Here is a 115,343-nt window from a genome sequence, read left to right as displayed (position 1 = left end):
ATGAACGTTTATTTGGATTACCGTATTCATCTGGCTTTGAAGCTAGCTTTAATTACCTAAAACTAATATACCTAAATCAATAAGGCCATAGGCTAGATTTTCAGCAGGTTCATTAAAGCCTAGCAGCTCGGCTGCTGCTTTGTCGCCTTCACATAAAGGGGTTTTGAACATCGCTATTTTCTTGGTCGATTCCCATTTTTTCTTCATTACTCCTATTAGCTCAGTCGGTTACTAGAGGCACAATCATTTTAAAATACGGCTTCTATGTAACTTATTGAAATAAAATTATTTAATGTTGATTTCTGAATCAAGGTCACCCTCCTTACTTTTGTCATACATTATTGATCGCGCACAATACCCATCTATATGCCCGCTATAAAATAACTATTGAAATCAGAGAAGTGAAAAATACCAAAAATAAATTTTAAAAAAATTATTTATAACGTTAAGAAGCAATGTTAAGTGAGGCAGATATGGATAAAGCATTATCTGATGGATTACTCCAATCGGAGATCAGCCGTCGAAAACTAGTGCAAACCAGTACGGTGGGCGGGCTCGCGCTTGCTAGCGGTGCATTAAGTTTACCTTTTAGCAATGTTGCCAATGCCAATGAAGCGACGCCAACCCCTGAAGAAAAAATTGTCTGGAGTGCGTGTACCGTTAACTGCGGAAGCCGTTGCCCGCTGCGTATGCATGTGGTGGAGGGGGAAATTAAATACGTTGAAACCGATAACACGGGTGATGACGTGTATGGCGATAAACACCAAGTGAAAGCCTGCCTGCGTGGTCGCTCTATGCGCCGCCGCGTGTATAACCCTGATCGTTTAAAATACCCAATGTTGCGTGTGGGCGCGAGAGGGGAGGGAAAATTCAAGCAAATCACTTGGGAAGAAGCTTACGACCTAATTAGTGGTAACCTCAAGCGCATTATTAAAGATTACGGTAATGAAGCGGTCTATTTAAACTACGGTACAGGTACTTTAGGGGGGACAGTTGCGCGTTCATGGCCGCCAGCGAACTCACCAATTGCGCGTTTAATGAACTGCACGGGTGGTTATTTAAACCATTATGGAACATACAGCACAGCACAAATTAGTTGTGCAATGCCATATACTTATGGCAGTGGTGCGGGTAATAGCGTGTCCGATATCGAAAATTCAAAATTGGTGGTGTTGTTCGGAAATAACCCTGCGGAAACACGGATGAGCGGTGGGGGGATCACTTATCAATTAGAGCAAGCCCGTGAACGTTCTAATGCACGAATGATTGTTATCGACCCTCGTTATACTGACACTGCCGCAGGGCGTGAAGATGAGTGGATCCCTATTCGTCCAGGTACTGATGCCGCATTAGTGGCAGGGCTTGCCTATGTGTTGATCACTGAAGATTTGGTTGATCAGCCATTTTTAGACAAATATTGTGTTGGATATGATGAAAAAACACTCCCCGCGAATGCGCCTAAAAATAGCCATTATAAAGCGTATATTTTAGGGCAAGGGGATGACGGCATTGAAAAAACACCTCAGTGGGCAGCAAAAATTACGGGTATTCCAGCCGATAAAATCATCAAATTAGCACGAGAAATCGGTAGTGCGAAACCTGCTTATATTAGCCAAGGCTGGGGGCCACAACGCCATTCTAACGGGGAACAAACCGCACGCGCGATTGCTATGTTGCCGATTTTAACGGGGAACGTGGGGATCAGCGGAGGTAATACAGGGGCGCGTGAAGGAAATTACGATATCCCCTTTGAGCGAATGCCAACCCTTGAGAACCCAGTTAAAACCAGTATTTCGGTGTTCTTATGGACGGATGCTATTGAACGTGGCCCTGAAATGACCGCAACTCACGATGGTGTGCGTGGTAAAGATAAGCTGGACGTACCGATTAAATTTATTTGGAACTACGCTAGTAACAGCTTGATTAATCAGCATTCTGATATTAATAAGACTCACGACATTCTTCAGGATGATAAAAAATGTGAAATGATTGTGGTCATTGATAACCACATGACCGCATCGGCAAAATACGCGGATATCCTTCTGCCCGATTGCACGGCTTCTGAGCAAATGGATTTCTGTCTCGATGGTGCTGCGAGTAATATGGGCTATGTGATTTTTGCCAGCCAAGCCATTGAACCACGTTTTGAAAGTAAAACTGTGTATGAGATGTGTACGCAAATCGCACGCCGTATGGGGGTTGAAGAAAAGTTCACTGAAGGGCGCACTCAAGAAGAATGGCTGCGCCATTTATATGAAATTTCAAGGGAAAAACTGCCTGAGTTACCAGATTTTGAGACCTTCCAGCAGCAAGGGATCTACAAAAAAATGAACCCGCAGGGGCACGTGGTGGCACATAAAGCGTTCCGCGAAGACCCGATTGCGAACCCATTAAATACCCCATCAGGCAAAATTGAGATCTACTCCGACCGTCTAGCCGATATCGCTAAAACATGGACTCTTGAAGAAGGGGATCTTATTTCGGCTATCCCGATGTATTCCCCTGGCTTTGAAAGCCATGAGGATAAACTGACTAAGCAATACCCACTGCAGCTGAGTGGCTTCCATTATAAATCCCGTGTTCACTCTACATATGGCAACGTAGATGTGATTAAAGCCGCTTGCCTACAGGAAATGTGGATCAACCCAATTGATGCTGCGCGCCGTAATATTAAAAATGGCGATATGGTACGTATATTCAATGACCGTGGTGAAGTGCATATCAATGCGAAAGTGACGCCACGAATTATTCCAGGTGTTGTGGCAATGGGGGAAGGGGCATGGTATGCGCCAGATGAAAACAAGATAGACCACGGGGGAAGCCTTAATGTCCTGACCACGCAGCGCCCGTCGCCGCTGGCAAAAGGCAACCCGCAGCACAGCAATCTTGTTGAAGTGGCTCGGGTATAGGGAGGAGATAAATTATGACAACACAATATGGTTTTTATATTGATTCAGCCCGTTGTACGGGGTGTAAAACGTGCGAATTAGCGTGCAAAGACTACAAAAATTTATCTCCCGAAGTGAATTTTCGGCGTATTTATGAATATACAGGCGGTGACTGGCAAGAAGATAACGGCGTCTGGCACCAAAATGTTTTCAGTTATTACCTGTCAATTTCGTGTAATCACTGTGAAGACCCTGCGTGCGTCAAAGTGTGCCCAAGCGGGGCGATGCACAAGCGTGAAGACGGCTTTGTGGTGGTGGATGAAAGTGTCTGTATCGGTTGCCGTTACTGCCATATGGCTTGTCCATATGGTGCACCACAGTTTAATGCTGAAAAAGGGCATATGACAAAATGTGATGGCTGTTATGAACGTGTGGCCGAAGGGAAAAAACCGATTTGTGCTGAATCTTGCCCGTTGCGTGCATTGGATTTTGGCCCAATCGAGGAGCTGCGCAAAACGTATGGCACCTTGGCGGAGATCGCGCCATTGCCTGAAGCGCATTACACCAAGCCAAATATTGTTATTAAGCCGAATGCGAATAGCCGCCCTGTGAACGACACCACGGGTCACTTAGCTAACCCAAGGGAGGTATAAGATGGGCAACGGATTACATGAATGGCCGCTGATCCTGTTTACAGTATTAGGACAAAGTATTGCGGGGGCAGTGATTGTGACTGGCCTTGCGTGGTTATCGACAGATGATAAACAGCAAAAACAGCGTATTGTGAATGCAATGCTGGCTTTGTGGGTGCTGATGGGGTTAGGTTTCTTGGCGTCCATGATGCATATGGGGTCGCCGTTACGTGCATTTAACTCAATGAACCGTGTTTTTTCATCATCACTGAGTAATGAAGTGCTGTTTGGCTCCCTCTTTTTTGCACTGGGGGGCTTATGGTGGCTGCTGGCGGTGCTGAAGAAAATGCCTGAAGGGCTCGGTAAAATTTGGTTGCTTCTCACCATGGCGATGGGACTGTTATTCGTCTGGGCGATGACTCGTGTCTATATGATAAGCACAGTACCGACATGGAACACGCCACATACCACGATTGGCTTCTTTATGACTGCCTTTGTCGTTGGGCCGATTTTAGGTACGTTGTTATTACGTATTGCTAAATTTCCGTGCCACAGTGGGCGGCTCGCACTGATCAGCATTGTGGCGTATGTGATTACGATTGCCTCTGTGCTGGTGCAAAGTGGTGAAATCGCACTGATAGCATCATCGGTACAACGTGCGAGTGCTTTAGTTCCTGATTTTGGTTCGCTGCAAATGGTGCGTTTAGTGGCAACAAGCCTTGGTTTGATGTTATGGATTTTACCGCTAATGAAGCAAAACCAGCCATCCGTTATCAGTTTGTTCATCGGCACATTGTTGGTGTTGTTCGGCGAATTAATTGGACGCGGGCTGTTCTATGGTCTACATATGACAGTAGGAATGGCAGTCGCCTAATCGGTAAAACATCTCAACGTAGGGAGCCAGTTTCCCTACGTTGAAAACGCAGAGACAATCAATATGCATGATGCGCAATTTCTTGAACACGTTGCTGTAACGGGGCGGGTTTTGGGTTCTTTATTTTATTTTGCTCCAGACAGTGAAAATAACGCGGAGCTCATCGCGATTTTGCGAGAGCCAACATGGCATGAAGAGTGGCCATTTTCGTTGGCATCACTTAATGAAATTAACGCATTATTTGCAGATTCAACAAAACAAAATGAGCCACTTGATGAAGCGTGGCAGCGGTTATTTATCGGCCCCTATGCCTTACCTGCACCACCTTGGGGTTCAGTGTGGTTAGATAAAGAAAATATTATTTTTGGGGATTCTACCGTTGAGCTGCGCCAATGGATGCGTTCAAAAGGGATTGAGCCCGCCACAACGCAAAAAGAACCAGAAGACCATATCGGTTTGATTTTGATGTTAGCCGCCTGGCTGGCGGAACAAGATAGGCGAAATGACCTTGAGGAATTGCTAGCGTGGCACTTGCTACCTTGGTCGGCACATTTTCTTGATGTTTTCGCCACGCAAGCCAATAGCAATTTTTACCGTGGGCTCGCGATGCTAACGCAAGAAACGCTAGCGGGAATTCAAAAGCAATTATCTTTACCCGTTATGCAAAAAACGGTGTATTACAAAGGGAATGCGCCTGAGTAATGCTTGAAAAGAAAGCCAAATTTTTGGCTTTCTTTCTTTTGGACCGTTAAACCAACCGCCAAACCAATTCTTGCCTGTTATCTATCGTCCAATGTGATTTTTTTCCTGAAAAACTCACTCCGCCAACCCATCGTGTTTCTTCAATGTAATTGAGTGCATAGGCGTGACCATTAAGTACGTTTTCGCCTATATCACTAAGGAATAAAGGTTGTTTTTCAAAAGGTCGTTGTTGGTCGTTTGATGTTAATAGTGGTGTGGCACCGATTAAACAAGGTTTGAGTAGGCAATAAAACATCAAATCCCCTAAAAATGGCAAAGGTTCCAGGTGCTCAATAAGGGTTTTAAACGTATCCTCAAGGGTCGCACCAGGGTTATCACGGAGATAATGCAGTGCTAGGGATTCTGTGAGGGACAGCCCTGTTTGGTTATTGGGATACTCTTGCAACATCCTGAATAATGCAGGCGCAAGCAGTGGTAGAGTGGGGTAATGCTGCCGAGCGGCTTTGGCAAAATTTGTTGGGTTCTCATCGGTAAATGCTGCCCAGACGTGCTTGGCAATCTCAATTTCTGTCCGTCCGATAGTTCTTCGTTGTGCCCATAGCCAAGGTAAAATCTCAGGCGAAAGCTGGCCGAAGCCGACAAAGCGTTTTATGCCAGGAATGCTAGCTATATCAATCAGTTCAAGTGAAGGATAAGTCGGGTTGAGGTTTGCCAGAACACGAATTAAAAACAGTTGATCATATGGGTCTGCTTCACACCAGAAAATGACTTTTTCGCTCTCCGCTAGCTGAGATAGAGCATGGTATTCTTGATCAAATTGCTGGGTAATTTTCTTAAGTGGGATAGAAAAATATTGGCTAAGTGTATGAGTTCGCAACGAACGATACTGATCAAAAGGCAGAGAAGGGACGGGACCAAGGCAAAAGGGGTCAGTAAATGGGACAAAAGCTCCAGTAAAACCCGCCACCCGCAGTTTATGTTCAATATCATGACCGCAGCGCCAATGCGTTGTTTGGCTTTCATTATCGGCGCTAAAGTTTGGGTTATTTGCGGCAAATAAAACCGTATCGACATGGGCTTTTAGCTTTGGCCAGCTTGAAAAGCCAAGTTCATTGGCAACCAACCATTGTGCAGATGCTAAAGTGATATCAGCGTGAGGATGGGTTTGCTCAAGCAATAAACGTTGCTCTGAAGCTTGCCCCGCTTTCATTTGTTGCAGTAGCTTTTTGGCTTTTTTACGAAAAAAATTTAGGTTGATTAACCCGTTATTAACAGGAAATTTTGGCATACGAGCTCCTTGATTACCGATATCCGCATTCAGGTAGGGCCGTAAGATAAATGAATAAGTGAGTTAGCCTGAGCAGGGCTCTTTCCGCGGATGGATGCATGGCAGATGCACAGCTCGAAATATAATAAAAATAGCGGGGGGAGGCAAATAAAATAGCACCGTAGCCTAAGCCTGCGGTGCTATTGAGATACAATTCAATCAATTCTTATTGTGCTTCGCTTTGTGGGACATACGGTGTGTAAACACCCGTTAGGCTCTTCAGGAAGGCAACAATATCGTCGACATCTTTTTGTGGTAGCTCTTTACCGACTTGATAACGCAGCATCAGTTTCACTGCCTCATCTAAGGTTGCTACGTCACCACGGTGGAAATACGGCGCGGTTAACTCAACATTACGCAGTGTTGGCACTTTTTGACGCAGCTTATCACGCTCTTCAGAGGTGACATTCATACGGCCAATATCTTGTGCAGTGACTTCACCGAATTCATAGTCTTTCTTCAAGCCTAACGGTTCGAAAGAACGACCACCGAGGATCACGCCGCCGTGGCAAGTCGCACATTTATTCTCTTTAAATAATTGGTAACCATGCAACTGTTGCGCCGTCAGTGCAGTGCTATCGCCACGTAACCAATTATCAAACGGTGAATCAGGGGTGATTAAGGTTTTTTCGAATTCCGCGATGGCATCAGTGATGTTGTCTCCTGTGAATCCTTCAGGGTAAACCGCATTGAAATCCTGTTTTAATACCGGGTCTTTATCCAGTTTTACAATGATTTCATCCCATGATTTGGACGCCATTTCAATTGGGTTTAATGGCGGACCACCTGCTTGTGCTTGTAAGTCAGGGGCACGACCATCCCAGAATTGCTCAACGTTAAACACGGAGTTAAATACGGTTGGTGCGTTAATTGGACCTACCGCCCCGCCAACACCGATAGAAGTTTTACGACCATCAACTCCACCTGCGTTTAGCGCATGGCAGTGAGCACAAGAAATGGTGCTGTCTCCCGATAAGCGAGCGTCATGGTAAAGGCGAAAGCCTAGTGCGACTTTTTTATCATCCACTTCCATCGATTTTGGAATAGGTTGGATTGGTTCATTGCGGTGCTCCGCAGCAGTGTCTTCAGTGGCATAATGCTCAGCACGTTGCTTCGCAATCCAACTGAGTAACTTGGTGCGTTCTTCATCACTCACGCTACTTGCCCAGTGCAGTGCGACATAGCGTGTTGGTGGCATGGTGTGATTCTGCATCACCCACTCAATTTTATTCAATTCACTCTGAGGAACGGGTTCTCCCGCAATTAACGCAGCGCGAGCGGCTTCAAGGTTAAAGGATTTATAACCCAGCTGGATATCGTATTCCATCAGTTGTTTAGCGATTGGAAATGAGGCATAAGCAGGTAAGTCAGTTGACGGCGTGTGACAGTAATCGCATCCTTTTTCGGCAAAGAATTGGAGGACTTGATTATTTTCTGCAATTTTAGATGTCTGAATGTCATTATTTTGTCTTCGTTGATCATCGTGGTACCACACATATCCCGATAACCCAAAATAACCGAGTAAAAGCAAAAATATGACAGCGACCGTAATGCGAGTAAGTTTTTTCATTACACTATCCTTGGAAGATTGCGGTCAAATATAATTAAATATTTTTAGTTAATATAATTCTATAGCTGGACTATGATGGATAAATAAAGCGCAATGGTTCTTGATTTTTATCAATGATAACCATTGGTTTAATCGATTGCTGAAATAAGATTTACCTATCAATAAGAATAAAATATATTTTTATCGTCTTTTGTTTGTTGTAGTTTGCTGATTTTATTGAATTATATTTATTTTCGTGATTTTATTTTTATTTGAAATTATCATTTATTGCTGACTGGTCATTAATGATGACTTTGCTGTTAATTCAAATAAATTAAGTAAATTTAACCAATCTCAATATAATTTAAGTCAGGTTTTATGTTTATTGCAAATTAAATGCATATTTAAAATGAATCAAATAAAGAAATAAATAAAGCGTAAATTAAAAATAATGATGTAAAAATAGTGAATTATTTTTATCTTATTACCGAAAAATTGTTAAAAATGATTCAGTCAGTAAATCCTCTTCTAAAATTCATTTCCTTCGAAAATCTTTGCGATTGCAGATGTGTGTCGATAATGGCTATTTACCCCCCTAACTTCATCGTCATTAGTGTCGAACTTTTAATGTTTTTTATTTAATCAATTGATAAATAACAAAAATAATCATGGCATGAAATATGCTAATACCATCCTATCAATATTAATAATTCGACCAATTTGATTGGAGGGTAAGGCGAATGAATCGCTTTGTGATTGCCGACCCGCAACTCTGTATCGGATGTAATACCTGTATGGCTGCATGCTCAGAAACACATAAAGCACAGGGATTACAATCACATCCGAGACTGAGTGTGGTGAAAGTAGGAGAGCTAACCGCCCCGATGCTGTGCCGTCAGTGTGACGATGCACCGTGTGCGCGGGTGTGCCCAGTGAATGCGATTACACATGAAAATGACATGATCGTATTGAATGAGAGCCTGTGCATCGGGTGTAAGCTCTGTGGTTTAGTGTGTCCGTTTGGGGCGATTACGCCATCAGGCAGTAAACCTGTTGATATGCCTGATTTCTTTGAGCAATATGTGCCAAAAGAAATGCTGCTCGATGTGCCAGACAGTTTGCCGACCATGAACCCATTCTTAGCGTGGAATGCGGGTATTCGCAATATCGCCGTGAAATGCGATTTATGTGACTTTAGCGAAGATGGCCCTGCATGTGTGAAGGTTTGCCCAACCGATGCCCTCCATCTGGTTGAGGAAAACCAATTGGAACACGAAAGTGCGAAACGCCGCAATGCGTCTGTCGATGCGATGCCGCCTGAGTTCGACATTTTTGTCTCACGGCAGGAGAACCTCTAACATGACAGCGCTTCAATTACTTTTGTGGTCAATTGCCTTATATACCGTCGGTGGGTTTGCTTCACTGCTGTTTAAGCGCCAAGAAAAAATCGCTATTTATGTGGCGGGGATTTCGGCAATCATTGGTGGATTATTGGGACTATGCAGCGCCATCCCTGTCTTAATGAACGGTGAGGTTCTGACGTATATGGCGCAAGGGCCATTCCCATTTGCCCATTTTGTGGTGCGGATGGATAGCTTAGCCGCCTTTATGGTGATGGTGATTTCGTTGCTGGTTACCGTTAGTGCCCTGTATTCATTGAACTATGTTCAAGAATATTGCGGACGTGGGGCGTGGAGCATGGGCTTCTTCCTCAATCTGTTTATCGCCTCGATGGTGGCCTTGGTGGTGATGGATAATGCGTTTTATTTCATTATCTTATTTGAGATGATGTCACTCGCATCTTGGTTTCTCGTCATTGCTGACCAAGACGATAAATCGATTCGTGCTGGCCTGCTGTATTTCTTTATCGCCCACGCAGGGTCGATTCTGATCATGATAGCGTTCTTCTTAATGTGGCGACAAAGTGGCAGCTTAGATTTCGATTCCTTCCGCCAACTCACCCTTTCGCCAACCATGGCATCCGTCGTGTTTTTATTGGGATTTTTTGGCTTTGGCGCCAAGGCAGGGATGCTCCCATTACACAGTTGGTTACCGCAAGCTCACCCCGCAGCACCGTCACACGCCTCCGCTTTGATGTCAGGGGTGATGGTGAAAATCGGTATCTTTGGGATCATCAAAGTGGGTATCGACCTATTAGGTGCAACCCAAGGCTGGTGGGGTATTGTGGTGTTGGCCTTCGGTGCTGTGTCTTCTGTCCTTGGAGTCATGTACGCACTGGCAGAGCACGATATTAAGCGCTTACTCGCTTGGCATACCGTTGAAAATATCGGGATCATCTTGATGGGGGTTGGTGTTGGCATGGTCGGTATGGCAAATAATATGCCAGTACTGGCGACCATTGGCCTGCTCGGTGCGGTTTACCACTTGCTCAACCATGCGGTATTTAAAGGATTGTTATTTCTTGGGGCTGGGGCGGTGATTTACCGCATTCATACCCGTGATATGGAGAAAATGGGCGGGTTAGCGAAACTCATGCCACTAACGGCAACGGCCTTTTTAATCGGCTGTATGGCGATTTCAGCGTTGCCACCCTTAAACGGTTTTGTCAGTGAGTGGTACACCTATCAATCCCTTTTCTCAATGAGCCATGAAGGCACATTCATCATGCGTATCAGTGGCCCTATCGCCATTGTAATGTTAGCCATCACAGGGGCGTTGGCGGCGATGTGTTTTGTGAAAGTGTACGGTGTCAGTTTTTGTGGCGGCGCGCGCAGCGAACAAGCCACTAAAGCACGGGAAGTGCCTTGGACAATGACCGCGGCGATGCTGATTTTAGCGGTTATCTGCGTGATCTTAGGCGTGGGTGCCAGCGTGATTGCTCCAGTATTGGCAAATGTGGCGATGTCATTAACTAGCGCAACGGATATTACCGTCGCCCAAGGAGCGATGTTAATGCCTGATAGCGCGGCACAAGCGATGATCTCCCCAGCGATGACCTTCGTTTTGTTGCTCGCCTTACCGCTTATTCCGTTCATTATTTACTTGGTATTCAAAGGCAAGCAAATGGGCTTTCGCCGCAAAGGCGATGCGTGGGCATGTGGTTATGCATGGGAAAAAGACATGTCTGTATCTGCGGGGGGCTTCACTCAACCGCTGCGTTCTATGTTTGCGCCACTATATCGCATGCGTGAACAACTCGACCCATCGGCACGGTTAGCACAAACCTTAGAAGTGACGAAAGCAGGGGCGGGGCAAGTCGAGCCTTTCTGGGATGAAAAAATTATTTACCCATTCGTCCGTTGTATCAATCGAATTGCGAAGCGCATGCAGTGCTTACAAGGTGGGGACTTCAGACTGTATTGCCTGTATGTCGTTGCTGCGTTGGTGGTGCTGCTCGTCGTGATCGCGGCGTAAGGGGAGAAATCATGACAATTCAAGAAACACCGACATTGATGATGGGCTTCTTTGCCGTAATTCAAGCTGTTATTTTGCTGCTGCTAACCCCGCTATTTACGGGTATTTCACGGCAAATTCGCGCCAAAATGCACTCGCGCCAAGGCCCTGGTATTTGGCAGGATTACCGCGATATTACCAAACTGCTAAAACGCCAATCTGTTGCGCCACGTGACTCAGGGGCTATATTTCGCGTCATGCCGTATGTGCTGCTTGGCAGTATGCTGCTGTTAGCGATGGCTTTGCCCGTTTTCACCTTGAACTCGTTGTTTAGTGGTGCGGGCGACTTAATTATCGTGCTGTATATTTTTGCCCTTTTCCGCTTTTTCTTTTCACTCTCAGGTTTGGATACTGGCAGTCCATTTGCAGGAATTGGCGCAAGCCGTGAGCTTACCCTTGGGGTGTTAGTCGAACCAATTCTATTCCTTGGCCTCTTGGTGGTGGCGCTGATTGCCGGCTCAACCAATATCGGCACCATTAGTTCAGTGATGAGCGAAGGCTGGATTTCGCCCACCGCCACTTTTTTAGCACTGTTAGCGTGTGGTTTTGCCACCTTTATTGAAATGGGGAAAATCCCGTTTGACGTGGCAGAAGCAGAGCAAGAGCTACAAGAAGGGCCATTAACGGAGTATTCAGGTTCAGGTTTAGCGTTAGTGAAATGGGGCATTGGCCTCAAACAAGTGATTGTGGCGGTGCTGTTTTTATCCATCTTCTTCCCATTTGGTAATGCCAGTGTGTTGACAGTGGGAAGCTTGTTGATTGCGTTAGTGCTGTTGCTGGTGAAATTACTGGTGATTTTTGTGCTGGCGTCGCTGGTGGAAAACAGTTTGGCGCGTGGGCGTTTCTTACTGACACACCATGTGACTTGGCTAGGATTCGGTGTTGCGGCACTCGGATTCGTTTTTTACCTCACTGGCCTATAAGGAGCGACACAGCATGTTAGAAAATATTGCACTCGCCACGCTACTTATTCCATTTATTGGCGCGTTACTGGTGAGTAGCTTACCCACCCGCATGGCACCGTGGCTGAGCACCATTGTTGCATTGATTGCTTCAATCGGCACAGGGATACTCGGCTGGTTGTATTTATCGGGTGGCAAAACCGCTACCTCACTGACGCTCATTCAAGCAGGGGAGGTCGAACTATTTGGCTTCACAATTGACGGTGTCAGTACCCTGATTGCGTTTGCCGTGGTGTTCTTGGGTTTTTTAATCTGTTTATATTCAACGGGTTATTTAACTGAGGGGAACCGTGAACACGCCCATGGGCCAACCCGCCGTTACTATGCGTTCTTGCTGGTATTTATCGGGGCAATGGCTGGCGTGGTGTTATCGTCCACTATTTTAGGTCAGTTGGTCTTCTTCGAAATTACAGGGGGATGTTCTTGGGCATTGATTGGTTATTACCAAACCGAAAAATCCCAACGCAGTGCGATGAAAGCGCTGCTTATCACCCACATTGGTTCGTTAGGGCTGTACTTGGCTGCTGCCACCTTATTTATCAACACAGGGACATTCGCGTTGAGTGCCATTGGCCAGCTCAATGAGTCTGCAAGTTTGATTGTGTTTGGCGGAATTTTGTTTGCGGCATGGGGGAAATCAGCCCAATTGCCTCTGCAAGCTTGGCTACCCGATGCGATGGAAGCACCCACCCCTGTGAGTGCTTACTTACACGCCGCATCAATGGTGAAAGTAGGGGTCTATATCTTCGCCCGTAGCTTGATGTCTTCGGATCATGTGCCTGAAATCATTGGTTGGGTAGGCGTGGTGATGGCAGTCATCACTCTGGTGTATGGTTTTATGATGTACCTGCCACAAAAAGACATGAAACGTCTGCTTGCATGGTCAACCATTACTCAACTGGCTTATATCTTCCTTGCCTTATCGTTATCTGTTTTTGGCTCTAAGGAGGCCTTCCAAGGGGGGATCGCCTATATCTTCAACCACGCATTTGCCAAAAGCTTGTTCTTCTTGGTTGCAGGCGCGCTGAGTTATAGCTGTGGAACAAGGATGTTGCCACGTTTACGTGGCTTAGCAAAACGTTACCCACTGTTGGGCGTGGGGTTCTGCGTTGCCGCACTGGCAATTGCAGGGGTACCACCACTTAACGGCTTCTTCAGTAAATTCCCTATCTTCGCAGCAGGCTTCGCCCTTTCTGAACACTTCTGGATACTCACACCAATCATGGTGCTGGTGTTGATTGAATCGGTCGCGAGCTTTGCGTGGCTGTTGTACTGGTTCGGTAAAGTGGTGCCTGGTGAGCCAAGTGAGGAAGTGGCGAATGGTAGCGCGGTTCCATGGGCAATGCAGTGGGTGATTGGTTTGCTGATCGTGATGTCCTTCTGTTCGAGTGTCATCGCCGTCATCTGGCTCAATTAAGGGAGAGAAAGTATGACTGGTTCCATGATTGTGAATAATTTAGCGGGATTGATGATGATCACCTCGCTGTTGGTTATCGGGGCGAAGCGCCCGGTGACCTCGTGCTGGTTCTATGCCTTGCAATCGCTGGTGTTAGTGGCGATTTTTGGCACCTTGTCCCAGACCCTCAATGCGCCTGAATTAGCCATGTGGGCAGGTTCGGCTTTTATCACCAAGGTCATTTTAGTTCCTGTGATTTTAGGTTATGCATTTCGCAAGCTGTCTGACCCGTCAGCCAACGGTGGGGTGATCAGCCCTGCGTGGTTAATGCTAGCGGCAGCAGTGATTGTGGTGTTGTGCTGGTTTGTAGTCGAGCCTATCAAATTGCCGATTGCCACAGAGCTTAAACCTGCGTTGGCAGTCTCCCTCGGTCACTTTATGTTAGGCCTACTGTGCATCGTGACGCAGCGCAATATCCTTAAACAGGCGTTTGGTTACTGCTTGATGGAAAACGGCTCTCACCTAACCTTGGCCTTACTTGCTTATAAAGCGCCTGAGCTAGTGGAAATCGGTATTGCTACTGATGCGATTTTCGCTGTGATTATCATGGCGGTACTGGCGCGTAAAATCTATCGCACGCTCAACACACTGAACGTGGATCAACTGACCGCGCTGAAGGGGTGATGAGATGAGTCAAAGTATGTTGTTAACATTATTAATGGCAACGCCGCTGGTTATTTCACTGCTGGCCTTTGCGTGCCGATTGCTGGGCAACGGTGCAAAGCCAGTTGTCACACTGGTGCATATCGTCGGCATTGTGGCGCTGTTGGTTTTGTCATTGTGGATGGTCAATACCATCAATGAGGTTGGTGATTTACTGATGGCAGGGAATTGGATCCATTTGGATAGCCTTGCAGGGTTATTTCTCGCCATCTTAGGTATTGTCGGATTCTTAACGGGTTTGTATTCCATCGGCTATATGAATCATGAAGTGGCAGATGGTGAAATTAGTGTAGGAACATTATGTAATTACTATGGTTTCTTCCACTTGTTCTTATTTACCATGCTGTTGGTGATCACCAGTAATAACTTGATTTTAATGTGGGCAGCGGTGGAGGCAACCACACTTAGTTCGGCATTCTTAGTGGGTATTTACGGGCAGCGTTCTTCACTGGAAGCGGCGTGGAAATACATCATTATTTGTAGCGTAGGCGTTGCATTTGGTCTGTTCGGGACAATTTTAGTGTATGCGAATGCGGTCAATGTGATGCCAAACCCTGAACTGGCCATTTTCTGGACCGAAGTGCTGAAATACACTGAATTACTCGACCCAACCTTAATGCACTTAGCCTTTGTTTTTGTGCTAATTGGCTTTGGTACCAAAACGGGTCTATTCCCAATGCATGCTTGGTTACCCGATGCGCACAGTGAAGCACCAAGCCCAACGTCTGCATTACTTTCTGCGGTACTGCTTAACTGCGCGCTGCTGATCATCATTCGCTATTACATCATTGTAACCTCGGCGATCGGCGGTGAATTCACTCAAACGCTACTGCTAGTGTTTGGTTTGCTCTCTGTGGCGGTTGCGGCATTTTTTATCTTAGTGCAAAAAGATATGAAACGCCTGCTGGCCTATTCCAGCGTGGAAAACATGGGGTTGATTGCGGTGGCGTTAGGTATTGGTGGCCCACTTGGCGTGTTAGCAGCGCTGTTGCATACCTTGAACCATAGTTTGGGTAAAACCTTGCTGTTCTGTGGTTCTGGGAATGTTCTATTGAAATACGGTACGCGAGATATCACCGTGGTGAAAGGTCTACTGCGTACCATGCCATTTACGGCAGTGGTATTTGCGGGAGGCGCATTAGCCCTTGGCGGGATGCCGCCATTCAATATTTTCCTCAGTGAATTCATGATTGTGGTTGCGGGGATCGCAGCTGACCATTTTTGGTTAACACTGTTGGTTTTAGTATTGATCACTATCGTGTTAGGTGGGTTAGTACGCATGATTTCGAAAACCTTATTTGGCGCGCAACCTGATTGCGTGTCCCGTGGTGAGCTGGGTATTTTAACTACCTTACCAATGGCTATTCTCATCGTATTGATGTTAGTGATGGGAACGCATATTCCGCAGCCTGTAAGCCGCTTACTTGAAAATGCAGCCACCATTGTCTTAACCGATAGCACAGCACCAACAGAATCTACTCAATTACATTATCAATGGCCGTGGGGTGTTAGCGCCTCTACCGCATCAGTGCAGGAGAAATAACGTGAGCTATCAGAACTATACAGATACCCTTCAAGGCGTTCGTAAAGGCGTTGGCTATCTGGCACAAGTCCGCGAGAAATTTCCCCATGCGGTACTGGATGAAGAGTGGCAAACCGCTAATCAGCTCACCATTACCGTAAAAACGGATATGCTACCTGACGTGGTAGAGTTTCTTTACTACGGCTGTGGCGGTTGGCTGCCTGTTTTATGGGGCAATGATGAACGCCCACTTAACGGCCAATTCGCGGTGTATTACGCACTCTCGATGGAAGAAGGGGAAAAATGTTGGGTGACAGTGAAAGCCTTTGTTAGCCCAATCACCCAAGAGTTCCCGTCTGTAACGCCGCGTGTCCCTGCTGCAGTGTGGGGAGAACGTGAAATCCGTGATATGTACGGCCTGCGCCCTGTTGGCTTGCCTGATGAGCGCCGCTTAGTGCTGCCCGATGATTGGCCTGAAGATTTATACCCGCTGCGCAAAGACACGATGGACTATCGCCAGCGCCCTGCGCCAACCACAGACACTGAAACCTACGAGTTTATTAACGACAGCAAAACCCAAAGCCGTGTTGTGCCAATCGGCCCATTGCATATTACTTCTGATGAACCAGGTCACTTTCGTTTATTCGTCGATGGTGAGCGTATTGTCGATGCGGATTACCGTATGTTCTATGTGCACCGTGGGATGGAGAAACTTGCGGAAACTCGCATGGGCTATAACGAAGTGACGTTTTTATCTGACCGTGTCTGCGGGATCTGCGGCTTTACTCACAGTGTGGCGTATACCTCATCCGTAGAAAATGCCCTTGGTATCTACGTGCCGCAACGTGCGCACACCATTCGCAGTGTCCTTTTAGAAGTTGAGCGTCTTCACAGCCACTTGTTGAATATTGGCCTAGCGAGCCACTTTACGGGGTTCGACACTGGGTTTATGCAGTTTTTCCGTGTGCGTGAAAAATCCATGACCATGGCGGAGTTGCTGACAGGGGCGCGTAAAACTTACGGAACTAACCTGATTGGTGGTGTTCGCCGTGATTTTCTCAAAGAACAGCGCGTAAAAACTATTCAATTGGTACAAGAAATGCGCCGCGACGTTACTCAATTAGTGGATATGCTACTGAGCACGCCAAATATGGAGCAGCGTACCGTGGGTGTTGGTCGCTTAGAGCCACAAGTTGCCCGTGACTACAGCCCTGTCGGGCCCATGATCCGCGCGAGTGGTTTTAAACGTGATGTGCGCTTTGATCACCCATTTGCCGATTATGGCAACTTACCAAAAACCTTATTCAGTCTTGATGGCTGCGATGTGTATTCAAGGGTGATGGTGCGTATTAAAGAAACACTGGATTCCTTGTCGATGATTGAATACGCGCTGGATAATATGCCAGAAGGGCCAATCCTCACAGAAGGCTTTACCTATCAACCACATAAATTTGCGTTGGGCTATACCGAAGCGCCGCGTGGGGAAGATGTTCACTGGAGCATGTTAGGGGATAACCAAAAACTGTATCGCTGGCGTTGCCGTGCGGCGACCTATGCCAACTGGCCAGTGCTGCGCTATATGCTGCAGGGCAATACCGTTTCTGATGCGCCGCTGATCATCGGTAGTCTTGACCCTTGTTACTCTTGTACCGACCGTGTGACGCTGGTGGACGTGAAAAAACGTAAAGCGAAAACAGTGGCATACAAAGAACTTGAGCAGCACAGCATCGACCGTAAAACGTCGATAATGAAATAGGCGGAGGGCATATTATGTTTAAACTGTTTAAAACCCTTCAAAATGCAGGAACGGCAACGGTGAAATACCCGTTCAAGCCCCTCGAAGTGGCACACGGATTTCGCGGTAAACCCGAGTATGACCCACAGCAGTGTATTGCCTGTGGGGCTTGTATTTCGGCTTGTCCCGCCAATGCATTAACCATGGAAACTGACTTAGCAAGTGGTGAGCGTCGTTGGCAGTTATTCCTCGGGCGCTGCATCTACTGTGCCCGTTGTGAAGAGGTATGCCCGACTCGCGCTATCCATTTAACGGAAGAATTTGAAACAGCAGTCATGAACAAGGCTGATTTGTACATGAAAGGCACTTTCCGCTTACAACATTGCCGTGAATGTGGCGAAGCATTCGCCCCTAAAAAATCGGTGGATTACGCGATGGCGTTAATGGTGGCATCAGGTATCGAAGAAAGCGGTATTGAAGCGCTACGCCCGATGTATGAAACCTGTCCATCCTGTAAACAAAAAAACAATTTGCTGAACAATGGCCGCCAAAATTTCCGCTTGCACATTGAGGGAGATAAATAATGAGTCTGCCAGATATTCCTATTAATCACCATGTTAGCCAGCCTATCCAATTGGATGAGCAAGTGGCTAAACTGAAAAGTACGCTGCTCAAAGACATCAAGCGCTCCGCCTATGTGTATCGTGTTGACTGTGGTGGCTGTAATGGCTGCGAAATCGAAATTTTCTCTGCCATTACCCCAGTTTTTGATGCAGAACGCTTTGGGATAAAAGTGGTTGCCTCCCCGCGCCATGCGGATATTTTGCTATTTACTGGCGCAGTGACTCGCGCCATGCGCATGCCAGCACTGCGGGCTTATGAATCCGCCCCCGACCCAAAAATTTGTATCTCGTATGGGGCGTGCGGTTGCGGCGGCGGTATTTTTCATGATCTGTATTGCGTGTGGGGCGGTAGCGAGCACATCGTGCCAATCGATGTGTGGATCCCTGGTTGCCCGCCAACACCTGCGGCGACCATTTATGGCTTTGCCGTGGCACTGGGTTTACTGAAACAAAAATTATCAGCGCAAGACCACCATGAAGCTGATGGTGAACGAGTAGAACTTTTATTACCATCAATTCCATTAGCCACTCGGGTGATGATCGAACGTGAAGCACGCCGCCAAGCGGGTTATTACCAAGGCCGTGAAATTAGTGATCGATTTTTATCCTTATTGGATGGCGCAAGCCCTGCCCAAGTGCAAAGTACGCTACAAGCGTGGCTTAACGAAGAACAAGACCCCCGTCTGCGTGACATTGTTAACCGTTTAGTCACTGTGTTGAAGCAAGGAGGCATTCATGAGTAGTCCAGCTTCGGCTAGCCCTTCGCCAACGGAAGGCGAAGTCTTTTTTTGGTCTTTGCGCCAAAAGTTTGTCGACAGTGACGATGACATTCCAGAAGATGCCCAGCAAGTGATGTATTACTCGTTGGCGATTGGTCATCACGTTGGGATGATTGATTGCCTAAAAACGGAGTTAGTTTGTCCGCTAGCGGGTTATCAATCATGGGTTCAAGCCTTACCAGAGGGTGAGGCTCGTCGTAAGTTACAAGGCTTAATCACCTTTGGCGAAATTAATATCGACTCGACCCATACCAATATGTTAGCGCTGGCATTAGATGGTTTTGCCAAAGACCCGCAGTCCCCTTACCAAGCGTGGAGCGAAACGCTGATTCAGCTGCTAGGTGAAATTGAGCGGGAACCCGCCATTTATTTGATTGTGAAGCGGCAGGGCGTGGGGCATACAACCCGACAAAGTTCGATGTTATTCGACGATGAGCCTTCTGCAAAGAATTCATTACTTTCGCAAAATCAATCGCCTTCGCAAAATCAATCACCAGTGCAAAACTTAATGTTAGCGGTGGGGAACAGCATGATGGGGGACGACGGTGCAGGACCGATGCTATTTGATTTAATGCAAGCCAACCCCATTGAGGGCTGGCAGGCAATTAACGGCGGGAGCAGCCCTGAAAGCGTGTCTCACCAAGTACGTGCATTAAAACCCCAGCGCTTGTTGATTGTGGATGCCGCCGATATTGGTTTAGCACCAGGGGAAATACGAATTATTGATCCCAATGATATCGCTGAAATGTTTATTATGAGCACCCATAATTTGCCGCTCAATTTTTTAATCGACCAATTAAAAGAGGATATTGAGGAGATTATTTTCTTAGGTATTCAACCCGATCTAGTGGGTTTTTATATGCCAATGAACGAGAAAGTGATTTCAGCAGTACAGCAAGTGTATGCCGCGCTGCCGCAGTGGCAAGGGTTAGGTGGGTTTACCCTATTTGAAGGGGAATAAACAGCCCCTAAGGGGGGAGGGTCGCAGTGCGGTGAGGCGCTGCGATTTGTCCTCGGCTTAAGCATTACCTCGTAAAAAGTAGCCTACATCTTCCTCGACTTCTTCCATCGCCATGAGTGCGGCTAGCGTATCGTTGGCTTCTTGCTCATCAATGATGCTCATCGCAAAGCCCACGTGAACAAGCACCCACTTGCCAACCATTGCAGCAGTTTCCCCTTCACACACCAGCGCAATATTCACATCGCGTTTGACGCCGCAGACTTCAACTTGGGCGGTATCCATTGGGGACTCGCCTACGCTGACCACTTTCCCTGGGATGCCTAAACACATAACAAACTCCTACATAGAATATTATTCAACTTCAATCTGTTTGACCTGCATGCTACTGCTGCTGTCTACGTGCAAGTTTCGGCTACCACAGTGTGGGCAACCCGCTTCAAATTGGGTAATTTGCACGGTACGTTGGCAATCGCGGCATTGTGCCTGTGCGGGCACGGTAGACACATGGAGCATAGCCCCTTGCGCAAGGGTATTGCGGCAAATAATGTCGAAACAAAAATGCACCGCAGATTCTTCAACACAAGAGACCGCACTTAATTCGAGCCAAACCCCTGTGACGCGCTGTGCATGGTTTTGCTTAGCGTGTTGCTCAATGATTTCAAAGGCATTTTGGCATAATGCGACCTCATGCATGGCACGCTCCTTACAATAAGATTTCAGGGGGAATTTCAAAGGCAGCACGGCGTCGACGTTCTTTAACGATTTCATCCATGCGGTTTCTATCGACAATCATTAACGCTTCGGTTGGACACACTTCTACGCAGGCAGGCCCGCCCTCGCGGGTATGGCACAAATCACATTTATGGGCTTCAGCGCGGTATTGTGGAATGGTATTGAGGGCGGTCACTTGCTGGTCGACTTGGCGGCTAATGACTTCCATGGTGCCGTAAGGGCAGGCGATGACACAGGTTTTACAGCCAATACATTTTGATTGGTTAACATAGACAAAATCATCTTTACGGCTAATCGCGCCATTTGGACACACATTGGCACAGGGGGCATCCTCACATTGGCGGCATACCACCGCCGTACTGACGGTATAACCTTTTAATACATGAATACGCGGGAAAAATTCATCTTTGACGACCGTGGCGATCCCCGTTTCTTGTTCTTGGTGGGACACCACACACGCGACTTCACAGGTATGGCAGCCAATGCATTTTTTTGGATCTGCAATGATGAAACGGTTCATCCTACTCTCCTGAATGATAGATGAGACAATACATTCAACGTTCCGATGTAATTGTTTTCAATTTAGATACTCAGTTATAAGCATGGATCGTGCCAAATTGATGGAATAATTAAATTCAGTTAAATCAGTAGATTAATAAATAACGAGGTGTTTTATCTGCGGAGAAAAATATATTCGACACGTCATTCGACAATAATGACGACGTTTAATTTTAATCGCTATATAAAAAAATATATTACATTTTAATTTGCAGAAAAAAATAGGGGATTGGATCAAAGTTAAATCAGTCAATGATATTATTTTTCTTTAGAGTCATTACAATAATCTTATTTGGTGTCGTATTGATGTTCAATTATATCAATGGCCATTAGTTTGAGTGTTTATAACATCTCAAGGAAATGATTAAAAAGAATGGGGTATTTGTGGGGATCTCTGAAAGCAATGAACGTATACGCCATGAACGCGACCAATATCGAATACTGGTAGATATTACTAATTCCGTTTTATCACACTTAGAAATGGATGGATTAGTTGCCGAAGTGTCTCGGGAAATTTACCGTTTTTTCGGTATTAGCCAAATTAGTATCGCCCTGTGTGATAATTATAGCTCAGCGGTATACCTTTGTTATTCAAGCTATTATTGCCGCGGAAAACCCGTTGAAAAGACCCAATATCATTTAAACGAATTACATCCTGATTTAACCCAAGTACTTGAAAATAACCAATCTATGCGGTTGACTCTTGACCAATCTACCCAAGACCCGCTGTATCAGCACCTGTGTGCTCAAGGGATGACGGAAACATTATTATTGCCGTTAGCATTTAACCATAAACCCCTTGGTGTTTTGGTATTATCCCATGAAGATACCCGCATTTTCACCGACGATAACTGCAATTTACTCAAGCAGATTGCGGCGCGTTTTGCGATTGCAGTGGATAATGCAGCGGCATATGGTGAAATTACACGTTTAAAAGATAGCCTAAAAAATGAAAATCTCTGGCTGAATGAGCAAATTCACGGCAATGAAAGCTTTAGTGAAATTATTTTCCAAAGTGCAGCCATGCGTAATGTGCTCGAACAAGTGGATTTAGTGGCACGCAGCGACAGTACCGTATTGATTTTAGGGGAAACAGGGACAGGCAAAGAGCTAATTGCTCGCGCTATTCACAGGCTAAGTGACCGGCATCGCCGTGCAATTATTAAAATGAATTGTGCCGCTATCCCTTCAGGCTTGTTGGAAAGTGACTTATTTGGTCATGACAAAGGCGCGTTTACTGGGGCAACGACAACGCACATTGGCCGCTTTGAAATGGCGGATAAAAGCACGCTTTTTTTAGATGAAATCGGCGATATGCCATTGGAATTGCAACCAAAATTACTTCGCGTGCTGCAAGAACGTGAAATAGAACGTATTGGTGGTAACAAAGTCATTCCTGTGGATGTGCGCTTAATTGCGGCAACTAACCGTGATTTAAAGGGCATGACGGATGAGCGTGAGTTCCGCGAAGATCTGTATTATCGGCTGAATGTGTTTCCGATTATGATTCCTCCGCTACGTGAAAGGCCTGAAGATATTCCACTACTTGCCACCCATTTTACGCAAAAAATTGCGCAGCGTATGAACCGTAAAATTGAGTGTATCCCCCGTGATGCACTAGCGCAGCTATCGTTGTATCCATGGCCGGGAAATGTCCGTGAGTTGGAAAATGTCATTGAGCGGGCAGTGATTTTAACCCGCGGAAATACCTTGAATTTACAACTGCATGAACTCAGTATCCCAAAGCCTTCACGCCTTAAAAATGCTTTTGAAAAACCAAGCGCTATAGAAAAACGCATGCAAACAGCTGCCCCCGAAAGTGATGATGAAGAAAGGGATCGAATTATTGCGGCGTTACGGGCAACAAACGGTGTGGTCGCTGGGGCGAGGGGGGCGGCAACTCGCTTAGGGTTAAAACGCACCACATTATTATCACGTATGCAGCGGTTAGGGATCTCGGTTCAAGATTTATTCTAATTCTTTATTTTTTGATTATATTTATCAGGATGGTTATTGTTATTTTTGTATAATTGGTAGTCATATGAAAATAAATAATAATTTCCTTAATGAAATTAATTATTATTTATATTTGAAAGTCACTACTGTGATTAAATTTATTCAAATATAATTTAATTTTTTTGAAATCAGACTGAATAACAAATTACCAATATTTTATTAATATATTCATTATTAATTAACTAAATAAAAAAGCCAATGGTTTGATTGAAACCATTGGCTTAATTGATTGTTTAACGCAAATTAAAGGCCTTCTGCGGCCTCGCGTAAACGACGTTTAATTCCAGTGTATTCCTGAACAACGAAGTACTCGGCTTTTTGTTGATCCGCAATCGGTTCAACTCGCACTGCACAGTACTTATATTCAGGGGTCTTGGTGATTGGACTGAGGTTTTCTGCCACGAGCTCATTACAGGCACCAATCCACCACTGATAAGTCATATATACCGCGCCTTTATTGGGTCGGTCACTGATATTGGCTCTAGTAATGACTTTGCCTTGCCGTGATGCCACCCAAACCAGCTCCTGATCTTTTATCCCTAACGCTTTTGCATCTGCGGTATTGATTTGCACAAAACCAGGTTCATCCGCTAATGCTGCCAACGCTTTACAGTTCCCCGTCATTGAGCGACAGGAGTAGTGACCCACCTCACGCACTGTAGCTAACACCATTGGGTATTCCGTGCTGACTTGATCAATCGGTGGACGCCAGTCGCAGGTAAAGAATTGGCCTTTGCCATTTGGCGTGTCGAATTGACCACCTTCGTACAAATACTCCGTGCCAGGGCTTTCTAATGTCTTACACGGCCATTGAATATAGGCTAAGTCCGCCATTTTTTCATAGGTCGCGCCATAGTAAATCGGGCACAATTCACGTAACTCATCCCAAATTTCTTTGGTGTTGTTGTAGTGCATTGGGTAGCCCATGGCCGTTGACATTAGGCTGATGATTTCCCAGTCTGTTTTCACGTCGCCGACAGGCTCAACTGCTTTATAGAAGCGTTGGAAACCACGGTCAGCGGCGGTATATACCCCTTCATGTTCCCCCCAAGAGGTGGCAGGGAAAATCACATCGGCAATCGACGCAGTTTTGGTCATGAAGATGTCTTGGACAATCAACAGCTCGAGCTTATCGAAGGTACGGCGGATAGTGGCGAGGTCTGGCTCTGTTTGTAGTGGGTCTTCCCCCATCACATAGTGGGCTTTTAATACGCCCTCATCAATAAAGTGTGGCACTTCACTAAGTGGAATACCGTTTTCTGCAGGCATGCTTTCAATCCCCCAGAATTTGGCAAATTTTTCCAGTGCAGCGGTATCCGACACATATTGATAGCCTGGCAGAGTATTTGGTAGTGCCCCCATATCGCAGGCACCTTGCACGTTATTTTGACCACGAACAGGGCCAACACCAACATGTGGTTTACCTAAATTCCCTGTTAATAGCGCAAGGCTAGTAAGGGATTGAACGGTTTCAACACCTTGATAGAATTGGGTGACACCCATGCCCCACAAAATTGTCGCGCTTTCTGCTTTGGCGTACATGCGAGCCGTTTTGCGAATGTCTTCTGCTTTGATACCCGTCGTTTCTTCCACTGATTCAGGAGTATAAGGTGCGACTAAGGTACGATATTCATCGAATTTTTCAGTATGTGCATCAATAAACGCTTTGTCATACAGATTTTCTTCGATGATCACGTGGGCAAACGCATTCAGTAACGCAATGTTTGACCCGTTTTTCAAAGGTAAGTGAATATCTGCAATGCGCGCAGTTTCAATATAACGCGGATCGCAAACAATAATTTGAGCCCCTTTTTCTTTCGCTTTTAAAATTCGGCGAGCGACAATAGGGTGTGAGTCCGCGGCATTGTAACCGAAGACAAAAATACATTTGGTATCCTCAATTTCAACAATTGAGTTGCTCATTGCGCCATTACCGACCGAACGCTGCAGACCTGCAACCGAAGGGCCGTGTCAGACACGTGCGCAGCAGTCGATATTATTGCTACCGACTGCCGCTCGAACAAATTTCTGCATCACAAAGTTGGCTTCATTCCCTGGACCACGGGATGAACCTGTCGTCATGATGGCTTTAGGGCCGTATTTTTCTTTGATTGCCAGTAATCGAGAACTGGCAAATTCAATGGCTTCTTCCCATGAAACCACTTCAAGTTTGCCACCACGCTCACGACGGATCATCGGATTTTTTAAGCGAGGCGTTAAGATTTTCGTATCGTGAATGAAGTCCCAGCCATAATAACCTTTTAGGCAGAGCTCCCCTTCATTGGTGTGACCATTTGCGCCCTCTGCGCCGATGATCTTCCCGTTTTCCACCTTCAGGTATATTTTACAGCCTGAGGCGCAATACGGGCAGACGGTGATGACTTTTTCCATCAACATTGCTCCTGTGTTTTTATGTAGCGGTCATTGCCGCCTTAACACTTAAGCTAATGCAGGGTTTATGCCAATTTTTAAGGTAAATTTATTGTTATCTAACTGATTGAATTTATTGTTTTTGATGTGTCTAACATCGTCTTGTAGCGTTTGGCGAACTCCGTGATCGTCAAAAGTGTCGACGGCTATTGACGAGCTAAATGGTTGATAAGCTGCTCTACCGCAGGGGAAGATAATGATTGGATGGCATAACATACGCCAATACGCCGAGAAAGTGCATGAGTTGGCAAAGGGTGAAAAACAATATTGGCATGTTCACTGGCAAGGGATTGCGGCACGATTGCTACGCCTAAGTTGAGCGCGACTAGACCAAGCGCGAGGGAAAAGGTGCAGGCATGAGCAGAAGGGGAGTTTGCCGTCGCGCCGTAAATCGGTAAAAAACGCTGGTGCCAAGTGAGCTCAGGGCACATAACCCAACACAATCCGTGTAAATCAGCGAGTTGAATGACGTCTTTACTTGCAAGAGAGTGCTCTGGTGACATTGCTAAAACAAAGGGCTCACTAATGAGTGGAATAAACAGCTCATCTTCACAGCGCATTTCTTCGCAAGCAAGACGGATATCCCCTTTGCAACCCGACTCTAGGACAATTAATAAATGAAAATCAGGGTCTTGAACTTGTTTTAGGAACGCGCAAATGTGCTGATTAGCGATATCCTCTTCAATGCCAATTTGCAGAGGCTGGCGGTTTTTTTCACGTTTAAAGCTGCTTGCCAGCGTGTCTAGTTCAGCCACCATGCGTTGTGCGTGAGGGTATAAAATTCGTGCATCTTCAGTGACATCAACGCCTCTTGGTAAGCGCTTAAACAGCTGAGTGCCTAGGTTATCTTCCAGCGTTTTGATCGTTGCTGAGAGCGCAGGTTGTGTGAGAAATAACCGTCGTGCAGCCGTGGTGATATTGCGTTCTTCGAAAACGGCGATAAAGGCGTGAAGTTGGCGATAATCCATAGATTTTTTTGATGTCTGTGAGAAGAATAAACCATTTTAATGTAACTTACGGATGAAATATAGTCTGCTCATGGTTTTAGACATCAATTAAATTTATATGGACGCAATATGCAAAATGTAAAATCATTAGTGGTGATTACTGGCGCGAGCTCAGGTATTGGTCTTGCGACGGCAAAAATGTTATCCAATGAAGGTCATGCACTTTTATTACTGGCACGCCGTATTGAGCCAATGTTGGCATTAAATTTACCTAATACGTTATGTAAATCTATAGATGTTACGGATAGAACCGCATTTGTGAATGCCGTTAAAGAAGCAGAGGCGCAGTTTGGCCCAGTTGATGGCTTAGTCAATAACGCAGGTGTTATGCTTTTAGGTGACATGACTAATCAAGATCCAAATCAATGGGATATCATGGTGGAGGTGAATATTAAAGGCGTGTTGAATGGCATTCATGCAGTTGCGGATGGCATGGTTGCGCGTAAAAGTGGCACGATTATTAATATCAGTTCAGTTGCAGGGCGAAAAACCTTTCCAAACCATGTGGCGTATGTGGGCACTAAATTTGCTGTTCACGGTATTTCTGAAAATTTACGCGAAGAGCTTGCCCCGCATAATGTTCGTGTGATCACCATTGCACCGGGAGCGGTTGAAACAGAATTACTTAGCCATACCACAGATGAAGGGATTAAATCAGGTTACCAAGAGTGGAAAAAAGAGATGGGGGGACTTGTGTTGTCAGCAGAGGATGTTGCCAATACCATTCGTTTTGCTTATCAACAGCCACAATCGGTGTGTATCCGTGAGATCGTTCTAGCGGCAACTCGCCAGCAGGCGTAGTCTGTTCATTGTTTCATCACTTTGTCATAAAACTACCATCATGTTGTCATGCACCTGACTTAAGTTCGCAGTAACTCAGCTCGGATGGAGATAACATGATGTTTAGTGTCGATGCCTTACTCCACGATATATACCCACATCAAGCCCCACCTGCATGGAAACGCAGTGTATTAAAACGCCTCCTTTTCGAAAAAGAATTTAGCCAATTTGCCCAAGACTACCCCCATTTGAAAGGGTTGGATCTTATTGAACAAGTCATTGAGCATTTCAATATTCGCTGTGAATTAACGGATGGTGATTTGGAAAATATCCCCGCAGAAGGCCCTGTTGTTTTAGTGGCAAACCATCCAATAGGCTCGTTAGATGGGCTAGCATTATTACGAACCGTGGCAACCGTACGCCCTGATGTGAAAATTGTTGCAAACCAGTTTCTTAACTATATTGAACCACTAAAAAGCTTGTTTATTACCGTTGATAATATCAACAACCGAACCAATCGCCAGCAAGTGGAAGCAATGCAACAGCACTTGGATAACCGCGGGGCGCTAATTGTATTTCCAGCGGGGGAGGTTTCACGGCTCAGTAGTAAAGGCATTCGCGATAATCACTGGCGCACGGGTTTTTTACGCTTAGCCGCGAAAGCGCGCGCTGCGATTGTGCCAATGCATATTCAGGGGCGAAATAGCCATTTGTTTTATTTTGCATCATTGGTTTACAAGCCTTTGTCCACGTTGATGTTAGTCAGAGAAATGTTTCTGCAACGGGGTAAAAAACTCAAAATTCGTGTTGGGGGGCGTATTCCTTTTAGTCATTGGTATGATGGCCACACGAAAGCCCACGAATTGGCTGAACGCTTTCGCCGCCATGTCTATTTATTAGGAAAAGAAAAAGAAGGGCTGTTTAGCAGTGAAGCGGCAATTGCATTACCTGAAGACCGACTTGAGCTGAAAAAAGCATTGGCGGCTTGTGAGCGTTTGGGGACATCGCCAGATGGCAAAGCGATTTACCTTTATCAACGGCATCAAGAAGTTCGCTCGCCCATATTGCGTGAATTAGGGCGACTTCGTGAGATTTCGTTTCGTGCGGTAGGGGAAGGTTCAGGCAAGCGCCGTGATTTAGATAGCTATGATGACGATTATTATCACTTGGTGTTGTGGGATGACGATGAGCTCGATATCGTTGGCGCTTATCGTTTTGTCCCCACTGAAAAGCAAATTGAAACCAAAGGGTTAGCGGGGATCTACAGCTCTAGCTTATTCCACTATGACGAAGGCATGCTTCCCATTCTTGCTCAAGGTATTGAATTAGGCCGTAGTTTTATTCAGCCGAAATATTGGGGAAAACGTGGGTTGGATTATTTGTGGTTAGGCATTGGGGCCTATTTAGCCAAATACCCCCAATACCGTTATCTATTTGGCCCTGTCTCCATTTCGGGGGCGATGCCTATCGCCGCGCGTGATTTATTGATCACTTTTTACCGCTTATATTTTTCTGCTGAACAGTCAATTGCACAATCCCACAAGCCCTATCCAGCCTCTTTACCGCAGGTGTTAGCGCAATTCACTGGTGATAATTACCAAGAAGACTTGGTAAAACTCAAAAGCTTATTAAATAACATCGGTTGTTCTATCCCGACACTTTATAAGCAGTACACTGAGCTATGTGAGCCTGGTGGCGTGCAATTTATGGATTTTGGTACAGACCCATCATTCAATGATTGTATCGATGGTTTGGTGTTGGTGGATTTAACCAAGCTAAAGCCAATACGTTATCAGCGATATGTTGGGGTGCACTTATAAATTTTGATTTCGGTACTGTTATTTTTTTGTAAATTGTAGTTTTTATTAGTGATTATCATTTAATAGAATGGTAATCACTAATAATATTCATTTTCGTGTAACAGCTTAATTTGTTTTCATTATGAAACAAATGCATCACTATTCCATTTTACTTATCTAAAATATACTCATTTAATAAGTTAATTTTTTTATTTTTACATTACCCATAAAATGAGTTATGAGTTTGGTATTCCTTTGATATTTAATTTTTCATTGGAAAATATTGTCATTTTATCCTTGTTAATATGATTTAAATGCTATTTAGTTTTATTTTAATGTTATTTATCTTTCATGTTTCTATATAAAAATAAATGTAACTATATGTAATATTATATTTCATAATCAATTTAAAATATCAATTTATATGTTAAATTTTGTAATTAAAAAATTAAAAATATAACATTAAATATATTATCAAAAAATAAAGCAACCGTTTATTATCAGTTAGTTAATTGAGTTTTATTTATTTATATGATCGGTATTTCCGATCAAATAATCTATTGCGATAGGTAATAGCTATCAATATTATATTATCGATCGGCACAAACGTTTTTACTCTAATATCATGTGCCAATATATTATGCGAAATCCTACTTATGTTGAATATTTGAATTTTATAATTAAATAGGGGGTAGGAATGAATGAACACTCTAGTTTTATAAGACCAAATATTTTTAATAAAAAAATTGGATGTTTTATTAGAAATAAAAGAAAACGCATGGACATAACCGGGAAGGATTTAGGTGTTATGTTGAATGTGAGTCAGCAGCAAGTATCCCGGTATGAGAATGGAATAACAAACATTACCGTTACAATGTTAAATGACATATTGAAAATACTAGATGTATCTTGGGAAGAATTTTTATCATTTAATGAGTTAAATGATAATTCTTAATGTTTAAGTTTTTATTTCGTAGTTTGATTATTAATTAAAAAATTAATATGCATACAAATATGGAGAGTTATTTAATGAAAAAATTATTATTACCATTAATGGTAAGTGGCGCGCTATTCAGTGGATATACCTTTGCTAATACCGGTGAAGTTCAGTTCATTGGCGCAGTGACATCAGAAACCTGTGATATCGATACAGAAGTGGGTGGACTAGTTAAATCAACTATCGATCTAGGCCAAATGACCACTGCAGATAAAAATGGTGATTATGTTGAGTTTGATTTAGTCCCACGTACTGATGAATGCTTGAAAAAAACTAGCGGCCAAGTGGGTTGGCAGAGCGCAGGGTTTACTAACTCAGGCCTTGCAAACATGAAAGGGACTGCTAATGGCGTGTCAATCCAACTGACAGCAACCAACTCGACAACGCCTAACCAAGATGTCACGTATAACAGCCAAACCGTTGATTTTGGCAATGGTACTGATGCTATTGGAAACATGAAATTCAAAGCAAGAATGTTAGCGACGACAGGTCAAACTGTGACTGAAGGTACAGTGATTTCAAGCGCAACATATGCCGTAGCATATAAGTAATTAATATTAATAAATAAAAAGGGTCTTTGACCCTTATTTTAACTTACAAATAGCTATGGATAATATCAATGCGTTTAAAACCGATTAATGCTTTTATGTTATCCCTGTTAGTAAGTCCATTTTACGCAGATGCAAATTTAAATATGGACTTCTTACATGGAGGAGTTCAACCGCAAGCTGCAAGCGTTTTTGATGAAAGTGTTAAATACCCTGCAGGTCATTATATTGTTGAAGTCATTTTTAATCGTCGTTCTATTAATCGAAAAGAACTCATTATTTTACCAGAGGATAAAGAGGTTTTATGCTTAAACTCAGACTGGATATCAGAGTTATCATTACCGATTAACCTGACTTTGCTTGCAAATAATTTTGACGCGGCGAGAAACTGCTACAAGATTAGCCAGTACCCAGGCGCCGAAGTTTTGTTTGATAACGCAAAGCAGACTTTGTCTTTTAGTGTACCTCAAATTGCTTTGGATGAGACTAAAAATCAGCAAGAATGGGATTATGGCATTCCAGGCATTAAGGTGAATTATTCAGGATATATATCAAAAACGTCTTCTGAAAAAACTCAAGTTTATGGTGATTTTGATTTATATTCTAACATTGGCCGATGGGTGGCCTATGTCCGTAGTAGTTACCTTAATGATTCAGGAACTGAAACGTCTGAAGCCACTATATCTACTGCAATTAAGCCAATACAAGGCAGTTTTATTGTCGGTAAGACGTTAACATCTTTATCTATTTTACCTAATTTTGTTTTTTATGGTTTGTCTTTACGCTCTGAAAGAGATATGCGTCCTTGGGAAATGCGAGGCTATGCTCCTATTATTTCTGGCGTTGTTAATTCGAATGCGAAAATTACCATATCGCAAAATGGGTATATTTTAAGCTCACAAGTGGTTCCTGCGGGTGCCTATCAGTTAAAAGATATATCACCAGTGAGTAATGGTGATATTACGGTGACAGTTGAAGAAAATAACGGAACAAAAACAGTTCGTTATTACCCTGTTGCAACGCTTCCATCTTTACTGCGTGCCAATGAAATTAATTATAACGTCGCAGTAGGAGAAAGAGAGGTTACGGGAAAGCGAGAAAACCGTTTGTTTTTTCTTGGTGCATTCGATTATGGACTCACTCACTTTACCTTTCATACCGCAGGTATTTTGCATAATGATTATAAAAGTGCAGGATTAGGTGCGAGTAAAGACTTAGGGCAATTTGGTGCGATCTCATTTAATTTAAATACAGCCGTGAGTACGTTTCAAAAGCAAACTCCAACTATGTCAGAATCTCGGCAATCTGGGATTAGTTATATGCTTAAATACGCTAACTCATTGTCTAATAATACGAATTTACAGTTATTAGCTTACCGTTATACAGGTAAGGACTATGTTGATTTTAATGAGTTTAATTCAAATGCGTTATATCATCGAAGTAATCGCAAAGAACGTTATGAAACTATCTTATCGCAGAATTTTGATAATAGTTTTGTCAGTGTTTCAGGTTGGGTTCAAACATATCGTAGCCAAATACATAATGAAGTCGGTGCGAATATTACCTACAACACAACTTTGAAAGGTGTGGATTTATCTGTATCGGCAGATTACCAAAAGTTAAATGATTATGACCGTGATAACTATGTTTTATCTGTTGGTGTGAATATTCCATTTAGTTTATTTGATAAGAATCATTATTGGACAAACTCGGTGAATTATGACCGTAGAAATAAATCGAGTTTTAACTCAGGTGTTGCAGGTAATATTAATGAAAAAATCAACTATAGCGTAAATACAAATAAAGACCGCGAAAGTTGGTCTAATTCTGCTTATTTCGGGGTTAATCAAGATATTGTTAATACGGGGTTCGCAATTTCGAAAAATGAGAATAAAACAACAGGCTCAATAAATGCATCAGGAAGCTTACTTGCAACCCAGCAAACGGGATTATTGTTGAGTAATGTTCGGCGCGATACGGTCGCCATTGCGAATATTAGCAATATTAAAAATATTACCTTTAATGACTCCCCCCCTACGGATAGAAATGGTAATACGGTCATTGGGGTATCACCTTACGTTGAAAATAATTTAAAAATCAATACAGAAGAAGTTCCTAATGACATAGAGTTGCTGGATTCAGTACAGGGGTTTGTGCCAACTGATAAGGCGATTATTTATCGTGAGTTTAAATTCTCAACGATTTATAGATATATATTAAGGCTGAAAAAATCAGACGGTCAATTTGTTTCAGCGGGTAGTTCGGCAAGAACAGAAAGTAATGAATATGTCGGGTTTGTTTCTAATGGTGGAGTGTTACTTTTAAACTTACTTAACAAACCGAAAAAGATTTTTATTTCTTCCTCAGATAATGAGGTATGTACATTAAATTTGGAAAATATAGAATCAAATGAAAATAAAATTATGGAAGTCGAATGTAATTAATAAAATGGCATCGCATTTTATTATATTGATATCGTTGTTTACCTGCGCAAATGCTTATTCTGCATTTACTTTGAATGGGACTCGGTTTATCTATGATGAGGGGCGTAAAAATATTGCTATTGAAGTAAAAAATAATAGCGATAAAACCTATGGCGGTCAGGTTTGGGTTGATAATTTAAGTGGCAATGATGTTTTTTTTATACCTGCACCTAATTTGTTTAAAATTGCGGGTGAAGAAAAACAGTTAATCCGCTTACTTTATGTGAATGATATTTTACCCAAAGATAAAGAGTCTTTGTTTTGGTTAAATGTTCAGGAAATCCCCCCTATTGCTTCTGCTGATGAAGGTAACGTCCTCGCTGTTGCTTTGAATACGCAAGTGAAACTGATTTATCGCCCCAAAGTACTCGCTGAGGCCCGTGAAGATGCAGAGAAAAACCTCACGTATTCAGGATCTGTGTTGAAAAACCCAACACCCTATTATTTTGCATTGACTCAGGTGTTTGTGAATGGTCGTCCATTGGCTTTATCAAAAGAAATTGAGCAATCAATGAGTTTATTTCCCCCTTTCAGTGAAGTGAATTTACAGCAATCGTTATCTGGGAAAGTCACGGTTGAGGCCATTGATGATTACGGTGCTAGGCGTGTTATTGAGCTTCGTTAAGGACATTAGCATGAATAAAAAGTCTTATTATTTCATCGCATTAATGATTTTGCTTTTTTCACTCGATGCCTCTGCGGCAAGGTGTCGAAGCTTATCGTTGAAATATAACTTTCCAGCGCAAATTGATGTTACGAACAAAAAAGTCGGTGACCAACTCTATTCTTTTGGGAACCCTGGGGCGCCAATTACGTTTGCAGGGCAATGTCTACGAGCATCAAGTGGAGCAGGCAATACAACAGGCAACTTTATTTATATCGTTGATAAATTTGGAGCCTCTCCTAATGACTGTTCTTATGGAACTGTAGATAAAAACTCGGCGGATGGTTATTTAAGATTTCGTTCAACTGGAAGTTGTGGAAATACGGTTTGGTTATTACTGGCGGATTATAAAACAAGTGGAACAGGCTATACCAACTTAGCTGGGCCAGGTGGCAGTACAGACTCAGGTGTTGTCTATTTACAAAAGAAGCCACCCCCAGGAAAAACAACCGTTAACCCGACATATATGTTAACCCGAAATTTTTATTCACGAATTGGTGAAAACAGCCGGACATTACAAAAAGAAACCGTGGCTTTTAGTGCACCAACATCGATGACACTGATAAACAATGCCTCCTGTGCAGTTTCTGTCAACGATGTGGCTTTTGGAGTGCAAACAGCGAGTTCAGTAAGAGCGAATTCGATTGCCGCTAAAACAATCAATATTGCATTTACCTGTAATGCAGTACTTCCTGCATATACTTTAAGTTTTTCAGGTAGAGACGGCGTAAACAACGCAACGACTGGCATTATTAATGTAAAAGGGAATAGTTCGGTTGGTTATCAATTTACGTGGGGAAATAACACTGTGAAGCCAGTTAATAGTGCGGTGGTGATCAATGGCACGGCAATTACCCCTAATTCAAAACCCACAACCAATAACTTTACGATCCCAGTGACGGTAAAGCCTGTTGCTTTATCAACACAGCCTATTCCTGGGTTAGCGAACACCGCATTAACGATTAATGTGAAATTAAATTAAAAGGAGTGAATCATGATAAAGAAAACGTTATTTATTTCTCTTGGCTTTCTATTTTCTGTTTCTGCTAACGCGACCAGTTTTGCCTCTAATGTGACTGGCGGTACCGTAACATCAAATTTAAGTATGACCGTAAAAGCATCTTGTAGTGCTAGTGTTGCTGATGTGGCTTTTGGTGACCAAGCGGCGGGGGATATCAAGAAGGGAACTGTGGCAGATAAAGTAATGACATTAACAGTGACCTGCGATACAACGCTCGCAAATTATACGTTAGCGTTTACGGCCGCTGATGGCGTGAAAGATGTGGCTAATGGAATAATGAATACAAAAGGAAATTCAACGGTTGGATATCAATTAAAATGGGGAAGTTCTACGGTTAAGCCAGTCGATACCGCATTAGCGATTAATGGCACTGTGATTACGCCAACCACTAAGCCCACTGCGGCAAGTTTCAGTGTGCCAATTAAAGTAAAGCCTATCGCATTGGGCGATGTTGTTTCTCCAGGGGCGGCAAATACGGCTTTGAATATTAAGCTGACATTTAATTAGTTAAGGGCAACTATGTTCAGGTCTATTTTGCTTGCTGGTTTCTTCATACTTAGTGCGCTACCAAGTTATGGTGAAGTGCCAAAGCAAACATCGATTGTTGGTGAAGCTATTCAATCGCAGTTTAGTATGAATGTGAGAATAGCGACTTGTTTACCTGCAACTGTAGATGATGTGAGTTTTGGATCTCTCGATGCTGCAACGATTTTATCGGGTGAAATTGAAGGGCATTCGATACTTTCATTAGATTGCTCAGGAACGATTAAGCCGCAGCGAATATCAATACGGTTTGAGCCAGCAAACCCCCATTTAACAATGGCTTCCTCGGGATATATTGGCTCAAAAAATACGACATTGGGTTACCTTGTTTCATGGGAAGATGACCAAGTCGGTACTGTTGGCTCGGGGGTTCCTATGGGGCAAGACCTCTTTTTTAAAAAAATAGGCGCGTCTTTGATGAAGATAAAAATCAAAGTAAAGCCTGTTGTACTACCGCTTGGAGGGCAGTCTATCAATTTAGGCAGTGGGAATACACATATTACAATTAAGATTAAATATATTTAATGTGGATAATAATATGAATAAAAAGATATCAGCTTCTTTAATTGCCACTATTCTGATTGGCTATTCACATTACGTTTTTTCTGATGAAGTGTTACCCGATACAATATTAAAGATTTCGCTCGATATCGTGAATATTACCTGCGACATTAATGATGGAAAGGGGTTTAACAAAATCGTTGATTTTAAAGTCATTAATGAAGGTGATTTATTGGCAGGAAAGCAACCTGCGGTAAAGACGCAGTTTATTGTTGATTGCCAGAAAAGTGGCTTTAAGCCCAGTCATATCGATGTTAAGTTTCGCCCAGGTAGCCAAGGTGCCCTTAATAATGGGACGGGTGGTGAACTAAAAACAAACTTATCGGGTGTTGGTATTTATTTATCTTGGTTAGATGCCACCCCCATTGATTTATCAGGGACGAATACGCGATTTAGTGCGAATAACAATAATCAGTTTGATATTAGCTTTTATGCAAAACCTTATGCTCAGGCTCAGAGTATTGAAAAAGGAGTGATGAAGAGTAGTGTAATCATCGATATGCTTTATAAATAAGATTAAGTTGAATGAAGTTTAACTAAAATATTTCATTCAACTTAATCATTAGAGTAGGAAAATTAAGGAACTGGTACCGCCTCACCCTTATAATTATCTAAAATAAATTTCTTCGTTTCATCGCTTTTCAGTGCAGCCATCAGTTTCGTAATTCGCGGGTCATTTTGGTTATCCTCACGCGTCACTACCACATTGGCAAATTTACTGTTAGCTGCAGGTTCGCTATAAATGACGTCTTTCGTTAAATCTAAACCGGCATTAATCGCAAAATGGCTATCAATAGAGGCAACATCGGCCTCGCCATTTTTATAAATTTGCGGCATTAATGGTGCATCATAAGTAAATAAAAACTGTAAGTTACGTGGGTTTTCAACAATATCGTCAATGGTTGCATCATCAGGGTCAATATCACTGCGTAATTTAATTAAACCTTCGTCTTGGTACAATTTTAGAATATGACCGTGTTGGGAAATATTGTTGCTGCTCAGTACTTTTGCTCCATTGGGTAAGTCTTGCAGGCTCTTGTATTTTTGCGAAAAAAAGCGGTATGGGTGCATATGCACTGCGCCAACAGACACGAGTTTCCAATCTGGGTGGTCTGCCAATGTTTTATTTAAATATGGAACATGCTGGAAAAAGTTCGCATCTAATTCTTTGTCAGCCAATGCTTGGTTCGGAATAATGTAATCATTAAATACACGGATATCTAAATTAATTCCGTCTTTTTCGAGCTGTGGTTTAACGAACTCTAATATTTCCGCATGGGGTGTTGAAGATGCTCCAATTGTTAATTTATTGCTTTTTTCTTGTTGGTCTGGCTGGCAAGCAGTTAGTGCTAAACTGGTAATTAATAATGCCCCAAAACGTGTTAATAATGATAATTTCATACTGTTATTCCTAATTAGCTGAGTGTAGATAAAATTAATAATTCGTTGACCTAGGTTGATGTTATTAACGTTTATCAATCCACCGAACTAGGGTGTCTCCTATCACTTGAATACATAAAACAATGGCTAAAATCACTAATGTAGCGACCCAAACGACATCCATATGGCTGCGTTGGAATCCTTCTAAATAGGCCAAATTTCCTAACCCGCCCGCACCAATTGCACCAGCAACCGCGGTGCCTCCCACTAATGAAATCAGCGTAACCGTTAAGCCTGAAATCAAAGCAGGGGAAGACTCGGGTATCAATACATTAAAAATCAAGGTGTGCAGTTTTGCTCCCATAGACTGGCTAGCTTCAATAACCCCTTTATCGACCTCGCGTAAGGCAATTTCCACTAACCTTGCATAGAAAGCACTCGCTGAAATCACTAAGGCAGGAAGTGCCGCGTTAACCCCTAAAATAGTGCCAACGATCCATTTGGTTACAGGGAATAATAAAATGATTAAAATAATAAACGGCACAGCACGGAAGATATTCACAATAAAAGAAAGCACACGGTAAACCGCAATATTTTCTTTTTTACCCTCTTGTGCGGTTAAAAATAAAAAAGTACCAATTAAAATTCCCAACATGCCCGATAACGCACCAGAGACCAATGTCATATATAACGTATTGAGGGTTTCAATGCCCAAAACATGCAATTTTAAATAGGGTAAATAGCCACTAACCCAATGCTGTATTTCATCCATGACTAAATCACCTCAACAACGATATTTCTTTTATTTTTAAGATACTCAATGGCATCCGTTAATTTTTCAGTTTCAGGTAGAAATTGAAGATATAAAAAGCCAGTACCTTGGTTAAACGCCCCTTTAATCAATTTAATCGGCTCATTAAATTGAGAAATTAAGTCATACAACAAATAATGGCTCTGTTTTTCTTCATCTAAAACGACACGAATAATCGGGCCATCAGCCAATATTGCCTTTAAGTCTTCTGGGGTATCTGTCGCAACCTCACTTTGTGATAAAAACTGCCGTGTAATTGTATGTTGCGGGTCATGAAAGACTTGGCTAACGAGCCCTTCCTCAACAATACGGCCTTTATCAATGACAGCCACTTTATTGCAGATACTCTTGACGACCTGCATTTCGTGGGTAATTAGCACGATGGTGATATTCAGCTCGCGGTTAATACGTGCCAATAATTGCAAAATAGTTTGTGTGGTTTTTGGGTCTAGCGCAGACGTTGCTTCATCACACAATAAAACATCAGGGTTGTTGGCAAGGGCGCGTGCGATACCAACCCGTTGTTTTTGCCCACCACTGAGCATGGATGGGTATTCATCAGCCTTATCGGTTAGCTCAACTAATGCCATTAATTCATCAACACGGGCTTTACGTTTCTTTTTATCGAACCCTGAAATTTGCAATGGAAATTCAATGTTCTCTCGCACTGTCCGTGACCACAGTAAATTAAAGTGCTGAAAAATCATGCCTATGGATTGGCGTATTTTTAAAACTGCTTTCTCATCGCTGTGGGTAATATTATGTTGCCCAACAATTATTTCACCGCTAGTAGTCTCTTCTAACCGATTTAGCAAACGAATGAGGCTACTTTTGCCTGCACCGCTATAACCGATGATGCCAAAAATATCCCCAGCCGCAATATTGAGGTTGATGTTATCAACCGCTACGGTCTGTTTTTTATTACGGCTGTAGATCTTGCTGACATTCTTGAGTGTTATCACGCTGATCCCCTTGGATGAATTGGTTATATCATAGATCCAAAAATGGATATCTAGACGTCTATACTGCTAAAATAATCAGGAATGTGATGAATGTCAAATAAAAGATAGGGATGAGTTAGATGAAAATAGTCTAATCAATAGAAACGTTAATAATCATTGGATTATTATTTTTTTGTTCGTTATTCAGAATAAGGATTATGGGATTAGGTTGAAATAGAAGAAGTTGAGGGAGTGATACTCCCCCAACCATTAAAAATTATTTCGAAAATCGATGGCCAATCAAATAGATAATCGAGGATGAAACTAACCCAGCAACGACAACGGAGAGTTCTGGAGCATAAGCATTCACGATTAACGCAATGCCAGAGGAGAGTATCCAAGAAACGAACGCTAAGGGCTGCCAATTTTTTGCTTCGTTATTTTTACGTTTGAGTACTAACTGATCCATGATGATAATGGCAGCGATTGGCGGCACAATTAAACCCAGTAAATTCAACCATGTTTGGAATGCATTCCAAATGCCTGTTACAGCAACGATGATCCCAATAACCCCCAGAATAATGGTTAAGGTTCTCATTTTACCTTTAGTAATATGAGACCAACCTACCGCACCATTGTACAAACAGTGAGTACAGCCAACGCCCAAGTTAACAAACACAAAAATAATCGCGAGTACGGAAAGCAGTGGGCTTGAATTTGCTAAAATAGTGATGAAATCACCCCCCGTGACTTCTGGGTGCATGACCACTCCAGTTGCCACAATAATTGCACCAATCACTTCCGCAAAAAATTTGGAAATCGGGAAGGCAGTAAAGGCAGCGAGAAAACCTTGTTTGCCATTTTTTGCCCAGCGAGTAAAGTCAGCCGTCATGGTGCCTGAATCTGTAAACGTGGAGAAAATCATGGTAACTGCAACACCAAAAGATAATGCTCCAGCACCTGCTAACGGTTGGTAATTGAGAATATCTGAAGAGCCACTTTTCATCGCAATGTAAACGGAGATTAACCCTAAAATCAAATACATTGGTGCTGCGATATACCCCAAAATGGCGAGGGCTTTAATGCCGATGAAGGTTGCGCCAACATATAGCACTCCACCTAAAATCGTCATCAGTAATAAGTCCTGCCCAAATGAGCGAAACATTGTATCACCCGTAAGGCCGACCATTAATGCAAACCAGCCGATAACAACAGTGGCAAGCAAACCTGAAACAGCGATATATCCACGCTGCCCAAAGGTTCTTTTTGCGGAGATCGCGAAATTTTCCCCGGTTTTCCCAGCTAAATAACTTAAAGATCCAATGACTAAACACAGTAATAAGTTACCCACTAAAATAGCGGTAACGCCCATTTTAAACCCTAACATGGCAGTGACGACGCCACCAATAACAGCACTGGTTAATACTAAAGGGAAGCTATACCAAACAGCAGAAACCGAGGCAAAACTTTTTCGGTGTTCGAGGGGAACGGGAACATGTTCATATTCGGAATCTAATAAAATATTATCTTTTTCTTTATTTGACATATTAGGTGAACCTCATTTTAATTAAAATTAATTGGAGTACCTATAAAAATTAATAATAAAATTTCTATAATTTAAATTTTATGGATATGAATTAATTCGCTAAAAAAGAAAATAAACCCCATGGTGAATAAATTGCTTTATTAACCTGTAATTAATTGATTTTTTGGTTCGTTTTATGGTGTGGCAAGCATAGCAATAGTTAGTACAGAATAGAATCCATTTAAAAAGTATTCATCAATAGGGTGGATGATTGTTGATTTGTTTTCAATAAAGGTGTTTTAATGTGATTGCACGCATCGTTAATGAGTGAATTAATGTTGTTTTTAGATGATATTTAAAAATTAAAAATATATTTTTATATTTCTATTAAAAAATAAATTTAAATTTGTGATTTCAATCAAATTGAATGTTTTATATTTGTTAAAATATTATTTATATAAATATAATAGATTTATTAAGTTGTCATTTTCCATTCACAAAACCTTCATCAATCTGACGTATTACCCCCGTAGCATCATCGGCAACGATTAAGTCCCAAAGAGGATACCAAGATGATGCAACAGGCTCTCTCTTCATCGAGTGAGTGCTCGACTATTTTGCCTTTCAGGCAAACGGCGAGCGACTTACCCATGATCGCAATACAAAATCTATCACAGGCTTTTTCACAACAATATGTGCTTAATGGCATCGACTTAACGGTGGAAAAAGGCACGGTTTTAGCACTACTGGGGCCATCTGGCTGCGGCAAAAGTACCTTGCTGAAACTGTTAGCAGGCTTATTGCAGCCCACTGATGGCACTATCCAATTTTCGGGCAATATCGTCGCAAGTGCTCACCACCTCGTCCCCCCAGAGAAACGCAACCTCGGCATGGTATTCCAAGATTATGCTTTATGGCCGCATATGACCGTTGCGCAGAATGTTGCATTTCCTTTGAGAATGCGGGGAGTGGGTCGCCAGCAGATTGAAGCTCGCGTAGTTCAGGCCCTTGAGCGTGTTGGATTAATGGATTTTGCCAAGCGAAAACCCGCGGATTTGTCTGGCGGGCAGCAGCAGCGCGTCGCATTGGCTCGAGCCATTATTGCTGAACCTGAAATTTTGTTATTCGATGAACCTCTTTCCAACCTCGATATCGCCCTGCGCCAATCTCTTTGTGAAGAAATGGCGCAATTGCTGAGGACACTGGAAATTACTGCGGTGTATGTCACTCACGATCCCGCGGAAGCCAATACGTTAGCACACCAAATCGCCCATATGCGAAATGGCAAAATTGACCGTTTGACGACCTTATGAAGAGAGAAATTCCATGCAAAAGTTAACCGCAAAACACGTTTTTTCACTAAAGGGTATTACCATGAGCCTTAGCCTTTCCTGTGCACTGTTTTCTGTTTCAACGCAAGCCATTACTGTGTATACCGCGGGGCCTGGCGCGATGGCAAAACAACTGGCCGCAGGGTTTGAAAAACAAACAGGCACGAAGGTGGATGTATTTCAGGCCACAACGGGCAAAGTGATGGCTAGGCTTGAGGCCGAACAAGCAAACCCGCGTGCGGATGTGCTGATTTCCGCTTCATGGGATACCGCCGTTGATTTACAACAAAAAAACTGGTTGTTGGCCTATGAAAGTCCAAATGCACAGCAAGTGCCTGCGCGATTTAAAACCCCTTATTATGTCGCCCAAGGGATTTCAGCTCTTGGTATTGTGTGGAACAGTAAAAGCGGCACGCCAAAACCAACGGATTGGCAAGATTTAGCACAGCCTGTATTTAAGGATAAAGTGACGATGCCAGACCCAGCATTATCCGGGGCATCACTGGATTTAGTCTTGGGTTTACAAAATGCAAAAAAAGAGGCTGCATGGTCACTTTTTGCTGATTTAAAAGCCAATGGTATGGTGATTTCGGGGCCAAACGCACAAGCGCTCACCCCAGTACTACAAGGGGCGAAAGCCGCTGTATTTGGTGCGGTGGATTACGTGGCTTATGGCAGCATTGCCAATGGTGAATCCATTGAAGTTATTTTCCCCAGTAGCGGTACCGCGATAGCCCCGCGACCAATGATGATTTTAAAAAGTAGTAAACAGCCTGATGAAGCGAAAGCGTTTATTGACTACGTGCTGTCAGCTGAGGGCCAAGAGATCGTCGCCAATGCATGGTTGATGCCTGCTCGAGCGGATATTGCAGGGAAACGTCCTGATTTCTCGACACTGACATTATTGCCAGAAGCCACAACAGATAGCGCAGAGCGTAGCGATGTTCTCTCTCGTTTAAGCGCCTTGTTCCGTTAGTTTTCTCGGCAATAATTAGCAAACCGCTGGGTAGGCCTCTTACCCAGCAGGAGTGTTGTTTCTAATGATAAAAATTCGTTTCCTCCCTTTAATCATCATTATTGCACTCGCCATTTTAGTGGTGATCCCTCTGTGCTTTATTGTGCTACAGGCGCTGTTTCCACAACTCGGGCAAGGGCTATTTTCCCAACCGTTCGCGCCGATTATTCATTTAATTAATGAGCCTGAGTTACCCGAACTACTACAAAACACATTATTGCTCGGCGTCGGCGTTGCACTCATTAGTGCGGTAATTGCGATCCCTTTAGGGGCGTTGCGAGGCTTATTTAATTTGCCGTTTGCCAAGACTTGGGATTTACTTTTTCTGATCCCATTTTTGATCCCACCCTATATTGCAGGGTTATCATGGATGCTGACATTGCAGCCGAATGGGTATTCCCAACAGTTGTTTGGTGTTAGCCCAGGAAGCGCGATATTTTCCTTAGGTGGTATGATGGGAATTATGGCGCTGAATTTATTTCCTGTGCTGTACTTTGCCGTTTCACGCAGTATGGCGGCAAATGGTAACCGTCTTGCTGATGTGGCTCGAGTTCATGGCGCACCGCCTTGGCAGGCCTTTTTCAGGATTACCTTTCCGTTATCCTTACCGTCAATAGCGGCTGGGTTATTGTTGGTGTTTACCTTAGCGATTGAAGAATATGGCATCCCTGCTGCAATAGGCGCACCGAATGGTATTCGTGTATTAACAACGGATATTGAACAGCGTTTAGCGGATTGGCCGATTGATTTACCTGGTGCGGCGTCGTTATCGTTGATTTTGGCGAGTGTGGCTATTTTTGCTTATACGCTACAACGTTCTATTGTTTCGGGGAAAAATGTGGCGACGACGACAGGGAAAGCCGCGGCGTTGGTGACACGCTCTCTTGGGGTATGGCGTTGGCCTGTTGTCGGGGTATTTGCAGTGGTGAGCTTTTTAGCCGTCGGGATGCCGCTACTGGCAATGTTTGGTACCGCATTTTCATCGACGGTCTCAGGCGGTTTAGCATGGGATAATTTAACCTTAAGGCATTTCTCTGGTTTGGTTGACTCCCAAGCGGAAGCGCTAGATGCGTTATTAACCAGTGTGTCATTAGCCAGCGCAACAGCGATATTAACGGGGGTTTTAGGGTTTTTATCTGCGTGGCTGGTGGTTTCTCAACGTATCCGTGGGGCTGTTATCATTGATGCCTTGTCTTTATTACCCATTTCCATTCCAGGGATAGTGATTGCCGTAGGGATGATTTTGGCGTGGAATCAGCCTTTCTGGCCTGTCACGCCATACCATACTTGGGGCATTTTATTGCTTGCTTACAGTTGTTTGTTGTTGCCATATCCCGTGCGGTATTGCAGCGCAGCGCTAACTCAAATTGGTGGTAGTTTAGCGGATGCCGCGCGAGTACACGGCGCATCTGCAATAACGACATTGCGTTTGGTGCTGTTCCCATTAGTGTTGCCAAGCTTATTGGCCGCGATGATGTTGGTATTTGCCGTGGCATCGAGGGAACTCGTTTCCTCACTTTTACTCGCTCCCGCAGGAATGCAGACGGTATCTATCTTTGTGTGGCGGCAGTTTGAGCAAGGCTCCATCGGCAGCGGCATGGCGATGGCCTGCATCGCAGTGTTGATCAGTTTAAGTTTGATGCTGTGCGCACAATGGGTACAGGGGCGGTATAGCAAAGAATAATGTGGAAGAACTAAAGGTGGCAATATGCCACCTTTAGTTTGTTGACAAAGCAGGATAAAGCGTGGTTTTTCCTGCTTTGTGTTATCAGCCGAAAATCAATAAATTGATTTTCCTAATTTATTTTCAAAACCTATCCAGTCTGTAGTCAAACCTGATCGGTTTGTCAGCATTCTGAAAGTGGCAATATGCCACCTTGATGATATTGGTTAGTTAATATCACTCGCATCGTGGCGTTCGCGTACTTGTTGTGCGGGGTCGCCTTGTAAGCGATTGACGCGGCGGCCGCGTTGTACTGCAGGGCGTGCATAAACTTCATCTGCCCAGCGAATGACATTTTTGTACTCATGCACTGATAAAAACTCGGCGGCGTCATATAGCCAGCCTTTGACTAAGGCGCCATACCACGGCCAGATGGCGATATCAGCGATAGTGTAGTTATCACCTGCCACGTATTTATTGTCTGCTAGGCGTTTGTCTAACACGTCAAGCTGGCGCTTGGTTTCCATGGCAAATCGATTGATTGGGTATTCGTATTTTTCAGGGGCATAGGCGTAAAAATGACCGAAACCGCCTCCCGCAAAGGGGGCTGAGCCCATCTGCCAAAATAACCACGATAATGTTTCGGCGCGCTCAGGCTGTGTGGTAGGTAAAAAGGCAGAAAATTTTTCCGCCAAATAGGTAAGAATTGAACCTGATTCGAACACGCGGATAGGTTCTTTACCACTTCTGTCGACTAATGCAGGGATTTTTGAATTCGGGTTGATATCCACAAACCCAGAACTAAATTGGTCACCTTCACCAATATTAATCAACCAGGCATCATATTCGGCTTCTTGAATTCCCAGCGCTAACAGCTCCTCAAGCATAATTGTCACTTTTTGCCCGTTAGGTGTGCCTAGTGAATAGAGCTGTAGTGGGTGCTTACCAATTGGAAGTTCTTTTTCGTGTGTGGCACCAGAAACAGGGCGGTTAATATTGGCAAATTTGCCGCCATTGCCTTGCTGCCATTGCCATACTTTTGGTGGAATATACGGTGTGTCTGCCATTGATTATCTCCTTAATTATTTCGAAGAATTTGATTCAATAATCCCATTGCTAATGGTTCCACTGTAGCAAGCCATTGCCAATTCGCCAGCTTTTTTATCGATTTTTAGGTGTGATCAGGTTGTGAACTGTGCAGCGTGCATGAACTCCATCTTTAAACAGAATGGTTTTTTTGCATAAAATCTGATTGGTGAAATTACGCTGGTGTTGTTAATGCGCACAACGAGTCAGTAAAAAAATCTCCCTTAAGCTGAGATAGCTTAAGTGTTAAGTTGATAACTAAAGGTAAATATTTATCTCGGCAATCAAAAAAACACCTTTAATTGACACTTAAGCGAAAAATATTTAACAAACGAATTGTGCAAATAACTAATCCAATTAAAAAAAGGATGTGAACAATATGTGAACATTGGCACTAATTTCGCAGGGGGCATTTTATACATTGAATACCAATAAGAGATATCCGTTGGTTGGAGTGCGCCCATGTTTGCATCAAATTCAAATATCTATCAAAGCCTATTAAATAGGGCAAACACGCAGCCTGATGCTGTCGCTATTGTTTTTGAAGAGCAGCATTGGCGTTATCGCCAGTTATTGGTGAAGGTCAACCAAACGATGTTTTGGCTAACATCGACCCTACAATTGCGAAAAGGCGACCGTATTATTTTGGGGTGGGGAAACACCATAGAGTTTTGCCAGCTATTTTATGCGGCGGTGGGGCTGGGTATTCAGGTTATTCCATTAAGCACCAAAATGAAGGAGTTTGAGGGCAAAGAGCATCTTTCACGTATTAATGCAGATGCCATTTTTTGGGATGATACCTACCAGCCATGGTTGGGGGACTTTAATGTGAAAGGTATCAGCCTTTCTCAATGGAAAGCATTAACACTGACGGATGAAATGACGTTTGTGAATCATGTTAATGAAGAAGACCCCGCCGTCATTATTTTTACATCAGGGACAACAGGGGCACCAAAAGGTGCAGTCATTACGCATAAAAATATTTTGTCAGCGGTTTATGCTTATCAACAAACATTAAAATTAACTGAAAATGATAAAACGATATTAGCCGTACCGATTTACCATATTACTGGGCTATCGGCTATTTTGGCATTATTTATTCATATTGGTGGAACTATTTTTCTACATCAAAAATTTAATGCTAAAGAAATGATTTCAACAATTGCGAAAGAAAAAATTACTTTTTTACATGGCTCGCCGACAGTTTTCATTTTATTAGTTCAAAAGATAAAAGAAAATAAAAGCATTAATTTAGAAAGATTTAATTCGTTGAAAATGATTGCCTGCGGTGCAGGGCATTTAAATGAAGGAACGATTAAAGAGCTATCTTATATTTTTGCAAAAACATCAATTCATTCTATATATGGTTTAACGGAAACATCGTCCCCTGCAACGGTATATTTAGATGATATTCGAAACAGCCCGAAAAAAGCCAGTTCAGGCACACCAGTTCCAGGGCTGAAAGTTTCGATTAGAAGTGAAAAGGGTGAAGAAAAACAGGTAAATGAAACTGGGAATATTTGGGTTAAAGGGGATGTTGTCATCCAGCGTTATTGGCCTGATAGCCCTGCAAATACCACGTCGTTTCAGGATGGGTGGTTCTTTACTGGGGATATTGGTTATCTGGATGAAGACGGCTTTCTTTATATTCAAGATAGAATTAAAGATATGATTAATCGAGGTGGGGAAAAAATTTATTCTATCGAAGTTGAAGATTTAATTTCCAATTACCCTGGTGTCAATGAAGTCGCCGTTATTCCAGTAGAAAGCCCAATTTATGGTGAAGAACCAATAGCGTTTATTATTCCAGAAAGCCAAGTGTGTTTAACCAGTAAAGAAATTATGGAATGGCTAAAAGAACGGATACCTAATTATAAAGTCCCTGTAAAAATTATGTTTACCCGTAATTTCCCAAGAACATGGAATGGGAAAATAAGTAAGAAAGATTTAAAACATCGATATTATTCTTTAAATAGCTAACAGCTAATTCTTTTTTAATTTATCAAATAAAGGGCTATGAAATATTAGCCTTTAGGTAGGTTTTATCATGAATAATAAGTTTATCTCTAAACAAGAAGCCGCTGAATTAATTAATGATGGCGATACAATTTGTACTGTGGGAATGACATTAACCAGCGCAGCTGAGTCTATTTTGTCTGCCATTGAACAGCGTTTTTTATCAGAAGGTTCGCCAAAACAATTAACGTTAGTGCATGCGGCAGGGCAATGTAACCGTATTCGCGGTAATCAACATTTTGCACATCAAGGCATGGTGAAACGTATTATTGGCTCTCACTGGGGATTAGCGCCGCGTTGGATGCAGATGATCAACGACAATGAAGTTGAGGCCTACTGCTTACCTCAAGGGCAAATGGTGCATTTGTATGGCGCGATGGCAGCAGGTCTTCCTGGTCGTTTATCCAAAGTCGGTTTAGGGACATTTATTGACCCTGATTTAGAAGGCGGCCGAATGAATGCTAAAACGCTAGCACTGCCACCGCTGGTCGAAAAAGTGAGTTTTAAAGGGGAAGATTGGTTGTGGTACCCCGAAATTCCGCTGGATGTTGTGGTGATCCGCGGTACGCATGCAGACAGCAAAGGCAACCTGACCACTGATGAAGAAGCCATGTCGTTGGAAGTGTTGCATGCGGTTTTAGCGGCAAAACGCTTCGGTGGGAAAGTCATTGCTCAGGTGAAGTATTGCGTGGAAGAAGGCACTTTGCACCCGAAACGCGTTACTGTTCCTGCCAGTTTTATTGACCACATTGTGATTTGTGATAACCCAGAAGAAGACCACCGCCAGTCTTCAAGTTGGTTCTTTGACCCAACACTGTGCGGTGATATCCGCACGCCTGTACAGCAAACCACACCATTGCCGCTCGATATTCGCAAGTTGATCGGGCGTATCGCCTGTCGTTACCTCACTGAAAACTGTGTGATTAACTTAGGGACAGGGATCCCGAATGATGTGATCGGTTCAATCATTCAAGAGGAAGAGGCCACGAAATGCGTGGATATCACTGTGGAATCTGGCATTTGGGGCGGAGTTCAAGCGGGGGGGATTGATTTTGGTATTGGCCGCAACCTGTCTGCGATGATCAGCCACCAAGATCAGATGCTTTACTACAACGGGGCGGGGGTAGATATCACCTATATGGGCGCAGGGGAAATGGATGCCAGCGGCCATGTGAATGCCACTTTACTTGGCAATATTTGCCCAGGAGCAGGTGGGTTTATTGATATCACACAAAATGCCCGCCATGTGGTTTTTTGCTCAACATTTACTGCGAAAGGGTTAGATATCCACTGTGAAAACGGGCAGTTAAAGATTACCCGTGAAGGGGATATTCGTAAGTTGGTGAATAACGTTAGGCAGATTTCTTGGAACGCAGATGTGGCACGCCAGATTAACCAAACCATGCATTTTGTCACGGAGCGTGCGGTATTTACCTTGGGTGGAAAAGTGCCTGTATTGGTTGAAATCGCACCAGGGATTGACATTGAGCGTGACATTCTTGCCCATATGGATTTCGTGCCAGAAATCTCCCCTGATTTGAAAGTGATGTCCTCTTCATTATTTGAAGAAGCGCCTTTTGGTTTGGTTTCGTATTTATAGTTTCAATATTAAAGAGGAATTTATTTATGTTAGTCAAAGACAAAGTTGCCATCGTCACGGGCTCAGCAAGAGGTATTGGTTTTGCTATTGCACAGGTACTGGCAGAAGAAGGTGCAAAAGTGGTGATTTCCGACCTCGCGATGTCCTCTGGTGAAGAAAGCGCAAAACAGCTACAGGCTCAAGGCTTTGAAGCCGTGTTTATCCCGTGTGATATTTCCAAACGCGAGCAAGTAAATGCACTCTTTTCACAAGCTAAAGAACACTTTGGCGCCATTGACGTGATTGTCAATAACGCAGGGATCAACCGTGATGGCATGCTGCATAAGTTAAGTGACGACGATTGGGATAAGGTTATCGACATTAACTTGAAAGGCACGTTTAACTGTATGCAAGAAGCAGCAAAATTGATGCGCGAGCAAGGAAGTGGTCGCATTGTGAATATCTCTTCCGCAAGCTGGTTAGGAAATGTGGGGCAAGCTAACTATGCAGCCTCAAAAGCAGGGGTTATCGGCTTAACGAAAACCGCTTGTCGCGAATTGGCGCGTAAAGGCGTCACCGTCAATGCTATCTGCCCTGGGTTTATTGATACTGACATGACCCGGGGTGTGCCTGAAAAAGTGTGGGACATCATGATCAGCAAAATCCCTGCGGGCTTTGCGGGTGACCCACGAGACGTTGGGCAATGTGTGGCGTTCTTAGCGTCAGACAAAGCGCGCTATATCAATGGCGAAGTGATTAACGTTGGCGGCGGTATGGTGCTGTAGGAGAACAGAATGAAAAACGCAAATGATATTGTGATTGTCAGTGGTGTGAGAACGGCGATTGGTACTATGGGTGGCAGTTTTGCGAACACGCACCAACACGATTTAGGGGCTGAAGTGATCCGTGAAGCCGTAAAACGTGCAGGGATCGCACCAGAAGATGTGGATGAAGTGATTGTCGGAAACGTGGGGCAAATCGCAGAAAGCGGTTTTATTGCGCGGATCTGTCAACTACGTGCTGGCTTACCAAAAGAAACTACCGCTTATTCTGTTAACCGCCAATGTGGCTCGGGGCTACAGGCACTGGCAGATGGCATGATGTTGTTGCAAACAGGGCAGTCGAATGTGGTTGTGGCATGCGGAACGGAAAACATGACCATGCTGCCGTACTACTTGCGTAAAGCGCGTTATGGCTACCGCATGGGCAATGATGTTTTAGAAGATGGATTGACGTCGATTTTAACTTGGCCTGAAGGCCCATACCACAACGGGATGACGGCGGAAAATGTCGCAGAGCAATTTAATATTTCCCGTGAGGAAATGGATGATTTTGCCTGGGATAGTCAGCAAAAAGCGCTGAAAGCCATCGAAGCAGGTTACTTTAAAGATCAAATCCTGCCGATGGAAATTCAAGAAGGGCGTAAAGGGACACGTATTTTCGATACGGATGAACACCCACGAGATACGCCAAGGGAAAAACTGGCAAAATTACGCCCTGCATTTAAAGCGGATGGTGTGATTACTGCAGCCAACTCTTCAGGGATTAATGATGGTGCAGCGGCATTAGTGATGATGCGCCGCGAAGAAGCGGAAAAACGTGGTTTGAAGCCACGAATGAAAGTGGTGGATTGGGCGGTTGCAGGATGTGAAGCCGCCATTATGGGGTTCGGTCCCGCACCTGCGACACGCCGCTTGATGGAAAAAATAAAGATGGATGTCAAAGACATTGATCTCATTGAGTTAAATGAAGCTTTTGCCGCTCAGGCGATAGCAGTTATGAATGATTTGTCATTAGATAGTTCACGGGTCAATGTGAATGGCGGCGCGATTGCACTGGGTCACCCCGTTGGGGCGAGTGGGGCGATTTTACCCGTTAAGTTAATGTATGAAATGGAACGCCGTCAGGTTACTACAGGGTTAGTGACGATGTGTATCGGTGGTGGTCAAGGGATATCAATGTTGTTCGAAAGAGAATAAGAAATACCGCAAGTAAAAAGCCCGACGTGGGGCGTCGGGCTGTTGCTGAGGTAATAACAACAGGTAGGGGAATGTAAGAAAGCACCAAGCCTGTTTCACTGCAACATGAGGATCTTATCTATGTTTTCTACAAATGCAAAGTTAGATTATGCGGCACAGGGTAAAAAGACCAACGCAAAGATATATCGCAACCTGATGCCGTTATTGATTTTGGCTTATATTATTAGCTTTATTGACCGCACGAATATCGGGATGGCAAAACATGCGATGTCGATAGACCTCGGATTATCTGCCACGGCATTCGGGATCGGCGCGGGGTTATTTTTCCTGACCTATTCAATTCTTGAGATCCCAAGTAACCTGATCATGGAAAAAGTGGGTGCGCGCTTTTGGATCACGCGGATCATGATCACGTGGGGGTTATTGTCTGCCGCAATGGCATTCGTTACAGGGCCTACGTCTTTTTATATTCTGCGCCTATTATTAGGGGCAGCAGAAGCGGGGTTATACCCTGGTGTGATCCTGTATATGACCTACTGGTTTAGCCAAGAAGAACGGGCTAAAGCAACAGGGTTATTCTTATTAGGGGTGTGTCTTGCCAATATCATTGGTGCACCATTGAGTGGTTTATTGTTAAGCATGGATGGGCTATTAGGTTTCCATGGTTGGCAATGGATGTTTGTGATTGAAGGTTTACCTGCGGTTATTTTGGCTTTTGTCGTGTGGTTTGTTTTACCGAATAAACCAGAAGACGCAAAATGGTTAGATGAAGACGATCGGAATTATATTAAATATAAACACGAGCAAGACCAAAACAGCATTAGCGTCAGTAATAACAAATTCTCACTTAAGGCGGCATTTAAAAATAAAGCGTTTATGATGATTGTCGCGATTTATTTTACGCACCAATTCTCTGTATACGGCTTAAGTTATTTTTTACCAACGATTATTGGTGAATACGGTAAATTAACGCCAATTCAAATAGGCTTATTAACGGCAATTCCTTGGATTTCAGCGGCTATTGGCGGCATTTTTGTGGCAAGAAAAGCGAATACTCCGCGTCGTTCGTCCCGCATTTTAATTTCGGGTTATGCGGTGATGGCTGTTGGATTGGTGATTGGGGCACTTGGCGGGCCAGTGGTTGGGCTAATCGGCTTTTGCTTAACTGCCTTTATGTTCTTTGTTGTGCAATCTATTATTTTCTCACTTCCACCAACGTATATGAGTGGTAGTATGCTGGCAGGGAGTTTGGCCTTACTGAACTGTTTAGGGTTGTTTGGCGGTTTCTTAGGACCATTTATTTTAGGTTTCTTTGAAGATTACACAGGCACTGCCACCTCTGGATTATGGTTTGGTGTTGGCTTGTTGGTTATCGGAACACTTATCGCTTCGCGAGTGAACACCAACGGTATGAGCAACAGCGAGAAAGTAAAAACGCCAACATCGGTACAAGCAAAATAACGCAACATCGCCATTTACAATAGGAAAGCCTACATGAAAATTGTTATCGCACTTGATTCCTTTAAAGGAAGTTGCTCAGCACAGCAGGCATGCCAAGCAGTTGCTGAGGGTTTCAAGCGTGTATCCTCCGATTTGGATATGACGTTATTGCCAATATCTGATGGCGGAGAAGGCCTGTTGGAGTCACTAGAGCATAGTCCAGTTTTATCTGGTGTAACGCCTTACATATTGACGTGTACAGGACCTTATGGCAGCCAAGTTGATGCACGGCTGTTGGTGCTGGACGGAAAAACCGCTTTTATTGAAATGGCACAATGCAGTGGCCTAGAGCTTGTCAAACCTGAATTTCGCCATGCAGAAAAAGCCTCAACATACGGTTTGGGGGAAATGGTGAAATATGCCCTCGACTTGGGGTGCAACCGCATTATTCTTGGTATAGGTGGAAGTGCAACAAACGATGGCGGGGCGGGCTTTGCGCAAGCACTTGGCGCACAATTTTACGATAAAAACCATCAACTGATTAGCTCGCCAATAAATGGTGAGAACCTTATTAATATCGCAAAAATTGACTTGGATAAGTTCGATCCTCGTGCTGCGGCTGTTGAATTTAACGTATCTTGTGATGTGGAAAATCCGCTGCTCGGCAAAAATGGAGCAACGTATATTTATGGCCCACAAAAAGGGGCTGATAAAACTGTACTAGACCAGCTGGAAGCAGGTATGACGCATTATGCACAATTAATGTCGAGCACCTTAGGGAAAGATGTCTCATCAGAAGCGGGAAGTGGCGCGGCTGGTGGACTCGGTGCAGGATTGCGTTGGTTTGTCGATGCTAAGCTCGAAAAAGGGATTGACCTTGTTCTCGGGTTATTGGGTGCAGAGGCTTATATTCAACAAGCAGACTTAGTGATTGTTGGAGAGGGGCGGATGGACAGCCAAAGTGCCAACGGTAAAGCACCCGTCGGTGTCGCCCGTATGGCAAGCCGCTTTGGTGTGCCGACAATCGCCTTATGCGGTGGATACAGTGAGGATAGTCGAATTTTGTATCAACACGGGATTACGGCGATGTGGTCACTTTGCCCTGGACCTGTTTCTTTAGAGCAAGCGATGGTTAATGGAGAGCGTTACCTAGTGGATACCGCTGAAAACTTACTAAGAACAGTATTAGCAAGCCAAAAAATTTAATAAAACAATAAGATGAGGCGGTAATATGCTACTGACTGAAAAATTAGCTAATGATATTGTCACGCGTGCGATGGGGATCATCCACCACAACGTCAATGTGATTAACAGTCAGGGGATGATTATCGCTTCAGGTGAAAAAAAACGTATTGGTGAAACACATGAAGCCGCAGTGGAGGTGATCCGCTGCGGCAAACGGATCACGATTTACAATGAAAATGAAGCCCGTGCTTATTCTAATGTAGCCCCAGGGATCAATCATCCGATTATTGTGGCTGACAAAGTGGAGTTGGTGATTGGCGTGAGTGGTGATCCCGTGGTTATTCAGCGTTATGCGGAATTAGCGATTCTTACCGCGGAGTTACTTATTCAGCAAGAAATTGAGCGTCGTAGCATCAATTGGCAGCACCGCTTACGGGATATGTTATTTGTTCAGTTTATTGAAAGTACCACACCTATTCAGGGGCGTAGTGCATTATTAAAGCTGCATAACTCAGGTTTTTCGTTTTCGCTACCCACGATCCCAGTGATTATTAATATTGAAGCCATTCAATATCGCCCTGAAATCTTAGATACCATCATTACAGAATTATCGGCGATGGAAAAAAGTGATGTATTGCTACTCAATAGCCGTGAAGTATTGATGCTATTTCCCTCAAAACACTATCAAAATGAATCATTTATTCCTAACCTACATTTTATTTTGGATGGTCAACTGAGTCAGTACTATATTGGTGTTGGTGTGCAAGCCGATAGCGAAGAACATGTGCGTGATGCGGTGCATTTTGCTCGCTCAGTGATTGATGTGGGACGTCAGACAGTCCCTGAAAAACAGGTTTTCTTATTTAAAGAAATGGCTTCATTTTGTTTATTTAATGAGTTAGAAAACAGTTATTTATTTAATTTCTTTTTGGATATTTGCAACAAAATTTTATTGCATGATTCAGGGGAAAGTTTGTTGGAAACGTTAGAGTTATTTTTATCGCAAAATGGTGAAATTGGTAATACCGCTTTGCAGCTTGGTATTCACCGCAACACGTTAAGTTATCGGCTACAACAAATTAAAAAGCAAACGGGGCTAGACCCAACAAAATTCACTGATTTGATTCAATTATCGGTGGCGATGCATGGCTACCGTCGGCGTTACCCAAAACAGCAGCCATGGTTAGATGCATTAACCTAATTATTACTTTTGCTGTAAAACCCAAATAGCGGCTTCAATACGCGATTTTAAATTGAGTTTTTTCAGTAAATGCTTCACATGTACTTTAACGGTACTCTCCGTAATATTTAATTTATTGGCAATCTGCTTATTGGATAGCCCCCGTGAGATTAAATCTAAAATATGCGTTTCTCTTGGGGTGAGTACCGATAAATTATGTTCAGTAGATGTGCGATTATCTCTTAATGATTCGGCTAAAACAGAGGCTAATGTTGGACTGACAACCATTTTACCGCTGGCGGCTTCTTTCAATGCAACAATGAGTTTTTCGGGTTCCATATCTTTTAATAAATAGCCATCAGCACCGTGTTTTAGCGCATTAATTAAATCTTCACCATAGTTAGAAACGGTGAATAAAATAATGCGGCCAGAAAGTTCGTGGTTGCGTAAATTGCAGAGGACTTCAAACCCGTTCATTCCTGGCATATTTAAGTCTAATAGGATTAAATCCGGATCATATTCTTCGGCGATTTTAATGCCTGTTTCTCCGTCATCAGCTTCCCCAATGACTCGCAATGTCGGCTCTAAGCTGATTAGTTGCTTAACCCCATTACGCAGCATCGGATGATCATCAATGAGTAAAATTGTGGATTGGCCAGTGGTGATATTTTTGTTTTCCATCAACAAGTAACTCCAATTTAATTAAGCCACAGCGAGTGGGAATGTGACACTGACTGTTGTTCCCCCCTGAACACGAGGTGCAATTTGGTATTCTCCGTTTAAGCTCAGAGCCCTTTCCCTCATGATAATCAGTCCATAATGGTTATTTTTCGTGGGCTGGGGTTGAATACCGTCACCATTATCTTCAATGGTGACGGTGATAACGTCTGCATTTTCGAATAACGAAACTTGCGACCAATTTGCATTGGCGTGCTTGAGAATATTGCTCAAGGCTTCTCGGATTATCTGTATGATATGAATAGCTTGGTGTGGCGAAATGCTTTTTGCTGGCAGTTGGTAATTCAAATTTATTTCAAAGCCAACACGTTGGCTAAATTCATTGATAGTACTTTCTAAAGAGGGCAATAAACCTGGTTCAGTGAGCTTTAACCTAAAAGTGGTTAATAATTCACGTAATTGGCTATAAGCAGAGTTAATTTCATTGCGCATTTCATTGAGTAAATCTTGTTGTTTATTGGGCAAAGATTCTGGCTGCATTTGCAGATAGCTAATTTGCATTTTTAAACATGATAACGATTGGGCAATAGAGTCATGGAGTTCTCTGGCGATTGCCGAGCGTTCATCCATAATTAGCAATTGTTGTTGCTGCTCTAATTGGTGCGCCATTGCTAACATACCAGTGATTTGTTTGACCAACATTAGCACTAAATTATTTTGCTCATCGGATAAAGGCCTATCTATTGAGATCTCAGCTAGGATAACCCCATAGCGGTGTAAATTATCGGAGATATCCCACGATAACATTGTTGGATGTTCCACGGTTTCAGGGGCTGGAAATTCACCACAGTGGATGTCATGAAAATAGGTATCGTTATTTTCTTCATATAGCCGCAAGCTAATATTTTTAAGGGGGATTAGGTTTTGTAGTTCTATCAGTACTTTTTCTAGGCGTACCGCCAGTGGGTCGATGGAATGCAAGGTACGATTTGATTGATACAGGTACAGCAATACTTTGTTTTTATTCTGTAAGTCTGCCGTTTTTTCTTCGACACGAGACTCTAATTGACGGTAACTTTGCGCTAATTCATCAGACATTTGGTTTAATGTTTGTCCAAGAGCGCTAAGCTCATCATGTTTTTTATACGTTGGATAACGTTGGCTAAAATCCCGATGACTAATCGCATTCACCATATTTAACAGTTTTAGCCAAGGGTAATAAATTTTCTTCCTAAAATGGCAAATGGTGAAGAGTAATAATAGAGAAACGAGGCCGATAAACACCATTTGTGTCATGGCGACATAGGTCATTTTACGTTCTGTTTTTTCATCGATACTTTTTACTAACTCATCGATTTTATTAACAAAAGTGATAACCTCAAAACGTGCATCATTGGGGGAATTGGCTTTTGCTAGCGCAGGTCTTAAGTCGTTTAGCCAATATTGGTGAAGCTCGCTAAATAGATTAGTTAAATCCTCTATTTCGACCACTTGGGTTAATTCAGGGCTTAATAAATCATGTTCAAGTTCATTCAGATAAATATCCGAATAGGTATTGAGTGGTGTTAATGAAAGCAAGTGATAACTTTGCATTCTTAGCGACCCCGATTTATTTATTGCGTGAGCGTTCCCTTGCACGCTAATAATCATTTGGTTGGAAATTGTCATGCCAATAATACCGAGTACAGCAATCAATAACATTAAGCCAATAACTTGGTTAATGATTGAAAATCGGCGGTTCGCAGTTGGCATACATAATCCTTAATTCCATGACATCATTATTCAATATTTTTTATAACGCTATTATTGTTCCTCTATTAGACAAAATTGAATATGCCACTTCGGTATTACTCCCTAATATCTCGCCGAGTCTTTTTGCTAAAATTTGCATCAATGAATGTTTTTAATGTATTAAATTATTCGTTTATATTTAATTGGTTAACTAAAAATACCCCTAATACTCCTCTGGTGGACGGTCTGAATTTCGTGCCAAATTTGATTTAAATCTACCTTGATTTAGATCAGCTTCATGCTGGCTTATTCGCCACACACTGCGCTCAGAAAATCGTATTTATCGGGGTGAATTATGTCTCAACGAGAGAGGATTAATAATACGGCTGTGCAGCCAAAAGGTGTTATTCAGGATTGGCGTCCTGAAGAAAGCCAATTTTGGCAGCAAACAGGTCAGCGAATTGCCAAACGTAATTTGTGGATTTCAATTCCGTGTTTATTGCTTGCATTCTGTGTATGGATGCTATTTAGTGCGGTTGCTGTTAATTTAAATAAAGTGGGTTTTAATTTTACCACTGACCAATTATTTTTATTAACCGCACTGCCTTCCGTTTCTGGCGCCTTATTACGCGTGCCCTATTCTTTTGTTATTCCTATCTTTGGTGGTCGTCGTTGGACGGCAATTAGCACTGTATTTCTGATTATTCCGTGTATTTGGTTGGGGTATGCGATTCAAGACCCAACAACGCCATACCAAGTATTTGTGATTATTTCCCTGCTTTGTGGTTTTGCTGGGGCAAACTTTGCATCAAGCATGGCGAATATCAGTTTCTTTTTTCCGAAAGCTCGCCAAGGTGGTGCGCTGGGCTTAAATGGTGGTCTAGGAAATCTAGGCGTTAGCGTGATGCAGTTAGTCGCCCCGTTTATTGTCGGTGTGGGGGTGTTTGCTTTTGCGGGTGGAACAGGAGCGGTTCAGCCTGACGGTTCTGTACTTTGGCTGGAAAATGCAGCGTGGGTTTGGGTGCCATTCTTGCTGTTCTTTACGGCGATGGCATGGTTTGGCATGAACGATTTGGCAGCAAATAAAGCCTCTTTAAAACAGCAACTTCCTGTTTTAAAACGTGGACATCTGTGGATTTTAAGCCTGTTGTACCTCTCAACATTTGGTTCATTTATCGGTTTTTCCGCGGGCTTTGCCATGCTGTCGAAAACCCAGTTTCCCGATATCGTCATCTTGAAATTTGCCTTTTTTGGCCCATTCCTTGGTGCATTAGCCCGCCCACTTGGCGGCATGCTGTCTGACCGTTTTGGCGGCGTCAAAGTGACTTTCCTGAACTTTATCGCCATGGCTATTTTTTCAGGGCTACTGTTCTTTACCTTGCCAGAAAATGGCCAAGGCGGCTCCTTCGGTGCGTTTTATGGTGTGTTTATGGTGCTGTTTTTAACGGCAGGTTTAGGCAGTGGTTCCACATTCCAAATGATTGCCGTGGTTTTTCGCAAATTAACCATGGACAAGGCTTTATTAAGAGGTGCTTCAGAGCAAGAAGCACAAAAAGAAGCAGTAACCGAAAGTGCGGCAGCGCTTGGGTTTATCTCTGCCATTGGTGCAATTGGTGGCTTTTTTATTCCAAAAGCCTTTGGGACGTCGTTAACCCTGACAGGCTCACCCGCTGATGCCATGAAAGTGTTCTTTGTGTTCTATCTCTCTTGTGTGTTTATCACGTGGTTAGTTTACGGACGTACCCACAAATAATAACAAGTTATAAAAATCCTTTTTAAGCAATGTACGGCGGCGGTCGCCGTCTCTTTGGAGGCAATCCGAATGAGCAAATTTTTAGATAGATTTCGTTATTTTAAGCAGCTGGGTGATACCTTCGCAGGCGACCATGGGCAAGAGCTCAATGTTAACCGTGATTGGGAGGATAGTTACCGTAGTCGCTGGCAGCACGATAAAGTCGTACGTTCGACCCACGGTGTTAACTGCACTGGTTCATGTAGCTGGAAAATTTACGTCAAAAATGGCCTTGTGACGTGGGAAACACAACAAACTGACTACCCACGCACCCGCCCAGATTTACCTGATCACGAGCCTCGTGGTTGTCCGCGTGGTGCCAGCTATTCATGGTATTTATACAGTGCAAACCGCGTGAAATACCCGATGATGCGTAAGCGTTTACTGAAATTATGGCGCGATGCAAAAGCAGAGCACCAAGACCCCGTCGCAGCATGGTTATCCATCATTAGCGACCCAGAAAAAGCGCAGAGTTACAAACAAGCTCGTGGTCGCGGTGGTTTTGTTCGCTCCAGCTGGCAGGAAGTGAACGAGTTAATTGCAGCTGCTAACGTGGCGACGATTAAGGAATTTGGTCCTGACCGCATTGTCGGTTTTTCGCCAATCCCTGCGATGTCGATGGTGTCTTATGCGTCAGGTGCCCGTTATTTATCTCTCATTGGTGGGGCTTGCCTGAGCTTCTACGATTGGTACTGCGACTTACCGCCTGCATCCCCAATGACGTGGGGGGAGCAAACGGATGTACCAGAATCCGCAGACTGGTATAACTCATCTTACATTATTGCTTGGGGCTCGAACGTCCCGCAAACTCGTACGCCTGATGCTCACTTCTTTGCAGAAGTCCGCTACAAAGGGACGAAAACTGTTGCTGTCACGCCAGATTACGCCGAAATCACCAAATTCTGCGACCATTGGCTGAACCCAAAACAAGGGACTGACAGTGCCATGGCGATGGCAATGGGGCATGTCATCCTCAATGAGTTCCACGTCAAACGTGAAGCGGAATATTTCCGTGAATATGTTCGCACTTACACCGATATGCCGATGTTGGTGATGCTCGATAAACATGAAAACGGTGCGTATGTTGCTGGGCGTATGCTGCGTGCTTCGGATCTCGTTGATTCTTTAGGCGAAGAGAAAAATGCCGAATGGAAAACCATCGCGATTGATGAAGAAACAGGGGCACTGTGCGCCCCTCAAGGCTCGATGGGGTTCCGTTGGGATGACAGCCAAAAATGGAACTTAGAACCGCGCGCAGGGCAAGATGCACACCAGATCAAAATGCAACTCAGCCTTGCAGATACGCACGATGAATTTGTTGAGGTTGGCTTCCCATACTTTGGTGGTTTAGAAAGCGAACATTTCCAACGTGTTGAATTGAAAGATGTTTTGTTGCACAAATTACCCGCGAAACGTATTCAGCTTGCGGATGGCAGTGAGTCACTGGTTACTAGTGTGTATGATTTGATGCTTGCTAACTACGGCATTGACCGTGGTTTCGGTGATGAAAACTGTGCCGTTGATTACGATGATATGAAAGCCTATTCCCCTGCATGGGCTGAAAAAGTCACTGGGGTGAGCCGCCAAAATATCATTCGCATCGCCCGTGAATTTGCGGACACCGCAGAGAAAACCCACGGCCGTGCGATGGTAATTGTTGGGGCTGGTATCAACCACTGGTACCACATGGATATGACTTACCGCGCAATTATCAACATGCTGATTTTCTGTGGCTGCGTGGGGCAAAGCGGCGGTGGTTGGTCACATTACGTCGGCCAGGAAAAATTGCGCCCACAAACAGGCTGGACGCCACTGGCTTTTGGTCTTGATTGGCAGCGTCCACCACGCCATATGAACAGCACATCATTCTTCTATAACCATTCAAGCCAATGGCGTTATGAAACGGTAGGGACGGAAGAGTTACTCTCACCTTTAGCGGATAAAAAAGCATTTAGCGGCAGTTTAGTGGACATGAATGTGCGTGCTGAAAGAATGGGCTGGTTGCCATCTGCACCACAATTAAGCGTTAACCCAATCAATATTGCTAAACAGGCACAAGACGTGGGGCTTTCCCCAGTAGATTACACCGTTAAGCAATTGAAGGACGGCAATATTCGTTTTGCAGCAGAACAGCCAGATGACCCACAAAATTTCCCACGTAACCTGTTTATTTGGCGCTCAAACTTATTGGGTTCCGCAGGGAAGGGCCATGAATATTTATTGAAATATTTGCTGGGTACTGAAAACGGTATTCAAGGCAAAGATTTAGGTCAACAAGGTGGCGTCAAACCTGAGGAAGTAGAATGGCAAGATACAGCAGCACAAGGGAAAGTGGACTTAGTGGTGACTCTCGATTTCAGAATGTCGAGCACCTGCCTGTTCTCAGACGTTATTTTACCGACCGCCACTTGGTATGAAAAAGACGATATGAATACCTCGGATATGCATCCGTTTATTCACCCATTATCCGCCGCGGTTGACCCTGCTTGGGAATCGAAAAGCGATTGGGAAATCTACAAAGGCATTGCCAAAGCTTTCTCAGATGTCAGTGTCGGCCATCTAGGCAAAGAAACGGATGTCGTCACACTGCCGATCCAGCACGACAGTAAAGCTGAAATGGCGCAACCTTTTGATGTGAGAGATTGGAAAAAAGGCCAGTGCGAGCTGATCCCTGGAAAAACGGCGCCGCACATTATTTGTGTTGAACGTGACTACCCCAATACTTACGCACGTTTTACCTCCCTTGGTCCATTAATGGACAAATTAGGGAACGGTGGGAAAGGCATTAGTTGGAATACGCAAGATGAAGTTGATTTCCTGAAAAAGCTGAACAAAACCCAGCCCGAAGGGGCTAATGCAGGCCGCCCTAAAATTGACACTGCCATTGATGCTGCCGAGGTGATTTTAACTTTAGCCCCCGAAACCAATGGGCAAGTGGCAGTGAAAGCATGGGATGCGTTAAGCAAGGTGACAGGGCGCGACCATACGCATTTAGCACGCTACAAAGAAGATGAGAAAATTCGCTTCCGCGATATTGTGGCACAGCCACGTAAGATCATTTCCAGCCCAACGTGGTCAGGCTTAGAAGATGAACATGTCTCTTACAACGCTTGTTATACCAACGTTCACGAGATGATCCCATGGCGTACACTTAGTGGTCGTCAGCAGTTATATCAAGATCATGAATGGATGCGTGCCTTTGGTGAAAGTCTCGTGGTATATCGCCCGCCAATTGATACGCGTGCGGCTCAGCCATTAATGGGTAAAAAATCCAACGGTTACCCTGAAAAAGCGTTGAATTTCCTAACGCCACACCAAAAATGGGGTATTCACTCCACTTATAGCGACAACTTATTGATGTTGACGCTCGGTCGTGGTGGCCCTGTGGTTTGGCTAAGTGAGGACGATGCTTGCGAGTTAGGCATTGAAGATAATGATTGGGTTGAAGCGTTTAACAGCAATGGAGCGCTGACAGCAAAAGCGATCGTCAGCCAACGGATCCCTGATGGCATGATCATGATGTACCACGCGCAAGAACGGTTGATCAATTTGCCGGGGTCAGAAATTACGGCGCAGCGCGGGGGTATTCATAACTCAGTAACGCGTGTTTGCCCGAAACCAACCCATATGATTGGCGGTTACGCCCATCTAGCTTATAGCTTCAATTACTACGGAACCGTGGGTTCTAACCGTGATGAATTTGTGGTTGTTCGCAAAATGAAACAGGTCGACTGGCTGGATGGGGAAAACGATGCCTATCAGCAGACCCTGAGCGGAAAGGAGAAAGCATAATGAAAATTCGTTCTCAAGTCGGCATGGTGCTAAACCTCGATAAATGTATTGGTTGCCATACATGCTCAGTGACCTGTAAAAATGTCTGGACCAGTCGCGAAGGTGTTGAATACGCATGGTTTAATAATGTCGAGACCAAACCAGGTATCGGCTATCCCCATCACTGGGAAGATCAGGAAAAATGGAAAGGCGGCTGGATCCGTACCATCAAAGGCAAGCTGGTTCCTCGTATGGGGAACAAAGTGGGCGTGCTGTCTAAAATCTTTGCTAATCCTGATGTACCTGCTTTGGATGATTATTATGAGCCATTTAATTATGACTACGGCCATTTAAAAAATGCCAAAGAAGGCAAACATGTGCCAACTGCGCGTCCACGGTCATTGATCACAGGCGAACGGATGAGCAACGTGAAAATGGGGCCTAACTGGGAAGATGACCTCGGTGGCGAATTTGCGAAACGCGCCGCAGACAAAAACTTTGAGCACATCCAAAAAGAGATGTATGGGCAATTTGAAAATACTTTCATGATGTATTTGCCACGCCTGTGTGAACATTGTTTGAACCCTGCTTGTGTTGCAACGTGCCCAAGCGGTGCGATTTACAAACGCTCTGAAGACGGTATCGTCTTGATTGACCAAGATAAATGCCGTGGCTGGCGTATGTGCCTGACAGGCTGCCCGTACAAAAAAATCTACTTTAACTGGAAAAGCGGCAAGTCAGAAAAATGTATTTTCTGTTACCCTCGCATTGAATCTGGCATGCCAACGGTTTGCTCGGAAACCTGTGTTGGGCGTATCCGTTATTTAGGTGTGTTGCTGTATGACGCCGATAAAATTGAATCAGCGGCGAGTGTAGAAAAAGAAACGGATCTGTATCAAAGTCAGCTCGATGTCTTCCTTGATCCACACGATCCTAAAGTGATTGAAGAAGCGCAAAAACAGGGGATCCCATTAAGTGTGATCGACGCTGCTCAGAAATCGCCAGTGTATAAAATGGCGATGGAGTGGAAACTAGCGCTGCCGCTGCACCCTGAATATCGCACATTACCGATGGTGTGGTATGTGCCACCTCTGTCACCCATTCAATCTGTCGCTGATTCGGGTTTATTGGCTAACAATGGCGTACTGCCTGATGTGGAAAGCCTGCGCATTCCAGTGCAGTACCTCGCCAATTTATTGACGGCTGGGGACACAGAGCCTGTGCTGTTAGCACTAAAACGTATGTTAGCGATGCGCCATTATAAACGTGCTGAAACCGTAGAAAACCAGTGTGATACCAGTGCGTTGGAGCAAGTGGGATTAACGGAAGAGCAAGCCCAAGAAATGTACCGTTACTTGGCAATTGCTAACTATGAAGACCGTTTTGTGATCCCATCCAGTCATCGTGAATTAGCACGTGAAGCGTTCCCTGAAGCCAAAGCTTGTGGCTTTAGTTTTGGTGATGGTTGCCATGGTAGTGATAGCAAAACCAATCTGTTTAATAGTAGACGTATTGATGCCATTGATGTGACGCCAAAAACAGCGCAGGAGAACACACTATGATGACGTTAAGAGTGATTTCTCGGCTGTTAGAATACCCGTCAGAGGCGCTTTGGCAGCACCGCGATGAGTTAATCGAAGCATTAGAGCAAGCAGATGAATTACCTGTTACTCGTGCTATTCAGTTGATGATGTTTGTGCGCGAATATCTCAATGACGACTTGTTAGATATGCAGGCGCAATATTGTGAGCTGTTTGATAGAGGGCGCGCAACATCGTTACTGTTATTCGAGCATGTTCATGGGGAATCCCGCGACCGCGGTCAAGCAATGGTCGATTTAATGGGGCAGTACCAGCAGCATGGCTTGCAAATTGATTGCAAAGAGCTACCCGACTATTTGCCTATTTACTTGGAGTATCTCACTGTTTTACCACCGCAAGAAACTGTGGGGGGCTTGCACGATATCGCACCAATCTTAGCGTTACTAGGGGAGCGATTAAAACAGCGTGAAAGCCGCTTTGCGAGCTTGTTTGAGATATTACTTGAGTTATCCAATAGCGAAATTGCCACTGAGCAACTTAGCGAAAAAGTGGCATCAGAAGCGCGGGATGACACGCCTCAAGCCCTTGATGCGGTGTGGGAAGAGGAACAAGTGAAGTTTTTTGCGGATGAGAAAACCTGCGGTGGGGAAGTCACCGCCCATCAACACCGTTTTGCCAATGCCGTCACGCCGCAATACTTGGACCTTGGTACGAGCAGCCATGTAGGAGTGCAAAAATGAATTTTCTCAATCAATTCTTCTTCGACATCTATCCGTATATTGCAGGCACCGTGTTTATTGTCGGTAGCTGGCTGCGTTATGACTACGGTCAATACACATGGCGTGCGGGTTCGAGTCAAATGTTAGATAAAAAGAATATGCGTCTGGCATCCAATTTATTCCATTTGGGGATTATTGGGATTTTTGTCGGCCATTTTCTGGGGATGTTAACACCACATTGGATGTATGAATCTTTCCTACCAATGCATATCAAGCAGTTGATGGCGATGATCGGGGGCGGCTCTGCGGGGGTGATGATGTTAATTGGTGGAGCGATGTTACTGAAACGCCGACTGACTAACCCACGTATTCGCGCCACATCTTCCTTTGGTGACATCATGATTATGGTATTGCTGGTGGTGCAAGTGTGTTTAGGGCTACTCACTATTCCATTCTCTGCGCAGCACATGGATGGCAGTGAAATGTTGAAGTTAGTGGGATGGGCGCAATCAGTTGTGACATTCCATTGGGGCGCGTCGAATTACCTTGAAGGCGTTGGCATCGTGTTCAAGTTACATATCGTGTTGGGGATGACAATATTCTTACTCTTCCCATTCTGCCGTTTAGTGCACATCTGGAGTGCACCTATCGAATACCTAAGTCGTCGGTATCAGTTGGTGAGAAATCGCCACTAAGTTTGGGTTTCACAGGGAAGTGAGCCAGTACATTGCTCTTGTGTAATTGATTCTTGTGTAAACAACAAATATGGCTATTTTGGCACCCCACCTAACATGTTAGATGGGGTTTTTTTGTGTTTATTTGCTGACGGCGGGTTCGATATAGCCCAGGCGGCGAGAAATCAGCAAACAAACATGGGCAAGTTCATCGTTGACCCTATCTATTTTGGGTAACATACGGTGTGTTGGGCCTGCAACACTGATAGCCCCAACAATGTTGCCAGTGTAGTTAAATATTGGCCTTGCAACACACGTTAGCCCTTCTTCATTTTCTTCATCATCTAAAGAAAAGCCTTTCAAACGAATATCTGCCAACAATTCATACAGTTTCATTCTATCGACAACGGTTTTTTCCGTGAATTTCACCAGAGGTTTATCCAGAACCTCATCAATTTCTTCCAACGGTTGGAACGCTAAAAGCGCTTTCCCAATCCCTGTGCAATAGGCGGGTAGCCTTGCCCCTAATTTTGCAGTTGTTTGAATTGAGAGGGTACCTTCACTTTTATACAGGTACACCACATGCCCGCTGTTATAGACCCCCAAAAAACAGGTTTCGAATGTTGAGCTCGATAGTGTTTTTAAATAAGGGATTGAAACTTCAACTAAATTGACATTCATTAAACCTTTAATGCCAAGTTCAAGGCTTTTTAAATCAAGGTTATAACGCTCTGTAAGGTGATCGATACTGACATATTGGCGTTCTTTTAACGTCTCTAATATCCGAAACGCAGTGGTTTTGGCGATCCCTGTGTTTTTAACTAATTCTGCCAATGAAATTCCATCGGAATGATTACTTATCTCTTCAAGGATGGTCAGTACTCTATCAATGTTTGATGAGTTTGCTTGGCTGTCTTTCGTCATTGTTGGCTCCTTACATGCGCTGGGGGTCATTGTACGCACAATTTCATGTGAATTAAACGTCGTTCCATTTTCTCCTTGTTGTGACTCTTTTTGTGTGTAAAGGCGGGAGATCTGTAATTAATTGATAAGCCTTGTCTTTACGTTACTGATTGTGATCACGATCGTCATTCTTATAAAAACGGAACGACATTCCTATATTTTGATGTATCTTATAAAAAAAGGAACAACGTTCCGTTATTTTAAAGGGATAAATATGTTGATAGTGACCATTGATACAGGGACAACAAATACCCGCGTGAGAGCATGGCGAAACAATATGGTTGTGGGAGAGCTGAGCGCGGAAGTTGGGATTCGGGATTGTGCGAAAAATGGAAATAATGTGCGTTTAATTCAATCAATAAAAACGCTTTTGGCACAACTTTTAGCAAAGTTTAGTGATGAAGAAAGGGAAAATTATCGCTTAGTGGCATCGGGTATGATTACTTCAGAAATTGGGTTATGCCATTTGCCTCATGAAGTGACTCCAGTTTCGATGAGACAGCTCGCACAAAAGGCCAGTGCGCGCGTGATAAATGAAATTAGCGAAAAGCCAATTATTTTTATACCAGGAATTAAAAATAAAACCACGGAATTAACGTTTGACTCTATTGAAAGCATGGATGTGATGCGCGGTGAAGAGGTTGAGATCTTCGGTATCTTATCACAGCAGCCAGATTTAGGCGCTTCGCTGGTTATCTTACCAGGTTCGCATTCAAAGTTTGTTCGCATTGATGACAATAAAAATGTGATTGCACTGGCAACCACGATGGCAGGGGAAATCTTCGATACGCTGACGCACCAAACGATACTCGCAAGCTCATTAGAGCATCAATTTGTTCAGCAACTTGATCGCGAATATTTACTTAAGGGTGCCGAGTTAAGTCAGCAAGTAGGGATTGCCAGAAGCTGTTTTTCAGTCAGATTATTAGATCTTTTTACGGAAGCTACTCTTGACCAAAAATCGAGTTTTTTATTAGGCGCGATTTTAGCATCAGATTTACTTGCGATAAAAAACAGCCAGGCCTTATGTGTGACTAACGATATAAAAATTGTGATTAGTGGAAAACCTATCTTAGCAAATGCGCTTCAATTATTAATTAAAAATGATAGTTATTTCACGGGTGAAATCAGCGTATTAAAAGATAAAAAGGAACAGCCGTATTCTGGGTTAGGTGCAATTTCAATATTAAACCTTACAGAATATAAATAAGCATTCTTAATAATTTGTTATTAGGTGATTATATGAATCTTGAAAATGAAATTCCTTTAATTGCAATATTGCGTGGAATTAAACCTGAAGAGGTTTTAGAACATATTTCAATACTGGCGGAAGAAGGTTTTCAATATATAGAAATTCCATTGAATTCCCCTGAATGGGAAAAGAGTATTCCATTGGCTATTCAGCACTATGGCAATAAATTAAAAATAGGGGCAGGAACTGTCCTGAATCAACAGAATGTTGAAAAATTAGCAGCAATGAACGCAAAGATTATTGTCACACCGAATATTAATGTTTCGGTGATCAAATCATCTTTAGCAAACAAGATGGAAATATACCCAGGCTGTGCAACAGCCACTGAGGCATTTACAGCGATTGATGCAGGTGCTTGTAACTTAAAAATATTTCCAACTGCGCCGCTAGGAGTTAACTACGTTAAGTCACTGATGTCAGTGATCCCTAAAGATATAGCTATTTATGCCGTTGGTGGCGTAACGCCACAAAATTTACATGAGTACCTAAGCATTGGCTGTTATGGCGCAGGGCTTGGGAACGACCTTTACCGTGCAGGCCAATCACCAGAGAAAACCAGAGAAAACGCGAAAGCATTTATATCTGCATATATCGCATTTAAAAATTAAAATTATTAATTTAAAAGAGATATTAAAATGAAATTCGATTATGTTTTTAAAAGTGCCACTGTTATTGATGGCAGTGGTAAAAATGAATTTATCAGCGATGTGGCAATTAAAAATGGCCGTATTATTAAAATTGCTGAAAATATTAACGAAGAGTCTGAAAAAATAATTGATTGTTCAGGGTTAATTTTATCGCCTGGGTTTATTGATGTTCATACGCATGATGATTTAATTGTCATAGATAAACCAGAATATATTGAAAAAACATCACAGGGAGTTACCACCATTATTGTTGGTAACTGTGGGATCAGTGCTGCATGCGCCACATTAAAAGATGAAGTTCCTGACCCAATTAATTTGCTGGGGGAATTAAATGAATTTAATTTCGCAGATTTGGCTAGCTATAAGCAGAAAATTAATGAAATTACGCCGACCGTTAATGTAGCGACATTGATTGGCCATACCACATTAAGAAATAACTGTGTTTCGGATTTATTAAAACCTGCAACCCAGAGCAATATTGCACAGATGAAGCGGGTTTTAGAATCTGCATTAAATGAAGGTGCTTTAGGGCTAAGCACAGGGCTGTCTTACGGTAATGCCATTAACTCATCCACGGAAGAAATCTGTGAGCTGGCCGAATTATTAGCAGAGCATCAGGGCATTTACACCACGCATATGCGTACTGAATATGATGGAATCATCGATGCAATGCATGAAGCTTTTCATATTGGCCGCCATGCAAAAGTACCTGTGCAAATTTCTCACCATAAGTGTGCTGGGGCAAAAAACTGGGGACGTACTAAAGAGACGCTTGCGTTAATCGAAAAATATCAAGCAATGCAAGATATTAACTGTGATTGCTACCCCTATAGAGCGGGCTCTTCAAACTTAGATATCACGCAAGTCACTGAGGATTATGACATCCTAGTGACTTGGTCAACGCCATTCCCTGATGTTGCAGGTAAGACACTAAAAGATATCGCCATAATGTGGAATATCGATATTTACCAAGTGGCGGAAAAAATTGTCCCTGCGGGCGCTATTTATTTTCAAATGCATGAAGACGATGTTCGCCGTGTATTGCAGCACCCAAGCAGCATGGTTGGTTCAGATGGCTTACCCCGCGACCCTAATCCGCACCCACGTTTATGGGGCACCTTTCCACGCGTAATTAGTCACTACAGCCGTGATGAGAAACTGTTCCCAATGACCACCGCAATTTACAAGATGACGGGCATGTCGGCTCAGCGTTTTTCTTTGAAGGATAGAGGGCTTATCAAAGAAAACTTTTTTGCAGATATCGTCTTATTTGACCCAATAAAAATTAATGAAACCTCGACGTTCCAAGATCCAAAGCAGAAAGCAGATGGCATTGAATATGTTTTTGTTAATGGTGTTCTGACCTATACCGCAAAAGAAATGACTGGGGATAGAGCAGGTAAATTCTTAGAAAGAAATAAATAAAAGAGAGAAATAATAATGATTAAACGATTTGGCGTTGAAGGTTCAAAAGGGACTGGTGGACAATCATTACCTTTTTCGAAAGCTGTGCTAGCGGACGGCTGGTTATATGTGTCAGGCCAAACACCGATGGTTGATGGTGAAGTGATTGATGGCGGCATTATTGCACAATCAAAACTGGCTATCGAAAACTGTTTAAACATCATGAAGGACGCGGGCTTTGAGCGCCAAGATATTGTGCATATGAAAGTGGTTTTGAGTGATGCTCGATACTTTCAGTCCTTTAATAAAGTGTTTCAGCAATTCTTTGCTGAGCATCCACCAGCAAGAGTCTGTTTTGTTGCGGATCTTGTGGTTGATTGCATGGTTGAAGTGGACATCACCTGCTTTAACAGCAAGTTCAAATCTTAATCGCTGAGACGATGAGGGGCTATTATGGAACATAATAATTTCTTAATGTGGTTTTTGCTGTATGCGTTCGTCATGATGTTCATTGGCTGGTATGTAACAAGGCATCAAAAGACAGGTGAAGATTTCATTCTTGGCGGCAGAAAATTACCGATGTTACTCACCTTAGGGTCTACCGTCGGAACGATGGTGGGAACAGGGTCAAGTATTGGTGCGGTGAGTTTCGGTTATTCGAATGGTTGGGCTGGTATGTTATATGGCATCGGCGGCGCAACGGGGATCTTACTCACCGCTTGGTTATTTGCGCCAGTAAGAAACTATCGCTTTATGACAATGAGTGAGGAAATTTGTTACTACACAGGTGGCAGCCGCTTAGTCAAAAACCTGGTTGCGATATTAATTTTCTTAGCATCAATTGGTTGGTTAGGTGCGCACATCCTTGGGGGCGGCTTATACTTGGCATGGGCTGCAGACATTGATATCACAGTAGCGAAGATCATCATTGCTGTCGGGTTTGTATTCTATGTGGGTATCGGTGGTTATAAAGCTGTTTCATGGATCGATACATTACAATCCATCGTCTTATTCCTCGGGTTTATTATTCTTGCCGTCGCCTCAGTGAGCTACGTCGGCGGATGGGATGTCGTTGTACAAAATACGGATCCGAAGGCGTTCACGTTATTTGGGATTGGTAAACTTGGTATGCTACCTGCTATTTCACTTGCAATTGTGATTGGTATTGGTGTTCTAGCGACACCTTCCTATCGTCAGCGTATTTATTCAGCAGCGTCAACAAAAGCCATTCGCCAATCATTCATTATTACTGGCGTCTTATATATGGGGTTCTCGTTCTTACCTGCAATTATCGGCATGGCAACCCATGTAATGGAGCCTAATTTAGAAAACAGTAGTTTTGCTTTCTTATATGCAACCAATGCATTACCGCATGTACTGGCAATGGTGGTATTGATCGCAGGTATGTCAGCTAACATGTCATCAGGTAGCTCTGACGCCATCGCAGGGGTTTCGATAATCCTACGTGATATCTATACGATGGTAACAGGGAAAATGCCACCACCAGAGAAAGCCATTAACTTATCTCGGATCTTCTTACTTGGCGTTATCTTGCTTGCACTGGTATTCGCATTGACCTCAAATGACATCATTGGTTATATCACTAAAATGATTTCAATGATTATGTCAGGGCTTTGTGTCACCGTGTTATTAGGTAAATTTTGGCATCGCTTTAACTGGCAAGGTTGTATAGCCGCGCTGGTGGCGGGAAGCTCAACATCGTTAACGATTATTTTAACGCCAGAGTGGTCTGCAAAATTAGGTAACCCCGTGATCCCTGCATTATTGATCAGCTTGGTTTGTGCGGTGGTTGTCACTTTAGTGACACCAAAAAATAAACTCAGCCGTGAGGAAGTTTTAGAAAACATTACCCACGAAAGAGAAAATACGGCGAAAAGTAAATAAATGTCCAAATTGAGAGATGCAAATGACGAAATATAATTTTCTCGAAGAGATAAAGCATAAGTCGGCGAGGTTGCCTAACTCAGAGAGTGTGCAGATAAACATTCTTCACGAGGACGTGTGTTTACCTGCGGTGGTCGTGAAACAGCGTGAATTAGAAAATAATATTGCATGGATGCAACATTATGCGAACACCGTAAATGTGTCGTTATCACCTCATGGTAAAACGACGATGACTCCCGCAATTTTCAAACGCCAAATCGCACAAGGCGCGTGGGGGTTGAGTGTTGGAACTGTTTATCAGGCAAAGGTGGCAATTGAATCGGGTATTAAGCACATTGTGATTGCTAATCAGGTTGTTGGTAAAACGAATATTCGGTTACTTGGCGAACTGGTTAAACTCAATCAAGCCAACTTGTATTGTTGTGTTGATAGTATTCAAAATGCGAAACAACTTGCCGAGGTTTTTTCACGCGAAAACCAAACATTGAATGTTTTGATTGAACTGGGTGTTAATGGAGGGCGTTGTGGTTGTCGTACAGAGGATGAAGCACTGTTGTTAGCCGAAGAATTAGAAGCATTACCCTCTCTAGTCATTGCTGGAATTGAATTTTATGAGGGTGTTATTCATAGCGATGATGTAGAAAAAGACATTAATGAGGTGCAGCAATTCTTACAGCGAGTCTTAGCGACGAGCCAAAAACTCGATAGATTGGGGGTGTTTGATAGATATCAGGGAGAGGTATTACTCACAGGAGCAGGTTCAGTTTGGTATGACCTTGTGAGTAAGAAGGTGGCAGAGTTTACCTTTTCAAAGGCTTTTCGCTTTGTCATTCGCCCTGGTTGTTATATTACACATGACCATGGTATTTATGATGAGGCTCAACAAGCCCTAAAAGCGCGGGATAGTATCGCTTGTCAGTTAGAAGGGGACTTGATGCCCGCAATGGAAATTGTGGCATTAGTACAGTCGGTTCCTGAAAAAGGGCGGGCAATTGTTAATTTTGGTAAAAGAGATGTCGCATTTGATGCTGGGTTACCTCAACCTTTAGCACAATATCGAGATGGTCAGCGGCTTTCCCTCCAACGAGGAAGTGCAAAAACGTTTGGCTTAATGGACCAACATGCCATTTTATCTTTTGATGAAAGTTGTTATTTTCAAGTAGGGGACATCCTCGTTTTTGGTACATCGCACCCGTGCATTACGTTTGATAAGTGGAAAGTTATTTATCTGACGGATGATGAATATAACGTGCTAGAAGATATGCCAACATTTTTCTAAACCGCATTCTTGTTTGTTAATTAAAACCAGCTTCTTTGTTAAGTAGCTGGTTTTTTTATTTATTTTTGTAATGCCGACTGGCTGTGTTATTGGATATTAGCGTACAACGTTTGAATTGCCAGCTTTAGAGTCTTACCTCATAAAGTGATTTTACGATATCAGAGGTATTTCAGTTTTTACTGACAAGACAGTGGCAGGAATTGATGTTTTATCACTATAAATTAAACAATAGGTGTCAGGTATATTCAATTTTTCTAGTGCAGATAAAGGATTCCCTTGACATAAATCAAAGGGTATTTAAGGAGATCTTAAAAAGATGATGTTAAGTTAATATTAGATAAAATGAGGATAATAATAGATGGTAGCACCTTCATTATTACGTAATCATCGCTAGTGTAAGGTATAAATTAATAATTATGAATAATATTTAAATGATGAAACTATTCAGTACTATTTAATCATTATAATTCCTAGCATTTTGGGGGGCATCGAGAGTAGATGAGTTTATTGGCTTATGTAAGGTGTCTTAATACCTTCATTCATTAATGTTGTTGACTTTGATTTTGTCTTTTATAAATGGATTTTATGGTTGTTTTATTCCATAATTAATATTGAAAGTTACAAAAAAACACACTTTGAATATTTTTGTAATGCTTTTCTTAGTGTTTTAATACGACTTGATATTTTTTTACTATTTTTTATTTAAGGATTTTCTGTTGTGTTGTTTTATTTTTACTATATATATGTGAGTGTGATTAATCATTAGTAATTGTTAATCACACATATTTCTACTCGTTTTTTGTTATATGGCTATTTTAGGGTAACTATTTGTAATTTAATGTTTTATTTTTTATTTTCATTTAAACTAACACATTAAATGTGTAACAGAAGGTAATATTGGAAACATTATGAAATTATTTAATATTTAAAATTAAGATGTTTCTTATTAAAATAAAAACATGGTTAAATGTTTTTTTTGTTATTTATTTCTGATTTTTAGTTATATTTTATTTTTAGTCATTTTTTTTCACTAATAAGCACCCGTTTTATGAGTATAAAAAACTTTATTATTGAAGAATGGAGTTATTTTGTGGTTTTTTATTAAAAAAAGTCTATTTAAATTGAAGTGTGGTTACTTAATTATCCTATATTAGAGTATTTAATGGCTGTAATTTTTGAATTATTTTATATATTTCACAAACTTACCTCTCTGGGTTGTTTATTAACTCTATAATTTGACATAATTAAAATGAGATATAATAATGGCTTCGCATTGATACATTGTTTAATTATCTGGTTTATTAGCGGAGCCTAATAAATTAGGGATAGTTAGCATGTCAATTTTTAATGTTTACTAACCAAACATATTTTAAGAAAAAATTAAAATAATCAGATTAATAATAACTCGTTATTTTAATTTGTGTCGTCTTTTTTATCTAATGGAAATGTATAAAATGAAATTAAATAAACTTGCTTTAGTATTAGGTTTAGGTCTGGCTGTTGTTGCTGGTTCTGCTTCTGCAAACCAAGGTTCTGGTACTGTAACTTTTAAAGGTTCAATCATTGATGCTCCTTGCTCAATCCCACCAGGTTCTGAAGCATTTGAAGTTAAGATGGGTGCTATCGCAACTTCAGCATTAAACGGCGGCGGTAAAAGTGTTGCTCGTCCTTTCAATATTGAGTTAGAACAGTGTGATATCACTACTCTGAAAACTGTACAAACTACATTCACAGGTACGCCAAGTACTTCTGTTAATGGTGGTTTAGCTATCGCTGGTACAGCTAAAAATGCGGGTATCGTTATCACTGACGTTAATGGCGACAAAATTGATTTAGGCGCTAAATCTCCATCTCAAACTCTGTTTACTGGTGCTAACACACTGCGCTTCACTGCATTCTTACAAGGTGATGCAGACGCGACAAACAAACCTGCTGTTCCGGGTGAATTTGATGCAATCGCAACATTTGCTCTGAGCTACCAGTAATTGGTACCGCCCGTACAAGGATGTATGGGCACTAATTTTAATGAATTGAAATTGCTCATTAAGTTGAAATGGAGTCGTTATGAATCACTTTGGCACAATTGTCATGGTGCTTTCAGGAATAATGTTTGCCCCAATAGTTAGTGCACAAAATCAAATTTCTCGGGCACAAGGTCCATTCGAAGGAACCGTCACAATGGGTGGTTCAATTATCGAAACCCCCTGTGCAATTGATGCAGATAGCCGAGATCAATCAGTAAGCATAACTACTGTGCCTGTTAGTCAAATAATTCATGACAGAGAAAGTCCAGTTCGTAATTTCTCGATACGTCTTATTAATTGTGTTCTAACACCGGTAACGCCTGGAACTCCTAATTGGCAAACTTTCAATATTACATTTGATGGTCCGACAGATGGTCGCAATTTTGATGTTTTCGGTCACGCAAATGGATTGTCAGTAAAAATTTCTGATGCTGATGGAAATGTTGCAATCCCTGGTAAGGCGATGCCTGATTTGCCTATCAAAGCAGGTGAAACAACACTTCACTATAACGTGCGTGTTGTGCCTAATAATAAACGTTTAAAGCCAGGAAACTATCAGACCACTATCCGTTTTAAGATGGATTATTACTGAGTTATTACTAAGGGACTATTATGGCTCTGTTATTAAAAAGTAAAAATAAAGTATCTAATAACTCAGTAAGTTATTTTTTAACACCTGTAGCGGCTATGGTGTTCATTGCAATTGCTCATATAAATTTAGCTAATGCGAATAATGATAGTATTGAGTTTAATACCGATGTTTTAGATCTTCAGGATAAAAGCAATATTTCTTTAAATGAGTTCTCTCGTGCTGGCTATGTGATGCCAGGGAAATATCCATTTAAGGTTAATTTAAATAACCGAGACCTCGCTGATAGCTTTGATATTGAATATATCGCTGATCCCAATGATCCTAGTATCACTACGCCATGCTTGACGGCAAATATTGTCGATAGCATTGCTTTACGAGACGAATGGAAAAAAAAGGTTCAGTTTGATAGCAAAGGGCAATGTTTAATTCCTGAAAGTATTCCAGGAATGACAATAGCTGGCTCGTTGGCTAAAGAAACTGTCACGTTGACTGTACCACAGGCTTATATTGAGTTTACTTCTGATAATTGGGATCCGCCATCCCGCTGGGACGAAGGTGTACCTGCCTTACTTTTTGACTATAACTTGAATGCTAACATCACAAGACCTGCAGATTCAGCCAATACCCAATCATTAACAGGGAATGGAACAACTGGCTTTAACTTAGGTGCATGGCGCTTTAGAGCAGATTGGCAAGCAAGTTATAATCGCACTAATGGGCAATCCACAGACCGTCGTTGGGATTGGAGCCAATATTACGCTTACCGAGCTGTAAAAGAGCTAAATGCAAAGCTGACAATGGGTGAACAGTTTTTGCGTTCAGGGCTGTTTGATTCATTCCGTTATATGGGGGCAAGTTTGATCTCTGATGAGAGAATGCTGCCGCCAAACTTACGTGGTTACGCACCTGAAGTTACAGGTGTTGCAAGAACAAATGCAAAAGTCATTGTAACTCAGCAAGGGCGAGTGATTTACGAAACCCAAGTCGCACCAGGGCCTTTTCGTATCCAAGATTTAAGTGATGCTGTTAATGGTAAGTTAGATGTACGGGTTGAAGAACAAGACGGCTCAGTACAAGAATTCCAGATGAATACTGCATCAATACCGTATTTGACTCGACCTGGTTCAGTGCTTTTCAAAGTTGCGGGTGGTCGCCCAAATAATATGGATCATAAAACCGAAGGGCAAGGGTTCGTCATGGGCGAATTCAGTTGGGGTATCTCTAACGGTTGGTCATTATTCGGTGGTGGGCTTGCAGCAGGTGACTATAACGCATTATCACTCGGTGTTGGTCGAGATTTGCTAGCCTTCGGTGCTATCTCATTCGATGTGACTGAATCACGCGCAAAACTAAAAACGGATAACAAAATTTATACAGGTGCATCGTATCGTTTAAGTTATTCAAAACGTTTCGAAGATTATGATAGCCAAGTGACGTTCGCAGGTTACCGATTCTCTGAGCGTGACTTTATGAGTATGAATCAATACTTAGATCGTCGCTACAGAGGCGTGGAGTTTGATAACAGTAAAGAGTTATACACCATTACGTTTAATAAATACTTTACAACTGCAGATCTGACGGCATATCTGAACTATAACCATGAAACGTATTGGAATAAACCAGCAGCAAAACGTTACAACCTTTCCGTTGCTAAATATTTTGATCTTGGTCGTTTTAAAAATATTAACTTAAGTCTCACGGCATTTCGTAACAAATTTGATAATAAAAACAATGATGATGGGTTATACATGAACCTGTCTGTGCCTTGGGCGGATAGAGCGTCCATAAGCTACAACAACATGATCACAAAAGACGGTAACTCACACACTGTCAGCTATTTTGACGCCATTGATGATAAGACAAATTATCGTGTTGGAACTGGGTTGAGTAGTCGAGGTCGTGGAACTATCGATGGCTTCTACACGCGTTATGCTGATTTGGCAACGATGACAGCGAGTACGAGCTATATCAATGGTGATACATCTTCAGCCGCATTCTCATTACAGGGTGGTGCAACTGTAACAGGCCACGGTGCTGCATTACACCGTATCAATACACCAGGCGGAAGCCGAGTCATGGTCAGTACAGAAGGTGTGGGGAACGTGCCTATTCAAGGTTTTGGGCCAAATACAGAAACTAATATGTTCGGTAAAGCTGTCGTTGCCGATATCAGTGACTATTACCGTACCAGTACGCGAATTGATGTGACTAACTTGCCTGACAATGTGGAAGCAGTTCGAACATCTCAGCCAATTACACTGACAGAAGGTGCCGTCGCTTACCGTGAGTTTGAAGTGTTATCAGGGATAAAAACGATGGTTAGGCTTGCGCTTGCAGATGGTAGCTATCCACCATTTGGTGCAACAGTACGAAATGAGAAAAACAGAGAGTTAGGTATCGTTACGGATAATGGTTCTGTGTATATCTCAGGTGTGAATCCAAATGAAGTGTTGGATGTTTATTGGGATGGTAGCGTGCAATGCAAGATTCAGATTCCTGAAAATATTAGCACGGCAGAGTTTAATTCCCTGTTATTACCCTGTACTAACAGCCCGAATGCCAAGCCTGGTTATATACCAGCAAAAGCGGTACCCGTGGGGAAACCAGCGCCAGCTTATAAGCCAGCGCCAATTCAGCAGGGAGTCGCACCGAGTCAGCGTTGGTTATTGAAGCCACCGGATCTCGCTCAAATTATCGATTATACCGAGTAAACCGGGTTATTAGAGTTTAAAAAGAGTTGGTACTTATGAATATTAAAAAAATTGCGTTTTTTACGACAACAATTACGTTATCGACTGTGCTGTGCGGCCAGGCGTTAGCTGCCATTGCACTGGATAGAACCCGTGTCATTTATAATGGCGCTGATAAGACTATCAGCTTAAATATTAAAAACGAAAACACTGAATTACCTTATCTTGCGCAAGGTTGGATTGAAGATGAGAATGGTAACAAAATTGAAAGTCCATTAACGGTTTTACCGCCAGTTCAACGCGTAGAAGCAGGTGAAAGTAGCCAAGTTAAGATTCAATCGCTCCCTGATGTATCCGCATTGCCACAAGATAGAGAAAGTGTTTACTACTTTAACTTACGTGAAATTCCACCACGTAGTAAAGAAGCTAACGTATTGCAAATTGCACTGCAGACACGCATTAAGTTGTTTTATCGACCAAAAGCGCTATATGCCACACGTACTGACCTCGAAAACCCATGGCAGGAAAAAATTATGTTAACGCGCAAAGGTGATGCTTATGAAGTCAGTAATCCAACGGCTTATTTTGTCACCATTGTGGATGCCAGTTCAAAAGTGGGTGGTGATACGGTTAAACAATTTGAACCAGTGATGATTTCGCCAAAAAGTAATGGAATGCTAAAAGGCAGTGCAAGTTCAATGGGTGCAAAACCAGTTCTAACGTATATCAATGACTATGGCGGAAGGCCAAAATTAACGTTCGGCTGTGCAGGCACAACATGTAAAGTTGAATCTTCGACGGACAGATAACGGAGAATAATGTATGAAAAGGACTCTCCTGTTTAGCGCTATTATATTCAGCGTCGCGCCTGTGTTTACCAGCAGCGCAGATAGTTGGGATATAGAGGGTTTACATGGAACATTGACAGTAAATGGCATGATGACAGAAGCAGCTTGTACTATGGATGTGACTAATTCAATGCGCCAAGAAGTGTCTCTAGGGGAGATCCCTTCATCTTCACTCCGTAAACCAGGTGATAGAGCTGAGCCTGTCTCATTCGAATTAGAATTTAGGCATTGCATTCGCACGGCAAGCCGAATGAGAGACATTCGAACCGATACGCCAATTTGGGATGCGATGCAACCTGTGATAACCGTCTCTTTTGTTGCGGTATCAGATAAATATTTCCCTGAAATGTTGAGTGTTAAAGGTGTCTCTGGTTTGGCATTAGAAGTCACTGATGCGCAAAGAGGTGATATTCGGCTTGGAAGCCAAGGGCGTCCTCAGTTTCTTGATGCACCACAGGGTACTCTTCAATATTTTGTCACGCCAGTGAGGACCCCCGAAAAACTAACGGAAGGAAGTTTCAGCGCTGTAATGGACTTTAAGGTGGATTATGAGTGATTTAAATAAGCAGAGGTACCTGCTGGCATTCTGCCTTGCTGGAATATTTTCAACGTCAGCTTCATATGCAGGGCTACCAGACTCACGTATTAGCCCTTCAGCGGGAACAAGGGCAACGATAACTCCTGGTATGGTGACCGTTCCGATTAAAGGCGTTGTTTTAGCACCACCACCTTGCGTCATTAATAACGGTAATATTGTCAAGGTGGACTTTCAAGAAATCATGAGCACGCGGATTGATGGCTCTGCTTACGCTAAGCCAGTTAATTACAATATAAAGTGCGATAAAAGACCCACTGAACAAATGAAAATGACCCTGGTTGGGATCCCAATATCTTTTGATTCAGGGGCAGTTGAAACGGATATTCCTGGCTTAGGTATTGCGTTTCGTTATAACGGAAACAAACTTCGCTTAAATCAAGAAATTAAGTTTGTTTATCCCAATGCACCTCAATTTGAAGCGATACCTGTTCGCGATTTATCGAAAACACTGACACAAGGTGGTGCTTTTCGTGCAGGTGTCACTATCAAACTTGATTATCAATAAGGGGAAGAACAATGCAAAAATTCATAAAAAAACTTCCTCTGGTAATGAGTTTGTTAGTTATACCTACGGGTATAGCTATTGCTGATGACGTGGAATTTACAGGCACTTTATTAATACCACCTCCGTGTACTGTATTTGAAGATAAAGTGGAAGTTATTGATTATAAAGATATTGGCTTACATAAAATTGATGGTACTAACTTCACAAAACCGATTAATTATGCGTTGAAATGTGATGCGAATTTAAAAGGTTGGGATTTAATACTCACTATTAAGGGGACGGCAACTGATTTTGACAAAGCCGCTCTGCAAACCAATATTCAAGACCTTGGAATGCGCATTACACAAAATGGCCTTGGTTTTGAAATTAATAAGCCAATGAAAATTGTTTATGGGCAAGCGCCTGTTCTCGCGGTGGTGCCTGTGAAGAAACCAGGCATTACGTTGCCAGAAGGAAGCTTTACCGCAACAGGGACATTGCTCGCGGAGTACCAATAATGAACAAATTAATACAATGTGCAGTTGCTGGTGCTTTATTCATAAATGTGAATGCGGCTTTTGCTGTACCAGATAACTTAAAAATTATCGGTAACTTAGTGGAAGAACCCTGCACAATTTTACCTGGTGATGAAAATATCCCGATGGATTTTTTTGATACGCCAGAAAAGAACTTTTATGCCTATGGCGAAACGGTACCGAGGGAGTTTGCGATTAAATTAGCAGACTGTGATACCACAATTGGTAAATCTGTTGAGGTGACTTTCTCAGGAACACCAAACCTCGCATTACCTGGTTTTTTAGCGCTTTCAACAAGCAGTGTGGCATCAGGTTTTGCTGTGGGACTGCAAAACAGTGATAAAACAGCGCTCGATATCGAAAAAAAAGGCGCGAAGATTACATTACAAAATGGGGCTAACCAACTGCGCTTTTATGCCTATTTAAAAGGTGAGCCTGAAGCGATTAAGAACAAGACAATTAAAGTGGGGCCATACAGTGCCGTGGCCACATTTAAATTAGATTATGAATAATAAGGCTGTGAACTAATATGAAAGTTTTCTTATCTCTATTAATTGGTGCAGTCATGTTTTCATCTTCTGCATCGGCATCCATATTCTCTTATATCACAGAGTCAAAGCCAGGAGCCAATCCAGCTAGAGGGGATGCAGACTATAAATATGTTATAGCCCGTTGGGATCCTGAATCACCCAGTGTGATGAACCCTTGCTATGGTTGGTCTCAATGTTACCTCACCATTAGCCATAAACATACAGCGAATGGAACGCCTGGTGCGGCAACAGTAAATATTGCTGAAATTTCTAAGTACCGGACGATGAGAGAGGTTCAGAACATCCCTGGAGTGATGACTAAAGCACTGGCTCCTGCAACACAATGGGCTGTACACACAGGTGTCAGGTTACAGAATAACCAAGAATGTGTGGGATTATTTTATCAAGAGACGACAGGCGTGACAAATAATGGAGGGTTAATCCCTGGTTCATTATGTGGTATTGCACCTCCACCAATTGGCGCCTGTAAGATCAATAACAGTATCCCAGATATTAACTTTGGTGCAATTAGTGAAGCTGATCTCGCAGGGCAAGCAAAAGAAGTCCCCATCACTGTAACATGTAATCTAGCGATGGATGTGCTGGTTGTCGCAACAGGGGTTAACGTTACAAATGGTCGGGTTAACTTAAAGCCAGATGGTAGTTTATATGCCAACTTATTTTTAGGGGCGAATAACACGCCAGGAGAGGCGGGTTATAAATTTTATGTGCCTGCTGGGGGAACAAATACCGTCAACCTGAAAGCCGTATTAGGGACGAATGGTCGTGTTCAACCTGGCACATTTGAAGGCGCGGCAGCCCTTATTCTAACTGTACCTTAATAAATGGTGAAAATATGTATTCAGAAAACGGTAGTGAAAAAATCCATTATATGGTCGGTCAAAGGATCTTAGAGAAACGCAGAGAGCTCGGTTATACGGGTTTTCAACTGGCTCAACTGTTAGGTGTAAGCCAGCAACAAATCTCTCGTTATGAAAGAGGGAAGATCAAAATTGACCTGTTTCATTTATTTAAACTTTCATTTTTGATGGAAACACCAATTGATTGGTTTCTGGAAGATATCAGCTCCCAACTCATTGAAAATGGGCGGCTAGATGACATTCATTGATGAGCGTTTAAATTGGTATTAATGATAAATAGGCTGGGATTATAATTTCTGTCGTTCGTTATAATTGAGCTGCCAGAATGCAAATGTAGTTGAAGACTCAGCCTATTTGTTTTTGCCCTGTATTTAGGGCGTTGATTATCCATCATTTCAATGAGTTCCTTTCTAATATTTCTTTCCTACGCTTTATTTTGATTGATATCCATTTATAGAATTGGTGATTTTGTGCGTTCTAACATCTTTTTAGCAAATGCAAATGCAAACTAATATCATTAGCGCTTAATAACGTGTAAGATACCCCCCTCTTCGAGACGTTGACATTTTATCGTCAGTACTTTTATAGATGGATGGAGGAAATGAGATGTTTGCAAAATCATTAGTTTCAGGTCTTGCCTTATTATCCGCTTTAGTTTTGGCGGGTTGCGATAACGCAAAAGAAACGCCAGAAACAACCCAAGCGGCAGAGAAACAAACCATTACAATTGAACATGTACAAGGCAAAACTGAAATTCCTCGCCATCCACAAAAAGTGATTGTCATGAACATGGAAACTCTGGACATCATGGATGCATTAGGTGCACCCGTCGCAGGGGTTCCACAAACCAACGTACGTTTTCCTGAATTCTTAACGAAATACAGTGGCTCTGAGTATGTGAATGGCGGAACGCTGTTTGAACCTGCTTATGAAACATTAAGTAACGCAAAACCTGACCTGATTTTAGGTGGTAGTCGTGCTCGTGATGCATATGATAAATTGAGCGGCGTTGCTCCAACGATTTCTTTAGATATCGACAACAAAAACTTTATCGGTAGCTTAACTGAGCGTACTAATGAGCTTGGCGCCCTGTTTGGTAAAGAAGAAGAAGCAAAAAAACTGATTGCCGATTTCAATACCAAAATTGACGGTATTAAAACTAAAGCCCCAACTGCGGGTAAAGCGATGGTGATTTTAGTCAGTGGCGGTAAAATTTCTGCTTATGGCCCAGGTTCACGTTTTGGCTTTATTTTTGATGTGTTAGGTTTCGAGCCTGCATATGTCTTTGAAGAAAACACGGGTCGTCACGGTAACATCGTCAATGCTGAATTACTGGTAAAATTAAACCCAGATTGGCTGTTTGTGATTGACCGTGATAGCGCGATTGGTAAAGCAGACGCACAACCTGCAGCGGAAGTACTTGATAACGCATTAGTGAGAAAAACAGCTGCATGGGAAAAAGGCCAGATTACTTACCTTGACCCAACAGCGGTATACATCTCAGGTGGTATCCAGACCTATTCCAAATTAATGGATGATATCAATAACGCATTAGAGAAGAGCCAAGCAAAATAACCAATGAAAACGCTTTATCTTTTTTGTGGAATTATCACGTTATTGGTTTTAGCGGTATTAAGCTTGTTTGTTGGAGCGGGTGACGTGTCACCCGTTTCGCTTTTCACCGATCCAGAGATGCAAGACATCTTTTTTATTAGCCGAATTCCTCGAACCGTCTCCCTAATTCTAGCCGGCAGTGCCATGAGTGTTGCAGGGCTTATCATGCAATTACTCACACAAAACCGCTTCGTTGAGCCCTCGCTTGCGGGTACAACACAGTCTGCCAGTTTAGGCTTACTGGTCGTGATGATTCTATTCCCAGCGGCAAGTATTATGACCAAAATGGTCGTTGCAAGTGGCTTTGCCCTGATTGGCACGATGCTGTTTATGCTGTTATTACGCCGTGTCATTTTAAAATCAGCGTTGATAGTACCATTAGTGGGTATCATGTTAGGTGCGGTGATTAGCGCGTTAACTATCTTTACAGCCTATTATTTTGATTTACTTCAGTCCCTTGGGGCATGGATGAGCGGCGACTTTTCTAGCATCATTCAGGGTCGCTATGAATTGCTTTGGCTGGTGGGCATTCTCACGTTAATCGCCTGCTGGATTGCAGATAGTTTTACTGTTGCTGGTATGGGCCGTGAATTTTCCATTAATGTGGGGCTCAATTATCGTAAAGTCATGACCATCGGCTTATCCATTATCGCGCTGATTAGCGGTGTCGTGGTCGTTGTGGTTGGTGCGTTACCTTTCCTAGGCTTAATTATTCCAAATCTTGTGAGCTTAGTGATGGGGGATAACATTCGCAAAACCATTCCGTGGATATGTATTGCGGGTGGTGGTTTAGTTTTACTGTGCGACATTATTGGGCGTTTGATCCGCTATCCATTTGAAATCCCTGCGAGTGTGATTCTAGGTGTGGTTGGCGCTGTTATTTTCTTATATTTATTGTTGAAGCAACAACGTTATGCAAAAAGTTAACTCCGCAATTGCGTTAGCAAAACCTAAAAAAGGGTTAACGCCACTGCAAAGAATATGGATATTGTTGGCTTTATCGCTGCTATCCATTGTGCTTTATATGACAATCAACTTAGGCAATAACCTTGCGTATATTCTACCGCATCGTGGTTATATCGTGTTGACCATGATTGTTGTGGCGTTTGCAGCGGGGGTATCGACAGTATTGTTCCAAACCATTGCAAATAATAAAATATTGACGCCATCAATAATGGGGCTTGAGGCTTTGTTTGTCTTGTTGCAAACCGTCTTTATTTTTTATACTGACAGCTTCCCTGCTTCATGGTTACTAAATATCGGTAAGTTCCTGTTGGAATCGACTTTGCTTGTGCTGTTTTCGGTTCTGCTTTATCGCTGGTTATTTGTCTCTGTGAAAATGAATATCAACCTGGTATTGATGGTAGGTATCATTTTAGGCACGTTATTTCGCAGTGTGGCCACATTACTTCAGCGTCTAATGGATCCAAATGAGTTTTCCATTTTACAAAGCCGCATGTTTGCAACGTTCACTCGAGGTACGCCAGAGCTTATTTTCTTTACCTTGCTTATTACTGTTGTCGTTGGCGTTCTCTTGTGGCGGATGCGTTATTGCTTTGATGTCTTGGCATTAGGGCAGGCCAATGCCGTTAATTTAGGGATTAATTATCGCCAACAAGTCACGGTTATTTTACTGCTGATTTCCATCTTAGTCGCTATCTCAACCGCCTTGGTTGGGCCTTTAACCTTCTTAGGACTGATGGTGGCAAACTTGGCTTACTTTATCAGTGGGAGTAGCCAGCACCGCTATTTATTACCCGTGTCTTTCTTGTTAGGTGTGATAGCGCTGATTGGCGGACAGCTCGTTCTTGAATATGGTTTAAATATGGCGGGAACCTTGTCCGTTGTTATTGAGTTTGTTGGCGGAATATTCTTTATTTATATGGTGTTAAGAAGGTTTTAGTATGATTGAGATTAGTCAGATATCGAAAAGTTATCAGGATACTAAGGTCTTAGATAACGTCACAACAACAATTAAAAATAGCGGTATCACTTCGATTATTGGGCCCAATGGGGCAGGTAAATCCACCTTACTGTCGATTATAGGCCGTTTGTTAACACCCGATGAAGGCGGTCATGTTAAGGTCAATGAATTAGATGTTTCGACAACACCAAGCGATAAGTTAGCCAAATGTTTATCTGTCTTGCGCCAAGAAAACCAGTTTGCGAGCCGTTTAACAGTAGAAGAGCTTGTGGGGTTCGGGCGCTATCCCTACACTAAAGGGCGTTTAAACCTTGAAGATAAACAGAAAATTGATGAATCACTGTCATTTCTGAATTTATCTGATTTACGCCACCGCTATTTAGATGAGCTTTCTGGTGGACAACGCCAGCGTGCTTATGTGGCAATGGTTCTGTGTCAAGATACCGAATACGTTCTACTGGATGAGCCCTTAAATAACCTCGACATGAAACACGCAGTGATCATGATGAAGTTATTGCGCCGCGCCGCAGATGAGCTGGGTAAAACGATTATTTTAGTGATCCACGATATCAACTTCGCATCCGTGTATTCAGACTACATTGTTGCACTAAGAAATGGCCGTTTGTCTTATCATGGCAAGCCTGAAGACATCATGAAATCAGAAATTATTGAGGATATCTTTGACACGCCGGTTGATATTAAGCAGGTGGATGACCAGTATATTGCTTTGTACTATTAACTCTTTTAAATTTTCGTCATCCTTTAGGTTGTAGCCGTGGCGGCTACAACCTAAATTAGTCAAAATAATAGGATAGGAAAATAAAACGCCTACGGTGAAATCTCAATATCTTCATCGGTTGTCAGTAAGTCTAGTGACTGCAACACTTCTAAACGTTTTATCCCATCGGCATTGACTACTAAGCGCGCCAGTTCATTGTAGGTTTTTTTACTAATAGTGACGCGGCGGCAAAGGTAAATGTGATACACCTTTTCACCAATAATTGCAGGTTCATCATCATTGACAGTTAATTCTTCATAACTGATATCAATATATTTCAGGAAATCCGAAATATTAAAACGCGTAATATCAGCGATTGATGACTGGTTTTTTTCAAACACTGAATGGCGGTTATGCAGTAGCACATCTTTGCGATAATACAGGATATCTTCCATTCGCTGGACATTAACTAAATTGACCCAATGGGATTTTTGCCTCATCTCACGGATATCTGGGGAGAGTGAGTTTTCACTAATAAAGCGAAAAGACTCTTTACAAATACCCACAGGTGCTTTTACACCCTCACGATAAATACGTAATTGGCGGTCAGGGATCCATTTTTGGAATAGGCGATACAACTGCTCTCGACCTACTTCTTTCAGCCTATCTTTGAAGATATAACCGATGACCATCGCCAAAAATAAATTTGCACTTAAGGCTCCATATTTTCCCTGCCAGAAAAAGGCGATAACAGTAGCGAAAAGCATTGAAATTGCAGCAGCAATACCATAAATAGAGTGTAATAGCAGGGGAAGTCCCCGTTTATGACGAATTTCTAAATAGAGATATCGATTGATATATTTTTTCAATAAATTACGACGATAAGTCACCAACTCAGCATCGGTTTCATCACTGGGGAAACAATCAGGGTATTGTTTTTTCAGGTAACGCATTTCTTGATACCAAAAATGACGTATTTCTTCCCGTAATGGCATGTGTTTATCGGCTAACAAATCACGTAAATAATTTATGGTGTAGTAAGTCATAAACTCGTCACAGTATGAAAACGCGTTGGAATGAATATGTTTTTCAATCAGGGTGGCCTGAGTGGCGAGCTCACGATAAACAGATAGGCATTTTGCAATATTTGCCATTAATTCCGTTAAATATTCCGCAGTCTTCCGTTGTGGGTTTTGGCTCACCATTTTGATATTAATTCGTACGGTTCGCTTAAAGGTTAAGGTATAGCGCTTAAGCCTATTTTCATACTCATCTAGCGAGGGGGGATTGAGTGGATCACACTGCTCCAACCAACGTTTTAAATCGTCTAACTCCCCGTTTTCTTCCGGTAAAGCAGACAGTTTTACCGTAGGAGGGCTGAGCCGAATGTAATTTTTAAGGCTGCGCTGTAGGCTAGAGGCTGTGTATAAGTCAGGATTGATTTGCAGCGAAGAAGGCAAAAAGAAAAAGGTCTCTACTTGGTAGCGGATCTCTTTAGACTTACGTGGAATTGACACTTTTTGTTTAATCTCAAACTGTTTTTTTCCATGGATCTTGAGAGATTCTTTAATCATATTGCGCCTTTATTGGGAACTTTTATCTTTTTTGCTTCTTTATCAATCAATGAAGCATAACATGGTTTTATAAAAACCATAAAATAGCGGAAATCACGGTGACAGTCTGTGAAAGACAATGAAAAAGTATTGCGAGGGAAGGGGGAAGAGAGAAAATATAACGAGGCATATTGCTATGCCCCATTATCGATTCGCTATTCGTTAGAATAACTTATTTTTTCGCAGCAGGACGAACCGCTGTTACTTCAATTTCCACTCTCCAAGCTGGGTTAGCCAGTTTAGCGACTTGGAAGGTAGAACGAGCTGGCAGATTCGTGATTTTCTCAGACTCATAGAACTTGTTATAACCCGCCATAAAGCCAGCGAAGTCCATAGAACCTTGAGTTTCTTCACCACCAACTAAGAATACTTGCATTTTAACAACGTCGTTCATAGTCAAACCCATACCTTCAAGGTTAGCTTGGATTTGTTTTAACACGTTGATAGTTTGTGCTTCGGTATTACCGTAAGACTCTAAAACGCCTTCTTTGGCATCTGCAGAGATTTTAGAAGGAACTTTTCCGCTTAGGAAAATAAGGTTGCCCGCGCTGATTTCTACTGATTCAGAGATAGGGAATCCTTTCACAGGAACGCGTTTAACATCTTCAGCTGCATTTGCACTCGCTACACCTAAAATCAAAGGCAGAGAAAGCAATAAAGTTTTATAGCGCATGTAAACTCCTTAACATTATCAAAGTAAACGGGAACTATCAGTTTCACTTAAGGCCAGTTTTTAGTTTAGCCTAATTCCATTGACTGATAGATCCCAGTAAAAAAAACGCGACTTTTTCGCTTATTAGTTAAAACGAGAAAGTTTGTACGGCGTTGGATCGATAAATGGTGTTTCACCCATTAACAATTCAGCCGTTAAGCGACCAGATGCAGGACTTTCAGTCATACCCCAACCTGTTGCGGTATTGATGACTAAACCTGGATACTGTTCGATTGTTGAAATAATTGGAATTTCATCATCTGTTGGTGCAACGGTACCACCCCAACGTTCAACTACTTTAGACTCTTTAAATACTGGGAATTCTTTTCTCAGTCTTTCCAGAACGCCATCTAAGTGTTCATTGTTTGGTGTATTGGTTGCAGTACGGAATTCTTCAAATGGTGTTTTCTCATCTAAATTCCAAGATGTCGACATCATGAAGGAGTTAAATAAGTCTTTACCAATAGAGAATTCTAATGGTAATTCTCCGCCGCCTAATACGTGTAGGAATCTTGGGCCTAACAGGAAGCTGTCTTTAACGATAGAGCTGGTAAAGATACGTGGTGCAACCGCGTAGGTACCATCTGCTTGTTCACGGAAGTGAATACCGTTAGGTAAGTGGACGTTGCCTTTCGGTGCACCAGGAACGCCTGAAATACGTTGTTGTGACAGATAAACGTTGAGTGTTGGAACATCAACACCTAAGTTACCCATAAACAGGCGAGACCAAATACCACCAGTCAGAACGACGCGAGAGGTTTTGATAGCGCCTTTTTCAGTCACAACATCAGAAATTTTACCGCCCGCTGTTTCAATGCCGCGTACTGCACAATTGGTATAGATACGGATACCGATTGATTTTGCGTAGTTTGCCATTGTTGGGGTGACGGTTTCTGGGTCAAGGCTACCTGAATCTTCTTCAAATCCACCGATTTTCCATGGAGTTTGAGCATCAACCAGGCGATTTGCCAGTTCAGTACCTTCGATCATACGGGTACGTAATGGGGTATCGAAACCTGGGTTTTCAGAAGCAGCTTTGATCCAAGCTCTTGAAACTTCTAAATCTTCTTCGCTTGAAGGAACTTCAACACGGCCTTGAACACGGTAGCTAGTATCAGCACCGATTTTTTCGTTCATACCGAGCCATTGGATTTTTCCGTAGTGGTGTAAAGGGAAAATCGCTGGTGAGGTTTTATAGCTGATGATTTGGCTATATGCACGGCCTGATTGCTCACCGCCGACAACGCCTTTTTCACAAATAACAACATTCAAACCTTTTTCAGCAAGGTTAATGGCTGTCATGATCCCTTGAAGGCCAGCACCGATGATGACTGCATCTGCAGACTCAGGTAATTTGCCTTCAGTGCCAGCAACAGCTGGTACGCGCGATGGTGTAGATTCGAAACGGCCTTCACGACGGATCATCGGAACAACTGTTGCACCCCCTGCCAGAACACCAGCAGCACCAACCCCTAATAATAGCTTTCTTCTCGAGATTTTCATCTATAACCTCAATAACAATCTTGTTTTTTATATAGTAAATAATTTCAAATTGAGATAATGATCTTATCATATATTTTGAAATTGTTAAGTGGGGGTGGCATTTGTTAATAAAAGTCGATTAAATGAATATGAACGTAAATTGGTGTGCTCAGTGCTGTAAAGGGTTTGTCGGAGATCATTCAAATTTATGTATTAGCTAATTAATGATTTTGAAATATTAATGTAATTAAAAGTGTACGGGTGTAAAGTTAATTATTGTACTTAAGTTGTGCTTTTTGGTATTAATGCAGTGAAAAATTAAAATAATGAATGACAGAACAAAATGCTAAATATAGGTTAAGTCATGTAGCTAATCATATAATATAAAAATAATTTTTTAATTAAATGCTTGCGCTAATTTCATTCAACTTTTGGTTAATTAAACGACAGATTTCATCTTCTGAATGGTAATACTCTGGTTTGGTGTATTAACTTTACTTTTTGATTTGCTCATGAATCTATCATTATGAAAAATAATAGTTTTTAAATTTATTTTTAATTGATGAATGACCTAGTGTTGATGAGGGTAATAACTTGGGGGATTTAAAATGATTTATTTCACGATGAAAAATAAATATAACCAACGCGTTGTTTATTTGAGCGAATACTCAGATATATCAGAATGTGAAATAGGTGAGATAAATATAGTGGGATTAAAGATCGAATTGTTTAATTAAATATTATTAATAAATCTATTAATTAATAATATATTTATAAAATTTCTTGTGATAAAAATACAAAAATATTAAGCACCTATCAGTTAGATGGAAAAATAACCATCTAATAATGGGGTGTATATCATTCAGTTATTTTACTTTATTGGTCGATATACACCACATAGAGGTTAATTATTAGTAATATATTCATTTCCTGTGGGGATCTGAGCGAAAAAATCAGCATAATCCTCGGCACGAACCTGTTGAAGGATGGTCTCTAGCTTAGTTAAGGGGGCTTCTGACCAGTCACAACGTATATCAATATCGGCATATTGGCGGTTACTCCATATTTTTAGCGCGGCTGAACGTATGCCACGATAATCCCCACCTGATTTTGCGCCTGCTTGCATAGCGAGTAATAGCCTATCGGCGAGTTCAAGACCCCTATTTTTCTGGTAGCACTGGTGCATGGCGTCAATGACTTGTTCACCCACTAACATATTTCCCGCTATTGCAACATTTTTTTCTGACAAGCTCCCGCACCAAGGCAAACAAGCTTGCCCAGTCCAATCTGCACTATTGCCAGCATTGTCGATAATAACCCACTGCCGTCGTTCAGGAGTTTCATCTTCCGTTAACAATCTGTTGAGGCATGAACTTGCAAATAGACCATGCTGTAAGTGCTCAATGCCCCTTAAACCTGCAATGGGATTTGTCATGGCTTGTGTGGCGATTGCACCAGCATAGCTTGCACCATGCAGGACTAACGCCCCCACAGCAGGGCCGCCAGTTGCCGTTGCTGCACCAATTTTCCCTGTTTGTGGACAACGCGCCACAATTGAAAATGTCATTTTACACCTCATAAATTAGACATCGATCAAATTTATCATTATAAATTGTTGCGTGAAATATAATTTATCATCATAAATAAAGAAAAAGATAAAATAATTAACAAAATTGACACAAATCACATTTCAAATACCACATAGCACGGTTAACACTGGGGGGTTGTATGAGAATACGTTTAGGTAGGTGGATTGCAGCTGTTTTGCTGCTCTCTTTGTTTTCATTACCGACTCAGGCGTCAAAATATAATGATGTGCTGCTGTTAGGGCAGGTTGCAGAACCGCAATCTCTAGACCCTCAAGTGGCAACGGCAGCGAATGACTCACGGATTTTAGTCAATATCTATGAAGGGCTGGTACGCAATACGGATGGCACGTTGACGCTTGAACCTGCTCTCGCAAAGTCATGGAACGTCAGTGATGATGGGCTAACTTATACTTTCCAGTTACGCGACAATATTTGGTTTCATGATGGTAGCCCATTTAATGCGCAAGCCGTGAAGTTTACATTTGAACGTATGTTGGATAATCAGCACCCTTACTATTTTACTGGGCCATTTCCGCTGTCGTTTTTCTTTTCTGCTATCGACAAGATTAATACCCCCGATGATTTAACTGTGGTTTTTACGTTAAAAGAACCTTTTGCACCTTTTTTGTCGAATTTAGCGACACCCGCAGGCCTGATTGTGTCACCTGCTGCGGTTAAGCAATACGGTAAAGATTTTAGTCGCCACCCAAGTGGTACAGGGCCTTTTAAATTCGATGAGTGGACTGCCAACCAACGAGTGGTTGTGTCAGCTAATGACAACTATTGGGAGGGTAAACCAGCCCTAAAACACGTGGTTTTTCGTCCAATTACTGATGCCAATACGCGCGTAGCAGAGATGTTGTCTGGGGGCATTGATGCAATGGTTGAAGTCCCTGCTGATAATGTTCCCCTTTTTGCAAGGGATAGTCGCTTTCGGGTATACGAAGCTACAGGCCCTCATGTGTGGTACAGCATGTTAAATGCTTCATTACCACCGTTTGATGATGTGCGTGTTCGCCAAGCGGTGAACTATGCAGTGAATAAGCAAAATATTGTTAAATATATTCTTCAAGACTCTGCGGATGTCGCGGAAGGTCCGATCCCTTCCGCGTTCGATTGGGCATTTGATAAAGAAACCTCAGCATATCCTTATGATCCGAAAAAAGCCCGCGAGCTTATTAAAGAGGCTGGAGCCGAAGGGCAGAAAATTGTGTTTTACGTGACCGAAGGGGGCTCAGGCATGTTAGACCCTATTCCGATGGCAACAGCAATCCAAGCGGATTTAAAAGCGGTTGGGTTATCGGTGGAAATTCAAACTTTTGAATGGAATACCTATCTGTCGAAAGTCAATGCGGGGCTAAAAGAGGCGCACATGGCGGAGATGGCATGGATGACCAATGATCCTGATACATTGCCCTTCTTGACCTTACATTCCGCCTCTTGGCCTGATAAAGGCGGGTTCAATTCAGGTTATTACAGTAATAAACAACTTGATGCATTGCTGGATAAGGCGCGGGTCACCAATAGCCTTAAAGAGCGTGCTGCACTGTATCGGCAAGTGCAAAAAATAGTCCATCAAGATGCGCCTTGGTTATTTGTCGCTAACTGGAAGCAAAATGCCGTGGCAAGTGAGCATGTTCAGCACTTCAAATTACAACCGAACTTTAATTTATTACTTAAAGATGTTCGTAAAGACTAATTTTATGGGGAAAAAATGATGTGGTTATACTGTTTAAAGCGCATTTTAGCGACCATTCCCATATTGATTGGTTTGACGCTGATTGTCTTTTTGATCATGGCGATGATCCCTGGTGACCCTGCTCAAGCGCTCCTTGGGCCTTGGGCGACACCTGAGAATGTTTCGCGTGTAAAAGCGGAGCTTGGTTTAGATAAACCGTTATACCAACAGTATTTTATTTGGATGCAGAATTTAATATCGGGGGACTTTGGCCGCTCGTTTGTACTGAACCGCCCCGTCGTTGATGAAGTATTAGAACGTTTTTCGGCGACCTTAGTCCTGGGGGGGAGTGCTTTATTATTGAGCTCCGTGTTGGGCTTATTGGCAGGGATCATTTCTGCTATTCGCCAGTTTAGTTGGAGTGATAGATTCATTACTTTAGCGGTTTTATTAGGGATTTCAATGCCATCCTTCTGGATTGGGTTATTGATGATTATGGTTTTTTCCGTTCAACTGCAATGGTTCCCTGCATCAGGGATGTACGATATTTGGCAAGGTGGCGGCTTAGGGGATTTATTGCATCACCTTGTATTACCTGTCATTACGCTATCACTTGTTGCTACTGGCGTCATTGCCCGATTAACACGAACGGCCATGCTAGAAGTTTTACGCCTCGATTTCATTCGAACCGCGAGAGCCAAAGGGCTCAGTGAGCGTAAAGTCATTTTCCGTCATGCCTTTCGTATGGCACTGGTTTCCGTTATCCCCGTCATTGGGATTCAAGCGGGTTTTGTGTTTGGTGGCGCGGTGTATATCGAAACTGTTTTTCAGTGGCCAGGGCTAGGTGCAATGTTGGTCAAAGCCGTGGCAACCCGAGACTTATTCTTAGTTCAAGGGGGCGTCTTGATTGCAGCGGCGTCTTACGTGTTTATCAATTTGTTTGCTGATGTCCTGCAAGCCATGTTAGATCCGAGGTTGAAATCATGAGCCAAACGACAACACCGATTATTCAACATCGCCATCGACAATCTATTGGCTCGCTATTGCTAGCGAACCGTCTTGCGACGATTGGGTTGGTAATTTTAATGGTCATCATACTACTGGCATTATTGGCGCCTTGGCTACCATTGGATAACCCAGATGAAACCAATCTAGTGAACCGCTTATTACCTGTTTTTTCATCGGGGCATGTTTTAGGTACCGACCATTTGGGGCGTGATATTTTATCGCGTTTATTATGGGGGACAAGAGTATCACTGATGGTGGGGATCTCTGCCACGCTTATTGCTGCCGTTTTTGGAACGTTAATAGGCTTAATTGCAGGTTATGTTGGTCACCGTACAGACACTATATTGATGCGTTGTATCGATATGCTTATGGCATTTCCTTATATTTTATTGGCACTGGCCATTGTCGCGGTATTAGGGCCAGGCTTATTAAATGCGTTATATGCGATTGCTTTAGTCAATATTCCCTTTTTTGCACGAAATATCCGTGGGTTAACGGTCGGGCTGCGTGATAGAGATTTCATTCAGGCAGCAAGATTGTCAGGTAAGAATCATTTACAGGTGTTATTAACTGAGGTTTTACCTAATGTACTGCCAATTATCGTGGTCACTATGTCGACGACTATTGGTTGGATGATTTTAGAAACCGCAGGGCTTTCGTTTTTAGGTTTAGGCACACAACCGCCGAATGCTGATCTCGGTTCGATGTTAGGGCAAGGGCGCGCACAAATGTTTGTGGCGCCTCATGTCGCTTTAGTGCCAGGTATTATGATTTTCCTAATTGTTATCAGTTTTAACTTATTGGGTGATGGCGTGCGTGATATTCTCGATCCACGTTTAAAATCAGGGGCTTTACACCGTTCACAGCCAATGACCCAAACAGATCGCGTGAATATCCCAGCTAAAACGGCAGGCACTCAGGCCGTGCTGGAAGTGAAAGACCTTGCGGTGGCATTTCGCCAAGGCCACCAGCTACGTCCAACCGTCAAAGGGATTAGTTTTACCGTTGGTGCTGGTGAGTGCCTTGGTCTCATAGGGGAAAGTGGCTCGGGTAAGAGCGTGACCGCGCTGTCCATTATGGGGTTGTTGGCTTCGCCGCCCGCGGTGATTACAGCGGGTGGGGTGTATGTGGAACATGAAGAGATGTTGTCCTTGCCGCTTTCTATTATGCAACGGCGGCGTGGCGCACGGGTGTCGTATATTTTCCAAGACCCACTGACGACACTGCATCCGCAGTTTACGATTGGCGTACAGCTTCAGGAGGCTATCACCGCTCACCAAGCGTTATCCAACCAAGTGGCGAAAGTGAAAGCCATCGAACTTCTTGATAGCGTGGGGATCCCTGATGCGGCTGACAGATTCAGTGCTTATCCTCATGAGTTATCAGGCGGGCAACGCCAGCGGGTGGGGATTGCCATGGCGCTGGCAAACGACCCCGTGCTTATCATAGCGGATGAACCGACAACGGCGCTGGATGTGACTGTTCAAGCAAGAATTTTAGAATTACTGAATAAACTGCGCCGCGAACGGGGTGTAGCACTGTTGTTTATTACCCATGATTTCGCCGTGATTAACCAAATTTGCGACCGGGTTGCTGTGATGCAACAAGGGGAAATAGTGGAAACGGGCGTGACTCAAACGGTATTGCAGCACCCGCAACACCCTTACACGCAACGGCTAATTGCTAGTGTTCCAAAACTGGGGGAAGGCCGTCAATTTTTAACGCAAGTGGCCGCGCTTTATCGCAATGAAACCGATGACAAAAGTCTAAACGCAGCGCAGGAGGCACCATGAATACTGTGATTGAAGTGAATCAGCTAGTGAAAACATTTGGGCAGCCTCGTAGCCTATTTCATCCCAAAGGGCGGGAAGTCCATGCTCTGAAAAATATTTCACTGTCATTGTATGAAGGGGAAACATTGGCGGTTGTTGGCGAAAGTGGCTCAGGGAAAAGTACGCTCGCCCGCATTTTAGTGGGGCTGGAAAATGCCACCTCAGGGGACATTCAGGTTTTGGGGCAAAGCAAGGCACAGTGGCAAAAGCAAGGTGCTAAGGCCTTTGGACAAGCGATTCAGTACGTTTTTCAAGACCCTGTTGCATCGTTAAATCCACGAAAAACCATTGGGGAAACTTTATCGGTTCCATTGAAATATTTAAAGCACATGGCTCCCTCACAGCGTACTAATCGATTGGTAGAATTACTTGAAGCCGTCAATATGCCAATGGATTCATTAGCTTGCTACCCTCATGAGTTTTCAGGTGGGCAGGCTCAGCGCTTGGCGATAGCAAGGGCACTTGCTGCTGATGCGCGGGTATTGGTGCTTGATGAGCCCGTAAGTGCTTTGGATGTATCCGTGCAAGCCCAAGTTTTACTGCTTCTGGAAGAGTTAAAAGCGCAATTTTCACTCTCCTATTTATTTATTAGCCATGATTTAGCCGTCGTGGAATCAATCGCTGACAGAGTTGCCGTGCTGTATTTAGGGGATTTGCTTGAGTGCAGTGAAACCCGTCAGCTATTTGCGGCTCCTGAACATGCGTATACTCAAAACCTATTATCGAGTGCGCCACGTATTCGGACCTATTAAAACTTGTTGAGAGCAACTATGAGTATCGATAAGCCATCGGCAATTGAGCCGGTTCGCATTAAACGGACAGATGAAATTGTGAATGCCATTAAAGAAACCATTATGGCGGACAATCTCAGCCCCGGTGATCGGTTACCCCAAGAAAAAGACCTGATTGAGCGTTATAGCGCGAGTAAAAGCACGGTCAGGGAGGCGTTAAAATCCCTCGAAGTTCAAGGGCTGATAAAGACCAAAACGGGCCCAGGAGGCGGTGCATTTATTGATTCAATGACGGAATCACGGGCCATGAGCTTGTTATCTAACTATTTATTTACGCGGGATATTTCCATCAAGGATATCTATACATTGCGAAAATTGTTGGAGCCTGTTGTGGCAGTGAGTGCGATGGAAAAAATCGATAATGCAGGCATTCAAAAACTGTACGAAATCATCGCTATTTACGACCATGAACCTGCTGACGAAGAAGAGCGTTGGCAGCAGCGGATGGCGGAGCTCGATTTCCACACGGTTGTCGCGAGCTATTCGGATAATGTGCTTTTAGTATTTATTTGTCATTTTCTTCAGCGGTTACTGAAAGATTTAGCCGTCTGTAAAGATATTTATTTGAAACCTGAACCCGTTGATAGACGCCAAGGTATTGAATACCAATACCAATTGATAGAAGCCTTACGCCGCAAAGATGCACAAAAAGTACAAGCGGTCATGGAAGCGCACATGGATTATGCAGAACACGCCATGTTGGCTCTACAAGCCACCTTACAAGAACGTTTTTTAAGTGAAGATAGGTAATCATCATGATCGACACAGCATATCTAGCAAATGTATTACGCACATTGTTACAAACGCCGAGTCCTGTTGGGATGACTGATAAAGCGGTTGCGCAGACTCACCAATGGCTGACTGAATTGGGCTTCAAGCCACAGTATACGCGCCGTGGGGTACTGCACATTACATTAGGGTGGGATGAACCCAAACGTGCACTGGCCGCTCACTTAGATACCTTGGGAGCCATGGTCACCCAGTTAAAGTCTAACGGCCGCTTAGCGTTACGTAACACGGGGACATGGGCTGCGCGTTTTGCAGAAGGTGCAAGGGTGACAGTATTTAGTGATAACCACCAGTACCGCGGCACAATTTTGCCTTTAAAAGCGTCAGGGCATCGCTTCAATACAGAGGTTGACACTCAAGTGGCGGATTGGGATAACCTCGAAATCCGCTTAGATGCTCCTTGTTATAACCTTGCTGATCTGCAATCTCACGGTTTGAATGTGGGAGACATTGTTGCGGTAGATGCTCAACCTGAATTCATTGATAACGGTTTTATTGTTTCTCGTCATTTGGATGACAAAGCAGGCTGTGCCGTCATGTTAGCTGCTCTGAAATCGCTGGTGGATGATGGCGTTGTGCCTGCGGTTTCTTGCCAAATGATGTTCACGATTTCTGAGGAAGTTGGTATTGGTGGAACCCATGGTTTTGGCTCACAAGTGCAAGAGTTATTGGCGATAGACAACTCAGTATCAGGGCCAGACCAAGCAACGCGGGATGATTCACTGACGCTAGCGTTTCGCGATAGAACAGGGCCATTTGATTTGGCAATCACCCGCCATTTATTGCAACTGTGCCAGCAATACGATATTCCCCATGTTCGCGATACGTTCAAACATTACCGCTCAGACAGTGCCGCGGCGATTGATGCAGGGTGGGATATTCGTGCGGCATTGGCGTGTTTTGCACTCGACAGTTCCCATGGTTGGGAAAGAACACACATGGATTCATTGGTGGCATTAGCCACGCTAGTCAGGCGTTATATTGAAAGTGATTTAGTTCCACTGCCTGGGCAGTAACCGATGAGAAACCCCCTCCACAGTATTGAAGGGGGTAGGATGATTAACTCAGTTTGGCTTGTGCTAAATATTTTTGCATTTCGTCACTCGGTACCATGCCGCCACCTGTTGCCCAAACAAGGTGAGTGGCATTCGCCATTTGCTGTGCACTAAGGCCTTTAGACTGCCAGTAATTAGTATTCTGTGTGACATGCACGCAGCCTGTCATACCCGCAAGAGCAGAGGGTTCTAGTTTGATGCCTTCTGTTTTGTTGAGTAACCCTAACAAGTTATACATGTCTTGGTCATCAAGGGTGTAATACCCGTCGATTAACCGCTCCATCGCACGGCCTACAAAGCCAGAGGCACGCCCTACAGCAAGGCCATCTGCGGCAGTGATATTATCAATACCAATTTCTTGTACAGAAATACCATCGTGTAATCCAGTGTGGACGCCCAAAAGCATGCACGGTGAATGCGTCGGTTCCGCGAACAGGCAGTGTGCGTCGTCACCAAATGCCAGTTTCAACCCAAAGGCAACCCCGCCAGGGCCACCTCCGACACCGCAAGGCAGGTAGACAAACAGTGGGTGGTCTTTATCAACAATAACACCTTGTTCCGCAAATTGTTTTTTCAGACGCAGCCCCGCGACGGCATAACCTAAAAATAGGGTTGTGGAGTTTTCGTCATCAATAAAGAAACAATTTGGGTCTTGTTCTGCTTCTTTACGACCTTGTTCAACGGCAATGCTGTAATCTTGTTCATATTCAACGACATTAACGCCATGTGAGCGTAGTTTGTCTTTCTTCCACTGGCGCGCATCCGCAGACATATGCACGCTGACGCTAAAGCCTAATTTGGCACTCATGATGCCGATAGACATTCCTAAGTTACCTGTTGAGCCAACCGCGATACTATATTGGCTAAAGAATTGGCGGAATTTATCAGAAAATAGAACTTCATAATTATCATCAATGGATAACAACCCTGCCCCAAGTGCTAGTTTTTCGGCGTGAGTGAGTACTTCATAAATCCCCCCGCGCGCTTTGATAGAGCCAGAAATAGGCAAGTGGCTATCTTTCTTTAATAAAATTTTCCCGGTGATTGGCGTTTGGTAACGCGCTTCGAGCGCGGTTTGCATATTGGCGATTGCAACTACATCAGATTCGATAATCCCTTGAGTAGCTTGTGTTTCTGGGAATGCTTTCATCAAATACGGTGCAAAACGGTTTAAACGCGCTTCGGCATCTTGAACATCACTAATGGTCAGCCCCACATAAGGTAAACCCGCTTCTGTGGTGGTGGCGTTAGGGTTGAACCATGCCACGTGTTTTAAATTGATTAAGTCCTGAACTAAAGGGTAGTCAGCAATTAACTTATTCACGTTTATCTGAGTCATAATTACTCTCTTTTAAATCACAAATGAAAGTGCAAAGGTGCCTGCCAGCGCAACAAGGGATGCGATAAGGGTGGCGACACTATAAAAACGGAATGTTTCAGCCAAGGTGGCATTACAATATTGTTTAACCAGCCAGAACAGGGAGTCTGTGACGATAGTACAACCAATCGCACCAGAACCAATGGCTAATGTCATAATTTCTGGGCTGATGTGTGGGTACATTGGCATTAATGGTGCCACAATGGCGGTGGCGCCCATCATGGCAACAGTGGCGGAGCCGACAGCAGCGTGCAGAATAATCGCCACTAACCATGCCAGCAAAATTGGGTGCATGTCGATACCAGAAAGCACTAACGCAAGAGAATCACTCAGTCCGCTACCTTTTAAAATGCCGTTAAATGCACCACCTGCACCAATAATCAGTAAGATATTGGCGATCGAACTAAAGCTTTCTTCGGTTTTACTGAGCAATATGCTCATGCCCATATTACGGCGAATACCTAACATGTAATACGCGACAAACGCGGCAATAAACATGGCGGTAATGGGGTTACCGATAAACTGTAGTAAGGTATATAACTGATTGTCTTTACTCATGTTTAAATCAGCGGCTGTTTTGATTAACATGAGAATAATTGGCAGTAAAACGGTAAATAATGTGGCACTTAAAGAGGGTAAGTCTTTTTCGTCACGCACCTCGAGGTCAGAAAATGCCTCTGGTACGGTTTTAAACGGTAAACGCTCACCTAGGAATTTCAGAAATAGTGGCCCACCCACTAATGAAGCCACTAGCCCCACAGCCAACCCTGCAACAATTACCGTACCAATATCTGCACCTAATTCATTGGTGACAAATAGCGCGGCAGGGTGTGGTGGCACGATGCAATGCACTGCCATCAGTGCAGTACAAAGTGGAATAGCGAGTTTTAATAACGAGGTATTGGTTCTTTTGGCAATGGAAAACGCCAGTGGGATCAATAACACCACACCGACTTCAACAAACAGGGTGATACCGCAGATTAAACCAATTAACACCATGGTGACATCGGGGGTTAACCAGCGGCTTTTTTGTAAGGTGACGCCGATGCGTTCCGCAGCCCCCGAGATTTCCATCATTTTTCCGAGGATAGTCCCCAGCCCGATAATGGCGGCGAGGAAACCAAGTGTACCACCAATCCCATTTTCAATGGCATTTACCATTTCTAACGGGTTCATTTTCATGGAGATACCGACAAAGAAGCTGGCGAGTAAAAGGGCTAAAAAAGGGTGAAACTTAAATTTAATAATTGAAACGATGATCAGCAAGATACTAATAACCAGCGTGCCGAGCATCCACATTGTAGAGTCCATATCCTACCCCTAATCATTTTGTTGTTGTGCCTATATTGGATAATAAATATGCAGGAGTGACAAACGATGAAACTTAAGTCTTAGGTGAATTAAATTAACTCAATGGCGTGATATTGGTCATAAAAAAGGGTGATTTACCGATTTGCATCATAATAATTCATGTTAAACGCGCTATTCTGGAAAAATGCAGAACTGACCGAGGAGGTTCGATGTCACCTAATCTTAATCCCTTTGAGCAATCGGGTTTTATTCAATGGCATAAGCGGCTGTCAAGCCATCAGCTTTCCCGTTTACACACTTTTGAAGCGGCGGCTCGTCATTGTTCTTTTGCCCTTGCATCACAAGAATTGGCGCTAACGCCTAGTGCAGTGAGCCACCGAATTAATACCCTTGAAGAGGAATTAGGCTTTAAGTTATTTGAGCGTTTTCATCGGCGTATTGAGCTAACCGCGGACGGCGAGCGGATTTATTGGGCACTGCGCAAAAACTTGGATGATATCAACCAAGAAATTCTGGATATTAAAAACCAAGAGATTTCAGGGGAATTGACCGTGTATTCACGGCCTTCTATTGCCCAGTGTTGGCTTATCCCTAAAATTGCTGACTTTACCAACCAATACCCGTCAATTCAGCTCAATTTATTAACGGGGAATGATGACGTTAATTTTCGTGGTTATGGTATTGATGTGGCGATTTATTACGATGATATTACGCGGCCTAACTTGTATTGCGAAGATTTAATGCCTGAATCCATTGTGCCTGTATGCAGCCCACAATATGCCAAGCAGCATGATTTGATGGACAATATTTATCAACTCAAAAACTGTACTTTGTTGCATGACAGGCAGGCTTGGAGCAGTAACTCCGATTATGATGAATGGAAAGCGTGGAGCGAACACTACCAGTTATCGTTATTTCCTCACCGTCGGAACCTATGTTTTGACCGCTCAGACTTGGCGATTGTAGCAGCCATGAACCATGCGGGCGTGGCAATGGGACGCAAGCAGTTGGTTGAAAAGCGCATTAAGCGCCAAGAGCTAGTGATGCCTTTTGGTGACATTGCACTCAAGTGTCAACAACGCCACTATTTTGCGATGTTAAATGAAAAACGTAACCCCAAAGCAGATATTTTTATTCAGTGGCTAAAACAGCAAGTTAGATGAATATGGCAAGAAAATTGCTGTTAATTCGAGTAAGATAAGGCATTAGCCTTTCTTTTCATCACATGGAAAAAACGCGCGCGATGGCACCGAAAATTCAAAAAGTAGCAACAATTAAAGATGTGGCTGCCAAAGCACAGGCAGGGAAAACCAGTATCTCACGTTATTTAAACGGTGAATTACATTTGCTGTCGGATAACATGCGCCAACGTATTGAAGCAGCAATCCAAGAATTGAATTATCGCCCAAACCAAATGGCGCGTAGCTTAAAGCATGGTCGTACAGGGTTGATAGGGTTGATTATTGCCGATATCGGAAATCCATTCTCGGTGGAGGTGCTTAAAGGGGTCGAGTCAGAGTCCATCAAGCAAGGGTTTATGACGGTGGTGTGCAATGCAAACAATAGCATTGAGCTGGAATGCCAATTTATTCAGTTATTAAAAGGCTACCGTGTTGATGGGTTAATTATTAATTCAGCGGGGGTGAACGCACAATTTATTGATGTGCTAAAACAAACCACATTGCCTTTTGTTTTACTCGATAGAAAAATCGAGGATTTCCCATGTGATATGGTCGGCTTAGATAACCCTGCATCTGCTGAGATGGCATTTAACCACTTGATAGAACAAGGTTTCGAGGCAATTTGCTTTGTGACCGAACCCATTGAATATAACAGCGCGCGTAAAGAGCGCCTGCAAACCTTCCAACGCTTGCTAAACCAGCAAGGGCAAGTAAAAGGCGAGTTTCACCAAATCACCTTACCAGACCCAGCGCAATTAGATTCCATCGTTGCCAACTTTTGCGCTTCGCACCGTGGTATGCGTAAAGCGATTGTGGCGGCAAATGGTGTGTTAACCTTGCAGCTTGCCTATGTGATGAACCAACAAGGGTTACGTTGGGGGGCAGATATTGGCTTTCTCAGTTTTGATAACCTCGAATGGGCGGCCTTTGCTGGGCAAGGGATCACCTCTGTTTCACAGCCTACAGCCGAAATGGGCCACAAAGCGGTTGAGTGTTTATTAGAAAAGCTGGAAAATCCCGAAAAAGCCCCAACACAATATCTGTTCCATGGTGAGTTAGTGGTGAGGAATTCAACCACATTGTAAGGCAGGATAACACAAAGAGGGGAGCGCCTCTTTGTGTTATCGATAGAAACTAGCGTGCTTGTATCGCGCTTATATTGGCGCAATTTTCGCTAAGGTCACCGTTTAGTGCGGCAATGAGGTTATCGACTGCACATTCGACCATCGCATAGCGCGTTTCATGGGTGGCAGAACCGATGTGGGGCAGGGCAACCACATTCGGTAATGTGAGCAGTTTAGAATCTGTTGGTAGTGGCTCCACCTCAAACACATCCAAGCCCGCACCGCGTATCGTGCCATTTTCTAAGGCTGCAATCAGCGCCGCTTCATCAATAATCTTCCCGCGAGAACCATTGATCAAAAATGCGCTAGGTTTCATTTTCGCCAGCTCGGTTTTACCGATCAGTTTTTCCGTGGATGGCAATAATGGGACTACCACGCAAACAAAGTCAGACTCTTTCAGTAGCGTATCTAAATCACAGCGTCGGGCATTCAGTTTTGTCTCAGCCTCTGCATGTGCATGGTTGCTGTAATAGAGAACAGGCATGCCAAAGCCTGCATTTGCGCGCTTTGCCACGGCATAACCAATACGACCCATACCTAAAATACCGATGGTTTTGCCATTCACGTTACTGCCGTAATCACTTTCGCCAATGCTTTTTGTCCATTGACCATTTTTCACCATTTCCGCCATTTCAATAATGCGGCGGGCACTGCAAAGTACTAAGGTGAAAATAGTGTCTGCGGTGGTTTCAGTGAGCACATTGGGGGTGTGCATTAAGGGGATTTTACGAGCATTCATAGCGTCAATGTCAAACTGGTCAACGCCAACTGAAATGGTTGATGCTGCTTTTAAGTGTGGCGCAAGGGCTAGCTCTTTTGCCGTAATCGGATAGCTTGCGCCAATAATACCCTCTGCGGTACTTAATGCTTGCTGGAAACTCGCTCTGTTTTCTTCTGTCACTTCATCAAAAACAGTAACATTAAATTGCTGCTGTAAGCGTGCAAGTTGCGTATTGGGGATCGTTTTATACAAAATAACATTCTTTTTCATGGTTGCCCCTTATTAAGCGTGTTTGGCGATAGCGGAACTGTTGTTCGGTTCTTGGTTGGGTTTCACAATTAGCGTAAAGAACACTGAGGCTAACAATGCTAGACCCATAAACATATAGGAAGCACTTGGGCTTCCTGTGGCACCATTGAGGTAACCGACAAACCATGAGCCAAAGAATGACCCCAAGGCCCCCATGCTGTTGATCAGCGCCATTGCGCCTCCAGCCACATTTTTCGGTAACATTTCAGGGATAATCGCAAAAAATGGGCCATAAGGTGCGTACATGGCGGCACCCGCAATCACCAGTAATGTATAAGATAACCAGAAATTTGAATTGCCTAGCATGTAAGAACCAAGAAAGCACACTGCGCCGATTAAGAGCATTGGCCAGACAAATAATTTACGGTTATGCATACGGTCTGAAGCCCATGATACCAAAATCATCGCCAACGTGGCGGCAAGATATGGCACCGCAGAGAGCCAGCCTGTTTCTACCATGCCTAAGTTTGATGCACCGCGAATAATCGAAGGTAGCCATAACACAAAGCCATAAACCCCGATACTCCAGCAGAAATATTGTGCGCACAGCAGCACAACATTGCGTGATTTGAACGCCTCGCGGTAATTGCGTACAGGTTTAATATTTTTTTGTTCATCACTGAGGATTTTGTCTAAATCGTCTTTTTCTTGTTGGCTTAACCAATTAACTTGGCTTGGTTTATCACGTGCAGTTCGCCACCAGAAAAATGCCCATAAAACCGCGGGAACACCTTCAATGATGAACATTTCACGCCAACCAAAAGCTTGGATTAAGTAACCCGATAACACTGACATCCATAACACTGTTACGGGATTACCTAAAATTAAAAAGGTATTCGCTCGTGAGCGTTCGGATTGAGTGAACCAGTTACTGATGTAGATAAGCATGGCTGGCATGACCGCGGCTTCGACCACACCTAAGCTGAAACGGATAATCACCAACATAGGGATATTGCTGACCATCCCTGTCAAGCTGGCAAACATACCCCACAGGAAAATACAGGCAAAAATCAGTTTTCTGACGCTGCGTTTCTCCGCGTAGATAGCCCCAGGGATTTGGAAGAAAAAGTACCCCAAGAAAAACAGGGAACCAAGCAGGGAGGACATCCCTTTGGTAATCCCTAGGTCGGCGTTGATCCCTGCGGCAGCGGCAAAGCTATAGTTAGCGCGGTCGAGGTAGGCAAGGCTGTAGGTGATAAACACGATTGGCATAATGCGCCACCAACGTGACATCGCAGGAGCTCTGATTGTCATAATCTATTCCTTCTTAGCACGCAGCATCTGCGGTGGTTGAGGGGGAAAATGCCATTATTTCTTGCTGTAACTGCGCTTTCGTCGGTAAGCCTTCACTATCACCAATCACTTGGATAGCCCTTGCACCGATAAAGTTTCCTCTTTCGACGGCTTGAGGTAAAGATAACCCTTCGAGAAGCGCGCTAATAACCCCAACGGCAAAGCCATCGCCAGCGCCAACGGTATCCACCACATTTTTGACTAAGTAAGCAGGGACGATACCTTGCTGGTTATTTGATGTTTTATAATAAGCGCCTTGCTCGCCTGTTTTGATGACAACGGCTTCTACCCCTTGCGAGAGGTAAAAATCGGCAATGGCTTCGGGTTGGTCAAAACCTGTGAGGATTTTCCCCTCTTTTAAACCTGGCAAGACCCAATTGGCGTGAAAGGCTAACTGGTTTAATTGCGCCACCATTTCATTTTCACTGCGCCATAACGATGGGCGCAAGTTAGGGTCAAAAGATAATGTTTTTCCTACATTTCGCATCCATTTCGCAGCATAGAGTGATAATTGGTAACTGGTGGCAGAAAGCGCTGCGGCGACGCCGCTTAAATGTAAGTGGCGTGCAGAGGAAAAATAATCTTCATTGAAATCAGTGAGGTCTAAATGACTTGCTGCTGAACCTTTACGGAAATACTCCACTTTGGGATCGGTTCCATTTTCAGCTTTAGATTTAAGCTGAAAGCCCGTTGGGTAATTTTCATCGAATTTAACACATTGATGATCAACATGTTCTTTATCTAGTGTACTTTGGATAAAGCGCCCAAAAGAATCATTGCCTAGGCGACTTACCCAGCCGCTTTTTAAGCCGATACGAGAAAGACCTATCGCCACATTCAGCTCTGCTCCCGCAGCACGGCGAACAAAGCTTTCAACTTCATGGAGCTCACCAGTATTTATCGCCACAAACATCATCATGGCTTCGCCAAGGGTTACAACATCTAATTGATTTTTCATGAATTAAATCTCCTTTAACAGAGAAACATAGTGTTCAGTTTCCGCGCGTAGATCATCACCCTCAAGAGGGAATTCAATCCCGCGGGGAACGTTGTTAGGTAGTAATTTTAAGACGGCTTTCCATGATCCGTTGCTATCATCAAGGGCAACAGCAACGCGTTTATTATCTGCACGTAACTGGCTGGCTTTTACGTGGATGTAGGCGACAAAAGGGGCAAAGTGTTGTGCGGCAACGACAGGGTTTTCACCGAGCCAGTGCCAATTGGCCATATCGAATGCCATTTTGATTGGCATATTTTGTGCCACGACATCCTTAAAAAAGCGTCGGAGTGGGGCAATATGACCACCGACCTCTGTTTGGTCATTTTCGATAACTAGCTGGGTGGAATAATGTTTGAGTAGGTTGATAACGTCCGTTAAATCGTACTGTTCTGGCAGGTCACCTAACGAGAGTTTAAGGAAACAGGCATTCAACTTTTTTGCATCGTCGAAATAACGCTGTAGTTTTGTGATTTCAATCGGTAAATGGTGCTGAAATAAGGTATCTGGCACAGAATAGACCGCGCTGAGTTGCCTTGTTTGCAGCCCATTAGCGATATCATCAAGGTTATCGTTGGGGAGCAATAACTCTTGACGGATCTCGACACCATCAGCGTTTGCCCCTTGAATAACATCAAATAAAGCCTGTTGACCCCCCAGCTGTTTTACGGTTTGTGCGCCGTAGGCGGCGGTAACGACAATAATCTCTTTGCTCATGACTTTCCTCTGTCTTCTTGGAGGGGACAAACCCCATTGCCATTGCGAATAACTTATTATGGAATCGGTTCCATTTTGGTTTCTAGCGAGGAAAATGGAAAATAAGAGCTATATCACTAATCCAGGCTTGGTAAACGCTGAATTACCGATCTCCATCACAACTCTTAATGTAATGAATGCAAGTGAAAAAAATGCCGAATAGGAAGGCAGCTATAACTCAGTAATTATTTGTTTAATAAAGAAATTAAAAGCTGAGTAAAGGTCGTGATAACACAAACAAGGTATTTTTCTCTCCATTTTAGATATTTTTTATTGGTACTTGTATCCCAATTTCTTAACCTAACGCTTTCAATGAAATATTATTTCAATATATTGACTGAGTGATGAAATTTTGGTGCATGCTGTTATGACAAAAAGCTATGGAAAAAGTTATGCGAAAAGCCATGCAAAAAAATTTTATCGGTTTGCTCCATCAGTATAGAAAAAATAAACGATAAAAATGAAGGATCTGGAGATGAAATTAATCAATACCACCGCATTCTACAGCACGCTGTTACTGACCACAGTTTCATGGGCGCAGGCGAACACCACCGAAAATGCAGGAGTGTATACCAAAGCATGTACGCCTGAACTCATACAAGCAGCAAAATCCAACGCCGATCTTTGTTATGGCGTGAATACCAAAACAGATATTCAAATTACCAAGAAAAATGCGGACAAATACAAGATAAAGGTTGTCATCATCGGGGAAAGTACCAATAAAAACTATATGCACACTTATGGCTATCCATTGGAAAACACGCCGTTTCTGTCTTCAGTAAATGGTCGTTTTTTTAACCACTTTATCAGCGCTGCGTCGAATACTGTACCAACGCTGACTCGTGCATTAGCCAAAAATGATCTCAGCACTATTACTGAGCACCACGAAAAGCCATATTACAACAATAATTCCATTGTTGACCTTGCCAACCAAGCGGGCTATGAAACCTACTATATTGGTAATAACGGTAGTTTTGGGGACGATGAAATCGGTTTTACGAACTACTTTTTAAAAGCCAATTATTTTTTACCCGTAAGGGACAGTAAAGCTGGGTTTGAAAACTTGTTTGTACAAGAGAAATTTACGGTTGACGATAGTGTGAATAAACTCACTAACGACTTCAAAATGCTGCCCGCCTTTAAAGCTGCATTAAATAACCCGTCAGACAAAGAAAAAGTGATTTTTGTGCATATGTGGGGGCCACATCATGATGGCTGGCCAAAAGGCGCATGTGGGCTTATCAAAGAGAACTACAACATCAATCCTGAGCAGTTTGATACAGGGTGGGGCAGTCTGGTGAATTGTTATGTCTCAGGGATAAAACTCAGTGATGATTTTATTGGTGACGTGTATAACATTTTGCAAGAAAACAATAAAAATGGTGAAAACCCATTCTCCATCCTGTATTTTGCTGACCATGGGCAAGGTTTAGTGAAAGCGAATAAGCAGCACGTTGCGGCTTTGGAGGCAGAATATAAAGGCTTCATTAAAGAGGGCAACTTGTATCTACGCCACGGACAATTGGTGAAAGGGGCGTATCAAATTCCGCTAGTGGTGATGAATTCGGACGATACACAACGTGAATTCCGTGATGAAACGTTAAGTGAGTGGAATTTGTTTGATTACTTTGCGTCTTGGTTAGGGGTTGAAACGAACCTGACATCACCAGCAAAAAGTATTGTCGCGGACACTATCACACCAGAAAAAGATATCGATGTGTTTGTTTTCCCACGAGATGAGTTTGTGAAATATGACAGCTTACCGCAGGATACCGTGCTTTCCCCTGCAACGGTTAACACAAAAGTTGTTGCGGATTAATTGAACAAAAATAAAGGCAGGGCTTAATATCAGCGCTGCCTTTATGATTTTCGTGTATTTAATGACGACTTAATGCATCCGCGACCGCTTTAAAACGCGTGAATTTATCACGTAATTGCTGGTGACCTAGCGCATTAGGTTGGTAAGTGGTGATTTTGGGCGTACTCGCGGCAATCGCCTCATCAAAACCTGAATAATACCCACTCCCTACCGCAGCACACAATGCCGCAGCTTGGCAGCCAGATTGTTGCACGTTCACAACATCTAGCGGCAAATTACTGGCATCACAGAACATCTGCATCCACAGTGGTGATTGTGTTGGCCCACCCGTGAAACGGATGGATTCAGTGGCATTATCAAGGCCAACAATGCGGTCTTGGTGCAGTAAATGCGAGAACACGATGCCTTGGTAAATAGCGTACACAATGTCCGCGTCGGTGTGGTGTGAGCTCAAGCCTAATAAGCCGCCATGTAGGTTACTGTGGTAGTTCGAACCGTACAGCCAAGGAAAGAACAAAATATCGTTTTTCCGTGTTGCCCCTTCGGCAACGCAATGGTTTAGCACGTCATAATCTTGCAACCGTTGGTTGAAGAAATGGCGAGTAAACCATGCCAAATTACTGGCTGACGTTGGGCTGCCCTCATGGACAAAATAGGTGCCTGGAATACAGTATTTGCTCCAAACATACGGGTAGTCTGAGGGAACAATTTCGTCGAAAACACGAGTGGAAATTGTCCATGTTCCTGCAACTGCGCTGAGTTTGTCTTTTTGACTGACACCCGATGCTAATGCTGCGCCAACGACATCAAAGAAGCCGCCAAATACAGGCGTTCCTTCCATAAGGCCTGATTCTTCAGCCGCTTGGCGAGTAACTGTCCCCGCAAGCTCTGCGGAATTGATAACAGGGGCGAGCTTATCATTCACCTCATCAATGCCGAAAAGTTGGCAAAGTTTAGGGTCATAACCCGATTGGATTTGGTTAAACAGCTGGCTACCTGAAATATTGGTTTCTTCACACGCAATTTGTTCAGTTAGGCGGTACCGAATATAGTCGTGTACCATCAAAATATGGCCCGTATCGCGGTAGTTATCGGGCTCGTTTTCTTTTAACCAACGCAGTAATGCGACAGGGTGTGAAGCCCACAGCTGCTGCAAACTCAGCGGATAAGCGTTGTCTGCGGTGCCATTTTGATGCCATTTATCGACAATGGCTTGGGCGCGTGAGTCCGAGGACACAATCCCTTTGCGAACAGGTTTACCCTGTTTATCTAATAAGTACAGGCCTTTACCGTGTGAGGAAAAACTGACGCCAGATATTTGGGATGCATTTAATCGGCTGTTTTTGATGGCATCGCGGATAACATGGCAAGAAGCTTGCCATAGTTCGTTCATATTCCGTTCGCTGAAGCCCGCCTCAGGGCTTTCGGTGGGAAAAGGGTGTTCAGCAACAGTAATTTCTTGGCCTTCAGGCGTGTAGATCCCCGCTTTAATGACTGTCCCACCGAGGTCAACACCCATAAAAAATGTGCTCATTTGGGGCTCCTTTACGCGTTGTTCCAACCCGCTTGCTGCATTTTATCTTCCATCCACTGACGCGCTTTAATAATTTCGACTAGTGGCTCATCGGCTTTTTCCGTCCACATTTCAATTAAGAAAGTACCACGGTAATTTAGACGTTTTAACAGCTTGAATAAACTCACAAAGTCGACGCAACCTTCACCAAATGGTACATCGCGAAATTGCCCTTTACAGGTGTCAGTGACAGCATAAGTATCTTTTAAATGAATAGCCGCGACATGTTCAATACCTTTTGTGAATTCTTGCTCTACATCATTACCCCAAGCTGTCAGGTTGCCGACATCTGGGTAAACGCTGAACCATGGTGAGCGAATTTTGTCGGATAATGCTTGCCATTTGCTAATGGAATTCATAAATGGTGTATCCATGATTTCCACCGCACACATTACTTGGGAAGCGGCTGCGATTTCACTGACCCATTGCATCCCTTTTTCAAAATTTGCAATGGTTTGGGCATCTTGCTCTTCATAGTAGACATCGTAGCCAGCCAACTGGATAGTGCGGATACCTAAGTCTTGAGCCAGTTTGATGGCTTTTTCCATTAAGGTATATGCCGTCAAGCGCGTGGCTTCATCATGGCTACCAAATGGGAAGCGACGATGACCAGATAAACACATACTTGGGATGCGAACGCCAGTGTCTTGCATGGCTTTGACGAGTGCTAAGCGCTCTGCTTGGCTCCAGTCTAATCGGGCAAGGCGCTCGTCAGTTTCATCCACCGACATTTCAACAAAATCAAATCCCGCGGCTTTGGCTATGGCTAACTTTTCTAACCAGCTGCTGTTTTTCGGTAAGGCTTTTTCATAAATTCCAATCGGATGCTTGCGCATAATAATCTCCCTGAAAAATTTAACTTTGTGACGATGCTTTATTGAGTTTTTGGTTACGGGTCATCGCACGTTTGGCGCTCCATTTTTCTTTAAAGAATTTGAACGCTAACGCCAAGATTAAGGTGATACCCCAAACCGCAAGGTTAAAGTGCAAGCTGATACCGAGCAGGCTTAAACCTGTAGCAATCACCTGCAAAACCAAGAGTGCACAGAACACACGGCTCACCTTACCAACTCCCCCGAATGGGTTGGTTCCGCCTAATACGATAGCAAGGATGGTCAGTAATAAATAAGAATCACCGTATCCCATACGCGCCGAGTTAAAGCGCGCCATCATAATCAGCCCTGCCAGCACACACAGCAGGCTCGAAATGGTGTAAATCGCTATCATCACACGGTCAGTTCGAATGCCACTGAACCACGTTGCGTTAATATTGCTGCCGCTCATGTAGATGTTTTTACCCAAGCGGGTACAGCCTAAGAACAGCGCCAATAAAACAGCGGTGACAATAAAGATAATCATGGCAATCGGTACACCAAAGACGGTATCAGAACCGATAGCGCGTACAATCGGTGGCATCCCACTGAGCGCCGCACCTTTGGTCAGGTATACGCCAATACCGCTGATGATGGTCATTGTCCCTAAAGTCACGAGGATAGGGTGGGCACCGATATGGGAAATCATTAACCCCGTTAAGCTACCGATAATCACGGCGATCACTGTGGCGCCCACTAAAGCTATCACGAGCCACATAATCTGCGTGCCCGTACCTGCATCGACGGGGAGATAGTTGATAAATACCCACGCCATAAACAACCCAGTTAAGTTGGCAGTACTGATGATCGCAAGGTTCAAGCCGCCGCTTAACATAGGCACGAACATGGCAAATGTCAGTAACCCCAACTCAGGGAGCTGGAAGGTAATACTCAAAAATGTATTTTGAGTGAAAAAGTGCCCTGGCATCGCGATACTGAAGGCCGCGATAGCCAGTACAAAGATTGAAAGCAGTCCGATAACAGAGCCATCAATTTTAAAAAAAGCTTGTTTTTTCATGGTGATATTCCTGTTAAACAAAACCTACGTCCGTCTCTTTGCGTTTCTTATAGTGGGTAATACAAATCGCAATGAGAATAACCATACCGATGACGATATTGACGAAGTAGTTTGAGACACCAATCAGGTTAAGGCCGTTTTTCAAGATACCGATGAGGAATACCCCCATCAGCGTACCAATAACGCTTCCGCGCCCACCAGATAAACTTGCTCCCCCTAACACGGCTGCCGCGAGTACATCTAACTCACCTCCCACGAGAGCACTTGGCACGACTTCGCTCATACGGTAGGTCTGCAACATGCCGCCAATGGCCGCCATTGCACCAAGATAACCGTATGCAAACAGGTAAATTACCCATACCCGAATCCCGATGCGAGATGCTGATTCTTGACTACCCCCCACTGCATACAGTTGGCGACCAATGTGGGTTTTGTTCATTAAAATCCAGGTTAAACAGGCGATCCCCAACATAACAACGAGTGGCAAGCCAATTTGGTAATATTCCCCGTCTACCTCGAAAGGTAAGATGGTCACAGGATCAACCCACCAATCAGGCAGGTCATAAATGCTGTGCCCGTTAGTTAGCCACATCAACATACCAAATAGCAGTGATTGCATACTGATGGTGATAATGATCGACACCACATTCAGCGAGTAGATTAAAATCGCGTTGATTAAGCCAAAAGTGATCCCGATGATAATCGCCAGCGTGATGCTTAATGCTGGGCTGGCAATAAAGCCTTGAAGTAGCCATGTCGCTATGACGTACTGCACCACAGAAGCCACGGCAGCGAAGGAAATATCAATCCCGCCGGTGACTAAGACAACAAATAACCCTAATGCAAAGATGCCTGTAACCGCATAGCTTTCACTGAGGTCGAGTAAGTTTTGGATCGTCAGAAATTGTGGGCTCATGGTGGTAAAGAAAATCACCATAATTAGGATGACCCACGTTAACCAACCTTCGACAGATTGGGGACGAAGTTTTTGCCAATTAGCCATTGATGATTTCCTCCAATTGCTGCTCATTGATGGAATCCGTCACAATCTCTTTAACGATAGAACCTTGTTTCATATGTAGAATTCGGTCACAGTTGTAATAAGCTTCGGAGGCTTCATCGGTAATTAATAAAATGGAAATCCCCACACCTGATAAGCGGTGGATTAGCTTGTAAATACTGTCTTTTGCACCAATATCGACCCCAACGGTTGGTGAATCTAAAATTAACACTTTAGGGCGTGTTAAAATCCATTTCGCCAGTACCACTTTTTGTTGGTTACCGCCCGAT

At 43.2% G+C, this 115,343-nt stretch carries 100 protein-coding genes and 1 pseudogene (1 of these 101 only partly in view); 70 read left to right on the top strand and 31 right to left on the bottom strand.

Annotated elements, in window-relative coordinates:
* Nucleotides 1–48: 48 nt before the first annotated feature.
* Nucleotides 49–207 (bottom strand): hypothetical protein, encoded by a 159-nt coding sequence (locus PR808_RS12140; RefSeq protein ID WP_206083312.1) that lies wholly within the window; start codon nucleotides 205–207, stop codon nucleotides 49–51.
* Nucleotides 208–473: 266 nt separating this feature from the next.
* Between PR808_RS12140 and PR808_RS12135 the strand changes: the two genes are divergently transcribed.
* From PR808_RS12135 to dmsD, 4 genes are all read left to right on the top strand, one after another.
* Nucleotides 474–2,909: a DMSO/selenate family reductase complex A subunit gene (locus PR808_RS12135; protein ID WP_272539375.1), complete on the top strand. Its 2,436-nt coding sequence runs from the start codon at nucleotides 474–476 to the stop codon at nucleotides 2,907–2,909.
* Between the two features lie 14 nt (nucleotides 2,910–2,923).
* A complete protein-coding gene (locus PR808_RS12130; protein ID WP_206083314.1) occupies nucleotides 2,924–3,541 on the top strand; it encodes a DMSO/selenate family reductase complex B subunit in 618 nt (205 codons plus the stop codon).
* A 1-nt stretch (nucleotide 3,542) separates the two neighbouring features.
* The gene (locus tag PR808_RS12125; protein ID WP_206083315.1) at nucleotides 3,543–4,394 is read left to right on the top strand and encodes a DmsC/YnfH family molybdoenzyme membrane anchor subunit; all 852 of its coding nucleotides are present in this window, start codon (nucleotides 3,543–3,545) and stop codon (nucleotides 4,392–4,394) included.
* Nucleotides 4,395–4,457: 63 nt separating this feature from the next.
* Nucleotides 4,458–5,096, top strand: coding sequence for a Tat proofreading chaperone DmsD (gene dmsD, locus PR808_RS12120; protein WP_272539374.1), 639 nt, complete (start codon nucleotides 4,458–4,460; stop codon nucleotides 5,094–5,096).
* 46 nt (nucleotides 5,097–5,142) lie between these two features.
* Here dmsD and PR808_RS12115 read toward each other — a convergent pair whose 3' ends face one another.
* Together PR808_RS12115 and PR808_RS12110 are read right to left on the bottom strand one after the other, a co-directional pair.
* Nucleotides 5,143–6,384, bottom strand: coding sequence for a DUF1835 domain-containing protein (locus PR808_RS12115; RefSeq protein WP_206083317.1), 1,242 nt, complete (start codon nucleotides 6,382–6,384; stop codon nucleotides 5,143–5,145).
* A gap of 205 nt (nucleotides 6,385–6,589) precedes the next feature.
* A complete protein-coding gene (locus tag PR808_RS12110) occupies nucleotides 6,590–7,993 on the bottom strand; it encodes a cytochrome c peroxidase (RefSeq protein WP_272539373.1) in 1,404 nt (467 codons plus the stop codon).
* A gap of 719 nt (nucleotides 7,994–8,712) precedes the next feature.
* Between PR808_RS12110 and PR808_RS12105 the strand changes: the two genes are divergently transcribed.
* From PR808_RS12105 to hycI, 11 genes and pseudogenes are all read left to right on the top strand, one after another.
* Nucleotides 8,713–9,330: a 4Fe-4S dicluster domain-containing protein gene (locus tag PR808_RS12105; protein WP_206083319.1), complete on the top strand. Its 618-nt coding sequence runs from the start codon at nucleotides 8,713–8,715 to the stop codon at nucleotides 9,328–9,330.
* Between the two features lies 1 nt (nucleotide 9,331).
* Nucleotides 9,332–11,347, top strand: coding sequence for a hydrogenase 4 subunit B (gene hyfB / locus PR808_RS12100; RefSeq protein ID WP_206083320.1), 2,016 nt, complete (start codon nucleotides 9,332–9,334; stop codon nucleotides 11,345–11,347).
* Nucleotides 11,348–11,358: 11 nt separating this feature from the next.
* Nucleotides 11,359–12,309 (top strand): respiratory chain complex I subunit 1 family protein, encoded by a 951-nt coding sequence (locus PR808_RS12095; protein ID WP_272539372.1) that lies wholly within the window; start codon nucleotides 11,359–11,361, stop codon nucleotides 12,307–12,309.
* 13 nt (nucleotides 12,310–12,322) lie between these two features.
* Nucleotides 12,323–13,765 (top strand): hydrogenase 4 subunit D, encoded by a 1,443-nt coding sequence (locus PR808_RS12090; RefSeq protein ID WP_206083321.1) that lies wholly within the window; start codon nucleotides 12,323–12,325, stop codon nucleotides 13,763–13,765.
* Between the two features lie 12 nt (nucleotides 13,766–13,777).
* Nucleotides 13,778–14,428 carry a hydrogenase 4 membrane subunit gene (hyfE, locus tag PR808_RS12085; RefSeq protein ID WP_206083322.1) on the top strand — a complete coding sequence of 217 codons (651 nt, stop codon included), beginning with the start codon at nucleotides 13,778–13,780 and terminating at the stop codon, nucleotides 14,426–14,428.
* Nucleotides 14,429–14,432: 4 nt separating this feature from the next.
* Nucleotides 14,433–16,010, top strand: coding sequence for a hydrogenase 4 subunit F (locus PR808_RS12080; RefSeq protein ID WP_206083323.1), 1,578 nt, complete (start codon nucleotides 14,433–14,435; stop codon nucleotides 16,008–16,010).
* Nucleotide 16,011: 1 nt separating this feature from the next.
* A complete protein-coding gene (locus PR808_RS12075) occupies nucleotides 16,012–17,745 on the top strand; it encodes a hydrogenase large subunit (protein ID WP_206083324.1) in 1,734 nt (577 codons plus the stop codon).
* Between the two features lie 14 nt (nucleotides 17,746–17,759).
* Complete coding sequence (hyfH, locus tag PR808_RS12070; protein ID WP_206083325.1) at nucleotides 17,760–18,308, top strand: hydrogenase 4 subunit H; 549 nt, start codon at nucleotides 17,760–17,762, stop codon at nucleotides 18,306–18,308.
* Nucleotides 18,308–19,090, top strand: a complete 783-nt coding sequence (locus PR808_RS12065; RefSeq protein ID WP_206083326.1) for an NADH-quinone oxidoreductase subunit B family protein — start codon at nucleotides 18,308–18,310, stop codon at nucleotides 19,088–19,090. Before hyfH ends, PR808_RS12065 begins: the two co-directional genes overlap by 1 nt.
* Nucleotides 19,083–19,502: pseudogene (locus PR808_RS12060) on the top strand (formate hydrogenlyase maturation HycH family protein); the annotation flags it as partial. The gene PR808_RS12065 and the pseudogene PR808_RS12060, both read left to right, overlap by 8 nt.
* Before the next feature lie 132 nt (nucleotides 19,503–19,634).
* A complete protein-coding gene (hycI, locus tag PR808_RS12055; RefSeq protein ID WP_272539379.1) occupies nucleotides 19,635–20,087 on the top strand; it encodes a hydrogenase maturation peptidase HycI in 453 nt (150 codons plus the stop codon).
* A 57-nt stretch (nucleotides 20,088–20,144) separates the two neighbouring features.
* On the opposite strand, the gene hybG is transcribed toward hycI, so the two are convergent.
* The 3 genes from hybG to hydN are packed head-to-tail and all read right to left on the bottom strand — an operon-like array spanning nucleotide 20,145 to nucleotide 21,339.
* Nucleotides 20,145–20,417 (bottom strand): hydrogenase maturation factor HybG, encoded by a 273-nt coding sequence (hybG, locus tag PR808_RS12050; RefSeq protein WP_206083328.1) that lies wholly within the window; start codon nucleotides 20,415–20,417, stop codon nucleotides 20,145–20,147.
* Nucleotides 20,418–20,438: 21 nt separating this feature from the next.
* The gene (gene hypA / locus PR808_RS12045) at nucleotides 20,439–20,780 is read right to left on the bottom strand and encodes a hydrogenase maturation nickel metallochaperone HypA (RefSeq protein WP_206083329.1); all 342 of its coding nucleotides are present in this window, start codon (nucleotides 20,778–20,780) and stop codon (nucleotides 20,439–20,441) included.
* 10 nt (nucleotides 20,781–20,790) lie between these two features.
* Complete coding sequence (gene hydN / locus PR808_RS12040; protein ID WP_206083330.1) at nucleotides 20,791–21,339, bottom strand: electron transport protein HydN; 549 nt, start codon at nucleotides 21,337–21,339, stop codon at nucleotides 20,791–20,793.
* Between the two features lie 398 nt (nucleotides 21,340–21,737).
* On the opposite strand from hydN, the gene PR808_RS12035 reads away from it, so the two are divergent.
* Nucleotides 21,738–23,354, top strand: coding sequence for a sigma 54-interacting transcriptional regulator (locus PR808_RS12035; RefSeq protein WP_241016806.1), 1,617 nt, complete (start codon nucleotides 21,738–21,740; stop codon nucleotides 23,352–23,354).
* 282 nt (nucleotides 23,355–23,636) lie between these two features.
* Here PR808_RS12035 and fdhF read toward each other — a convergent pair whose 3' ends face one another.
* Both fdhF and PR808_RS12025 read right to left on the bottom strand, forming a co-directional pair.
* Complete coding sequence (gene fdhF / locus PR808_RS12030) at nucleotides 23,637–25,784, bottom strand: formate dehydrogenase subunit alpha (RefSeq protein WP_206083331.1); 2,148 nt, start codon at nucleotides 25,782–25,784, stop codon at nucleotides 23,637–23,639.
* A gap of 185 nt (nucleotides 25,785–25,969) precedes the next feature.
* On the bottom strand, nucleotides 25,970–26,791 hold the full coding sequence (locus PR808_RS12025) for a LysR family transcriptional regulator (RefSeq protein WP_272539371.1): 822 nt from the start codon (nucleotides 26,789–26,791) through the stop codon (nucleotides 25,970–25,972).
* A 108-nt stretch (nucleotides 26,792–26,899) separates the two neighbouring features.
* Between PR808_RS12025 and PR808_RS12020 the strand changes: the two genes are divergently transcribed.
* The 10 genes from PR808_RS12020 to PR808_RS11975 all read left to right on the top strand — a co-directional run bounded on the left by PR808_RS12020 (nucleotide 26,900) and on the right by PR808_RS11975 (nucleotide 36,740).
* Nucleotides 26,900–27,631, top strand: a complete 732-nt coding sequence (locus PR808_RS12020) for an SDR family oxidoreductase (RefSeq protein WP_206083333.1) — start codon at nucleotides 26,900–26,902, stop codon at nucleotides 27,629–27,631.
* A gap of 98 nt (nucleotides 27,632–27,729) precedes the next feature.
* The gene (locus tag PR808_RS12015; protein ID WP_272539378.1) at nucleotides 27,730–29,430 is read left to right on the top strand and encodes a lysophospholipid acyltransferase family protein; all 1,701 of its coding nucleotides are present in this window, start codon (nucleotides 27,730–27,732) and stop codon (nucleotides 29,428–29,430) included.
* A 676-nt stretch (nucleotides 29,431–30,106) separates the two neighbouring features.
* Nucleotides 30,107–30,364, top strand: a complete 258-nt coding sequence (locus PR808_RS12010; protein WP_206083334.1) for a helix-turn-helix domain-containing protein — start codon at nucleotides 30,107–30,109, stop codon at nucleotides 30,362–30,364.
* A gap of 74 nt (nucleotides 30,365–30,438) precedes the next feature.
* Entirely contained in the window at nucleotides 30,439–30,957 is a 519-nt protein-coding gene (locus PR808_RS12005) for a fimbrial protein (RefSeq protein ID WP_206083335.1), read from the top strand.
* Nucleotides 30,958–31,025: 68 nt separating this feature from the next.
* Entirely contained in the window at nucleotides 31,026–33,398 is a 2,373-nt protein-coding gene (pefC, locus tag PR808_RS12000; RefSeq protein ID WP_206083336.1) for a PefC/AfrB family outer membrane usher protein, read from the top strand.
* Nucleotides 33,399–33,402: 4 nt separating this feature from the next.
* On the top strand, nucleotides 33,403–34,062 hold the full coding sequence (locus PR808_RS11995) for a fimbrial chaperone (RefSeq protein WP_371007297.1): 660 nt from the start codon (nucleotides 33,403–33,405) through the stop codon (nucleotides 34,060–34,062).
* 10 nt (nucleotides 34,063–34,072) lie between these two features.
* On the top strand, nucleotides 34,073–35,083 hold the full coding sequence (locus PR808_RS11990) for a fimbrial protein (protein ID WP_206083337.1): 1,011 nt from the start codon (nucleotides 34,073–34,075) through the stop codon (nucleotides 35,081–35,083).
* A 12-nt stretch (nucleotides 35,084–35,095) separates the two neighbouring features.
* Nucleotides 35,096–35,629 carry a spore coat protein U domain-containing protein gene (locus PR808_RS11985; protein ID WP_206083338.1) on the top strand — a complete coding sequence of 178 codons (534 nt, stop codon included), beginning with the start codon at nucleotides 35,096–35,098 and terminating at the stop codon, nucleotides 35,627–35,629.
* A 12-nt stretch (nucleotides 35,630–35,641) separates the two neighbouring features.
* Nucleotides 35,642–36,190 carry a fimbrial protein gene (locus tag PR808_RS11980; protein WP_272539370.1) on the top strand — a complete coding sequence of 183 codons (549 nt, stop codon included), beginning with the start codon at nucleotides 35,642–35,644 and terminating at the stop codon, nucleotides 36,188–36,190.
* Between the two features lie 13 nt (nucleotides 36,191–36,203).
* Nucleotides 36,204–36,740 (top strand): fimbrial protein, encoded by a 537-nt coding sequence (locus PR808_RS11975; protein ID WP_272539369.1) that lies wholly within the window; start codon nucleotides 36,204–36,206, stop codon nucleotides 36,738–36,740.
* Nucleotides 36,741–36,802: 62 nt separating this feature from the next.
* Here PR808_RS11975 and PR808_RS11970 read toward each other — a convergent pair whose 3' ends face one another.
* From PR808_RS11970 to PR808_RS11955, 4 genes are all read right to left on the bottom strand, one after another.
* Complete coding sequence (locus PR808_RS11970) at nucleotides 36,803–37,627, bottom strand: MetQ/NlpA family ABC transporter substrate-binding protein (protein ID WP_272539368.1); 825 nt, start codon at nucleotides 37,625–37,627, stop codon at nucleotides 36,803–36,805.
* Nucleotides 37,628–37,691: 64 nt separating this feature from the next.
* Complete coding sequence (locus tag PR808_RS11965) at nucleotides 37,692–38,378, bottom strand: methionine ABC transporter permease (RefSeq protein WP_272539367.1); 687 nt, start codon at nucleotides 38,376–38,378, stop codon at nucleotides 37,692–37,694.
* Between the two features lie 2 nt (nucleotides 38,379–38,380).
* A complete protein-coding gene (locus tag PR808_RS11960; protein ID WP_272539366.1) occupies nucleotides 38,381–39,379 on the bottom strand; it encodes a methionine ABC transporter ATP-binding protein in 999 nt (332 codons plus the stop codon).
* A gap of 256 nt (nucleotides 39,380–39,635) precedes the next feature.
* The gene (locus tag PR808_RS11955; protein ID WP_272539365.1) at nucleotides 39,636–40,904 is read right to left on the bottom strand and encodes a cytosine permease; all 1,269 of its coding nucleotides are present in this window, start codon (nucleotides 40,902–40,904) and stop codon (nucleotides 39,636–39,638) included.
* 629 nt (nucleotides 40,905–41,533) lie between these two features.
* Here PR808_RS11955 and PR808_RS11950 point away from each other — a divergent pair.
* The 3 genes from PR808_RS11950 to PR808_RS11940 all read left to right on the top strand — a co-directional run bounded on the left by PR808_RS11950 (nucleotide 41,534) and on the right by PR808_RS11940 (nucleotide 44,913).
* On the top strand, nucleotides 41,534–42,196 hold the full coding sequence (locus PR808_RS11950) for an ABC transporter ATP-binding protein (RefSeq protein ID WP_206083792.1): 663 nt from the start codon (nucleotides 41,534–41,536) through the stop codon (nucleotides 42,194–42,196).
* Nucleotides 42,197–42,257: 61 nt separating this feature from the next.
* Nucleotides 42,258–43,190: an ABC transporter substrate-binding protein gene (locus tag PR808_RS11945; RefSeq protein WP_375084323.1), complete on the top strand. Its 933-nt coding sequence runs from the start codon at nucleotides 42,258–42,260 to the stop codon at nucleotides 43,188–43,190.
* A 64-nt stretch (nucleotides 43,191–43,254) separates the two neighbouring features.
* Nucleotides 43,255–44,913: an ABC transporter permease gene (locus PR808_RS11940; protein WP_272539364.1), complete on the top strand. Its 1,659-nt coding sequence runs from the start codon at nucleotides 43,255–43,257 to the stop codon at nucleotides 44,911–44,913.
* A gap of 206 nt (nucleotides 44,914–45,119) precedes the next feature.
* Here the strand turns inward: PR808_RS11940 and yghU are convergent, their stop codons facing one another.
* Nucleotides 45,120–45,959, bottom strand: a complete 840-nt coding sequence (gene yghU, locus PR808_RS11935; protein ID WP_272539363.1) for a glutathione-dependent disulfide-bond oxidoreductase — start codon at nucleotides 45,957–45,959, stop codon at nucleotides 45,120–45,122.
* A gap of 481 nt (nucleotides 45,960–46,440) precedes the next feature.
* Between yghU and PR808_RS11930 the strand changes: the two genes are divergently transcribed.
* From PR808_RS11930 to PR808_RS11900, 7 genes are all read left to right on the top strand, one after another.
* Nucleotides 46,441–47,958 (top strand): class I adenylate-forming enzyme family protein, encoded by a 1,518-nt coding sequence (locus tag PR808_RS11930; protein WP_272539362.1) that lies wholly within the window; start codon nucleotides 46,441–46,443, stop codon nucleotides 47,956–47,958.
* A 67-nt stretch (nucleotides 47,959–48,025) separates the two neighbouring features.
* Nucleotides 48,026–49,594 carry an acyl CoA:acetate/3-ketoacid CoA transferase gene (locus PR808_RS11925; protein WP_206083348.1) on the top strand — a complete coding sequence of 523 codons (1,569 nt, stop codon included), beginning with the start codon at nucleotides 48,026–48,028 and terminating at the stop codon, nucleotides 49,592–49,594.
* A 26-nt stretch (nucleotides 49,595–49,620) separates the two neighbouring features.
* Nucleotides 49,621–50,358, top strand: coding sequence for a 3-oxoacyl-ACP reductase FabG (gene fabG / locus PR808_RS11920; protein WP_272539361.1), 738 nt, complete (start codon nucleotides 49,621–49,623; stop codon nucleotides 50,356–50,358).
* A 9-nt stretch (nucleotides 50,359–50,367) separates the two neighbouring features.
* Complete coding sequence (locus PR808_RS11915) at nucleotides 50,368–51,552, top strand: thiolase family protein (protein ID WP_206083350.1); 1,185 nt, start codon at nucleotides 50,368–50,370, stop codon at nucleotides 51,550–51,552.
* A gap of 120 nt (nucleotides 51,553–51,672) precedes the next feature.
* Nucleotides 51,673–53,013 (top strand): MFS transporter, encoded by a 1,341-nt coding sequence (locus PR808_RS11910; RefSeq protein WP_206083351.1) that lies wholly within the window; start codon nucleotides 51,673–51,675, stop codon nucleotides 53,011–53,013.
* 33 nt (nucleotides 53,014–53,046) lie between these two features.
* Nucleotides 53,047–54,198 carry a glycerate kinase gene (locus PR808_RS11905; RefSeq protein ID WP_206083352.1) on the top strand — a complete coding sequence of 384 codons (1,152 nt, stop codon included), beginning with the start codon at nucleotides 53,047–53,049 and terminating at the stop codon, nucleotides 54,196–54,198.
* A 25-nt stretch (nucleotides 54,199–54,223) separates the two neighbouring features.
* Nucleotides 54,224–55,378 carry a CdaR family transcriptional regulator gene (locus PR808_RS11900; protein WP_272539360.1) on the top strand — a complete coding sequence of 385 codons (1,155 nt, stop codon included), beginning with the start codon at nucleotides 54,224–54,226 and terminating at the stop codon, nucleotides 55,376–55,378.
* Nucleotides 55,379–55,381: 3 nt separating this feature from the next.
* Here the strand turns inward: PR808_RS11900 and narL are convergent, their stop codons facing one another.
* Nucleotides 55,382–56,038, bottom strand: coding sequence for a two-component system response regulator NarL (gene narL, locus PR808_RS11895; protein WP_206083354.1), 657 nt, complete (start codon nucleotides 56,036–56,038; stop codon nucleotides 55,382–55,384).
* A 21-nt stretch (nucleotides 56,039–56,059) separates the two neighbouring features.
* Nucleotides 56,060–57,787, bottom strand: a complete 1,728-nt coding sequence (gene narX / locus PR808_RS11890) for a nitrate/nitrite two-component system sensor histidine kinase NarX (RefSeq protein ID WP_272539359.1) — start codon at nucleotides 57,785–57,787, stop codon at nucleotides 56,060–56,062.
* Between the two features lie 334 nt (nucleotides 57,788–58,121).
* On the opposite strand from narX, the gene PR808_RS11885 reads away from it, so the two are divergent.
* The 5 genes from PR808_RS11885 (at nucleotide 58,122) to narI (ending at nucleotide 66,284) form a co-directional block, all read left to right on the top strand.
* Nucleotides 58,122–59,519 (top strand): NarK family nitrate/nitrite MFS transporter, encoded by a 1,398-nt coding sequence (locus tag PR808_RS11885; RefSeq protein WP_272539358.1) that lies wholly within the window; start codon nucleotides 58,122–58,124, stop codon nucleotides 59,517–59,519.
* Between the two features lie 69 nt (nucleotides 59,520–59,588).
* Nucleotides 59,589–63,350, top strand: coding sequence for a nitrate reductase subunit alpha (locus PR808_RS11880; protein ID WP_272539357.1), 3,762 nt, complete (start codon nucleotides 59,589–59,591; stop codon nucleotides 63,348–63,350).
* Complete coding sequence (gene narH / locus PR808_RS11875; RefSeq protein WP_206083358.1) at nucleotides 63,350–64,891, top strand: nitrate reductase subunit beta; 1,542 nt, start codon at nucleotides 63,350–63,352, stop codon at nucleotides 64,889–64,891. Before PR808_RS11880 ends, narH begins: the two co-directional genes overlap by 1 nt.
* The gene (narJ, locus tag PR808_RS11870; RefSeq protein WP_206083359.1) at nucleotides 64,888–65,610 is read left to right on the top strand and encodes a nitrate reductase molybdenum cofactor assembly chaperone; all 723 of its coding nucleotides are present in this window, start codon (nucleotides 64,888–64,890) and stop codon (nucleotides 65,608–65,610) included. Before narH ends, narJ begins: the two co-directional genes overlap by 4 nt.
* Nucleotides 65,607–66,284, top strand: coding sequence for a respiratory nitrate reductase subunit gamma (gene narI / locus PR808_RS11865; RefSeq protein ID WP_206083360.1), 678 nt, complete (start codon nucleotides 65,607–65,609; stop codon nucleotides 66,282–66,284). Before narJ ends, narI begins: the two co-directional genes overlap by 4 nt.
* Nucleotides 66,285–66,404: 120 nt before the next feature.
* On the opposite strand, the gene PR808_RS11860 is transcribed toward narI, so the two are convergent.
* Nucleotides 66,405–67,187, bottom strand: a complete 783-nt coding sequence (locus PR808_RS11860) for an IclR family transcriptional regulator (protein WP_225820483.1) — start codon at nucleotides 67,185–67,187, stop codon at nucleotides 66,405–66,407.
* A 253-nt stretch (nucleotides 67,188–67,440) separates the two neighbouring features.
* On the opposite strand from PR808_RS11860, the gene PR808_RS11855 reads away from it, so the two are divergent.
* From PR808_RS11855 to PR808_RS11760, 20 genes are all read left to right on the top strand, one after another.
* Nucleotides 67,441–68,436, top strand: coding sequence for a 2-dehydro-3-deoxygalactonokinase (locus tag PR808_RS11855; protein WP_206083362.1), 996 nt, complete (start codon nucleotides 67,441–67,443; stop codon nucleotides 68,434–68,436).
* Between the two features lie 32 nt (nucleotides 68,437–68,468).
* Nucleotides 68,469–69,086 (top strand): 2-dehydro-3-deoxy-6-phosphogalactonate aldolase, encoded by a 618-nt coding sequence (locus PR808_RS11850; protein WP_206083363.1) that lies wholly within the window; start codon nucleotides 68,469–68,471, stop codon nucleotides 69,084–69,086.
* A gap of 27 nt (nucleotides 69,087–69,113) precedes the next feature.
* Nucleotides 69,114–70,550: an N-acyl-D-amino-acid deacylase family protein gene (locus PR808_RS11845; protein WP_272539356.1), complete on the top strand. Its 1,437-nt coding sequence runs from the start codon at nucleotides 69,114–69,116 to the stop codon at nucleotides 70,548–70,550.
* Between the two features lie 12 nt (nucleotides 70,551–70,562).
* Nucleotides 70,563–70,958 (top strand): RidA family protein, encoded by a 396-nt coding sequence (locus tag PR808_RS11840; protein ID WP_206083793.1) that lies wholly within the window; start codon nucleotides 70,563–70,565, stop codon nucleotides 70,956–70,958.
* Nucleotides 70,959–70,982: 24 nt separating this feature from the next.
* Entirely contained in the window at nucleotides 70,983–72,434 is a 1,452-nt protein-coding gene (locus PR808_RS11835; protein ID WP_206083365.1) for a sodium:solute symporter family protein, read from the top strand.
* A 22-nt stretch (nucleotides 72,435–72,456) separates the two neighbouring features.
* On the top strand, nucleotides 72,457–73,713 hold the full coding sequence (locus tag PR808_RS11830; RefSeq protein WP_272539355.1) for an amino acid deaminase: 1,257 nt from the start codon (nucleotides 72,457–72,459) through the stop codon (nucleotides 73,711–73,713).
* A 1,454-nt stretch (nucleotides 73,714–75,167) separates the two neighbouring features.
* Complete coding sequence (locus PR808_RS11825; RefSeq protein WP_206083367.1) at nucleotides 75,168–75,698, top strand: fimbrial protein; 531 nt, start codon at nucleotides 75,168–75,170, stop codon at nucleotides 75,696–75,698.
* Nucleotides 75,699–75,777: 79 nt separating this feature from the next.
* The gene (locus PR808_RS11820) at nucleotides 75,778–76,329 is read left to right on the top strand and encodes a fimbrial protein (protein ID WP_225818672.1); all 552 of its coding nucleotides are present in this window, start codon (nucleotides 75,778–75,780) and stop codon (nucleotides 76,327–76,329) included.
* A gap of 20 nt (nucleotides 76,330–76,349) precedes the next feature.
* Entirely contained in the window at nucleotides 76,350–79,040 is a 2,691-nt protein-coding gene (locus PR808_RS11815) for an outer membrane usher protein (RefSeq protein WP_206083369.1), read from the top strand.
* A gap of 35 nt (nucleotides 79,041–79,075) precedes the next feature.
* Nucleotides 79,076–79,828 carry a fimbria/pilus periplasmic chaperone gene (locus PR808_RS11810; protein WP_272539354.1) on the top strand — a complete coding sequence of 251 codons (753 nt, stop codon included), beginning with the start codon at nucleotides 79,076–79,078 and terminating at the stop codon, nucleotides 79,826–79,828.
* A 13-nt stretch (nucleotides 79,829–79,841) separates the two neighbouring features.
* The gene (locus PR808_RS11805) at nucleotides 79,842–80,423 is read left to right on the top strand and encodes a fimbrial protein (RefSeq protein ID WP_206083371.1); all 582 of its coding nucleotides are present in this window, start codon (nucleotides 79,842–79,844) and stop codon (nucleotides 80,421–80,423) included.
* The gene (locus PR808_RS11800; RefSeq protein ID WP_206083372.1) at nucleotides 80,416–80,970 is read left to right on the top strand and encodes a fimbrial protein; all 555 of its coding nucleotides are present in this window, start codon (nucleotides 80,416–80,418) and stop codon (nucleotides 80,968–80,970) included. Before PR808_RS11805 ends, PR808_RS11800 begins: the two co-directional genes overlap by 8 nt.
* Before the next feature lie 11 nt (nucleotides 80,971–80,981).
* Nucleotides 80,982–81,467, top strand: coding sequence for a fimbrial protein (locus PR808_RS11795; RefSeq protein ID WP_241016808.1), 486 nt, complete (start codon nucleotides 80,982–80,984; stop codon nucleotides 81,465–81,467).
* Entirely contained in the window at nucleotides 81,467–81,997 is a 531-nt protein-coding gene (locus PR808_RS11790) for a fimbrial protein (RefSeq protein WP_206083373.1), read from the top strand. The genes PR808_RS11795 and PR808_RS11790 overlap by 1 nt, the downstream gene beginning before the upstream one ends.
* Before the next feature lie 17 nt (nucleotides 81,998–82,014).
* Nucleotides 82,015–82,857 carry an MrpH family fimbial adhesin gene (locus PR808_RS11785; RefSeq protein WP_272539353.1) on the top strand — a complete coding sequence of 281 codons (843 nt, stop codon included), beginning with the start codon at nucleotides 82,015–82,017 and terminating at the stop codon, nucleotides 82,855–82,857.
* Between the two features lie 14 nt (nucleotides 82,858–82,871).
* Nucleotides 82,872–83,144, top strand: a complete 273-nt coding sequence (locus PR808_RS11780) for a helix-turn-helix domain-containing protein (RefSeq protein WP_206083375.1) — start codon at nucleotides 82,872–82,874, stop codon at nucleotides 83,142–83,144.
* Nucleotides 83,145–83,502: 358 nt separating this feature from the next.
* Nucleotides 83,503–84,471: a siderophore ABC transporter substrate-binding protein gene (locus tag PR808_RS11775; RefSeq protein ID WP_206083376.1), complete on the top strand. Its 969-nt coding sequence runs from the start codon at nucleotides 83,503–83,505 to the stop codon at nucleotides 84,469–84,471.
* A 3-nt stretch (nucleotides 84,472–84,474) separates the two neighbouring features.
* Nucleotides 84,475–85,437 carry an ABC transporter permease gene (locus PR808_RS11770; protein ID WP_206083377.1) on the top strand — a complete coding sequence of 321 codons (963 nt, stop codon included), beginning with the start codon at nucleotides 84,475–84,477 and terminating at the stop codon, nucleotides 85,435–85,437.
* Nucleotides 85,424–86,413 (top strand): iron chelate uptake ABC transporter family permease subunit, encoded by a 990-nt coding sequence (locus PR808_RS11765; protein ID WP_047757179.1) that lies wholly within the window; start codon nucleotides 85,424–85,426, stop codon nucleotides 86,411–86,413. Before PR808_RS11770 ends, PR808_RS11765 begins: the two co-directional genes overlap by 14 nt.
* Nucleotide 86,414: 1 nt before the next feature.
* Nucleotides 86,415–87,173 (top strand): iron ABC transporter ATP-binding protein, encoded by a 759-nt coding sequence (locus PR808_RS11760; protein ID WP_206083378.1) that lies wholly within the window; start codon nucleotides 86,415–86,417, stop codon nucleotides 87,171–87,173.
* An 89-nt stretch (nucleotides 87,174–87,262) separates the two neighbouring features.
* Here the strand turns inward: PR808_RS11760 and PR808_RS11755 are convergent, their stop codons facing one another.
* The 4 genes from PR808_RS11755 to PR808_RS11740 form a co-directional block, all read right to left on the bottom strand.
* Nucleotides 87,263–88,726 (bottom strand): hypothetical protein, encoded by a 1,464-nt coding sequence (locus PR808_RS11755; RefSeq protein WP_272539352.1) that lies wholly within the window; start codon nucleotides 88,724–88,726, stop codon nucleotides 87,263–87,265.
* Nucleotides 88,727–88,937: 211 nt separating this feature from the next.
* Nucleotides 88,938–89,438, bottom strand: a complete 501-nt coding sequence (locus tag PR808_RS11750; RefSeq protein ID WP_272539351.1) for a RidA family protein — start codon at nucleotides 89,436–89,438, stop codon at nucleotides 88,938–88,940.
* A 123-nt stretch (nucleotides 89,439–89,561) separates the two neighbouring features.
* Nucleotides 89,562–90,980 carry an NAD(P)/FAD-dependent oxidoreductase gene (locus PR808_RS11745; protein WP_272539350.1) on the bottom strand — a complete coding sequence of 473 codons (1,419 nt, stop codon included), beginning with the start codon at nucleotides 90,978–90,980 and terminating at the stop codon, nucleotides 89,562–89,564.
* Nucleotides 90,981–91,863: 883 nt separating this feature from the next.
* Nucleotides 91,864–92,526, bottom strand: coding sequence for a DUF1028 domain-containing protein (locus tag PR808_RS11740; protein WP_272539349.1), 663 nt, complete (start codon nucleotides 92,524–92,526; stop codon nucleotides 91,864–91,866).
* Between the two features lie 161 nt (nucleotides 92,527–92,687).
* On the opposite strand from PR808_RS11740, the gene PR808_RS11735 reads away from it, so the two are divergent.
* The 6 genes from PR808_RS11735 to PR808_RS11710 are packed head-to-tail and all read left to right on the top strand — an operon-like array spanning nucleotide 92,688 to nucleotide 99,662.
* Nucleotides 92,688–94,247, top strand: a complete 1,560-nt coding sequence (locus PR808_RS11735; protein WP_272539348.1) for an ABC transporter substrate-binding protein — start codon at nucleotides 92,688–92,690, stop codon at nucleotides 94,245–94,247.
* An 18-nt stretch (nucleotides 94,248–94,265) separates the two neighbouring features.
* A complete protein-coding gene (locus PR808_RS11730) occupies nucleotides 94,266–95,213 on the top strand; it encodes an ABC transporter permease (protein WP_206083795.1) in 948 nt (315 codons plus the stop codon).
* Nucleotides 95,210–97,027, top strand: coding sequence for a dipeptide/oligopeptide/nickel ABC transporter permease/ATP-binding protein (locus PR808_RS11725; RefSeq protein ID WP_272539347.1), 1,818 nt, complete (start codon nucleotides 95,210–95,212; stop codon nucleotides 97,025–97,027). The genes PR808_RS11730 and PR808_RS11725 overlap by 4 nt, the downstream gene beginning before the upstream one ends.
* Nucleotides 97,024–97,818, top strand: coding sequence for an ATP-binding cassette domain-containing protein (locus PR808_RS11720; RefSeq protein WP_206083385.1), 795 nt, complete (start codon nucleotides 97,024–97,026; stop codon nucleotides 97,816–97,818). Before PR808_RS11725 ends, PR808_RS11720 begins: the two co-directional genes overlap by 4 nt.
* Nucleotides 97,819–97,836: 18 nt before the next feature.
* Nucleotides 97,837–98,607: a FadR/GntR family transcriptional regulator gene (locus PR808_RS11715; protein ID WP_206083386.1), complete on the top strand. Its 771-nt coding sequence runs from the start codon at nucleotides 97,837–97,839 to the stop codon at nucleotides 98,605–98,607.
* 5 nt (nucleotides 98,608–98,612) lie between these two features.
* Complete coding sequence (locus tag PR808_RS11710) at nucleotides 98,613–99,662, top strand: osmoprotectant NAGGN system M42 family peptidase (protein WP_206083387.1); 1,050 nt, start codon at nucleotides 98,613–98,615, stop codon at nucleotides 99,660–99,662.
* Nucleotides 99,663–99,705: 43 nt separating this feature from the next.
* Here PR808_RS11710 and dsdA read toward each other — a convergent pair whose 3' ends face one another.
* Both dsdA and dsdX read right to left on the bottom strand, forming a co-directional pair.
* Nucleotides 99,706–101,040, bottom strand: coding sequence for a D-serine ammonia-lyase (gene dsdA / locus PR808_RS11705; RefSeq protein ID WP_272539346.1), 1,335 nt, complete (start codon nucleotides 101,038–101,040; stop codon nucleotides 99,706–99,708).
* A gap of 12 nt (nucleotides 101,041–101,052) precedes the next feature.
* Nucleotides 101,053–102,390: a D-serine transporter DsdX gene (gene dsdX, locus PR808_RS11700; RefSeq protein WP_272539345.1), complete on the bottom strand. Its 1,338-nt coding sequence runs from the start codon at nucleotides 102,388–102,390 to the stop codon at nucleotides 101,053–101,055.
* Between the two features lie 209 nt (nucleotides 102,391–102,599).
* Here dsdX and dsdC point away from each other — a divergent pair, with 209 nt between their 5' ends.
* Entirely contained in the window at nucleotides 102,600–103,553 is a 954-nt protein-coding gene (gene dsdC / locus PR808_RS11695) for a DNA-binding transcriptional regulator DsdC (RefSeq protein ID WP_206083390.1), read from the top strand.
* Nucleotides 103,554–103,633: 80 nt separating this feature from the next.
* On the top strand, nucleotides 103,634–104,656 hold the full coding sequence (locus PR808_RS11690) for a LacI family DNA-binding transcriptional regulator (protein WP_272539344.1): 1,023 nt from the start codon (nucleotides 103,634–103,636) through the stop codon (nucleotides 104,654–104,656).
* A 49-nt stretch (nucleotides 104,657–104,705) separates the two neighbouring features.
* Here PR808_RS11690 and PR808_RS11685 read toward each other — a convergent pair whose 3' ends face one another.
* From PR808_RS11685 to PR808_RS11670, 4 genes are read right to left on the bottom strand one after another with little or no spacing between them, the layout of a single operon-like run.
* Nucleotides 104,706–105,686 (bottom strand): NAD(P)-dependent oxidoreductase, encoded by a 981-nt coding sequence (locus PR808_RS11685; RefSeq protein WP_206083392.1) that lies wholly within the window; start codon nucleotides 105,684–105,686, stop codon nucleotides 104,706–104,708.
* A gap of 12 nt (nucleotides 105,687–105,698) precedes the next feature.
* Entirely contained in the window at nucleotides 105,699–106,979 is a 1,281-nt protein-coding gene (locus PR808_RS11680; RefSeq protein ID WP_206083393.1) for an MFS transporter, read from the bottom strand.
* A 13-nt stretch (nucleotides 106,980–106,992) separates the two neighbouring features.
* A complete protein-coding gene (locus tag PR808_RS11675) occupies nucleotides 106,993–107,976 on the bottom strand; it encodes a sugar kinase (protein WP_272539343.1) in 984 nt (327 codons plus the stop codon).
* Between the two features lie 3 nt (nucleotides 107,977–107,979).
* A complete protein-coding gene (locus PR808_RS11670) occupies nucleotides 107,980–108,732 on the bottom strand; it encodes a sugar phosphate isomerase/epimerase family protein (protein ID WP_272539342.1) in 753 nt (250 codons plus the stop codon).
* Between the two features lie 514 nt (nucleotides 108,733–109,246).
* Between PR808_RS11670 and PR808_RS11665 the strand changes: the two genes are divergently transcribed.
* Nucleotides 109,247–110,590 (top strand): phosphoethanolamine transferase, encoded by a 1,344-nt coding sequence (locus PR808_RS11665; protein ID WP_272539341.1) that lies wholly within the window; start codon nucleotides 109,247–109,249, stop codon nucleotides 110,588–110,590.
* 58 nt (nucleotides 110,591–110,648) lie between these two features.
* Here the strand turns inward: PR808_RS11665 and PR808_RS11660 are convergent, their stop codons facing one another.
* The 5 genes in view from PR808_RS11660 to PR808_RS11640 are tightly spaced (at most 19 nt apart) and all read right to left on the bottom strand, a layout consistent with a single transcriptional unit that may run on beyond the window.
* A complete protein-coding gene (locus PR808_RS11660; RefSeq protein ID WP_272539340.1) occupies nucleotides 110,649–112,124 on the bottom strand; it encodes an FGGY-family carbohydrate kinase in 1,476 nt (491 codons plus the stop codon).
* 11 nt (nucleotides 112,125–112,135) lie between these two features.
* A complete protein-coding gene (locus PR808_RS11655; protein WP_206083398.1) occupies nucleotides 112,136–112,999 on the bottom strand; it encodes an L-ribulose-5-phosphate 3-epimerase in 864 nt (287 codons plus the stop codon).
* A 19-nt stretch (nucleotides 113,000–113,018) separates the two neighbouring features.
* Nucleotides 113,019–114,053 carry an ABC transporter permease gene (locus PR808_RS11650; RefSeq protein WP_206083399.1) on the bottom strand — a complete coding sequence of 345 codons (1,035 nt, stop codon included), beginning with the start codon at nucleotides 114,051–114,053 and terminating at the stop codon, nucleotides 113,019–113,021.
* A 13-nt stretch (nucleotides 114,054–114,066) separates the two neighbouring features.
* Nucleotides 114,067–115,056 carry an ABC transporter permease gene (locus PR808_RS11645; RefSeq protein ID WP_206083400.1) on the bottom strand — a complete coding sequence of 330 codons (990 nt, stop codon included), beginning with the start codon at nucleotides 115,054–115,056 and terminating at the stop codon, nucleotides 114,067–114,069.
* Nucleotides 115,049–115,343: the end of a sugar ABC transporter ATP-binding protein gene (locus PR808_RS11640; RefSeq protein WP_206083401.1), read on the bottom strand. 1,223 nt of this gene lie beyond the right edge of the window; 295 of the gene's 1,518 nt are visible here — the last part of the coding sequence; its start codon lies off the right edge, out of view; the stop codon is at nucleotides 115,049–115,051. Before PR808_RS11640 ends, PR808_RS11645 begins: the two co-directional genes overlap by 8 nt.

It is taken from the genome of Providencia sp. PROV197, assembly GCF_028479625.1.
Lineage (GTDB): Bacteria > Pseudomonadota > Gammaproteobacteria > Enterobacterales > Enterobacteriaceae > Providencia > Providencia vermicola.
The sequence above is the reverse complement of the archived record's forward strand: the minus strand, read 5'-3'. Positions and strand labels throughout refer to the sequence as shown.

Bases quoted from the DNA above. Each gene is read 5' to 3' on its own strand.
- PR808_RS11670 (WP_272539342.1), bottom strand. From the start codon at position 108,732: ATGAGCAAAGAGATTATTGTCGTTACCGCCGCCTACGGCGCACAAACC.
- yghU (WP_272539363.1), bottom strand. From the start codon at position 45,959: ATGGCAGACACACCGTATATTCCACCAAAAGTATGGCAATGGCAGCAA.
- PR808_RS11820 (WP_225818672.1), top strand. From the start codon at position 75,778: ATGAATCACTTTGGCACAATTGTCATGGTGCTTTCAGGAATAATGTTT.
- hybG (WP_206083328.1), bottom strand. From the start codon at position 20,417: ATGTGTTTAGGCATCCCAGGGAAAGTGGTCAGCGTAGGCGAGTCCCCA.
- PR808_RS11880 (WP_272539357.1), top strand. From the start codon at position 59,589: ATGAGCAAATTTTTAGATAGATTTCGTTATTTTAAGCAGCTGGGTGAT.
- PR808_RS11945 (WP_375084323.1), top strand. From the start codon at position 42,258: ATGAGCCTTAGCCTTTCCTGTGCACTGTTTTCTGTTTCAACGCAAGCC.
- hyfH (WP_206083325.1), top strand. From the start codon at position 17,760: ATGTTTAAACTGTTTAAAACCCTTCAAAATGCAGGAACGGCAACGGTG.
- narI (WP_206083360.1), top strand. From the start codon at position 65,607: ATGAATTTTCTCAATCAATTCTTCTTCGACATCTATCCGTATATTGCA.
- PR808_RS11780 (WP_206083375.1), top strand. From the start codon at position 82,872: ATGTATTCAGAAAACGGTAGTGAAAAAATCCATTATATGGTCGGTCAA.
- dsdX (WP_272539345.1), bottom strand. From the start codon at position 102,390: ATGGACTCTACAATGTGGATGCTCGGCACGCTGGTTATTAGTATCTTG.
- pefC (WP_206083336.1), top strand. From the start codon at position 31,026: ATGCGTTTAAAACCGATTAATGCTTTTATGTTATCCCTGTTAGTAAGT.
- PR808_RS11985 (WP_206083338.1), top strand. From the start codon at position 35,096: ATGATAAAGAAAACGTTATTTATTTCTCTTGGCTTTCTATTTTCTGTT.
- PR808_RS12020 (WP_206083333.1), top strand. From the start codon at position 26,900: ATGCAAAATGTAAAATCATTAGTGGTGATTACTGGCGCGAGCTCAGGT.
- PR808_RS11675 (WP_272539343.1), bottom strand. From the start codon at position 107,976: ATGAAAAATCAATTAGATGTTGTAACCCTTGGCGAAGCCATGATGATG.
- PR808_RS12095 (WP_272539372.1), top strand. From the start codon at position 11,359: ATGACAATTCAAGAAACACCGACATTGATGATGGGCTTCTTTGCCGTA.
- PR808_RS11810 (WP_272539354.1), top strand. From the start codon at position 79,076: ATGAATATTAAAAAAATTGCGTTTTTTACGACAACAATTACGTTATCG.
- PR808_RS11760 (WP_206083378.1), top strand. From the start codon at position 86,415: ATGATTGAGATTAGTCAGATATCGAAAAGTTATCAGGATACTAAGGTC.
- PR808_RS11855 (WP_206083362.1), top strand. From the start codon at position 67,441: ATGTTGATAGTGACCATTGATACAGGGACAACAAATACCCGCGTGAGA.
- hydN (WP_206083330.1), bottom strand. From the start codon at position 21,339: ATGAACCGTTTCATCATTGCAGATCCAAAAAAATGCATTGGCTGCCAT.
- fabG (WP_272539361.1), top strand. From the start codon at position 49,621: ATGTTAGTCAAAGACAAAGTTGCCATCGTCACGGGCTCAGCAAGAGGT.
- PR808_RS11725 (WP_272539347.1), top strand. From the start codon at position 95,210: ATGAGCCAAACGACAACACCGATTATTCAACATCGCCATCGACAATCT.
- PR808_RS11995 (WP_371007297.1), top strand. From the start codon at position 33,403: ATGGCATCGCATTTTATTATATTGATATCGTTGTTTACCTGCGCAAAT.
- PR808_RS11850 (WP_206083363.1), top strand. From the start codon at position 68,469: ATGAATCTTGAAAATGAAATTCCTTTAATTGCAATATTGCGTGGAATT.
- PR808_RS11940 (WP_272539364.1), top strand. From the start codon at position 43,255: ATGATAAAAATTCGTTTCCTCCCTTTAATCATCATTATTGCACTCGCC.
- PR808_RS12105 (WP_206083319.1), top strand. From the start codon at position 8,713: ATGAATCGCTTTGTGATTGCCGACCCGCAACTCTGTATCGGATGTAAT.
- PR808_RS11815 (WP_206083369.1), top strand. From the start codon at position 76,350: ATGGCTCTGTTATTAAAAAGTAAAAATAAAGTATCTAATAACTCAGTA.
- PR808_RS12010 (WP_206083334.1), top strand. From the start codon at position 30,107: ATGAATGAACACTCTAGTTTTATAAGACCAAATATTTTTAATAAAAAA.
- PR808_RS11685 (WP_206083392.1), bottom strand. From the start codon at position 105,686: ATGAAAAAGAATGTTATTTTGTATAAAACGATCCCCAATACGCAACTT.
- PR808_RS11770 (WP_206083377.1), top strand. From the start codon at position 84,475: ATGAAAACGCTTTATCTTTTTTGTGGAATTATCACGTTATTGGTTTTA.
- PR808_RS11690 (WP_272539344.1), top strand. From the start codon at position 103,634: ATGGCACCGAAAATTCAAAAAGTAGCAACAATTAAAGATGTGGCTGCC.
- PR808_RS11950 (WP_206083792.1), top strand. From the start codon at position 41,534: ATGATCGCAATACAAAATCTATCACAGGCTTTTTCACAACAATATGTG.
- PR808_RS12125 (WP_206083315.1), top strand. From the start codon at position 3,543: ATGGGCAACGGATTACATGAATGGCCGCTGATCCTGTTTACAGTATTA.
- PR808_RS12090 (WP_206083321.1), top strand. From the start codon at position 12,323: ATGTTAGAAAATATTGCACTCGCCACGCTACTTATTCCATTTATTGGC.
- dsdA (WP_272539346.1), bottom strand. From the start codon at position 101,040: ATGACTCAGATAAACGTGAATAAGTTAATTGCTGACTACCCTTTAGTT.
- PR808_RS11790 (WP_206083373.1), top strand. From the start codon at position 81,467: ATGAACAAATTAATACAATGTGCAGTTGCTGGTGCTTTATTCATAAAT.
- PR808_RS11665 (WP_272539341.1), top strand. From the start codon at position 109,247: ATGAAATTAATCAATACCACCGCATTCTACAGCACGCTGTTACTGACC.
- dsdC (WP_206083390.1), top strand. From the start codon at position 102,600: ATGTCACCTAATCTTAATCCCTTTGAGCAATCGGGTTTTATTCAATGG.
- PR808_RS11710 (WP_206083387.1), top strand. From the start codon at position 98,613: ATGATCGACACAGCATATCTAGCAAATGTATTACGCACATTGTTACAA.
- PR808_RS12005 (WP_206083335.1), top strand. From the start codon at position 30,439: ATGAAAAAATTATTATTACCATTAATGGTAAGTGGCGCGCTATTCAGT.
- PR808_RS11955 (WP_272539365.1), bottom strand. From the start codon at position 40,904: ATGTCAAATAAAGAAAAAGATAATATTTTATTAGATTCCGAATATGAA.
- PR808_RS11980 (WP_272539370.1), top strand. From the start codon at position 35,642: ATGTTCAGGTCTATTTTGCTTGCTGGTTTCTTCATACTTAGTGCGCTA.
- PR808_RS11900 (WP_272539360.1), top strand. From the start codon at position 54,224: ATGCTACTGACTGAAAAATTAGCTAATGATATTGTCACGCGTGCGATG.
- PR808_RS11750 (WP_272539351.1), bottom strand. From the start codon at position 89,438: ATGCGCTATAAAACTTTATTGCTTTCTCTGCCTTTGATTTTAGGTGTA.
- PR808_RS11795 (WP_241016808.1), top strand. From the start codon at position 80,982: ATGCAAAAATTCATAAAAAAACTTCCTCTGGTAATGAGTTTGTTAGTT.
- PR808_RS11860 (WP_225820483.1), bottom strand. From the start codon at position 67,187: ATGACGAAAGACAGCCAAGCAAACTCATCAAACATTGATAGAGTACTG.
- PR808_RS11715 (WP_206083386.1), top strand. From the start codon at position 97,837: ATGAGTATCGATAAGCCATCGGCAATTGAGCCGGTTCGCATTAAACGG.
- PR808_RS12135 (WP_272539375.1), top strand. From the start codon at position 474: ATGGATAAAGCATTATCTGATGGATTACTCCAATCGGAGATCAGCCGT.
- PR808_RS11645 (WP_206083400.1), bottom strand. From the start codon at position 115,056: ATGGCTAATTGGCAAAAACTTCGTCCCCAATCTGTCGAAGGTTGGTTA.
- PR808_RS12115 (WP_206083317.1), bottom strand. From the start codon at position 6,384: ATGCCAAAATTTCCTGTTAATAACGGGTTAATCAACCTAAATTTTTTT.
- narX (WP_272539359.1), bottom strand. From the start codon at position 57,787: ATGCCAACTGCGAACCGCCGATTTTCAATCATTAACCAAGTTATTGGC.
- PR808_RS11800 (WP_206083372.1), top strand. From the start codon at position 80,416: ATGAGTGATTTAAATAAGCAGAGGTACCTGCTGGCATTCTGCCTTGCT.
- PR808_RS11965 (WP_272539367.1), bottom strand. From the start codon at position 38,378: ATGGATGAAATACAGCATTGGGTTAGTGGCTATTTACCCTATTTAAAA.
- PR808_RS11740 (WP_272539349.1), bottom strand. From the start codon at position 92,526: ATGACATTTTCAATTGTGGCGCGTTGTCCACAAACAGGGAAAATTGGT.
- PR808_RS11905 (WP_206083352.1), top strand. From the start codon at position 53,047: ATGAAAATTGTTATCGCACTTGATTCCTTTAAAGGAAGTTGCTCAGCA.
- PR808_RS12065 (WP_206083326.1), top strand. From the start codon at position 18,308: ATGAGTCTGCCAGATATTCCTATTAATCACCATGTTAGCCAGCCTATC.
- PR808_RS11910 (WP_206083351.1), top strand. From the start codon at position 51,673: ATGTTTTCTACAAATGCAAAGTTAGATTATGCGGCACAGGGTAAAAAG.
- hyfE (WP_206083322.1), top strand. From the start codon at position 13,778: ATGACTGGTTCCATGATTGTGAATAATTTAGCGGGATTGATGATGATC.
- dmsD (WP_272539374.1), top strand. From the start codon at position 4,458: ATGCATGATGCGCAATTTCTTGAACACGTTGCTGTAACGGGGCGGGTT.
- PR808_RS11660 (WP_272539340.1), bottom strand. From the start codon at position 112,124: ATGAGCACATTTTTTATGGGTGTTGACCTCGGTGGGACAGTCATTAAA.
- PR808_RS11915 (WP_206083350.1), top strand. From the start codon at position 50,368: ATGAAAAACGCAAATGATATTGTGATTGTCAGTGGTGTGAGAACGGCG.
- PR808_RS11650 (WP_206083399.1), bottom strand. From the start codon at position 114,053: ATGAAAAAACAAGCTTTTTTTAAAATTGATGGCTCTGTTATCGGACTG.
- PR808_RS12130 (WP_206083314.1), top strand. From the start codon at position 2,924: ATGACAACACAATATGGTTTTTATATTGATTCAGCCCGTTGTACGGGG.
- PR808_RS11745 (WP_272539350.1), bottom strand. From the start codon at position 90,980: ATGAAAATCTCGAGAAGAAAGCTATTATTAGGGGTTGGTGCTGCTGGT.
- PR808_RS11930 (WP_272539362.1), top strand. From the start codon at position 46,441: ATGTTTGCATCAAATTCAAATATCTATCAAAGCCTATTAAATAGGGCA.
- narH (WP_206083358.1), top strand. From the start codon at position 63,350: ATGAAAATTCGTTCTCAAGTCGGCATGGTGCTAAACCTCGATAAATGT.
- PR808_RS11825 (WP_206083367.1), top strand. From the start codon at position 75,168: ATGAAATTAAATAAACTTGCTTTAGTATTAGGTTTAGGTCTGGCTGTT.
- PR808_RS11805 (WP_206083371.1), top strand. From the start codon at position 79,842: ATGAAAAGGACTCTCCTGTTTAGCGCTATTATATTCAGCGTCGCGCCT.
- PR808_RS11735 (WP_272539348.1), top strand. From the start codon at position 92,688: ATGAGAATACGTTTAGGTAGGTGGATTGCAGCTGTTTTGCTGCTCTCT.
- PR808_RS12110 (WP_272539373.1), bottom strand. From the start codon at position 7,993: ATGAAAAAACTTACTCGCATTACGGTCGCTGTCATATTTTTGCTTTTA.
- PR808_RS12015 (WP_272539378.1), top strand. From the start codon at position 27,730: ATGTTTAGTGTCGATGCCTTACTCCACGATATATACCCACATCAAGCC.
- PR808_RS12025 (WP_272539371.1), bottom strand. From the start codon at position 26,791: ATGGATTATCGCCAACTTCACGCCTTTATCGCCGTTTTCGAAGAACGC.
- PR808_RS11765 (WP_047757179.1), top strand. From the start codon at position 85,424: ATGCAAAAAGTTAACTCCGCAATTGCGTTAGCAAAACCTAAAAAAGGG.
- hypA (WP_206083329.1), bottom strand. From the start codon at position 20,780: ATGCATGAGGTCGCATTATGCCAAAATGCCTTTGAAATCATTGAGCAA.
- PR808_RS11830 (WP_272539355.1), top strand. From the start codon at position 72,457: ATGACGAAATATAATTTTCTCGAAGAGATAAAGCATAAGTCGGCGAGG.
- PR808_RS11845 (WP_272539356.1), top strand. From the start codon at position 69,114: ATGAAATTCGATTATGTTTTTAAAAGTGCCACTGTTATTGATGGCAGT.
- PR808_RS11775 (WP_206083376.1), top strand. From the start codon at position 83,503: ATGTTTGCAAAATCATTAGTTTCAGGTCTTGCCTTATTATCCGCTTTA.
- PR808_RS11990 (WP_206083337.1), top strand. From the start codon at position 34,073: ATGAATAAAAAGTCTTATTATTTCATCGCATTAATGATTTTGCTTTTT.
- PR808_RS11720 (WP_206083385.1), top strand. From the start codon at position 97,024: ATGAATACTGTGATTGAAGTGAATCAGCTAGTGAAAACATTTGGGCAG.
- PR808_RS11925 (WP_206083348.1), top strand. From the start codon at position 48,026: ATGAATAATAAGTTTATCTCTAAACAAGAAGCCGCTGAATTAATTAAT.
- PR808_RS12080 (WP_206083323.1), top strand. From the start codon at position 14,433: ATGAGTCAAAGTATGTTGTTAACATTATTAATGGCAACGCCGCTGGTT.
- PR808_RS11755 (WP_272539352.1), bottom strand. From the start codon at position 88,726: ATGATTAAAGAATCTCTCAAGATCCATGGAAAAAAACAGTTTGAGATT.
- PR808_RS11835 (WP_206083365.1), top strand. From the start codon at position 70,983: ATGGAACATAATAATTTCTTAATGTGGTTTTTGCTGTATGCGTTCGTC.
- PR808_RS11970 (WP_272539368.1), bottom strand. From the start codon at position 37,627: ATGAAATTATCATTATTAACACGTTTTGGGGCATTATTAATTACCAGT.
- PR808_RS12035 (WP_241016806.1), top strand. From the start codon at position 21,738: ATGATTAAAAAGAATGGGGTATTTGTGGGGATCTCTGAAAGCAATGAA.
- PR808_RS11975 (WP_272539369.1), top strand. From the start codon at position 36,204: ATGAATAAAAAGATATCAGCTTCTTTAATTGCCACTATTCTGATTGGC.
- narJ (WP_206083359.1), top strand. From the start codon at position 64,888: ATGATGACGTTAAGAGTGATTTCTCGGCTGTTAGAATACCCGTCAGAG.
- PR808_RS11730 (WP_206083795.1), top strand. From the start codon at position 94,266: ATGTGGTTATACTGTTTAAAGCGCATTTTAGCGACCATTCCCATATTG.
- PR808_RS11785 (WP_272539353.1), top strand. From the start codon at position 82,015: ATGAAAGTTTTCTTATCTCTATTAATTGGTGCAGTCATGTTTTCATCT.
- PR808_RS11885 (WP_272539358.1), top strand. From the start codon at position 58,122: ATGTCTCAACGAGAGAGGATTAATAATACGGCTGTGCAGCCAAAAGGT.
- PR808_RS12140 (WP_206083312.1), bottom strand. From the start codon at position 207: ATGAAGAAAAAATGGGAATCGACCAAGAAAATAGCGATGTTCAAAACC.
- narL (WP_206083354.1), bottom strand. From the start codon at position 56,038: ATGGAAAACAAAAATATCACCACTGGCCAATCCACAATTTTACTCATT.
- hyfB (WP_206083320.1), top strand. From the start codon at position 9,332: ATGACAGCGCTTCAATTACTTTTGTGGTCAATTGCCTTATATACCGTC.
- PR808_RS11680 (WP_206083393.1), bottom strand. From the start codon at position 106,979: ATGACAATCAGAGCTCCTGCGATGTCACGTTGGTGGCGCATTATGCCA.
- hycI (WP_272539379.1), top strand. From the start codon at position 19,635: ATGTTAGCGGTGGGGAACAGCATGATGGGGGACGACGGTGCAGGACCG.
- PR808_RS11655 (WP_206083398.1), bottom strand. From the start codon at position 112,999: ATGCGCAAGCATCCGATTGGAATTTATGAAAAAGCCTTACCGAAAAAC.